Genomic DNA, 114,572 nt, shown 5'->3' with positions numbered 1-114,572 from the left:
GCCCGAAACACCCCCTCCCCCACGCTTCGACTGGCAACACTGGCTGCCCGGCGTGGTCACCCTGCTTCACTATCAGCGTGCCTGGCTGCCCAGGGACATCGCTGCCGGGCTGGTACTCACCAGCATGCTGGTGCCCGTGGGCATCGCCTACGCCGAAGCCTCTGGCGTACCCGGCATCTACGGCCTCTACGCCACCATCATTCCGCTGCTGGCCTATGCGCTGTTCGGCCCCAGCCGCATCCTGGTATTGGGCCCAGATTCGGCACTGGCCGCGCCCATCCTGGCGGTAGTGGTGCAGTACGCCGCCAACGACCCGCAGCGCGCCATCACCATCGCCAGCATGATGGCCTTGGTCGCTGGGGTGTTCTGCATGGTCGCCGGCCTGCTGCGCCTGGGCTTCATCACCGAATTGCTGTCCAAGCCGATCCGCTATGGCTACATGAACGGCATCGCCTTGACCGTGCTGATCAGCCAACTGCCCAAAATGTTCGGCTTATCCATCGACAGCCAAGGCCCGCTGCGTGACATCTGGGGCCTGATCCAGGCCCTGCTTGCAGGCCAGGGCCACTGGCCCTGCTTCGTCATCGGCGCTGGCAGCCTGGCGCTGATCCTGCTGCTCAAACCCTTCAAGCGCTTGCCCGGCATTCTGATCGCTGTGGTGCTGGCGACACTGGCGGTGAGCCTGCTCGACCTGGACCAGAGCGGCGTCAAAGTCCTCGGCCAGTTACCCCAGGGCCTGCCGGACCTGGTCTTCCCCTGGTTGAGCGATATCGACCTGGTGGAAGTGCTGCTCGGCGGCATCGCGGTGGCGCTGGTGTCATTCGCCGACACCAGCGTGCTGTCGCGCTCCTACGCGGCCCGCCTGAAGATGCCGGTCAACCCGAACCAGGAAATGTTTGGCCTGGGGGTGGCCAACCTGGCCAGCGGGCTGTTCCAGGGCATCCCGATCAGCAGCAGTTCGTCACGCACCCCTGTCGCTGAAGCTGCTGGGGCCAAGACCCAGCTCACCGGCATCATCGGCGCGCTGGCCGTGACCGTTCTGCTGCTGGTGGCGCCCAACCTGATGCATTACCTGCCCAACAGTGCCCTCGCCGCCGTGGTGATCGCCGCCGCACTGGGGCTGTTCGAATTCGCCGACCTCAAACGCATCTTCCACATGCAGCAATGGGAGTTCTGGCTGTCGTTTACCTGTTTTGTCGGGGTGGCAGTGTTTGGTGCCATTCCGGGTATCTGCATTGCCGTGGCGATTTCGGTCATCGAATTTCTCTGGGATGGCTGGCGGCCGCATTTTGCAGTGCTCGGCCGGGTGGACGGCACCCGCGGCTACCATGATGTGCAGCGCTACCCGCAAGCCCGGCGCATCCCGGGCCTGGTGCTGCTGCGGTGGGATGCGCCGCTGTTTTTTGCCAATGCCGAGCAGTTCCAGAGCACCGTGCTGGCGGCTGTGGAACAGTCCCCTACCGCCGTGCAACGGTTGGTGATCGCCGCAGAGCCTGTGACCAGCATCGACGTGACCTCTGCAGACATGCTCGCTGAACTGGACCGGGCGCTGGAGGCGCGCGGCGTGGAGTTGCAGTTCGCGGAGATGAAAGACCCGGTGAAAGACAAGATGAAGCGCTTTGAGTTGTTCCAGCACATGGGGGAAAAGGCCTTTCACCCCACCGTCGGCGCTGCGGTGGATGCCTACCTGGAAGACACCGGGGTCGACTGGCAGCCCTAATGCACCCACTGCCCTGCCCTGCGCCGGTCGATCCAGATCAGCAGCGCACTGGCATACACCGACACCGCCAAGAACAGCGCCATGCGCACCGCGAACGCGCGGTAGACATCCTGCCCCGCCGCGCTGTCCTGCACCGACTGCCCCAGCAGTATCAACATCGTAGTCAGGCAACTGACCCAATAGGCCGGGCTATGCCGCGTCGCCACCGCGCGGTACAGCCGCCGGCCCTGCCAAAGCGTGAACAGCAGCACCCACAGGAAAAACATCCACAGGTGCACAAACAAACTCAATGCCCCCCACAGCAGGATCGCCAGCAGCCCGGCCAGCAAGGTCGAGCCAATCAGTTCTCGGCTGGCATTGCGGGCATGGGTCTCGCTGGCTTGCTGACCGAGGCTTACTGACTTCATGATCAGCGGCATGAACGCGTCCGGTGCGATCAGCGCCAGCAAAAAGGCAGGCATGACGATCAGCGTGGCGCGCAGTGCGACCCAGCTGGCCCGTTCAGCGGCGAGCGGCGGCGGTGTCGGTTGCACAGGTGCGTCAGCCGGTTCGGGGAACATCACATGCGCCAGCGCCGTGCCCAAGGTTGCCAGGAGCATGCCTTTGGACAAGGCCTCGACCACCGACAGCGCCAAGGTGAAATCGCTGGTGCCGGCTGCGGCGATCATGGTCAGGCCGATCACCAGCAAGTTGGCCAACAGGCCGTTGCCGCCTTTCAGGGCATAACGCAGCACCAGAAACACGCCAACGCCCACCAGCAACACCCCGCTCACCGGGGCATGGCGCAGCAGAGGAATCAGCAACAGGCCACTGCCACAACTCAGCAGCACCAGCACGGCCAACGCCGGTGCCGCGCGCAACGGCAGTGGCTGGCTACGCATGGCCAACAGCAGCACCGCGAACACGGGTGCCAAAATCGGCACCGGCAAACCAAAACCGAAGCTGACCGCCAGGCACAGCGCCACGCCCCAGGCCAGGCGAAGCGCACGCTGGCGCCGCAGCTCAATAGGCATACGAGAGCCAGCTCATCAGCCACATGAACACCCGGCCAAGCACGTTCAACGGGTTGCCCTCGCTGGGCAGCGCCATCACCTCGGCTTGGCCCCCCACCCGCAAGCCGGACTTGTCTTCCAGTTGGTCCCGGTCGAGCTCGACTATGACCGGAAAGCGTTGAGCCGAGCGCAGCCATTCACGGCTGTTCTGCACGCTCGGCAGCGTGCCCGGTGGGTTGCTCTGGCCCACGCTGACGCCATAACCGATGCTGCGTATGCGCCCCTTCAGCACCGTCCCAGGCAGCGCATCGAGCACCACCAGCACCGGTGTGCCGGGGCGCAGGCGACCGAGATTGTTCTCGGTCAGGTCGGCGCTGATCCACACGTCATGGATCGCAATCAGGGTCATCATCGGGCTGCCGGCGCCCACGTAGTGGCCCACGTCAGTGCGCAGGTCGGTGATCAACCCGTTGGTATCGGCGCGCACCACCGTTCGCTCCAGGTCCAGGCGGGCCTTTTGCACATTCGCCGCCGCGCTGCGCACCTGCGCATTGTCCGCCTGCGCCCCACCCTGCTGCTCACGTGCCCGCACCACTTCGGCACGGGCTGCCGCGACTTGGCTGATGGCCTGGTCGCGCGTGGCCTGCGCGCCTTCCAGGCGGCGCTGCGAAACCGTGCCGGGGTCTTCCTCGATCAGCCGCTTCAGCCGCTCGGCGTCTTGCCGGGCCTTGCGCTCGTTGGCCTGGGCCGCCATCAACGCCGCCTGGGCCGAGTCGATGCCGGCAGTGTGGGCACCGATCTGCCGGCCCACCGTGTCGAAGTCGGCTTCGGCACGGGCCAGGGCAATGCGGTATTGCTCCTGGTCCAGTTCGAACAACACCTCGCCCTTGCGCACTTCCTGGTTATTACCCACGGCCACGCGCTTCACCTGGCCGGCCACCTCGGCGCTCACCGGCACCACGTAGGCTTGTAGGCGAGCCTGCTGGGTGTACGGTGTAAAACGGTCGGCCAGCAGGTACCAGAGCAGGCTCACGGCAATCAGCAGCAATACCCAGCGCAGGCCACGGTCGGGCGCTTGCGCAGGCGGTGTTTGCGGGGTGTCGGTCATTTTTGCTCACCTGGTGGCTGTGCGCTGGGGGCTGGCTCATCCAGCAAGTCTCCCCAATCGGTGCGTTGCTGCATCTGACGACGCGTGGCCGGGTCGATCGGCGCACGGCCTGGGTCCCAACCACCCCCCAGGGCCTTGTACAAGGTCACCAGGCTGCTGACGGCATTGCCGCGGCTGACCAGGTAGCCGTCCTGTTGTTGCAGCAGCAACTGTTGGGCATCGAGCACCCGCTGGAAGTCGGCGAACCCTTCGCGGTACTGCGACATAGCCAGGCTCAACGAGCGCTGCGCGGCTTGCGAGGCTTGATCGCGAATGCCAGCACTTTGCAGCGAGCGCACCAGGCCACTGGCGGCATCGTCAGCCTCACGGGCGGCTTCACGCACACTTTGCTGATACAACTCGATCAATTGCTGCAAGCGCGCGTCCTCGATACGCACGGCGTTCTTGCGCCGGCCGTAGTCGAACGGGTTCCAGATCAGGCTTGGGCCGGCGGCGAGGTCAAGCGTGTTGGGCAGGTGGCTGGCCGAGACGAACGTCCAGCCGAGGCTGCCCAACAGGCTCAGCTGTGGATAAAGGTCAGCTTCGGCCACCCCGACCAGTGCCGATTGTGCCGCCACGGCCTGTTCGGCAGCGCGGATGTCTGGGCGCCGCTGCAACAGGCGAGCAGGCACGTCCTGCAGCAGTGCGCGGTCCGGCAGTGGCAACTGGCCGTATTGCGACTGCAGCTCCGGCAGTGGGCCGGGGGGGCGCCCGAGCAGCGAGCAGAGCACGTTGCGCAGGGCGTTGAGCTGGTTCTCGAACTCGGGGATGGTCGCCTGGGTAGCCAAGTACTGCGTGCGGGCCTGCTGCCAATCGAGTTCGTCATGCTCGCCATGGCGGAACAGCCGCTCGGTGATCTCCAGGCTGCGTGCCTGGCGCTTGGCGTTTTCTTCGGCAATGGCAAGGCGCGCCTCGGCGGTACGCAATGCAAAGTAGGTGTCGGCTACCTGGGCACGCAATAGCAACATGGCATCGGCGTAGTTGGCCTGCGAGGCGAAATACAGGGCATCGGCAGACTCGATGGCACGGCTGAAGCGCCCCCAGAAGTCAATTTCCCAGGCGATGTCGAACCCTGCGCTGGACTGCCAGAACACCGAATCGCGGGCAGTGTCGGTGCCGGACTGGTCCTGCTTGAGGTAGAGGCTTTGCGCACGCACCTGCTGCAACTGCGGGTAACGCCCAGTCTGCACGATGGCCAGCTGTGCACGTGCCTCGGCGATGCGCAGGCCGGCCACGCGCAGGTTGCTGTTGTGGGCGTCGGCTTCTGCAATCAGCGCATCCAGTGTCGGGTCGGCGAACACCCGCCACCACTGGCGAAAGTCCACCGTTGCATCGCGCCGCCCGGCCTGCTCCAGCAAGGGTGTGCCCCACGGGTCCAGCCAGGCCGTTTGCGGGGGGTGAAAGTCTGGCCCGACCTGGGTGCAGCCTGACAGCAAGGCAACCAGGCCCAAGGCGCGACGCCAGGAAGGTGCAGGCATGCCAGGCCCCGGCTCAGGCCGACGGTTCGACAGGGTTTTCGGGTACCTGCAGCGCGACCCATTGCCAGAACAATACGTAGGTCACGCCAAGAATCACCGGGCCGATGAACAGGCCGATAATGCCTTTGACCACCATGCCGCCCAGCGCGCCGATCAGCACCACAGGCATCGGCACATCGACCCCGCGCCCCAGCAGCAGGGGCTTGAGCACATTGTCAGCTAGGCCGGCAACGAAGGTGTAAACGGCAAACACGATGGTCGCCAGGGTGAAGCCCTCGGCATAGAACACGTAGGCGATCACCGGTAGCGTGATCAGCGTGGCCGGCGCCTGGGCAATACCCAGCATGAGGATGGCAATCGCCAACATTCCCGCCCCCGGCACGCCCTTGATGACAAAGCCTACGCCGATCAGCAGCATCTGGATGAAGGCGATGCCGATTACGCCCTGGGCAACAGCGCGAATGGTGGCGGTACACAGTTTGGCAATCGACCTGCCGCGCTGCTCGCCGGATACGCGCATGGCAATGCGCTGCGCCGCCAGCTCGCCACGCGCGCCGAAGGCCATGATCACCCCCGAGATGATGATCGCCGCGATGAACATCAAAAACGCCCCCCCGGCACTGGCCGCAGCCCCCAGCAGCACACGCCCGGCGTCCTTGAGCTGCGGCATCATGCTGTTGAGCACCTCGCTCAGGCTCTCGGATGCTGCCAGCCACAAGGCATACAGGCGCGGCCCGATCAACGGCCAGGAAGCCACCGACTCGGGGGGTGTCGGCACGCTCCAGGCGCCGCTCTTGAGCAGCGTCAGCATGCTGTCCACCGACTCGGTGATCGACACCACCACCAGGTAGATCGGCACCAGCAACACCACCAGCACCAGCAGCACCACCAGTGTCGCCGCATAGCCGTCCTTGAGCCCCCAGCGCCGCGTGATGCGGCCGTGCAGCGGGTACAGCGTGACGGCCAGGATCACCGCCCACAGCATCAGCTCGAGGAAGGGCTGGAACACCTGGAAGGAGAAGATCACCAGGGCAGCCACCAAGCCTGCCTTGATCAAGACATCGAGCAAGCCCTGCGACAGGGCACTGTCCAGCTTGAAACTCGGCTGCATGCTTCACCTCCGAACAGTCGTACGCCGTCTTGGCGCGAATCAGTGGTCGGTTTCAGGCGTGGGGCGGGTGGCGTCGGGGTCGCGCAACTGTCGGCTCAGGGCCATCATCACCAACGGCACCACCGCCATCGACAGGGTGATGGCCAGCACCAACAGGTCATGCACCTGCTGCTCGAGCACTTGGTGCGCAAGCGCCAGCTTGAACACCACGAACGCAAACTCACCGCCAGACGCCAACACCACCCCCAGGCACAACGCCTGGGGCCGGTTCAGCCCACCGGCCGTACGGCCCAAAGCCACCAACAGCGGCAGCTTGACGCCCACCAGCAACAGCGTGAGCCCCAGCACCGCCAAGGGCATGCCGAACAACAGGCGCAAGTCGGCGCTCATGCCCACGCCGACGAAGAACAGCCCAAGCAACAGGCCTTTGAGGGGTTCGATCTGGGTTTCGAGCTCGTGACGGAACGGCGACTCGGCCATCAACACGCCAGCGAGAAACGCACCAAGCGCCATCGAGATGCCGACATGCTCCATTACCCAAGCGGTGCCCAGTACCACCAGCAACGCGGTAGCGGTAGACAACTCCGGCAACCCGGAGCCGACTGTCCATTTGAAGACCGGGGTCATCAGGTAGCGGCCACCCACAATGATCACACCGATGCCAACCGCCACGCCCACCAGCGGCCACGTCCCTTCATCGGCGCGGCTGACATCCCCGCCCAGCAAGGGCACCACGGCAATCAGGGGGATGGCGGCAATGTCCTGGAACAGCAGAATCGCCACCGCCAGGCGCCCGTGCGGCTTGCCCAGGTCCTTGCGCTCGGCCAGCACCTGCAAGCCAAACGCCGTGGACGACAGGGCCAGCCCCAGCCCCAGCACGACGGCCGCCGCCTTCGATTGGCCGAACAGCCAAAAGGCGAGCAGGCCCAGCACCGCGGCGGTCAGCCCGACCTGCAACGAGCCAACGCCGAACAGCGCCCGGCGCATGGTCCACAGGCGGCGTGGCGAAAGCTCGAGGCCAATGACGAACAGCAGCATCACCACGCCCATCTCTGACAGGCGTGCGACGTTATCCGGGTTACCCAGCAAACCCAGCACCGAAGGGCCGATGAGGATGCCGGCCAGCAGATACCCCGGCACGGCCCCCAGTTTCAAACGCTGCGCCAGTGGCACCAGCAGTACCACGGCCAAGAGGAACACCACCGTTGCCTGGAGCAAGCTGCCGTCATGTGGCATAGGTCTACACCCTGTAGGCTCCCCGCGGGGATGGGGTCAGTAACGCGCTTCGACAACCTTGAACGGGTAGTTCACCGCCTTGTACTTGCCGACCTTGCCGCGCTTGGGCAATTTCACGACCTGGTCGCGGGTGATGTCCTTGTAAGGAATGCGGCCGAGCAGGTGGCTGATGATGTTCAGCCGTGCGCGCCGCTTGTCGTTGGAGTGGGCCATGAACCATGGCGCCCAGGAGGAATCCGACGCGGCGAACATGTCATCGCGGGCTTTGGTGTAGTCATCCCAGCGGGTATATGACTTCAAGTCCATCGGGGACAGCTTCCACAGCTTGCGACCGTCATTGATGCGGTCCTGCAGGCGGCGGGTCTGCTCTTCGGCGCTGACCTCCAGCCAGTACTTGATGAGGATGATCCCCGACTCGACCATCATCTTCTCGAACAACGGCACCACAGTGAGAAACTTGTTGGCCTGTTCATCGCTGCAAAACCCCATCACCCGCTCGACACCGGCGCGGTTGTACCAACTGCGGTCGAAGATCACCACCTCGCCTGCAGCAGGCAGATGGCCCAGGTAGCGTTGCACGTACATCTGGGTTTTTTCCCGCTCGGTCGGCGCCGGCAGCGCCACCACACGGAACACCCGCGGGCTGACCCGCTCGGTGAGGGCCTTGATGGTCCCGCCCTTGCCCGCACCATCGCGGCCTTCAAAGACGATGCACACCTTCAGGCCCTTGGCCACGACCCATTCCTGCAGCTTTACCAACTCGACGTGAAGGTGCTTGAGCGCCTTCTCGTAGGCCTTGCCGCCCAATTTTTCGGGCTGTGCCTGAGGGTCCTTCTTCCTGGCTGACTTCGACATGGCTCGCTCCCGCTGGCGAATGAAGACTCAGTATGGTCGATCCATGGCGGTTTGCCGCTTCGCTTATTACTCCCGCGCCGAGCCTGCTCAGGCATGGCTTGCTCGGTCTCTGTGTGTAGGAGCAGCCTTGCGCTGCGAAGAGGCCGGTGACTGCCTGAAAGATGCTCTGTGCTACACCGGCCTCTTCGCAGCGCAAGGCTGCTCCTACACAGAGCCGTCCACCGTGCGAGGCAGGGCGCTACTTGGCCAGCTTGTCGTAACTGGTCATCAAGTTGCGGTAATCGGGAAGGTGGTTGGAGAACAGCGTCCCCAACCCTTCGACGTCATTACGCCAATCGCGGTGCAGCTCGCAGGCCACGCCGAACCAGGTCATCAGTTGTGCCCCGGCAGCCTCCATGCGCCGCCAGGCCGAATCGCGGGTCAATTCGTTGAAGGTGCCAGAGGCGTCGGTGACGACGAACACCTCGAAGCCCTCCTCCAGTGCCGACAGTGCCGGGAACGCGACGCAGACCTCAGTCACTACACCGGCGATCAACAGTTGCTTCTTGCCCGTGGCCTTGACGGCCTTGACGAAGTCTTCGTTATCCCAGGCGTTGATGTTGCCGGGGCGAGCGATGTAGGGGGCATCGGGGAACTGCGCCTTGAGCTCGGGGACCAACGGGCCGTTGGGGCCGGTTTCGAAGCTGGTGGTGAGGATGGTCGGCAGCTTGAAGTACTGGGCCAGGTCTGCCAGGGCCAGGACGTTGTTCTTGAAGCGGTCCGGGTCGATGTCACGCACCAGCGAAAGCAAACCCGCCTGGTGATCGACCAGCAGGACTGCGGCGTTGTTCTTGTCCAGACGCTTGTATTGGAAGGCCATGGTGAAGCTCCTTGCATCAGCAGATGGGGAGTATCAGCGTAGGCAAGGATCAGGCATGGCGGAGACCGTCAGTCGGGGCGCATGCCGCCGTCAGTATTCACGCCGCTTGCGAAACGCCCAGCGCCCCACCAGCACGGTGAAGGTCGCCACCAGTGCCACCAGCACCCAGAAGCCATGTGGGTCGTCCGACAGCGGCACGCCACCGACATTCATGCCGAAGAAGCCGGCGATGATGTTGATGGGCAGCGCCAGCACGGTCACCACCGTCAGGGTGAACAGGGTGCGGTTGGTCTGTTCGTTGAGCTTGGCGGCGATCTCTTCCTGCAGCAACTTGATCCGCTCACCCAGGGCGGTGAGGTCGCTGATCACCAGGGTGAACTCTTCGGTCGCCGCGCGCAGCTGGCGCATGTCCTGTTCCTGCAGCCAGTCCGGTGGGCGGTTGAGCAGGCGCAGCAGGGCCCCAGGCTCGAGCGCCAGCAGGCGCTGCAAGCGCACCAGTACCCGACGCATGCTGCTGAGTTCGGCGCGGTTGTCACTCAGGCGCTGGGACAGCAACTGGTCTTCGATGCGATCGACGCTGGTGGTGGTTTCGCGCACGATCTGGGTCAACACATCGCCCTGGTCGCGCAGCAGATGCACCAGCAGTTCGATGGACGAATGGAAGCGCTCGCCTCGCTTGACCGACGAGCGCAGCTTGTCGACCGAATGCAACGGCTGCAAACGCGCGCTCACCAGCAGCTGGCTGCTGGCGCAGGCCCACAGCGTGGAAATGTCCGACGACACCAGGCCGAAGTTGAACACCACATCGTTGACCACCGCCAACAGGGCCGAATCGGCATGTTCGATACGGGTCGACCGGGAGCCCTCGCGCAAGGTTTCGAAAAACGCCTCGGGCAGCGTCAGGTGGGCACGCAGCCAGCGCTCGCAAGCGGCATGGGCCAGGTTCAGGTGCAGCCATAAAAATTCGTCGGGCTCAGGCGGTTCGCCAAGCTTGCGCAGCAACTGCGCCGAATCGATCTCGCGACCGGGCTGGCCTGGGCGGAAGGCAAAAGCATAAAGCAGGCCGAACAGGTCATGGTCCTGTTGCGGATGCAGCGCGGGATGACCCATTCGAACTCGCAATGAGGCATTGAGGTTGATGGCAGAAAGGTTGCGGGATGTAGGTTGCAGTTCGATGACAGCGGGTTTGGATTTGAAGTGCATGACGCACCTCTTTTGGTGCTGTTGAGATCGAGCGCCGCCCGCGCGGCGCTTCGCAGCACAAGGCTGCTCCTACATCTGTTTCGGGCCAATTATCCTGAGCCATGGGCGCGCGGCTCCTTGGCGCCCGCCTTGATATCGAGACGTACAAACAAGGCAGTCGCGCTCGCAGGCACAGCCGTGACTGGCCCGAAACAAATGGAGCGAGCTTGCTCGCGATGCGCCGCGCGGGCGGCGCCCGATCTCAACAACGCCAAATGAGCTAAGGCGAGCACCCGCCACTCACTTCACACTTTCCTGAACTGATTATTTGCCCCCAGCGATTTTTCCACCCGCCAAGCGCCACCAGAATCGCTCACCACAATCACAAAAAGCGTGAGGCCACTCCCGTGGACCAGACACTCCAGGTACGGCAAGCCGCCGCCGACCTCATCGATGCCTTTGCCCGCAACGACACCGCCCGCTACTTCGCCTGTTTCAGCGAAGACGCCACCTTCCTCTTCCACACCTTGGCGCAGCCGCTGTTGTCGCGTGGCGCTTATGAAGCCGTGTGGGCCCAGTGGCAGGCCGACGGTTTTGCCGTGCTGGCGTGTGAGTCGGGCAATGCGCAAGTGAGCCTGCAAGGTGACGTGGCGATCTTCATGCACGATGTAGCCACGCACATCCGCATCGCCGGTGAAGAGCACCAGTTGGCCGAGCGCGAAACCATCGTCTTTCGCCGCCAGGGCGAGCGCTGGTTGGCCTGCCATGAACACCTGTCGGTCGTCACCACCGCCTGATCCTCTTTTACGCGGCCTTGCCGCTCTGCCATCGCACCCACAATAAGGCCCGCGCACTGCGCCGGGCGACAACAACCGCGCTGGAGTATCACCATGAGCCACTCGACCGGTATCGAGACCAACGGCGTCGAACAGATTCCCGACGACCAACGCCACGCCTCCCCGCTTGACCTGTTCCGCCTGATTTTCGGTGGTGCCAATACCTTTGCCACGGCCGTGCTGGGCAGCTTCCCGGTGCTGTTCGGGTTGTCGTTCCAGGCCGGGGTCTGGGCGATTTTGCTCGGGGTCGGCATCGGCGCCATCATCCTCGCCCCCATGGGCCTGTTCGGTGCGCTCAACGGCACCAACAACGCGGTGTCGTCGGGCGCGCACTTCGGCGTGCACGGGCGTATCGTCGGCTCGTTCCTGTCGCTGCTCACCGCCGTGGCGTTCTTCTCGCTGTCGGTGTGGAGCTCGGGCGATGCCCTGGTGGGTGGCGCCAAACGCCTCGCCGGCCTACCGGAAACCGACCTCACCCTGGGCCTGGCCTATGGCCTGTTCGCGGTGTTGGTCCTGGTGGTGTGCATCTTTGGCTTCCGCTTCATGCTGTGGGTCAACAAGATTGCGGTGTGGGCGTCGAGCTTGCTGTTCTTGCTGGGCATCGCAGCCTTCGCCGGGCCGTTCGATGCGGGCTACGCCGGCAGCGTCAACCTTGGCCAAGCGGGTTTCTGGGCAGCCTTCGTCGGTGCGGCGATCCTGGCCATGAGCAACCCGGTGTCGTTCGGTGCGTTCCTGGGCGACTGGTCGCGCTACATTCCGCGGACCACGCCCAAGTCGCGCATCATGCTGGCGGTGATCGGCGCCCAGGCCGCGACCTTGATCCCGTTCCTGTTCGGCCTGTGCACCGCCACCTTGGTCGCCAGCCAGGCGCCTGACTACATCGCGGCCAACAACTATGTCGGCGGCCTGCTGGCGATCTCGCCGAGCTGGTTCTTCCTGCCGGTGTGCCTGATTGCGGTGATCGGCGGCATGTCCACCGGTACCACCGCGCTGTACGGCACGGGCCTGGACATGTCCAGCGTGTTCCCGCGCCTGCTCAGCCGCGCCGCCGCCACCTTGCTGATCGGCGTGCTGGCGATCGGCTTCATCTTCATCGGCCGCTTCACCTTCAACCTGGTGCAGAGCGTATCGACCTTCGCCGTGCTGATCATCACCTGCACCAGCCCATGGATGGTGATCATGATCCTCGGCCTGATCACCCGTCGCGGCTTCTACCATGCCGATGACCTGCAGGTGTTCACCCGTGGCCAGCGCGGCGGCCACTACTGGTTCACGCACGGCTGGAACTGGCGCGGCATGGGGGCGTGGATCCCCAGCGCGGCAGTCGGCCTGTGCTTCGTCAACCTGCCGGGTCAGTTCGTCGGCCCGCTGGGCGACCTGGCCGGCGGCATCGACCTGAGCCTGCCGGTAACCCTGGGGCTGGCGGGGGTACTGTACCTCGCCCTGCTCAACCTGTTCCCTGAACCTGCTGGCGTGTATGGGCCCAATGGCCCGCGCTGGGTGCGCTGCAAAAGCACCTCGCATGCGCCGGTAATCACTGCCGAAATGGCCTGACTGGAATTTGCCCATGACCACTTCTCACTACATCGCCGGCCGCTGGGTCGAAGGCCAAGGCAGCGACTGCATCAGCGTCAATGACCCTGCACTGGGCCAGCCCTTCGCCGAATTGATGGCCGCCAGCGTTGCCCAGGTCGACCAAGCCGTGGCCGCCGCGCGCGAAGCCCTGCCGACCTGGAAGCAGACCAGCGCCAGCGAACGTGCAGCGTACCTGCGCGGTTTCGCCGAGCAACTCGGGCAGCGCCGTGAAGCGTTGATCACCCTGCAGATGCGCAACAACGGCAAGCCGCGCCACGAGGCCGAAATCGACCTGGACGACGCGATTGCCACCTTCAACTACTACGCCGACCTGGCGGAGCAGTTGCCGCAAAAGAACCGCGACGTGCCCCTGGCCGCGCCCGGCTTCACCGCCCGCACCCGCCTGGAACCGGTCGGCGTGGTCGGCTTGATCGTGCCGTGGAACTTCCCGCTGGTGACCAGCGCCTGGAAGCTCGCCCCCGCCTTGGCCGCAGGCTGCACCGTGGTGCTCAAGCCTTCGGAAATCACCCCGCTGATCGAGCAGGCTTACGGCCAGATCGCCGAGGCCCTCGGCCTGCCCGCTGGCGTGCTGAACATCGTCAACGGCAAGGCCGAAACCGGCGCGGCGCTGAGCAACCACGCAGGCCTGGACAAGCTGTCGTTCACCGGCAGCAACAGTGTTGGCAGCCAGGTGATGCGCAGCGCTTCTGCCCAATGCCGGCCCGTGACGCTGGAGTTGGGCGGCAAGTCGGCGATCGTGGTGTTCGATGATTGCGACGTCGACCAGGCCGTGGAATGGATTGTCGCCGGTATCAGCTGGAACGCCGGGCAGATGTGCTCGGCCACCTCACGCCTGCTGGTGCAGGACGGCATCGCCGATGCGCTGCTGCCGCGCTTGCAGGCGGCACTGGAGAACCTGCGGGTGGGCAACCCGTTGAGCGAAGAAGTGGACATGGGGCCGCTGACCAGCCAGGCGCAATGGCTGAAGGTTGCCAGCTACTTCGCCACCGCACGCGAAGAGGGCCTGCAATGCCTGGCCGGCGGCAAAGCGCTGGACCGTGACGGCTGGTTCGTCAGCCCCACGCTGTATGTGGACGTCCCGGCCCACAGCCGCCTGTGGACCGAAGAGATCTTCGGCCCGGTGCTGTGTGCACGGCGCTTCACCACTGAAGCGCAGGCGATCGCCGAAGCCAACGACAGCCGCTTCGGCCTGGTGGCCACGGTCTGCTCTGCCGACCTGGAACGCGCCGAACGCGTTGCCGATGCGCTGGAAGTTGGCCACGTGTGGATCAACTCGGTGCAGGCAGTATTCGTCGAGACCTCGTGGGGCGGAACCAAAGGCAGCGGCATCGGGCGCGAGCTCGGGCCCTGGGGGTTGTCGGGGTACCTCTCGGTGAAGCATGTGACGCGCTGCCTGGGTTAACCCCAGCGGCTGGTCAAGAAGCCCCTTGCTGACGGATGTCACAAGGGGCTTTTGCTTTGCGCTTGATTCCGTTTCACAAAGGCCCTCATGGCCACGTGACTTTTCAGTCATCGCGCAATGTCCCACTTCCTGGTACCCCCACAATCACAACACCAGGCCGGACCACCATGCACCCTCAACGCACCGCCTTGCACAACGAACTGCACGCTCGCCCGTCGCTGTATTTCGACGGCCCGGCCCATGTCTTCCACCTCGCCTTGCTCGGCGGCGATGCAGCGTGTGCGGCGCTGCTGCAACGCTGCTGCCCAGAGGCGCAGGACATCAACGCAGCGCAGGGCATTACCCGGCTGGACGGGCACCCGTTCAAATGGGAACGGCACACCGAGTTCTTCACCCTGACCCTGGTGGTGCCCTGCTCCACCGACAACACCGAGTGGCAAGCCCTGCCACAGGTGCTGGCCGAAGCCATCGCCCCGCAAACGGCGCAGGTGATCAATGCGGTGCAAGTACTGGTCCGCGACGAACAGGACCTCGACCTGAGCCACTATGGCTTCAAAGACCCCTGCGGCTCCTGTGTGGGCGGTGGCGATGCGTCGGTGTGGAGCGATTTTCGCCTGACCGAGGACGGTACCAACCGCTTCCTGTTCATCAATCGCCGCCTCAATGCCTACCGCCAGGGCCGCATGATCCGGCGTCTGCTGGAAATCGAAACCTACCGCATGATGGCCTCGCTGACCCTGACCACAGCCAAGGCCCTGAGCCAGGAGCTGGACGCCTTCGACAAGACCCTGGTGAGCCTGTCCGAACGCAGCGCCGGCGGCGATGGCCACGACTCCAAGGGGCTGCTCGACGCCATCGCCCTGCTCTCGCGCCAGGTGGTCAGCCACACGGTGAAGACCCGCCACCGCTTCGGCGCCACCCAGGCGTATGCGCAACTGGTGTTTGAGCGGTTGGCGGAACTGCGCGAAAGCCACGTGGGCGATTGCCAGCGGTTGGGCGTGTTCATCGAACGCCGGTTCAAGCCTACGGTGCGTTACTGCGCAGCCACCGAGCAACGGCTGGAGCAGTTGGCGAAGAATGTCGCCAACCTGGGGGACCTGCTGCAGGCCCGGGTGCAGGTGGAGATGGAAGAGCAGAACGCAGAGATCCTGCGCAGCCTCAATGCCCGGGCCGACGCCCAGGTGAAGATTCAGCGGGCGGTGGAGGGGCTGTCGATCATCGCCATCACCTATTACCTGTTGAACCTGTTCAAGCTGCTGTATGGCGGGCTGAACGTGCTGGGGGTGGGGCTGACGGCGAGGGATGGGTTGTTGGCGATGGCGCCGCCAGTGCTGTTAGTGCTGTTGGTGATCCTGGTGAGGATCAGGCAGGCCAAGCAGCATTGAAACCGGGGCTGCTGTGCAGCCCATTCGCGGGCAAGCCCGCGCCTATAGGCCCCTGCTAGCGCAGAACCTGTGGGAGCGGGCTTGCCCGCGAATGGGCCGCACAGCGGCCCCGGCTTCACGCCGGCTCGTCAGCCGGGCGCGCGCCCTCTTGCACCAACACCATGCTTTGCGGCGACGACAGCGGGATACCCTCATCGCGCAACCGGCCAAGAATGGTGAACAGCAGGTCACTGCGCGTGCCCGACACCTGCCGCGGCCCCGCCACGTAACCACTGACGCCAATGACCATGCCGCTGGTGGTCAGGTCCTTGAACGACACCGAACACGCGGGTGCATCCAGAATCGCTTCGTGCTCCTGGTACGCCGCCAGCAGCAACTCCCGCACACGGTTGGCATCGGTTTCCAGCGGCAAGGTCAGGGTAATGCTGACCACCCCAAGGGCATTGCCCATGGTCACGTTGCGCACGTTTTGCGAGATGAACTGCGAGTTGGGCACGATCACCGTCGAGCGGTCAGACATCTGAATCTCGGTGGCGCGCACGTTGATGCGGCGGATATCACCCTCGACACCGGCCAGGCTGACCCAGTCGCCCACCTTTACCGGGCGCTCGGTGAGCAGGATCAGGCCGGAGATGAAGTTCTGCACGATCTGCTGCAGACCAAAACCGATACCGACCGACAGCGCACTCACCACCCAAGTCAGGCTGGTCAGGTTGATGCGCAGGGTCGACATCACCAGCATGGCCAGGAACAGGAAGCCCAGGTAACCCACCAGCGTCACCAGCGAGGCGCGCATGCCGGCGTCCATGTCGGTTTCCGGCAACAGGCGCTCACTCAACCAGCGCTTGAGCACACGAATACCGAACATGCCGCCGAAGAACATCACCACCGCCAACAGGATGTCCTGCGGCACGATGTTCATGTTGCCGAGCATCTTGCCGCCGGTATCGTCCCAATCCCCCAGGCTGAGCAGCAATTCGCCGGGGCTGGTGCCCGACGGCGTCAAGGCCAGCAGTACCGCCAGGAACAGCAACACAGTGCGACCAATGCCGGCGAGAATCGTGCTGGCCTGAGCCTGATGACGCGGCGCCAGGCCCAGTGTCGACGCCAAGGCCAGGCCACCGGGCTGACGAGGCGACAGCAGGGTCTCGCACAGGTCACCGAGGAAGGTGGTCAACAGGTAGGCACAGGTGGCCACCACGCTGATCCACAGCAACTTGGCGGTCAGGAAGTAGGCCAGGGTCAGGAAGCCGGCCAGCAGTGCCAGCACGATCAGCCCCACCCACACCACGATGACGAAGGGGATCAGCCCCGCCAGGCCGGTCGGGCGCTCCAGGTCATGCTTGCGCAAGGTGCGGCGGTAGCGCAGCAAGGCCACCGAGAAAATCACCGCCACCACCAGCGCGGTCAGGCCGTTGGTGGCCACGGTCAGCGCCAGGCTGGTGCCGATCACGCTGTTGATGCGCTCCTGGGTCAGCAGCACCATCAATGCCAGGGCCAGCAGCTTGGGGAACCAGCCCAGGGCGCTGGCCACTTCATCGTGGATCGGCGGCAGGCGCCAGGACGGGCGCTGCAGCATCAACATGGCGCGGCCCAGGCCCGAAATGAAGGCGCTGAACACCACCAGGGTAAGGATATGGTTGGTCAGGCTGGCGATGTCCGAACCCAGCTCGGCGCTGCTTTCCAGGCCCCAGCGCAGCAGCGACACGGAGCCAGCGATGGTACCCAGCGTCGCCAGGCTGACGCTCAGGGCCAAGGCGCTGCGGCGCAGGCGGCCTTCCGGCAGCCAGCGGATCATGGCGTCTGCCAGCAGGCGTTCGAGCAGGCGACGGACCAAGGTCCAGACCAGGATTGCCGCCACCAGGCTGGTCAGGAACAACCAGCGATGCTCGGCACTGAACGCGCTGGCCACGGCATCGGCCGCCTCGCCGCGCAGGTCTCGCAGGCGACTCAGGTCTTCAGCGGTAGGGCGGATCAGCGATTGCCAGAACGCCGGGGTCAGCGGGCTGGTCGCGCGGCTGGTGACCTGCGAGTTGAACTGGCTGCGGCGCAGGTTGACGATCTGCGTGGACAGGTCGCGGGCCGACTGGGTCAGCTTGGTCGCCTGCTCCTGCTCGGCCAATACGGACTTTTTCTGCGCCTCGAGGTCCTTGCGCTGAAGCGTGATGGTCGCGGTCTCGTCCGGCTGGGGCGGGCCAAGCACCTTGAGTTTGTCGTCCAGGCCCTCGACGTCGGTGGTCCGTAGCGCACTGAGTGCATCGGCCTGACGCTGAACCTGCATGGCGGCCTGGCGCAACTGCGAGAGCACGTCGTCATTGGCGTTGCTGGTGACGCCCTGGCGGATCTCGTCGAGTCGGTCATTCAGTTGCTCAAGGCTCGCGTTTTCTTCGAGCACCGGCAGTTCGGCAGCGGCCAGGCTGGAGACTGGCGTGGCCGGTGCGGACCAGGCCGGGGTGGCCAATGCCACCATCAGGGCCAATACGCCTAGGCAATAACGGGCAAGGCTGACACGCCTCATCGAACATTCCTCTATACATTTCGATTTGGCGGGGGATTCTACGCGGCTTGAGGCGATCAGGAGAGTGCCGTTTCTCGCTTGAGCAGTTGCTGCTTGCGCTCGACGCCCCAGCGGTAGCCACTGATATCGCCATCGCGGCGGACCACCCGGTGGCACGGGATGGCCACGGCAATGCGGTTGGCGGCGCAGGCCATGGCCACCGCGCGCACCGCCTTGGGTGCGCCGATACGCTCGGCGATGTCGGTGTAACTGACCCGACAGCCGGCCGGGACCTCGCGCAGGGCCTGCCAGACCCGCTCCTGAAAAGCCGTGCCTTGTACATCCAAAGGCAGCGCCAGGCCCAGTGCCGGCGCTTCGACAAAGCCCACCACCTCGGCGACCACGCGTTCATATTCGTTGTCGCCGCCTATCAGCCGGGCATTGGGGAACTGGTCCTGCAACGCGTGCAGCAGTGGTTCGGGGTCATCACCCAGCAGGATCGCGCAAATGCCCTTCTCGCTCTGCGCCACCAATATCGCCCCCAGCGAACACTGGCCCAGCGCAAAGCGAATAGTCGCCCCTTGCCCGCCGGCCCGGTAGGCCTTGGGGCGCATGCCAAGGCGTTGCTCGGCACTTTCGTAGAAGCGGCTGTTGGAGTTGTAGCCGGCGTCATAGATGGCATCGGTGACTGAGCGCTGATCATTGTCCAGGTGCTCGCGCAGGCGCCTGGCACGAAACGCCGAAGCGTAAGCCTTGGGGGTCAAGCCGGTTTCGGCCTTGAACAGGCGGTGCAGGTGAAAGGGGCTGACGGCCAGTTGTGCGCTGAGTTGGTCGAGATTCGGCGAAATCTCGTCGCCCTCGAGCAGGCGGCAGGCGCGGGTGACCAGTTCGCTACGCCGGGTTGCAGTGGCACGGCTCGCGCTGGTGCAACGCTTGCAGGGCCGGTAACCCGCAGCCTCGGCTGCGGCGGCATCGCTGTAGAACTCGACGTTTTCGCGCTTGGCCATGCGCGCTTTGCAACCAGGGCGGCAGTAGATACCGGTGGTGCGCACGGCGTAGACGAAGTGACCGGCGGCGTTGCCGTCGCGAGCCTGCACGGCCTGCCAACGTTGTTCGGCGGTTGTGTAGGGTTTCATCGCGGGTTACCTCTTATCTTTATCGCCTGTACCGGCCTCTTCGCGGGCAAGCCCGCTCCCACAAGGTCTCCACTGTCATCGGGACCCGTGGTGTACCTGTGGGAGCGGGCTTGCCCGCGAAGAGGCCGGTGCAGGCACAGCAAATACCTCAGGCCCGCCACAGGTACCAGGCCGCCACGGTCCGGAACGGGCGCCAGCCACCGCCCAGCGAGCGCATCTGCGCCGGCGTCGGTGCTTTCTCCAGCCCCTTGAGCCGACGATACCCCTCACGCACCGCGAAGTCGTCGACCGGCAGAATGTCCGAACGCTCAAGGCAATAGATCAGCAACATCTCCACCGTCCAGCGCCCTACCCCGCGCAAGGCCACCAGGCGCTCGATCAACGCGTCATCGGGCATGGCCAGCGCCTCCTCGCGGCTGGGCACCACACCCGCTAGGCGGGCCTGGGCAATGCCCTGAACCGTGGCTGCCTTGCTCGCCGAAAAGCCGCACGCACGCATCGCCTCTGGCGTTACGGCCAGCAATTGCTGCGGTGCGGGAAAGCCGCCTTCAGGGAACAGCGCCAACAGCCGGCCCAAAATCGACTCGGCAGCGCGTGCATGCAACTGCTGGTAGGCAATCGCCCGTACCAGCGCCTCATAAGGCTCGCGTCCCGGCGTCGCCTGGTGCAGGCACGGCCCGATCGCTGCGATATGCCGTGCCCAGTCCGGGTCCGAGTCGGCCAGGTAGCGGGCAGCTTCCCGGTAGGCTTCGGGCGAAAGGTCAGCCAGGATCATAGCGGCTCCAACACGTCGACTAGAGGCCTAGCTTAGCCCAACCGTTCATCGGCGAAACGCCGGATCTTGCGCGGCTAATTCCTGGCATACCATTGCTCTGCGGCGCGTTACCCGCATAGAATTGAGAACTATTCACAATCGCGCACGCTCACGGGATCAGGCCTTCGATACGATGCAGATCAACGACACGCTCAAGCCCACCAAGGTCGCTCTGCTCTATCAGTCCCACCACGCCTGGCTAAGTAGCTGGCTGCGCAGCCGGGTCGGGTGCCATGAGCATGCCGCCGACCTGGCCCAGGATACCTTCGTCCGGGTGTTGCGTGCCCGTCAGGCCTCACCGCTCAAGGAGCCCCGCGCCTACCTCAGCGCCATCGCCCGGGGGCTGATGATCGACCAGTTCCGCCGCCGCGCCCTGGAGCGGGCCTATCAGGAAAGCCTGGCCCACCTGCCGGAAGCCGAAGTGCCCAGCGAGGAAAACCGGCTGGTCATCCTCGATACGCTGGAACGCCTCGACCGTGCCCTGCAGGCGTTGAAGCCGCGTGTCCGGCAGGCCTTTCTGCTGGCCCAGATCGACGGGCTGAGCATCGCGCAGATCGCCCAGCAGCTGGATGTGTCCCGCGCGACCATCGAGCGCGACTTGGCCAAGGCTTTGGGTGTCTGCTACCGGTTGCGTTATGTCGAACGCTGAGAACGCCCCCGCGCAAACCCAGGTCGACCAGGCCATCGACTGGCTGGTGAAACTGCGCTTCGACACCCCCAGCCCGCGTACCGAGCGGCAATTCCAGCAATGGCTGGCCAGCCACCCACAAAACCCTCAGGCCTGGCAGCGTGTCAGCAGCCTCAGCGACGAGCTGGCCGGGTTGCCCAAGGCACTGAGCCGACGCACCCTCGACGCCAGCCAGCGCCAGCACAGCAGCCGCCGAGACCACCTCAAGCTGCTGGCGCTGTTGGCCGTTGGCGGCAGCCTGGGCTGGGCCGCACGCGCGCCCTTGGGCCTGCCGCAGCTACTGGCCGACAGCAGCACCGCGGCGGGTGAGCGTCGGCAATTGCAAGGCAGTGATGGCAGCCGTATCCAGCTCAACACCGCCAGTGCCATCGACCTGCACTACAGCAGCGAACAACGACTGCTCGAACTGATACGGGGCGAGGTTAGCCTGGACGCCAACGCCAACGACAGCCGCCCTTTCCGCATCGATACCCGTGTCGGCACCTTGGGCACACTCGACGGCCAACTGCTGCTGCGCGAAAACGACAATGGCTTGTTGGTGGCCGTACGCCGTGGCGAGGTCACACTGTTCCCCGCGTCGCCTTCAGCGCGGTTGGTACAGGCTGGCGAAACCTTGCAGGTGCAGGCCAACGGCAGCTTGCAGGCCGTGAGCCTGCGCAGCGACCCGTGGGGCTGGACCGACGGCGTGCTCAGCGTGCAGCAGATGCCGCTGGGCGAATTCGCGGCCGAACTGGCCCGCTACCGCCCGGGCCTGCTGCGCTGCGCCGACGAAGTGGCAAACCTCAAGGTCTCCGGCACCTACCAGCTGGCCGATACCGGGCAGATTCTGCAATTGCTCACGCGCAGCCTGCCGGTGCGGGTCGAGTACCGCACACGCTATTGGGTGAGCATCGACGCCGCCTGAACCCCGCGTGGTCAGTCCGCCACCGCACGCAAGCGCCCTGCCCGCCGGTACGACTGCCGGGCAAAACAGACGAACAACCCTGCCATGATCGCCAGCGCCATCGGCAACCCGTGCGGTGCCACATCCATCGCCGCGCCACTGACCAGCGGCCCGATCAGGCTGCCCACACCCCACAGCAAGCCGACGCTGGCATTGGCCGTGACCAGGTCCTGCCCTTTGAAGCGCTGCCCGATCAGCACCAGCGCCAAGGTATAGATGCCCCCCGCCACTGCGCCCAGCACCACCAGCAGCGGCCACAGCAACCAAGTCATCTGCAGCAGCCACGGCAGGCCGATGCCGATCAGCATCGCCACCAGGCCGCACACCAGGTGCAGCCCAGTGCGCTCGACCCGGTCGGCCAACCAGCCCAAAGGCAGCTGGAACAGCATGTCGCCAGCAAACACAACCGTCACCATCAGCGCCGCCACACCCACGGCAAAGCCGTGGCTGGTGGCGTACACCGGCAACAGCGACAGCACCACGGCGTCGAAGAAGGAGAAGAACAGCACCGCCACGCACAAGGCCGGCGCCACGCGGAAGAACCCGGCCAGGCCGAAGCTTTTTTCGCCTTCTTCATGCTCGACGTAGTCGTTGGGCACGGTCAGCACGATGCACAGCAGCGCCAGGCCATAGCAGGCGGTGACCACGCCGGTGATCCATGGGCTGTCGGCGCCCAGCACGGCCAGCATTGCCGGGCCGAGTACCTGGAAGCCGGTAAAGCTGGTGGCGTACAGGGCCATGATTTTGCCGCGATTGTGCTCGGGGCACAGCTCGTTGACCCAGGACTCGCCGAGAATGATGGCGATACCCATGCCGATGCCCAGGCCCAAGCGCAGCAACGCCAGCAGCCAGATCGAGTCGAAAGCCGACTCCAGCAAGGCGATGCTGACGGTGCACAGGCTGAAGCACAGCAAGTAGATGGTGCGCCGGGTCAGGCGCCGGCAGCAGGCGTCGACCATGAATGCAGAAAGCATCATCCCAGCTGCCGGGATGGCCGAAATAATGCCGATTTCCAGCGTGCCTGCGCCGGCCTCATGCAGGCGCAACGACACCAACGGCAGGCTGGCCCCCAGGCTGAAGCCCACCACCGACACGGCGAACAACAGGCCCGCCAGCAAACGCATGTTCATTTACCACTCCTTGCAAACCGAAAAGACGAGCAAACACGAGCGCGCACGCCGGGACGGCGGACGACGCAAAAGCGCGGATCAGTTCAGGGCAAGGTGTGGCGAGAAGGTGAAGGCAAACAGCACGCTGCGCCGACGCTTGAGCACCGTGTCGCTCGGCCACGCACGACGCAGGGCCTGGAGTGCAGGCTGGCGAGCAGGTGGGAGGGACGGGTTACGGCGCATTGCTTTGACTACGCAGGTTGGAGAAAAGAGGCGGCACTCTAGGCTAACGGTGGTCGGGCCGTCAATCATCAGGGGGCCGCCGCACGACCTATTCCGGCCAGTCCTGTGCTCGGCAAGGCGGCTCCTTGCAGGAGCAACTGTCCTAGCGCAATTTTCTAAAAATTGACGTGGGAGCGGGCTTGCCCCGCGAACACCGGCGAAGCCGGTGCCATGCACCGCGTAGCCCCATTCGCGGGACAAGCCCGCTCCCACAGGCTCCTCACAAGGTCTGAGCCTGCGCAGTTACCTGTGGGAACAACTGTCTTCTTGTGGAAGCTGGCCTTGCCGGCGATTGGGCTGCGCAGCAGCCCTTACAGGCTCAACGCTTGCCGGTAGACGGCAGGAACACCGCCAACAACCCGAACAACGGCAGGAACGAGCACACGCCATACACGTACTCGATACCGCGCAAGTCCGCGACATAGCCCAGCAGCGCCGCGCCAATGCCGCCGAAGCCGAACATCAGCCCGAAGAAGATCCCGGCAATCATGCCCACGCTGCCCGGCACCAGCTCCTGCGCATACACCACGATGGCCGAAAACGCCGAGGCCAGGATGAAGCCGATCACCACGCTCAGCACGGTGGTCCAGAACAGGTCGGCATACGGCAGCGCCAGGGTGAACGGTGTCACGCCCAGAATGGAGAACCAGATCACCGCTTTGCGCCCGATACGGTCACCGATCGGCCCGCCGAAGAAGGTACCGGCCGCCACCGCGCCCAGGAACAGGAACAGGTGCAGCTGCGAGCTGGCCACCGAGACGTCGAACTTTTCGATCAGGTAGAAGGTGAAGTAGCTCGTGAAGCTGGCCATGTAGAAGTACTTCGAGAACACCAACAGGCCTAGCACGATCAGCGCCGCGATCACCCGCTTGCGCGAGATGCCATGGGTGGCCTGCACCGCCTTGCGGGCCCTGGCCTGGTTGAGGTGCTCCTTGTACCAGCTACGCAGCATCAGGGTCACGGCGAAGAAGAACAGCCCCGCCAGGCCAAACCAGGCCACGTGCGTTTGCCCGAACGGGATGACGATCGCCGCCGCCAGCAGTGGCCCCAGCGCCGAGCCGGTGTTGCCGCCTACCTGGAAGGTCGATTGGGCCAGGCCAAAACGCCCGCCCGAGGCCAACCGCGCGATGCGCGAGGTTTCTGGGTGGAAGGTGGACGAACCAATGCCCACCAGCGCCGAGGCCAGCAGAATCATCGGGAAGCTGCCGACAAAAGCCAGCATCACGATCCCCACCAGCGTGCACAGGGTGCCCATCGGCAGCAGGTTGGGGGCGGGCCGGCGGTCGGTAAAGAAGCCGACCCAAGGCTGCAGCAGCGAGGCGGTTATCTGGAATGTCAGGGTGATCATGCCGATCTGGGCGAAGCTCAGGTCGTAGTTGGCCTTGAGCATCGGGTAGATCGCCGGCAGCACCGACTGGATCAGGTCATTGATCAAGTGCGCCAGGGCGCAGAAGCCGATGATGCGCATCACCAACGGGTTGGCAGGGTTCGCCGCTGCGCTGGTGGACGCTGTGGAGGTGCTACTGATGGCCATGTGCCTGAATCTCCGTCCGCAGGTTTGGGATCCGATTATCGGGAAACAAATAGATACATAGCTACCTTTTTTATCCCTCCGTCGAAACGTACTTGTAAATGGTTCTCAATATAATTAGCATCCTCGACTCATTCCCCTGTCATCGTTGGGCGAAACGGCCCCTATCGTGAGCAGACCGATCCCATGAGCCCGATGCCCGCCAAGCAACTCCAGCCCGACCCTCAGCAGGAAGCCCTGGAGTGGTTTTCCCGTTTGCGTCAGCCCGGCTGTGACGAAGGCGAACGCCAGGTGTTTGCCGCCTGGTGCCAGGCGCCGCAGAACGCCCAAGCCTACGCTGAACTGGAAACCTTCTGGCAACAGCTGCAACCGCCACCGGCACGGCCCCGACCGCGGCAGACAAACACGCGCCGCAGCCACCTGGGCAAATGGCTGGCGCTGCTGTTTTTGCTGGTGCTGGGCGCTTTGGCCTACTTGTACTGGCCACTGATGCAACGCCTGGGCAGCGAACTGCACACCGACGTGGGCGAACGCCGTAGCCTGCGCCTGCCCGACGGCTCGACCCTGCACCTGGACAGCGCCAGCGCGATGAACGTCGACCTGCGTGGCCGTACCCGCCAGTTGCACCTGGTACAAGGCCAGGTCTACCTGGAGGTCCTGCTCGACGGCCGGGCCATGGAGGTAGAAGTGGGCGATGCGCGCATCCAGGTATTTGGCACCCGGCTGCAAATCGCGCGCTATGCGCACCACGACGAGCTGGTGGTGCTCAGTGGCAAGGCCATGGTTGTGCAGGCCGGCGAGCAGCGCCTGGTCTCGGCGGGTGAACGGGTGAGCTTCGACGGCACACGAATCGATACTGTGCAAAAAACCGATCTGAAAACTGCCGACAGCTGGCGCAGCGGCCGCCTGCGCGCCACCGATATGCCGCTTGGGCAGGTGCTGGAACGCCTGGCCGGCTACCAGGGCGAACGCCTGTGGATACTCGACGCACACACCGCCCATCGGCGCGTGAGCGGCGATTTCAACCTCGACCGCCCTGCCGAAAGCCTCGCCGCACTGGCCAGCGCCCAGCAATTGCAGCTGCACAGCATGCTCGGGCACTGGCTGATCGTTCGCTGAAGGCGGGCCTGGCGGCTAAGTTTTTGAAAGCGTGCAAATTTTTTTTGAAATGAGTGTTGACAGAGGGGCATCACAAGGGAATAATGCGCGCCATTGGCTACATAGCTCAGTTGGTTAGAGCATAGCATTCATAATGCTGGGGTCCGGGGTTCAAGTCCCTGTGTAGCCACCAAACATGATAAAGGGCTTACCGAAAGGTAGGCCCTTTTTCTTTGCCTGCAAAAAATTCTCCCCCTAATAGGAACGGCCCTGTGCCGCCCCTACAGGAAGGGAATTAGCCCTCTGTATGCCTTAAAACTCCCACTTCGAGTTCAACATGAAGTTGCGCGGTTCGCCGTACGAGGCACTGTTGAAGTTGTCATCGAACGAGCTGAAGTACTTTTCGTCGAACAGGTTGTTCACTGTCGCAGTCGCCGACCACTGCCGAGTGAACTGATAGCGAGCCATCAGGCCAACAGTGGCAAAGTCCCCTTGCTTGATCTTCACCGGGTTGCTGACCTGCCACGGCGTCGCGGTAAAGTGCATCCCACTCTGCCAGTTCACCCCACCCCCAATGGTCAACCGCGCTAGCTCACCGGGCAGTTGGTAAGTCGTCCAGAGTTTGAACATATCCATCGGGATGGTCGCCTTGACCCGCTCACCGTCGTTGTCCTTGACCCTGGAATGGGTGTAGCTGCCGATCAGGTTCCAGCTCGGCGCCAGCTCACCGCTCACCTCCAGGTCGATACCACGGGTGGTGGTCTTTTCTGCTCGATAAGCGGTGATCAAGCCCTCACTGCCCGCCACGGTTCCATCGGCCACGGCATCGTTGTCCAGCTTGACTTCGTACAGCGCAATGGCGGTATTCAGGCGGCCGTCGAAGTATTCGCTCTTAAGGCCGATCTCGTAGTTATCCCCTTCTCGCGGCTCCAACAGTTTCCCTGCCTGAGTCCGGTAGGGCTGCGGCTTGAAGATGCTGGTGTAGCTGGCATAGACGGCGTGCACATCATCAAGGTCGTAGACCACGCCAGCGTAGGGCGTCACTTCACCCGTGGCCTTGACCGAATCGTCGGTGTCGTACGGCTGCAGGCTGGCGACGTGATAATGGAACAAGGCGTCGTACTGGTAATTACTGACCCGCGCGCCGAGGATCAGCGACAGGTCATCAGTTGGTTTGAGGCGCGTCGCCAGGTAAGCCCCGGTCTGGCGCTGGTCGATATCATCGTCTTCGCGGTTGAAATTGTAGGACGGCGTCGGGCCATGGTTGTCCCAGGTCCAGATATTCACGGGTACACCGCTGACACCATTGTTGCTGCTGCCATTGGCCAACAGGTTTCCGAAGCCATTACGCCGGTTCTCATAACTCTGGTAATTGAAGCCCATCACCAGTTCGTGCTCACGCCCTAGTAACTGGAACGGGCCACTGAGCATCACATCGATGCCGCGCTGTTTCTGCGTGTTATCGCCCTGGGTTGCGGTGTAACGCAAGCCATCGCCTGTAGACGGGTTGAGCACGCCAGTGGTGGTGCCGACGATGACCGAATCGTAATCGCGGGTGCCGTACAGATAGTTGGCGGCGAGCTTGAGTGACCAGCCCTCCCCCAGGCGCTGCTCAAGCGACGTGAAGGTGTTGACCGACTCTTGGCGATTACTGCTGTCGCGGCTGGCGCCGTTGTATGAGCGCGGAATACGGTACTGGAATCCGCGCCCCGCACCATCGGTGGCCACAACCGGCAAGCCGGTAGTGGAGAAACCGCGCGGGTCGCTGTCAAGGTATTCGACACCGAGGGTGAACATGGTCTCAGGCGTCAGGTCCATCTCGCTGATGCCATACACAATGGTTTTCTGCTGCTGAAGGTGGTCAGTGAAGCTGTTGCCATGCTGATAGGCCGCCACCGCACGACCGCGCACGGCACCGTTGTCGGTCAATGGGCCCGACACATCCACCTCGGTGCGGTAAAGGTCCCAGGATCCAAGCCCGCCACTGATGTAGCCTTTGAATTGATCGGTAGGCTTCTTGCGAACCAGGTTCACCGTGCCCGAAGGGTCACCAGCCCCCGTCAGCAAGCCCGTAGCACCTCGCACAACTTCGACCCGGTCGTAGATGGCCATGTCAGAAAGCGCCTGGGGCAGCGCCTGACTGAAAGCGAACGTTGTGGTGGGCATGCCATCGTACTGATAGCTGTCAACCGCCAGACCGCGAGAAAACACATACAAACGATCACTGCCTGGGCTCTGCACATTGATCCCAGCCGTCTGCTCGAGCACCTGGCCAATGCTGCGCAGGTTCTGATCCTCCATGCGCTGACGGGTCATCACGCTGACCGACTGCGGCGTCTCACGCAGGCTCAGGTTGAGCTTGGTGGCCGTGTTGCTCGCCCCCGTCGCGTAAGCGCCGGTACCCTCGGTGGTATTGCCCAGCACTTGGCTGTTGATGGTGGTGGCCCCCAGCTCCAGCGGCCCCTCGCCGCCCGGCGCGCTGACCAGCACGAAACCATCGGCACTGCCGTGCGCCTGCAAGCCCTGCCCGCCGAGCAGCACGGCAAAGCCTTCCTGCACACCGTAGCTGCCCTGCAGCCCAGCACTGCGCCGGCCGGCAACCTGGCCGGCTTCGAACGAAATCGCCACGCCTGCCTGGCGGGCAAAGCTGCTGAGCACATCGCCCAACGCCCCCGCCGGTACGTCATAGCGCTGCACCTGCTGCTGCGCCTGGGCCAGCGGCGCAAGCACCAGCGGCAGGCTACCCAGCCCCAGGTGAATACCCAGGGCCAGCGCATTGCGAGGCATGAAGGGGATGCGCGCGCGCAGGTTCGAAAGCATGTTCCCGATACTCCGTTATGTTGGCTTACGACAAGGACGGGTGGGAATCGAGAACTGGAAGCAAGTGGGAATCTTTTTTATCGCGCCTCGGCCTCAGGCAGGTATGTGACCCGCGTGACCCAAGGGCTGAAGTGATCGATGCGCAGCGGCAGGCTGCGCGCCAGCAGGCGCAGTGCCCGCTCACTGTCGTCGGCAGGAAGCACCGCCGTGACACGAATCGCCGCCAGCGCTTGGCGGTCGAATAGCAAGTAGCCCGAGTGATTGCGCGCCAGTTGCTCAAGCACTTCGCTCAGCGGCCGCTCGCGCACCACCAACTGGCGCTGCGCCCATGCCTGCTCCACCGCCTTACCGTCGATGGCTTGCACATCGCCAGGCCCCTCGGCATCGAAGCGCAGTTCCTGGCCAGCCATCACCACCTTGCGCTGGCCATGGCTGTCGACTTCGGTACTCGACTCGATCATCGCCAGGCGTGTGCCCTCGGCAAGCTGCTCTACCACGAAGCGCGTACCCAACGCGCGCACGCTGCCATGCTTGGTGACTACCTTGAACGGGCGATCGGCATCCTTGGCCACGCTGATCAGGATTTCGCCGCGCAGAAGGTGCACCGTGCGGTTTTCGGCATCGAAGTCCAGGTCGACGGCAGAATCGCCATCCAGCTTCAGCAGGCTGCCATCCGGCAACTGCCGGGCAGACCATTCGCCGCTGCCGGTACGGATATCGGCCAACAGATAACCGGGCGTCACGTGCTGTACCCACGCCGCTGCCGGCAATGCCAGCACCGCTAACAGGGCGAGCGCTTTGACGGTCAATGCCGTGCGCCGCTGCCGCTTGAACGCGATCAGCGCGCTGCGTGCAGGTGCCTGCTTGAGCACTTGCAAGGGGGCCAGGGTTTCCTGCATGCGCTGAAAGGCTTCGAGGTGCTCGTCATCCTGGGCCAGCCAGACACGAAAAGCCTCGCGTTCGCGGCCACTGGGCTGGTCGTCGAGGCGCACCAGCCATTCGGCGGCTTCGTGAAGGATCTCGGGGCTCATAGGCAGGCCTGCGCGGCCGCGTGGCAGGCCAGCAGTGCCTGCACCAGGTAGGTCTGCACGCTCTTGGTCGATACGTTGAGGCGCTCGGCGATGTCGCTGTGGCTAAGGCCTTCGAGATGGCGCAACACGAACGCCTGACGCACCCGCGGCTGCATCCGCGACAGCGCTCGGTCGATCTGCTCCAGGGCCTGCACCGCCGAGAGAATTTGCTCTGGCGAGGGTGCCTGCTCCATCTGCTCGGCATGCAGCGCCAACGCTTCGCGGTAGGCTTGCTCCAGTTTGTGGCGGCGACCGCGGTCGATCAGCAGCCGCCGCGCCACCGTTGCCAGCAAGGCCCTAGGCTCGCGGGGCGCCACGTAGCTGCCGGCGCTGAGCAGGCGCACGAACGTGTCCTGGGCCATGTCTGCCGCGTGCTGCGGGCAGTTCAGGCGCTGGCGCAGCCACACCAGCAGCCAGCCGTGATACCCCTTGTACAAGGCATCCAGGCTATCGGCGGCGGCAGGTGAACTGGCTTTCATCGCGGTAATTCGCAAATGGGAATGATTCTATATTAAAGGGCCAGTACCCTGACTTGCAATCGTCACATTAACGAACACCTGTTACTGCCACAGCCAGGCCCAGCCCGATCAAGGCCAGCCCAATCACCCGGTCCACCAGCCGCTGCCGCTCGATCATCGCCTTGCGCAATGCCGTGCTGGAGAAGAACACCGCCACCAGGCTGAACCACACCCAATGGGCAAACGACATGAACGCGCCGTAAGCGAAGTCCAGCGCCAGCGGGCTGCCCGGCTGCACCACCTGGGTGTAGGCGCTGATGACAAAGAGCATGGTCTTGGGGTTCAGGGCATTGGTTAAAAACCCCGTGCGCAGTGCCGCCCAGAGGCTGGCGCCGGTGTTTTGGCCGATGCCGTCGAGGCGGATGCGCGTGGTGTTGGTCAGCGATTTGTAGCCGAGGTAGATCAGGTACCCAGCACCGACGACCTTCATGAACAGGAACAGGGATGGGCTCTGGCTGATGATCACGGCGATGCCCAGCACCGTATACAGCACATGCACCTGCACGCCCAAGGCGATCCCGACGGCAGCCGCCAGTCCGGCTTTACGGCCCTGTGCATAACTGCTGCGGGTGACCATCGCGAAGTCGGCCCCCGGGCTGATGACGGCAAGGATGGTAAACAGGGCTACGGCGATGAGCTCGGTCATTGGCGGGTCTCGATTGGCGATGAAAATGCACAGACGCGCCGATTATCCTGGGCTTATGGGCCGCTAAAAATCGATTTATAGTGGCGGATATTCGATAGTTTTTCTCACAGAGGTGCAGTGCTTGTACTGGCCTCTTCGCGGGCAAGCCCGCTCCTACAGGTGCTGTGCACACTTCATGAGTGCGCGATCCTTGTGGGAGCGGGCTTGCCCGCGAAGAGGCCGGAACAGGCACCACAAAACCATGAAACTGCCCCCTCTCAACGCCTTCCGCTACTTCGACATTGCCGCCGAAACCGAAAGCTTCGTGCGCGCCGCCGAGCGCCTGCATGTCACCCACGGCGCGGTCAGCCGGCAGGTACGGCTGCTTGAGGAAAGCCTCGGTATCGAACTGTTCGAACGCCGCAACCGGGCCATTTTCCTCACCGCCGCAGGCCGTGCGTTGCATGGCACCACCCAGGCCATGTTCGAACAGCTCGAAGGCGCCGTGCAGCGCCTGCAACAGCAGGAGCGCGACAACGTGCTGGTGCTTTCCTGCGAGCCCACCATCGCCATGCGCTGGCTGATCCCGCGCCTGCCGCGCTTCCACAGCGCCCACCCCGACCTGCAACTGCATCTGGTAGCCGCCGGTGGGCCGCTGGACTTCGCGCGAAGCGGCGTCGACCTGGCGCTGCGCCGCGATGACTTCCACTGGGACCGCCAACTGCATCACCGCAAAATCTGCGACGAATGGATCGGCCCTGTCTGCCGTCCCGGCGACGCCACCGGCCTGGACGGCCAGCGCTTGCTGCACAGCCGCACCCGGCCCAGCGCATGGCCCACCTGGCTGCGCTTGAGCGAACGACGGGCCGGGCACACCGAGCGCAGCGACTATGAGCATTTCTATTTGTCGATCCAGGCCGCCAGTGCGGGCCTGGGCCTGGCCATGGGGTCAGCCCTGATGGTGCGCGACGAGCTCGACAGCGGCCAACTGCAGGCCCCTTTCGGCTTCTTGCGCGACGGCTCTGCCTACCACCTGCTCAGCCCGCAGCCACTGGACGAGGGCGGCAAGCGCCAGCGCTTCGCCGAATGGGTGATCGACGAATGCCAGACCTGCCTGGCTCACTTGGGTTTGATACAGAACGACGACCCGGCGCTGCCATCGCCACCCCAGGTTCGGTAGCCGGCCGTGTCGACATGAATACGACCTGACGGGTAGCGGCCCAGGCCCATGTTCCAGGCTTGGCCATGTTGCTGCCAGAAACGGCATAACGGGTTGGGGTCGGCCCAGGCCGGCAACAGCATATCGACGGCGAAGGCACGGGTGTGGGCGCTGTTGACAGCGCCACCGGCGCAGACGTTCAGGCGCGGGTCACGGTAGGCTGAAACCACCTCGAACTGGCGCAGGATGCCTTGATCGCCGAGGGTTTTGAGCAGCGACAGCGTCGAGCGCACCGCAGGCCATTGGCTGGCCGGCGGCACCGCAAACGGCGACGCCCGGCACAGCTTCCAGTCCGAGGCCGAGCGAAGCAGTTGGTGAATAGGCACCACCCCGTACAAGCGGGCGTCTACCAGCATCTCGCGGAACGGGCGAGTCTGATGATCGCCAGCCCATTGGGCGAACATCCACACGTCGCGGTCATCGGCCTGCGCCGCATTGACCGCACACATCCCCGCCACCAGCAGTAGCCACTTCGTACCTGTCATCCCTGTTCCCCTGCTGTGCGATATCACGCACTCTGTTTCAATTCATGTAAGCAGAAACGCAGGGCAACACACTTTCTTGGCATTTACGCCACGCGGTTTTGCATTCTCGGCCATCATGAGCCCACTACTCAGCCCCGTACGCGATTATTCAGTTCGTCGGCTGTTGGGGTGAAAAAACCGGCCTAGCGCCTAATGCTGTTCACTTAAGTTATCCATCGACTGTATTGGGGCCGCTTTGCGGCCCATCGCGGCACAAGGCCGCTCCCACAATGTTCGCGAATGCCCTGTAAATAGGGGCATAACGCGGTCGGTGTGGGAGCGGCCTTGTGCCGCGATGGGCCGCAGAGCGGCCCCGGCATTCTTAAGTGAACAGCATTAGGCCTAGCGCCGGTTTTTTCGTTTTCAGGGTAATGAAAACCTTGCGTACTGCCTGCTTTCCATCAATTTCCAGATCCGTCCCAACAAAGAAGAAACCGGCAATCAAGCCTGATTACGGGTAGCTACGTGCGGCCTTCTACTCCAACGCCCGCAACCGATACTGCGGCGGCAGTTGGGCGAACCCGCTGATGGTGGTGTCCAGGCTCTTCCAACGCCCGTCCTTGATGCCGTAGATGCAGCCATGCACCGACAGCTCCTGCCCACGGTGCCAGGCGTTCTGCACGATGCTGGTGTGGGCCACGTTGGCGACCTGCTGGATCACGTTCAGCTCGCACAGGCGATCGACCTGCGCCTCTTCTGTTTCAAGCTTGGCCAGCTCACCGCGCTTTTCGTAGTACAAGTCGCGAATCGAACGCAGCCAGCCGTCGATCAAGCCTAACTGGCGGTCCTGCATGGCGGCGCGCACGCCGCCGCAACCGTAGTGGCCGGTGACCAGGATGTGTTTGACCTTGAGCACTTCGACGGCGTACTGGATCACCGACAGGCAGTTAAGGTCGGTGTGCAGCACGACGTTGGCGACATTGCGGTGGACGAACAGGTCGCCGGGCAGCATGCCGACGATCTCGTTGGCCGGCACCCGCGCATCGGAGCAGCCGATCCAGAGGAATTCCGGGGTTTGCTGACGGGCCAGTTTGGCGAAGAAATCGGGGTCACGCTGGGTGATGGCATCGGCCCAGCGCGCATTGTTGTCGATCAGTTCCTGCAGGTCGTGCATGGTCTTGCCTCATCAGGTTGTACCTGTGTGACTGGACCTGCGCCTGAGGGGTCACTCCTCGAACAGGGTGCAGGCCATCACCAGGGCATCTTCACGGCCACCTGCGACCGGGTAGTAGTCGCGGCGGCGGCCGATTTCGTTGAACCCGTAGCGCTCGTACAACCGATACGCCGACTGGTTGCTGGCGCGCACCTCGAGGAAGCACTCACGCTTCCTCCAGGCGTACCTGAATGAACCCCTGGACAAAATCGCGTGCAGCGTCCGGGCCTTGCTCCATAAACGATAGATCGACAGATCTCAATCGACGCCACCTATTTGCTTTCTATCTGACAGCTTCATGACCGGATCGCAGGGCGTGAATGAACCTACATGGTTAGACCTGCCTTGCAGCATCTATCTGAGAATATTACGCCAATGTGAATCGCGAATCGCATCAACAACTGAACCGATAGACCCGGAAACGTATTTCCTCACCTCGTCAGCTTGTAATGAGTTCGGATATTTCCGGGCAAACTCTTTGTTCGCACTACTCGCCGACAGATAACCGCGGATATCTAAATACTCTAGCGCCATAGCTCTATTAGCTGCACCCACACTATCATTAGAAAACACCCTCTGATCAGAATTCTCAATTCGAGCTATCATTTTGGTTCTTAACAGCTGCCACTCGACACCACCCCGCGGGTTTTGAATGAGACCTCCTTCTTGCTTCACGCGCTTTGGCACCCCAGCCTCTACGGGTGACGCAGCACGCTTAAGCGAAGCATGAGCCCCCTCCGAGCGTGGGCTAATCTCTATCCTTGGAAAATACTGTACCTGACTCTTTCTAAATAAAACCTCTGAATAATAATTACCCGCCCCACTGTACTTTAGGCGTGTACCCACCCAATCAAAGCGACTTGATGAGCCCACATAGTAGATCATGTGGCCACTAGGGTCCGTACGATTCACTGGGTCACCCCCGCAGTAAACATACGCATTCACACCTCCTCTACCAAACGGACTGAATTCATCAGGCGAGTTGAAGCGATGGGTTACAACGTCAAAAAAACGATAACCGTTTCCAAGAAAGTAACCGATTGGCAACAATGACTGCATCTGGCCTGCGAAGCCAATCAGCGACTCCATACCCCTCTGGAAGCCATAAGGTGAATACGCCACCGATTTAGACCGTGTACCGGACTCACCTACCACAGAGCCCATGCCATCCGAAGCAAGCATCATCGTTTGCTGAAGATCATTGGCAACCTTTCGCTCGACAAGCCGCATACCCGCAGCCTGGATCAACGAACTGCAACGGCCTTCCTGCCAAACAGTGCGTACTGCATCCCCTTCATAAAAAAACCAAGCACCCGTGAAAGTCTTCATGGTCGTAATACTCAGAATTCCCATCCCAATGATTCAGAACGCGAAGCCCTTTGTATACTGGTAAAAATGCCAGGAGCGTTTCTGGGATAACTCGGAAGCCGAGCGCAGCAACGGGTGAATCGGCACCACGCCATAGTACGCGCTAGAGGGCTGGCAGCCAGCGCATCAGCAAATGGACCGCACCTTCACTCTTCGAACAACGTACAAGCCATCACCAGCGCATCCTCGCGCCCGCCTGCCATGGGGTAGTAATCCCGCCGGCGGCCGATCTCGTTGAAGCCATAGCGCTCATACAACCGATAAGCCGACTGGTTGCTGGCGCGCACCTCGAGGAAGCACTCCCGGCCATTGAGCTGATACGCGCGCGCCATCAGGTGCTCGAGCAGACGCAGGCCCAGGCCACACCCCTGGTTCTCGGGTTTGACGGTGATGTTCAGCAAGTGCGCCTCGTCGATGATCACGTTGATCACGCCGTGGCCGACCTGCTGCTGGCCATCGAACATCAGCCACACTTCGTAGGACTTGAGCGCATCCTGAAAGATTCCGCGGGTCCAGGGATGACTGAACGCGGCATATTCGATCTTAAGCACGGCATCCAGATCCGCCTCAGTCATCGGGCGGAAACTGATCGATTCACTCATTCAACGCTCTTCCAGCGCGCCATCAGCTGGCGCATGGCTTTCCAGACGTCCGCCTTGCGCTGCGGCTCGTCCATCAACAGTTCAAGGCCCGGCAAGGCCCAGGCGTCGCCCAGGCCCTCGAGCTTCAGTACTTGGTAGTAGATGTGCGCATCGGCATTGCCGGCGAAGCGCAGCGCGGGCAAGCCGATCAGCCACAAGCAGTTGCATGGGGCTTCTTCCAGGCGCGCCTGGATGAACCCCTGGACAAAATCGCGTGCTGCGTCCGGGCCCTGGTCCATGTTGCCGCGCACCAGCAACGGCCAGCGGACCGGCTCGCCGATGATCTGCGGGGCGTCGGGCAGGCCGGCGGCGCGCAGCATGTCCTTGAGCAGCAGGTAGGACGGGTCGCGGCTCTGGAAGGGCTGACCGGTGGCCAGTTCCACCAACAGCAGGCAACTGCCGGCGCGCAGCAACTGCAGCGAGAAGCGTGGCGGCGGCACCGGAGCCGGGCGCGGTGCGGGTGCTTCTGGTTCCGCTTCGGCGGGCTTGGCGGCGGGCTTGGCGGTGCTGCCTGGGCGCGGAATTTCGATTTTCGGGCGTTCGCCAGAGCGTGCCTGAGGGGCGGCTGGCGCCGGCTGGTTGGCCGCCGGTGCAGGCCTGACCTCGAAGTCGATGTCTTCGACCGGCGCCACCGGCAATAGCAGTTCGGGGCGCGACGGTGCGGCGAACGGCAGTTCGGCGCGCGGCAGCCAGTGCACCACTTGCATGGCGGAGAGGTAGGCGCGGCGACGGGGTTCGGTCAGCACTGGGCGGGTATCCGGAGGGTTGAAACAATCGGGCATTCTAACGCGTACGCCTTGGGTTTTGCAGTGTTGTTGAGATCGAGCGACGCCCGCGCGGCGCATCGCGAGCAACGCTCGCTCCTACGTTTGTTTTTGGCCAATAACGCCTGTGACAGGTGCGCGCGACCGCCTTGTTTGTTGGACGCGATATCGCGCCATGCGCCAAGGCGGTCGCGCGCATTGACCCCAGGAGTAATTGGCCCGAAACAAACGTAGGAGCGAGCGTTGCTCGCGATGCGCCGCGCGGGCGGCGCTCGATCTCAACACCGCCACAAAAGCAACGCCATACACACGCAAAGCAAAGGGACATCTCTCATTACAGACCAAGGGGTGAAATCCTCCCCCCTGGATGCAGTACAATCGCCCCCTTTTTCTTGGCAACGAGTCGAAGCCAATGATCGAACCCAAGCGCGTCCTGCGCGCCCTAGCCGAACACTGGGCCCTGATCGAGCCACTGTGCGAACGTTTCGACCAGGGCACCCTGAGCCTGGTTGAACTGCGCCAGCATGTGGCCCGCCAGCAGGTCGAAAGCACCCCGCAGGACATCACCCAGCTACTCGACGTGTGGATCCGCCTGGATATCCTGGTCCCGGTGGCCAAGAGCCCGAACCGCTTCGAGCTCAACGCCCAGATCCACGACTTCCTCGCCTACCTGCGCCGTGAACACCGCTTGGGCCTGTGCCTGGAGATCGAAGCCTACCTGCGCCACCTGGAGCGCCTCGCCGGGCATATCCAGGACGCCTTCGACAACCGCGACAGCGACGACCTGGCGCGCCAGCTGCGCCTGCTCGACATGCGCGTGCGCGATGTGCTCAAAAAGCTCGACAACGACGAGCAGGCACTGGTGGCCGTGGCCGAACGGGCCAAGACCAGCAACCGGCAGATCCCGCTGCGCCAGCGCTACGCCGAAGTCCTCGCAACCTGGGACGAATACGTCGAGCCGATGATCCAGCTGGTCAACGCCGACGGCGCCTTCGAACAAGGCGTGCGCAAGGTCGAGACCGTGCTGCTGCGCCTGCTGGGCGAACAGGCGCGCCTCGGCCACCTGGTCGACGACGACATGCTGCTGCGCACCCACGCGCGCATTCTGGAAATGCAAACCAGCGCCCAGCTGACCCTGCGCCACGCCCGTGAATTGCTGCTGCCCCTGCGCGAAGAAGCGCGCCGGCACAACGCCGTGACCCGTGGCGCTGCGTTGGCCCTGTCGGTGATCCGCCGCAAGGGCATCGATGCCGTGCCGCAAGCGGCCATGCCGATGTTCACCCGGCCGCAGAGCACCTTCCTCGGCAGTGCCAGCCAGGTCGAGGCTTATGTTTACGCCCTGGCCCGTTTCGAGCCCAAGCCTGCGCGCTTCCCCAAGGCGCACAAGACCGACAAGGACCCGCTGCCGCGCGCGCCACGTACGGTCAAGGAAATGCTCGAACGCTGCGAACAGGCCCTGCCGCTGCCCGACCTGATGATCTGGCTGCTGGACCAGGAGCCCGAAGGCGCCACCGACGAACTGCTGTATTGGTTCTCGCGCCTGTCCCGAGAAAAGCGCTTCAAGCGCGAGCGCCTCGAGCGCCGCGACTACACCACCCACGAACACCTGGTCAGCCTGCGCTCGTTCGCCCTGACGTCCAGCCGTGAAGACGTCGCCCGAACGACTGCCGAATCCAACGCGAGCCCAGCCAATGCATCTTGATCTTTCCGAACTGTCCCAGCTCGCGCCGATCTTCCGCGAGCTGTTCAAAGGTTTCCACGTCAGCCGCCGTGACCCGGAACTGTACGCTCAGCTGTCGAACTTCCAGGACCAGTACCGCACCCTGTTCAAGGCCTTGGGCTTCGAGCTGGTGTGCGACACCCGTGGCTTCTATTACTTCGTGCCCGAGCTTGCCGCCGCGCAGGTCAACAAGACCGCCCAGCGCCTGTCGTTGTTCACCTTCATCCTGGTCGAGCACCTGGCCGACCAAGGCCGCGACCCGATGGCCGTGCTCGACGGCGGCAGCATCGGCCGCGACGAGCTGCCCTCGCTGCTGGACAAGTACCGCGACCTGTTCCTGCAGGCCGAGGTGCAAACCGTTGAAGAGCTCGAAGAGAAAATCCTCCGGCGCATGACCCAGCTCGGCTTCGCCCATGAGGAAGGCGGCATCTACCGCTTCCTGCCGCCGATGCACCGCTTCCTCGATGTGTGCCTGTCGGTCCAGCAGGACCGCGACCTGGCTGCCACCCTGCACAGCGACCTGCCCTTGCCGACACCGGTACTGGTCGAGGAAGAAAGCCCGGAACAACTCAACCGCACCGACGACCCACTCGACCTGTCGCCGTTCGAAGGCGACGAGAGCGAAGAGGACGCCCTGGCCCGGGCCATCCGCGAAGAGCAACAGGAGATTGACGCATGAGCCAGGAACGCTACGGCATCCGCCGCTTTGCATTGCTCAACACCGCCGGTTACAGCCTCGGCCTGTTCCCGCTGGAACACCCGCTGTCGGTGTACGGCGCCAACAACCTGGGTAAATCGGCGTCGATCAACGCCCTGCAGTTCCCGATTTTGGCGCGCATGTCTGACATGAGCTTCGGCAAGTACAGCCTGGAGCAGTCGCGTCGTTTCTACTTCGCCAGCGATACCTCGTACATTCTCTGCGAACTCAACCTGCCCCATGGCCCGCACGTGATCGGTGTGGTCGGCCGCGGCCCGGGTGGCGGTTTCGGCCACCAGTTCTTCGCCTACAAAGGCGAGCTGGACCTGGCCCACTACCAGAAGAACGACACCTGCCTGCGCCAGAAGGAGCTGTTCACCAACCTGGAGCGCCTAGGCCTGAAGGCCTACGAGCTCAAGCCCGACGAACTGCGCCGGCTGCTGGTCGGCGGCCACACCTCGGTGCCGCTGGACCTGACCATGATCCCGCTGCGCTCGACCAGCGAGCAAAGCCTGAAAACCTTCCGCGCGCTGTTCATCAACCTGCTGCACATGCGCGAAATCACTGCCGCCAAGCTCAAGCAGCTGTTCCTCGATGCCTTCGAGCACAGCCTGCGCTCGGGCAGCGTCGACTACATCGCAGCCTGTGAAGAAGCCTTCCGCGACGTGCGCCGCATGGAGCAGGACTACAACGCCCTGGTCGCCGCCGGCCCACTGGTTGAAGCCCTGGCCGGTGGCGTGGCCCAACGCGACATCCTGCGCGGCAAGCTGCACCGCCTTTCGCCGCTGCTCGACAACCTGCTGGGCACCTGGCAGGAATACGCCATGGCGCGCAAGGAAGAGCTGGTCATCCAGTCCGAGCACTACCGCGGCGAACAGGACCGGTTGCAGAACGACCAACGTGGCGGTACCCAGGAGCTGATGCGCCTGGAACGTGAAATCACCGGCATCCAGCGCTGGCTTGGCGAGTTGTCAGTGCTCAAGCACCGCTTCGCCCTGGTCGATGACGTCAAGGTGCTGGAGCAGCAGTTGCTGGCCGCCAAAGACGCCCACGACGAACTGGCCGGCGCCCTGGCCCAATCGCGGCAGTTCTCGGCCGAAGACCTGGACGAGCGCGTACGCGACCTGGAAAAACGCCTCAAGCAGGTCCGCCAGCAGCTCGACCACGCCGACAACAACAGCTACGCCCGCCTGCGCGAAGAATTCTCGCAGCAGGATGTCGACCGCCTCATGCGCCTGTTCAACGGCGCCCTGTTCAGCCTGCCGCTGGGCGAGCGCGGTATCGAATTGGACGACAGCGACCTGTGGGTAAAATCGCTGGAAGCCGTGCTCGACGGGTTCAAGGGCGAGCGTTTCGAAGCGCCCGGCCTGTCCATCGACCTGTCACACATCGACCCACCGGCCTTGCAGGCCCTGGCCGACCGCGCCGCCCTTCGCGACCAGAAAGAGCGCCTGGAAAAAGAACTCAAGCAGCTCAAGACCCAGCAGGCCGTAGCCGCCGACCGCTCCGCCTCCAAGGCGCAGACCGAAACCCTGTACCAAGCGGTACTGGACGCGCAAAAAGCCTTGGAAGACTTCCGCCGCAGCGAAACCCTGGCCGCCGAAGAGCCCGACAAACTGGAGCAGCTGTCGCAACTGGAAGCCGCCCAGGACGAGCTCAAGCGCTCCAGCGACGCCTTCACCGAACGCGTCCAGCAACTGTCGGCCAAGCTGCAACTGGTCGGCCGGCAGATCGGCGACCTCGAGTCCAAGCAACGCACCCTGGAAGACGCCCTGCGTCGCCGCCAGCTGTTGCCGGCCGACCTGCCCTACGGCACGCCGTTCATGGAGGCGATCGACGACTCGATGGACAACCTGCTGCCGATGCTCAATGACTACCAGGACAGCTGGCAGGGCCTGCAGCGGGTGGATAACCAGATCGAAGCGCTGTACGCCCAGGTGCGCCTCAAGGGCGTGGCCAAGTTCGACAGCGAAGACGACATGGAGCGCCGCCTGCAACTGCTGGTCAACGCCTATGCGCACCGCACCGACGAGGCCCTGACCCTGGCCAAGGCACGCCGCGCGGCCGTCACCGACATCGCCCGGACCCTGCGCAACATCCGCAGCGACTACGACAGCCTCGAGCACCAGCTGGCCCTATTCAACCGCGAGATCAACAAGCGCCAGGTGTCCAACCTGGAGAGCTTCCGCGTGGTGCTGGCGCCGAACAAAGAGGCGCTCAAGCACATCGACCAGATCATCCACAGCGCCGGCCAGTACGAGGAAGGCGAGACCCTGTCGGTGTTCGACCTGACCCAAAGCTCGGACCAGGACCACAAGAACGAAGAAGCCAAGGAGTACCTGGCACGGCTGGTGGCGGCCAACCACAACCAACTGGGCCTCAAGGACTTGTTCGAGCTGGCGTTCGAGATCACCAAGGTCAATGGCCAGCCGGTGATCCACGCCGACATCGACGGCGCCGCGTCCAACGGCACCACCATGACCATCAAGGCGCTGACCAACATGTACTTGTTGCTGCACCTGATGGACCGCGACCTGGCCGGGCGCATTCGCTTGCCGTACTACCTCGACGAGGCGGCAGACATCGACGAACGCAACCAGGCGGCACTGCTGGAGACCAGCTTGCAGCTGGGCTTCGTGCCGATTCTGGCGAGTGTGAAGCCGCAGGTGTCGGCCAAGGTGGCGATCGACCTGGAAGGTGGCAGCGGGCCGAATGGCATCTACATCGACGAGGCGGACTGGAAGTTCATCAGCCGGCTGGATGAGGTGAAGGCGGATGTGCGTGAGGATCAGGCTGAGGCGTTGGCCTGATTGTTGTGAACGGGGGCCGCTTTGCGGCCCTTTCGCAGCACAAGGCTGCTCCTACAAGGGGACGCAGCTCAGATCTCTGTAGGAGCAGCCTTGTGCTGCGAATGGAGGCCAAAGGCCTCCCCGCATCTACCAGGCTATCAGTGAGCCCAAGGCAAGATCGGAATCGCCGTCACCGCATTCTGCGGGCTGCCTTCGATCATGCGGTCGCTGTACACCAGGTACACCAGGGTATTGCGCTTCTTGTCGAGAAAGCGCACCACCTGCATGGTCTTGAACACCAACGAGGTGCGTTCCTTGAACACTTCCTCGCCATCTTTCAACTCACCCTTGAAGTTGATCGGCCCCACCTGACGGCAGGCAATCGACGCCTCCGCCCGGTCCTCGGCCAGGCCCAAGCCACCCTTCACGCCGCCGGTCTTGGCCCGCGACAGGTAACAGGTCACGCCCTCGACCTTGGGGTCATCGAATGCCTCGACCACGATGCGGTCGTTCGGCCCGACGAACTTGAACACGGTCGACACCTGGCCGACCTCCTCGGCACCGGCCAGCATCGGCAACGCCAACGCTGCCACGGCGATCATCCTTTTCAACATGCCCACGCCCTCAAACCAGAACCAGGTTGTCACGGTGCACCAGCTCGGGCTCCGCGCTGTAGCCCAGGATGCTTTCGATGGCATCGGACGGCTGGCCAATGATTTTTTGCGCCTCAAGGGCGCTGTAGTTGGCCAAACCGCGGGCCACTTCCAGGCCATCAGGGCCGACGCACACCACCATCTCGCCACGACGGAAACTGCCCTGCACGGTCTTCACGCCCACCGGCAACAGGCTCTTGTTGGCCTGGCGCAGCGCCTGCACGGCACCGGCGTCCAGCACCAGCGTGCCACGGGTTTGCAGGTGCCCGGCCAGCCACTGTTTGCGCGCTGCAAGCATGCCGCGCTCAGGCGACAGCAAAGTCCCGAGGCGCTCGCCCGTCTTGAGGCGGTCGAGCACGCGCTCGATACGGCCACCGATGATGATGGTGTGGGCACCGGAACGTGCCGCCAGGCGCGCCGCGCGCAGCTTGGTCTGCATGCCGCCACGGCCCAGGGCACCGCCGGTGCCACCGGCCACGGCGTCGAGCGACGGGTCGTCGGCGCGAGCTTCGTAGATCAGCTGGGCTTCGGGGTTGTTGCGCGGGTCGGCGTCGAACATGCCGTCACGGTCGGTGAGAATCACCAGCAGGTCGGCTTCCACCAGGTTGGCCACCAGCGCGGCCAAGGTGTCGTTGTCGCCGAAGCGGATCTCGTCGGTGACCACGGTGTCGTTCTCGTTGATCACCGGCACCACGCCCAAGTCGACCAGCGTGCGCAAGGTGCTGCGGGCGTTGAGGTAACGCTTGCGGTCAGACAGGTCGTCATGGGTCAGCAGAATTTGCGCGGTGTGCTTGCCGTGCTCGCCGAAGCTCGACTCCCAGGCCTGCACCAGGCGCATCTGGCCGATCGACGCGGCCGCCTGCAGCTCGTTCATCGCGCTCGGTCGCGAGGTCCAGCCCAACTGGCTCATGCCAGCTGCCACGGCCCCCGAAGAGACCAGCACCAACTCCACGCCTGCTTCACGCAGCGCGACCATCTGCTCGACCCAAACGGCCATTGCGCCGCGATCGAGGCCCTTGCCATCGGCGGTCAACAGAGCACTGCCAATCTTCACGACCCAGCGCTTGGCGCCCGTCACCTTGCTTCGCATCTTCTTCCAACCTATGTCGAATCTGTAGAGACCGTAGATACAAAAACGCCGCTCCAGAGAGCGGCGTTTAGTGTACTGCAACCGGTCAGTCGCGCACGTAAATGATTTCTGGGCCGTCTTCGTCGTCCTCGAAATCATCATCCCAACCGTCATCGTCGCCGATGTCGTGGACGCTCTTGACGCCAGTGCGACGCAGGGTGCGGGCGTCGTCCAGGGCCTGCAGCTGAGCACGGGCTTCGTCTTCGATGCGCTGATCGAGGTCGGCCAGCTCTTCGGCGTAGGCCGGGTCGTTGGCCAGGCGATCGGCGCGGTCTTCGAGGTAGCGCATCAGGTCGTGGCTGAGCTTGTCGGTGCCCTGCTTGGAGATCGCCGAGATCACGTAGACCGGGCCTTCCCACTGCAGACGCTCGACCACTTCCTTGACGCGCTCATCGCGCTCGTCTTCCATGACCATGTCGGCCTTGTTCAGCACCAGCCAGCGCTCACGCTCGGCCAGCGACGGGCTGAAGCGGGTCAGCTCGTTGACGATCACTTCGGCGGCATCGGCCGGGCTGCTTTCGTCCAGCGGCGCCATGTCGACCAGGTGCAGCAGCACACGGGTACGTGCCAAGTGCTTGAGGAAGCGGATACCCAGGCCGGCACCGTCGGAAGCGCCTTCGATCAGGCCGGGGATGTCGGCGATGACGAAGCTCTTCCAGCGGTCGACGCTGACCACACCCAGGTTCGGCACCAGGGTGGTGAACGGGTAGTCGGCGACTTTCGGCTTGGCGGCCGACACCGAACGGATGAAGGTGCTCTTGCCAGCGTTCGGCAGGCCGAGCAGGCCGACGTCGGCCAGTACCTTCATTTCCATTTTCAGGTCGCGCTGATCACCCGGCTTGCCTGGGGTGGTCTGGCGCGGCGCACGGTTGGTGCTGGACTTGAAACGGGTGTTGCCCAGGCCATGCCAGCCGCCTTGGGCGACCATCAGTTTCTGGCCAGGAGTGATCAGGTCACCGATCACTTCCTGGGTGGTGGCGTCGATCACCGTGGTGCCGACCGGCACGCGCAGGAACAGGTCTTCACCCTTCTTGCCGGTGCAGTCGGTGCTGCCACCGTTGGCGCCACGCTGGGCCTCGTGGTGACGGGTGTAGCGGTAGTCGACCAGGGTGTTGAGGTTTTCGTCGGCAACCATGTAGACCGAACCGCCGTCACCGCCGTCACCCCCGTTAGGGCCACCGTTTTCGATGAATTTTTCGCGACGGAAGCTCATGCAACCGTTACCGCCGTCACCGGCTTTGACTCGAATCGATACTTCGTCAACAAACTTCATTAAAACCGCCTCTCGTCGGCAGACGAGCTGAATACTTAAAAAACCTGAGGCTCTTGCAAAAATGAGCGCGGCGGCCCCGTACGACCGTAGAAACCCACGCCGGCAGCCCATACAAACAGCTTTGCAAGAGGCTCACCACAAACGAAAAAGCCCCGTCGCATGACGGGGCTTCTGGAGCGACGTCGCGATTAAGCGGCGACGATGCTCACGTAACGGCGGTTGAACTCGCCTTTCTTCTCGAACTTGATCACGCCTTCGATCTTGGCGAACAGGGTGTGATCCTTGCCCATGCCAACGCCGTAACCGGCGTGGAACTGGGTGCCGCGCTGACGGACGATGATGTTGCCGGCCTTGACGACCTGGCTGCCATACATCTTCACGCCAAGGCGTTTCGATTCTGAGTCGCGACCGTTACGGGTACTACCACCAGCCTTCTTGTGAGCCATGGTTCAATTCTCCAAATAAATTCAGGGGATCTAGGGGATTAAGCCTGGATGCCGGTGATTTTGATCTCGGTGAACCACTGGCGGTGGCCCATACGCTTCATGTGGTGCTTACGGCGACGGAACTTGATGATGCGGACTTTATCGTGACGGCCTTGCGAAACGACTTCTGCAACAACTTTAGCGCCAGCGACGACTGGTGCGCCGATGGTGACTTCTTCACCGTTGGCAACCAGCAGAACGCGATCGAAAGTCACGGATTCGCCAGTGGCGACTTCCAGTTTTTCGATCTTGAGGAATTCACCTTCAGCGACTTTGTACTGCTTGCCGCCGGTAACGATTACTGCGTAAGACATGGTATTTCTCCGATAATCCTGCTCACCCAGCGCTTTATATATTGAGTATTGGCTGGCATGGCTGCATGGGGCTGGAACGGCCCGGTGCAATTGCGTAAGGCAGGTGCTGCCCAGGAAGTTAGGGTGCGCGATTGTACGCAACCCCGGTTTTGCTTGCAAGTACCGCCCCGGTGGCGCTGGCACCGCGCCTTGACACACCGGGACCCGCGACCTAGCATGCCGCGCAACGTCAATGGAGCAGCCGATGCAACCCCAAACCTTCTACCGCGCGGTGGCTGATGATTTCAGCGCCGTCGACGAGATCATCAAGAAGCAGCTGACCTCGCGCGTGCCGCTGGTATCGAAGATCGGCGACTATATCACGTCGGCCGGTGGCAAGCGCCTGCGTCCCCTGCTGGTCCTGCTCTGCGGCAAGGCCCTGGGCCGCGAAGGCGACGACCTGCGCCTGCTGGCAGCGACCATCGAATTCCTGCACACCGCCACCCTGCTGCACGACGACGTCGTCGACATGTCGGGCATGCGCCGTGGCCGTTCCACTGCCAATGCGCTGTGGGGCAACGCGCCAAGCGTGCTGGTAGGTGACTTCCTTTATTCGCGCTCGTTCGAAATGATGGTCGAACTGGGTTCGATGCCGGTCATGCAGATCCTCTCCAAGGCCACCCGCGTCATCGCCGAGGGTGAAGTGCTGCAGCTGTCGCGTGTTCGCGATGCCAGCACCACGGAAGAGGTGTACATGGAGGTCATCCGCGGCAAGACCGCCATGCTGTTCGAAGCCTCGACCCACAGCGCCGCCGCGCTGGCCGGCGCCAGCGAAGCACAGCGCGAGGCCCTGCGCACCTTCGGTGACCACCTGGGCGTGGCCTTCCAACTGGTCGACGACCTGCTGGACTACAAGGGCGATTCGCAGACCCTCGGCAAAAACGTCGGTGACGACCTGGCCGAAGGCAAGCCGACCCTGCCGCTGATCTATACCATGCGCGAAGGCACGCCTGAACAGGCTGCACTGGTGCGCAAGGCCATTCAGAAGGGCGGCCTGGAAGACCTCGAGCAGATCCGCGTAGCGGTCGAAGCCTCGGGCGCGTTGGACTACACCGCGCAGATGGCACGCGACTACGTGGCCAAGGCCATCGAGTGCCTGGAAGTGCTGCCAGCCAGCGAGTATCGCGATGCATTGATCGAGCTGAGCGAGTTTGCGGTAGCGCGTACGCACTAAGACAGCGTCGCCCTCTTCGCGGGACAAGCCCGCTCCCACAGGTACACCACTGCCCTTGAACTGGGTGGAGAACCTGTGGGAGCACAGGTACAGCACTGCCCTTGAGCTGAGTGGAGAACCTGTGGGAGCGCAGGTACACCACTGCCCTTGAGCTGGGTGGAGAACCTGTGGGTGCGGGCTTGTCCCGCGAATGCTTTTGAACGGACAAAAACACTTCCCGCTTAAAACCTTATACAATATGGGCCTTTAACCGCCTGTCTGTTTAAGGAACCGAAGTGAGCACTCTGCCGCCCTGCCCCAAATGCAATTCCGAATACACCTATGAGGATGGCAGCCAGCTGATCTGCCCCGAATGCGCCCACGAGTGGTCGGCCAACGGCGAAGCCGAAGCCGCCAGCGATGACGTGGTGAAAAAGGATTCGGTCGGCAACGTCCTGCAGGACGGCGATACCGTCACCGTGATCAAGGACCTCAAGGTCAAGGGCTCGTCCCTGGTGGTCAAGGTCGGCACCAAGGTCAAAAATATCCGCCTGTGCGACGGCGACCACGACATCGACTGCAAGATCGACGGCATCGGCGCCATGAAGCTGAAGTCCGAGTTCGTACGCAAGGTCTGACAACGCTGTGCGACGGGGCTGCCTTTCAGGCGGCCCTGACAGATCCTGCAACAGGGTCACTGCACCATCCGGCAAAAATACGCCAATAGCCCCTTGCTATTTTGATAATAAGAATTATTCTCATTGGAATTGCTGTCCAAGGAGAATAGCCATGACTTATCTGATCGACGCCTGGCTCGAACGCCCTCACCCTTACCTGCGCATCCTGCATCGCGAGACTGGCGAAGTCTGTGCTGTGCTTGAAGAAGAAGCGCTCGATGAACTGCGAGACCAGGGCGACCTGGACATGAGCGGGCTGAATTCGAGTGAGCCAGGGGTGCTCAAGGAGCTGGTGCGGAATTTGTTTCTGTTTTGCTATGCGCGGGCGTTGCGCCCTGGGGGGACAGACTGGAATTGATGTTTGCAGGCCCGACGCATTCGCGGGCAAGCCCGCTCCCACAGGTTGATCACTGGCCTTGAATGCCGTGGCGACCCTGTGGGAGCGGGCTTGCCCGCGAATGGGCTTGAGCAGGTCTTACAGTACGTCGAGCAGCTCGACGTCGAACACCAGGACGCTGTGCGGCGGGATGCTGCCAACGCCTTGGGCGCCGTAGGCCAGCTCGCTCGGCACGTACAGGCGCCATTTGCTGCCAGCGTTCATCAGCTGCAGGGCTTCGGTCCAACCGGCGATCACGCCGCCAACCGGGAATTCAGCCGGCTGGCCACGGTCGTACGAGCTGTCGAACACGGTGCCGTCGATCAGGGTGCCGTGGTAGTGAGTACGCACGTTGCTTTCGCGGGTCGGCTTGGCGCCTTCACCTGCGGTCAGCACTTCGAACTGCAGGCCCGAAGCCAGGGTGGTGATGCCTTCGCGCTTGGCGTTTTCGGCGAGGAATGCCTTGCCAGCGCCAGCAGCGGCTTCAGCCTTGGCTGCAGCTTCGGCTTGCATGATGTCGCGGATGACTTTGAAGCTGGCCGACAGGTCGGCTTCGCTGACGCGGCTGTCGGCGCCGTTGAAGGCGTCGGTCAGGCCAGCCAGGATGGCGTCCAGGCTGACGCCTGGTGGCGGGTTGTCACGCAGTTGACCACCCAGCTGACGGCCGATGCCGTAGCTGACGCGGGTTTCGTCGGTAGACAGGTTGAGTTCGGACATTGTCGTGCTCCACTGCAGGGCGCAGTGCAGCCGCGCCCTTGATGAAAAGGGCGAGCAGCCTAGCACACTGGGGCGCCGCGAGCAGCTACCAGGCCGAACGCTGGGAAATCGGCAATTTCAGGTCTTCTTCCGGGTGTGTGCCCATGCCACACATTTCGTCCTGCACAGACCAGTGCAACAGGTTCAGCGAGAGCAATGGAAGGTCCTTGAGCAGGCTCCGTGCCTCTTCCACGGAGTGCACGCGCAAGCGCTGCCCACGGCTGTCGGAAAGCGGGTGCGCACGGCCCTTGACCCGGGCCTCAAGCAGATAATCGCCACCTTCGATGGCAATCAGGTTGAGTTCGTCGACATGGCCGACCCTGGCCTCGGTATTGAGCTGATGCAGGTTCATGAGAGCACCTCGCAGCGGGAACCGCGTGAGTGCTCATTTTTTGTACAAGGTTTGCGAATACACAAGGTAAAACTGACGCCACTGGTCAGTTTTACCCTCAAGCCGCGTGGGCTCAGTGCTTGGTGAGCTTGTCCAGGTAGCCCATGCAGAAGGCCGACACCACGAAGGTCATGTGGATGATCACATACCACATCAGGTAGTCGGTGGAGATGTTCTGGGCATCCATGAACACCCGCAGCAGGTGAATGGACGAAATGGCCACGATCGACGCAGCAACCTTCATCTTCAGCGACGAAGAGTCCATTTTGCCGAGCCAGTTGAGCTTTTCTTTGCTGTCGTCGATGTCCAGTTGCGAGACGAAGTTCTCGTAGCCGGAAATCATCACCATCACCAGCAGGCCGCCCACCAGCGACATGTCGATCAACGACAGGATCACCAGGATCAGGTCAGCTTCGCTCAAGGCAAAAACGTTGGGCAGGACGTGGACGACTTCCTGGAAGAATTTCAGGGCCAGGGCCAGCAGGCCGAGCGACAGGCCGAAGTAGATAGGGGCGAGCAGCCAGCGCGAGGCATACATCGCGTTTTCGAGAATACGTTCCATGGAGGGTAAGGGACTCGTCAGGTGACTAAAAAAGCGACGGCGAGTATAGCCAGCCACCTGTTGCAGCAAAAGCTGAATCGAATTGGCCCATTCGCAGCACAAGGCTGCCCCTACCGGTAGGAGCAGCCTTGTGCTGCGAATGGCCGCAAAGCGGCCCCAGTTCACTCAGCTTTCAGGATGAAACTGATAATCCCCCAGGTTGCGGCAACGCTCGCCATTGATGCGACGCAACTGCGCTTGCAGGTGCAGGCACCAAATCTGCGGGTCTTCGGTCACTTGGTAGCCATGCAGCGTGAGGCTGTCGACGATGGCATTGAGCACCGACTCGGCAACCAATGGCCCGTGGAACGGCCCCTGAGCCTTGATGGCCGAGGGTTGCTCACCGGCCATGCCGGCGGCGAACAGCAGCGTCCACATGCCGTTGTCACCGGCGAGTGGGCGAATGCTGCATTCAATGCGGGTCACCAGGCCCAGGCACTGGCGAGTAAGGCTGAGGTTGCGCATGGCCGCGTCCCCTCCAATGAGCCCTGTTCAGCCTGAAACCCTCAGGCTGTTTCCATCCTGAACCCTGATTGCTCCCTAAGTTCCAGCATAGAAGAACAACACAGAAAGTTGGAAAACCGGCGCTGAACGGTAGCACATCGCCGCCAGCGCCGATTTATTGACTCAGGCGGGTTTAGCCTGCGCAATCATCTCTTCCAAGCGTTCCTTTTCCGCCTCTTTGATGTCTTCTTCACTGATCATTTCGGCGATTTCCCGCAGGCGCTCCACCACGCGGGCATTGACGCTGCCCTCGGTGAACTCGCCCTTGTCATCCGCCACACCGGCCTCCTCGCCTACCAGCAGGCTCAGCGCCTCGTCAGCCTGGCTGACCGCGTAAACGTGGAACTGCCCGGCTTCGACCGCCTGCAGCACGCGCTCGTCGAGCATCAGGGTGGCCACGTTGGCCCGTGGAATGATCACCCCTTGGTCGCCGGTCAGGCCGCGCGCATCGCAGAGCCGGAAGAAGCCCTCGATCTTCTCGTTGACCCCGCCCACTGCCTGCACTTCACCGAACTGGTTGATCGAGCCGGTGATGGCAAAGCATTGCTTGAGCGGCGTGCGCGACAACGCCGAGATCAGTGTGCAGACCTCACCCAGCGAGGCGCTGTCACCGTCGACGTAGCCGTAGGACTGCTCCAGGGCGATGCTCGCCGAGATGGCCAGCGGGAACTCCTGGGCATAGCGACTGCCCAGGTAGCCGGTCAGAATCATCACCCCTTTGGAGTGGATTGGCTGGCCCAGGTTGACCTCACGCTCGATGTCGACAATGCCGCTGCCACCGGGGTAAACGCTGGCAGAGATACGCGCCGGCATGCCGAACGCCGAATCGCCCACTTCCAGCACCGTCAGGCCGTTGCACTTGCCGATGGCCGCGCCTTCAGTGTCGATCAGGATGATGCCGGCGAGCATGTCGTCCAGCACCCGCTGCGACACACGCCCGGTACGGGTGGCCTTGGCCTTGAGTGCGCGTTCGATGTGGCCGGCATCGGTCATCTCGTCGCTGGCCAGTTGGCGGATGAAGTCGGCCTCGCTGACCAGCTGGAACAGGTCACCGATGCGCGCCGACAGCCGCGACTGGTTCTCTGCCAGCCGGGCACTGTAGGTGGCCAGGCGCGCCACGGCGTCGCTGGTCAGCGGCGCCATGCCTTCTTCGTTGGTGCGGGTCCGCAAGAGCTGGGCGAACTGCTCCAGGTTCTCGTCGACCATGGGCATGTCTTCGTCGAAGTCCACCAGCACCCGGAACATTTCCTGGAAGTCCGGATCATGGTCCTGCAGCGCGTAGTAAAGCTGGCGCGAGCCGATGATCACCAGCTTGACGTTGAGCGGGATCATCTGTGGCGTCAGGCTGACGCTCGCCACGCGGCCCAGTTCACCCAGCGGCGACTCCATCTTCAGCTTGCGCGACTGCAGCGCACGCTTGAGCGCATCCCAGACGAAGGGCTCGCCAAGCATCTTCTCGGCTTCAAGAATCAGGAAGCCGCCGTTGGCCCGGTGCAAGGCGCCTGGGCGCAATTGGCGATAGGAGGTGTACAGCGCGCCTTGGTCGGTGCTGTATTCGATCCGGCCGAACAGGTTGTCGTAGGTCGGGTGCGGCTCGAACACCACTGGCGCGCCGCCATCGTGGTGATGGCCGACCACCAGGCTTGGGGCGTATTGCTCTTCGAGCATCTTGCGCGCCACGGCGTCGGTCTTGCTGTCATCGACCAACTGCTCGACCACGGTGCGCAGCAGGTTCAGTTGCACCGACTGCAGGTAGGCGCACACCGCAGCGTTCTCGGCGTACTTTTCAGACAGCGGCGCCAGCAGCGGCTGCAGGGACAGGGTGATGGTTTCTTCGTTGAGCTGACGCAGCTGGTTGTTCGACTCACGCTTCCACTGCGGCAGGCTGGCCAGTTCTTCGTTGAGGCGCTCCTCGAGCAGGGCGATGTCCTCGTGGAACTGCTCGCGCACCGCTTCAGGCAGCTGTGCGAACTCGGCTTCATCCAGCGCCTTGCCTTCGGCCATCGGGGTGAAGGCAACGTTGCTGGCGTCGCGGTACAGGGCCACGTCTTTTTCCAGCGACGCCCGCTCGATCACATCCAGGGCGCGGTCGTAGCGCTGGTTGAAGGCGCGGTCGATGGCGCCCTTCTTCTGCTGGTACGACGGGTGCTCGAACACTGCCGGGAAGGTCGACAACAGGTTGTCGATCAGCCCCCCCATGTCGGCGATAAATTCACCGGCACTGCCCGAGGGCAGCTCCAGGGCACGCGGCTCGCGGGTTTCCTCGAAGTGGTTGACGTAAACCCAGTCGGCTGGGGTGTGCTGGCGCTTGCCCTCGGCCTTGAGGTAGCGCTTGACGAACGAGAAGCGGCCCGTGCCGGGCTCGCCCATTACATACACGTTGTAACCAGGGCGAGGCATGGCCACGCCGAATTGCAGGGCCTCGACTGCTCGCTCCTGGCCCAGAACGCCTCGAAACGGCTCCAGATCGTCGGTATGGGTAAAAGCAAACTGCTCGGGGGAAAAACGCCGGGTCAGGGCTTCAGGCGCAAGACGCAGGCGCGCAGCGACAGGATCGGGCATTGGGTTTCCTTACTTCGGCGGGGCGGATACGGAGCATTCTGGCGCTGCCCGCGCGCGCCTTGCAAGGCTCACCGGGACTTTATGTCGCAGTCGCGATAACACAGGGCTCCAGGCAAATTTTTCGCAATCAACAACGCAACCTTTAGATCGTGCCTAAACTCCAAGCTGCGCGGGTGGGTGAAAAGCTTTCCCGACCTGGCAACCGAGTTGCCAGAAACCCTGACCCTTGGTTTAAGACAAATAGAGAACAAATGCTATGAAACGGATTCTTCTGGGTACTCTGTTCACCGTGGTCTCCCTCAATGCCATGGCTGAAGCGCCAGGCGGCCCGAACTGCGGCTGGGGCAACATGCTGTTCGAAGGCCAACGCGGTACGCCGGCTCACTTCCTGGCTTCCACCACCAACGGCACCTCCGGTAACGCCACCTTCGGCATGACCTCCGGCACCAATGGCTGCTCCACCAAGGCTTCGCTGACCTATGGCGGCAAGTCGTGGTTTGCCATGAATGGCATGATGAACGAACTGTCCGAAGACATGGCCATGGGCAAAGGCGAGGCGCTGACCACCTATGCCGTGGTACTGGGCGTAGCGCCGGAAGACCGTACTTACTTCGAGTCGGTCACCCACCAGCACTTCAGCCAGATCTTCAGCAGCGCCGACGTCACGGCCGAAACCGTGCACAGCAATACCCTGGCTGTTCTGAAGAACGACCCACGCCTGGCCAAATACGCCACCGAGGCTTAAGCGCAGCATCCCCGCCCCCCTGTCGGGGCGGGTTTCGCCCTTTCTTTCGGCATCGTGAAGAAGTAGTTGCCCGATATGCTCAAACGCCTCGCTTACCTGGCGCTGTGTGCCTGCGCCCCTGTTCATGCTGCGCCTGCGCTGGATGAAGGCCGTCTTCAGCAATTGGCCAATAACCCCTACTGGATCGCCCTGGGCCATTACGAAACCGCCAAGCTGGGTGGTTGGCGCAGCTATGTGGACGATACCCAGTTCTTTCTCGCCGACGATGGCGCTCACCACCCGGACCAAGAGCTGCGGGCCACGGTGCAGGCCCTGTATGCACCCGCCAGCCTGGGCGACAAGCATGCCCAGTGCGTTTTCCCAGCGCGCACCCGCTGGCTCAAGGAGCAACTGGGGCTGACCGACCTGCCACAGCCCGACTGCCAGGAATTCAAGACCTGGTACACCTCGATCGACCCGCACAGCGCCGCGCTGATTTTTCCGGCGGCCTACCTGAACAGCCCTTCGTCGATGTTCGGCCACACCTTGCTGCGCATCGACCAGTCCAACACCCACAGCGACGACACCACGCTGCTGAGCTACGCGATCAACTTCGGCGCCTACATCGAAGGCAGCGACAACAGCATCCTGTATGCCTGGAAAGGCCTGATGGGCGGCTACCCAGGCCTGTTCGCGCTGATGCCCTACCAAGAGAAGCTGTCCGAGTACCGCAGCCTGGAAAACCGCGACCTGTGGGAGTACCAGCTGGACCTCACCCCGCAAGAGACCGGGCGCATGGTCGAGCATGTGTGGGAGCTGAAGCAGATCCAGTTCGACTATTTCTTCTTCGACGAGAACTGCTCGTACCGCCTGCTCGAACTGCTGCAGGTGGCGCGGCCAGGCCTGGATTTGACGTCGCAGTTCCCGCTGACCGCCATCCCAACCGACACGGTCAAGGCGGTGCGCCAGTCTGGCCTGGTGTCCAGCGTCAACTACCGGCCTTCGCGCGAGCGCGAACTGCTGGCCCGCGCCGAGCCGCTGGCCCCTCACGAAAAGCAGCAGGTGCTGGCTGTCAGCGCCGATACCGCACAGCTGCAAAGCCCTGAGTTCACTGCCCTGCCCCGCGAGCGCCAGGCGCTGGTACAGGACGCCGCCTACCGCCTGGAGCGTTACCGCGCCAATGGCCAGCAACGCGACCCAGGCCAGGCCACGCGCAGCTTCGAGCTGCTGCGCGCAATCAACCGCAACCCGCCGCCGGCGCTGCAAATCGAGCGCCCGGGGTTGCCCGAGGATGGCCATGACTCACGCACCTGGCAGCTGGGTGTCGGCACGCGGGAAGACCGCGCCTACGCCGAGTACGGCCTGCGCATGGCGTATCACGACCTCAACGACAACGCCTACGGCTTCCCGCTGGGCGCGCAAATCGAGATTCTGCAGCTGAAAGTCCGCCAGTACGAAGGCAACGACTGGCAGGTGCAGCGCCTGGACCTTGCCACCATCCGCTCGCTGACACCCCGCAATGCGCTGCTCAAACCGTGGTCATGGCAGGTGACCGGTGGCCTGGAACGGGTGCCGGGCAAGCATGACGACGAAGTGCTGGTCAGCCATGTGAATGGTGGCGCTGGCGGCACCTGGCAACTGGCCGACGAACTGCTGGGCTTCGCCCTGGGCACGGTGCGGGTCGAACACCACAATGATTTTGCCGAGTTCATCTCCCCGGCAGCCGGGTTCAACAGCGGCCTGCTCTGGCGCAACGGGCTGGGCAACATGACACTGGAGGCGAAGGGCGACTTCTTCACCAATGGCGAAGTGCGGCGCAGCGTGAGCCTGAATCAGCAATGGGAGATCAGCCGCAACCTGGGCCTGCGGTTAAGTGCCTCGCGCGAATTCAGCCACCTGGCGACTGCGCAGAACGAAGTGATGCTGGAGCTGAAGTGGTATCACTACTGACTCTTTGACACTGTTTTGACAGCTCACCGACAAATCGCCCCCTAGACTCTCCAGCATCAATTGGAGGGTCTAGTGTTCATGTCGCGGTACTGGTTAGGCCTGTGCGTTGCCTTTTTGCTGTCAGGGTGCGAAACCACCCACGAACAGATGCTCGACCACGGTTACCCCCCCGCCTACGCCGATGGCTTCCAGGATGGCTGCAGCAGCGGCCGGCAGGCGGCCGGGGTGATGGCCGGCGACTTCCGCAAGGACGTGCCGCGCTACCTGCACAATCGCCAGTACGAAAGCGGCTGGGACGATGGCTTTCGCCAATGCCACGCCCTGCAGAACAGCGAAGAGCAGCGTCAATACCGTGACCGCTACTGGGACCAACGCGACCGTGACTGGGAGCACGAGAAGAACCGCGATGCCGCACGGGCCTATCGCCACGACTAGGTCGCAAACTGACATCCCTTGAAACCGGCGGCCTGCCATCATGGTCTCCTGCACAAGGAGGCCACCATGAGCCGAGCGTTCGTCAACGAAGACCAAGCTGCCGCCCAGGCCGACCAACCGGTTGAGCGACGGGTGAGCGAGCAGCCCAACTACGTCACGGCCAGTGGCCTGGCGCAATTGCAGCAGCGGGTAGCCGAACTCAATACATTGCGCAGCCAGTTGCAAGCCCAGGGCGAGCGTGCCGACAAGCAGCGCCTGGCCGATGCCGAGCGCGACCTGCGCTACTTCAGCGCACGGGTGCAGAGTGCCCAGGTGGTACCAGCCGCTACCTCGCGGGACAAGGTGCAGATCGGTAGCCGGGTAAGCTTTGTGGATGAGCAGGGCCAAGCGCATGAGGTGCAGCTGGTGGGGGAAGATCAGGCCGATGCGGGCCACGGGTTGATCAACTGGGGCTCGCCGCTGGGGCGGGCGTTGCTAGGCGCGGGGCCTGGGGATGAAGTGGTGTGGCGGCGGCCGGTGGGGGATCAGATGATCGAGGTGGTCGACATAGGCGGTGAGGCTTGAGGGCCAATCGCCGGCAAGCCGGCTCCCACCCGAACCGTGTAGCCTCCAAGGCTAGCGCCGCACCTGTGGGAGCTAGCTTGCCAGCGATGAGGCCAAACAAGCACCACAAGACAGTTGCTCCCACAGGTACAGCGCTGCCTTGAGGCTTGTACTTGACCTGTGGGAGCTGGCTTGCCAGCGATTGGGCCGCAAAGCGGCCCCTTACTGACTGATCAGACCACGCCCTGCGCCAGCATGGCATCAGCCACTTTCACAAAGCCGGCGATGTTCGCGCCCTTGACGTAGTTGATCGTGCCATCCGCCTCCTCACCATAGTGAACACAGGCATGGTGGATCGACTGCATGATGTTGTGCAGCTTGCTGTCCACTTCACCGGCCGTCCACAGCAGGCGCATGGCGTTCTGCGACATTTCCAGGCCCGACACGGCCACACCACCGGCGTTGGATGCCTTGCCCGGCGCGTACAGGATGCCTGCCTCCAGGAAGATATCCACCGCCTCAAGGGTGGTCGGCATGTTGGCGCCTTCGGCGACGCAGAAGCAGCCATTGCGCAGCAGGGTGCGGGCGTCTTCGGTGTCCAGCTCGTTTTGCGTGGCGCACGGCAGGGCGATGTCGCACGGCAGGCTCCACGGGGTCTGGCCCTTGCGGAACTCAAGGCCGAACTCGCCCGCCAATGTGCTGAGGCGGCCACGCTTGACGTTTTTCAGCTCCATTACGGCGTCCCACTGGGCGTCGCTGAGGCCGGCTTCGGCGTACAGGGTGCCTTCGGAATCGGACAGCGAGATGACCTTGCCGCCCAGGTCCATGACCTTGCGCGCAGCATACTGGGCCACGTTGCCGGACCCAGAAATGGCCACGCGACGGCCATCGATGCGCAGGTCACGGCGCTTGAGCATTTCTTCAGCGAAGTAGACGCAGCCGTAGCCGGTGGCTTCCGGGCGAATCAGGCTGCCGCCATAGGTCATGCCCTTACCGGTCAGCACCGAGGTGAACTGGTTGGCCAGGCGCTTGTACTGGCCGAACATGAAGCCGATTTCGCGCGCGCCCACACCGATGTCACCGGCCGGTACGTCGAGGTCGGCGCCGATGTGGCGGTACAGCTCGCTCATGAACGCCTGGCAGAAGCGCATCACTTCTGCATCGCTCTTGCCCTTGGGGTCGAAGTCCGAGCCGCCTTTACCGCCACCCATGGGCAGCGAGGTCAGGGAGTTCTTGAACACTTGCTCAAAGGCCAGGAACTTGAGCACGCTCAGGTTCACCGACGGGTGGAAGCGCAGGCCGCCCTTGTACGGGCCGATGGCGCTGCTCATTTGGATGCGGTAGCCGCGGTTGACCTGGACCTTGCCCTGGTCATCGACCCACGAAACACGGAACAGCACCGCGCGCTCGGGTTCGACCATGCGCTCCAGGATACCGGCCTGCAGGTAATGAGGGTTGGCTTCGAGGAACGGCCACAGGGTACGCAAGACTTCTTCCACCGCCTGGTGGAATTCAGGCTGGGCAGGATCGCGTTGCTTGAGGCGCGCGAGGAAATTGTCGACAGATTCGATCATGGTAGACATCTCACCAAGAGGGATTGGACTTATTGGTTTTTTTTCGAATGTACCAAGAAGCAATCGCACGAGAACAGGGCGTAATGTCGTTTTTTTGAAATTATTTGGTGCGTTTTATATAAATGTATACAAACCATTAGAAATATTGTTAGCAGGATCGGCCTCTTCGCGGGCAAGCCCGCTCCCACAGAGGCGTGTGCAAGACTGAGATTGCGGGTGATTGTGTGGGAGCGGGCTTGCCCCGCTAGGGGGCCAACGCCGATGCCTGCCAGGCACAAAAATGGGGCCCCTGAGGGCCCCATTCTAGTGCAGCTAAAACCGGCTTACTGGGCCAGCTTCTTGTGCCGTACACGGTGCGGCTGGGCAGCAGCATCGCCCAGGCGCTTCTTGCGGTCGGCTTCGTACTCGGTGTAGTTGCCTTCGAAGAACATCACGTTCGAGTCGTCTTCGTACGCCAGGATGTGGGTCGCCACGCGGTCCAGGAACCAACGGTCGTGGGAAATCACAATGGCGGCGCCCGGGAAGTCCAGCAGGGCTTCTTCCAGGGAACGCAGGGTTTCGACGTCGAGGTCGTTGGACGGTTCGTCGAGCAGCAGGACGTTACCGCCCTCCTTCAGGGTCAGGGCCAGGTGCAGACGGCCACGCTCACCACCGGACAGGTCCTTGACGAACTTCTGCTGGTCGCCGCCCTTGAAGTTGAAGCGGCCCACGTAGGTGCGCGACGGGATCTCGTAGTTGCCGATGCGGATCTGGTCGGAACCGTCGGAGATCTGCTGGAACACAGTCTTGGAACCGTCCAGGTCTTCGCGGCTCTGGTCGACGCAGGCCAGTTGCACGGTTTCGCCGATTTCGATGCTGCCCGAGTCCGGCTGCTCCTTGCCCATCAGCATGCGGAACAGGGTCGACTTACCGGCGCCGTTACCGCCGATCACGCCGACAATGGCGCCCTTCGGCATGGCGAACGACAGGTTGTCGATCAGCACGCGATCGCCATAGCCTTTGGAAACGTTCTTGAACTCGATGACCTTGTCACCCAGGCGCGGGCCGGCCGGGATGTAGATCTCGTTGGTCTCGCTGCGCTTCTGGAACTCTTGCGACTGCATTTCTTCAAAGCGCTGCAGACGTGCCTTGGATTTGGACTGGCGGGCCTTGGCGCCTTTGCGCACCCACTCCAGTTCCTCTTTCATGGCCTTTTCGTGGGCGCTCTGCTGCTTGGATTCCTGCGCCAGACGGTCCGACTTGGCTTCCAGCCAGCCCGAGTAGTTGCCTTCGTACGGGATGCCGGCGCCGCGGTCCAGTTCGAGGATCCAGCCGGCGACGTTGTCGAGGAAGTAACGGTCGTGGGTAATCGCTACCACGGTGCCCGGGAAGTCGTGCAGGAAGCGCTCCAGCCAGGCCACCGAGTCGGCGTCCAGGTGGTTGGTTGGTTCGTCGAGCAGCAGCATGTCGGGGGCCGACAGCAGCAGGCGGCACAGGGCCACACGGCGCTTTTCACCACCGGACAGGTGTTCGATTTTCGCGTCCCAAGCCGGCAGGCGCAGGGCGTCGGCGGCGACGTCCAGCTGGCGCTCGAGGTTGTGGCCGTCGGCAGCCTGCAGGATCGACTCGAGCTTGGCCTGTTCGGCGGCCAGCTTGTCGAAGTCGGCGTCGGGTTCGGCGTAGGCGGCGTAGACCTCGTCCAGGCGAGCCTGGGCGTCCTTGATCACGCTGACCGCTTCCTCGACCACTTCACGCACGGTCTTGGCGGGGTCGAGTTGTGGTTCCTGCGGCAGGTAGCCGACGTTGATGTCGGGCATCGGACGGGCTTCGCCGTCGAATTCCTTGTCGACGCCCGCCATGATGCGCAGCAGGGTCGATTTACCCGCGCCGTTCAGGCCGAGTACGCCGATCTTGGCGCCTGGGAAGAACGACAGGGAGATGTTCTTGAGAATTTCGCGCTTCGGCGGCACGACCTTGCTCAGCCGATGCATGGTGTAGACGTATTGAGCCAAAACCAAGCCCTCTAAATAGGTAAAGACATCGACCAACGCCCCGGCAGTGGGCCAGGGGGATGTGTTTACGGGGTGTCATTGAACAAAGTCGACCATTCTACGCCAACGCGCGGCGTTGCATAGGAGGGTCGGATGGTGGGGTTACGGGAAGAAATGCTTATGTCTGTGCTGGCCTCTTCGCGGGGCAAGCCCGCTCCCACAGGAACAGCACAAACCCCAAAGCTTGCGCATTACCCGCCCCCCAGGAACAGCACAAACCCCAAAGCTTGCACAGTACCTGTGGGAGCGGGCTTGCCCGCGAAGAGGCCAGAACTGACCTTGAAAAGCTCAGACGTGACGCTGCTTGACCTTGCCCCGCGGCAACCGGCAACGGTCGCCCTGCTCGGCCAGGCGCGCGGCCCAGGCAGACTTGACGCTGAACCCGCCACTGCGAGCAGGCTGCTCAACGGCCTTGGCCGGCTGCGCCGCAGGCACGCTAACGACCTTCGCCGCAGGCTTGGCCGCGACCGCGGTCACTGCCGGTGCTGCCACGGCTGCCGGTGCTGCTGCCGCCTTGGCGGTCTTGCGCAGTTCGGCCAGCGACGGGGCCTTGCTTTTCGAGGCGGCGGCCGCCTCCGGTTTGACCAGCGAACGCTGGCACGACTTGCAAGATACGTCCGCGGTCACGGCAGTGCTGACAAGGGTCTGACTGCTGCGCCCACAGGCGGAATCGAGGCCATTGGAGGAAAAGTGAGTAACCAAAACCGAACATCTCCGAAGCGTTGTCATTGAAGCGGGCGGCATTCTCGCACAGGTTGCAGGGGCTTGCCGAACCACAGGGCGCCACCACGACCGTCGGCAGGGCGACCATCACCGGACAAGGGGACTGGCACTTTGCCATAATCCTAGGCATGCTAGCCCGTTTAGGGTGTCCGGCCTTATAGTGCGCCACCGCGGTCTGGCAACCAGACACCGGCACCAACCGTGCATGATCAATCCCTGCCATCGCCAGCCCAATCGCAGGACCAACGCTTGACCAATCTCTCTCAACCGTCGTCGCTGCGTCCCGCACCAATGGCCCCCGTCGCTTCCCTGCGCGGGTCGATCAAGGGTGCGCTGGCCCTATTGGCCCTGATTCTGCTGGGCCTGTTGCTGTGGCAGCTGTTCGCCCAGTTCCGCCACACCCAAGCCGACCTGCGCAAGCAAAGCCTGGAGGCCACCGCGGAGCTGGCCGACCACCTCAGCCTGAACATGGCGTTGAAGGCCCAGCAGGCCGTGAATGTGGTGCAGCCCTACGTCAATGCGCCGACGCCGGCAGCCCTGCCCAGCCTGCTCGACACCCTGCGCACGCGCCTGCCCGCCCTGCGTGACCTCGCCTGGCTAGACACCAGCGGGCAGGTCCGCGCCGACAGCCTGGCCGGCAGCCCTGACCGCCAATTGATTGGCGAGCTGCTGACGCTGAACCAGGGTCGCCCGTATTTCTTTGCCAACTCGGCGGACAACCGCACCATTTACCTGTTGCTGCGCCAGTCCACCGAGCAGGATCGCGGCTACTGGTTGCTGCGCCTGTCCGAGGCGTATTACCGCACCCTCACCGTGCACCTGGACAGCCCAGGCCACCCCTTGTGGCTGCTGGAAAACAGCCGCAACGGCGCGGTGCTGGACCGCCACGCCATCGCGCAGACCAGCCCGGCACCGCTGCAGAGCGTGATGCTGGCGTTCATCGACAACAGTACCTGGCAACTGCGCGGGCTGTTCGACGCCCAGCGGGCGCAGCAGAAGCTGCTGCCGGCACTGATCGGCAAGTGCCTGCTGGTGCTGTTCTGCGCCCTGCTGCCAGTGCTGGCGTTGATCAACATGCGCCGCCGCCAGCGCGCGCTGCAGGAAGACCGCAGGCGCTATCAAGAAATTTTCGAAGGAACTGGCGTCGCCTTGTGCGTGCTCGACCTTTCCAGCCTGCCCGGCCAGCTCGACCGCTACCACCTGCGCAACCATGCTGCGCTCAAGCACAGCCTGGCCCTGGACCCTAACCTGCGCCGCTCGCTGTTGCAGGAGTTGAAGATCACCGAGATCAACCAGGTGGCGCGCCAGTTGCTCAACGTCGAATGCCACGAAGGTGCCTGGCAGCGGCTGATCGACGGCAGCGGCGATGGCCGCGACAGCATCGGCATGCAACTGATCGATGCACTGATCGAACAGCGCTCGCTGCTGGAACTGGAAGTGCGCCTGCCCGCACCGCTGGGCGGCGAACTGCACCTGTGGCTGATGGCCCGCCTGCCGCTGCAACGCCGCGACTACCAGGCGGTGATCCTCAGCATCAGCGACATCACCAGCCGCAAACAAGTGGAGCTGTCCCTGCTCGAACGCGAGAGTTTCTGGTCGGACGTGGTGCGTACCGTGCCCGACCAGCTCTACGTGCAGGACGTGCCGAGCCAGCGCATGATCTTCAGCAACCGCCACCTCGGCCAAACCCTGGGCTATGACCGCACCGAGCTGGCACAGATGGGCGACCGCTTCTGGGAGCTGCTGCTGCACCCCGAAGACGCCACGCACTTCCAGGCCCTGCGCCAGCATCAACGAGCCACCGGCCACAGCCAGCCACTGCACTGCCAACTGCGCTTCCGTCACCACGACGGTGGCTGGCGCTGCTACGACATTCGCGAACAGGTGCTGACCCGCGACCACGACGGCCAGGTGATGCGCATCATCGGCGTGGGCAAGGACGTTACCGTACAGATCGAGGCCAGCCAGTCGCTGCGCGATAGCGAACAGCGCTACCGCATGCTGGCCGAAAGCATCAGCGACGTGATTTTCTCCACCGACAGCCAACTGCAGCTCAACTACGTCAGCCCCTCGGTCAAAGCGGTACTGGGTTATCAAGCTGAGTGGATCTTCGACAACGGCTGGCAATCGATCATCGCCAACCCGGCCCAGCTGACCGGCATCTACAGCCTGATGGAGCGCGTCAGCAATGCCATGGGCGACGGCGAGCAACTGGCCCAGTTGCGTTGCCAGTTGCCCACCCAACTGTTCCTGTTCGACTGCCTGCGCGCCGATGGCCGCAAGATCCCGATTGAGCTGCGCCTGGTATTGGTATGGGACGACCAGGAACGCTTCGAAGGCGTGCTTGGGGTTGGCCGCGACATCAGCCAGCAACGTCGCGCCGAAAAAGACCTGCGCATGGCCGCCACGGTATTTGAGCACTCGACCTCGGCCATCCTCATCACCGACCCAGCCGGCTACATCGTCCAGGCCAACGAAGCGTTCAGCCGGGTCAGCGGCTACGCCGTCAGCGACGTGCTCGACCAGCTGCCTGGCATGCTCACCGTCGAGCAACAGCAGGAAGGCCACCTGCGCTACGTGGTCAAGCAGTTGCACCAGCGTGGCAGCTGGGAAGGCGAAGTGTGGCTCAAGCGCCGCGACGGCGACCACTACCCGGCCTGGGTCGGCATCACGGCAGTGCTGGACGACGAAGGCGACCTGGCAAGCTACGTGTGCTTCTTCACCGACATCAGCGAGCGCAAGGCCAGCGAACAGCGCATCCACCGCCTGGCCTACTACGACGCCCTCACCCACCTGCCCAACCGCACGCTGTTCCAGGACCGCCTGCACACGGCCCTGCAACAGGCCGAACGGCAAAAGGCGTGGGTGGTGTTGATGTTCCTCGACCTGGACCGTTTCAAGCCGATCAACGACTCCCTCGGCCATGCCGCAGGCGATCGCATGCTCAAAGACATGGCCCTGCGCCTGCTGGCCTGCGTGGATGACGACGACACCGTGGCACGCATGGGCGGCGACGAGTTCACCTTGCTGCTGCAACCGCGTGCGACCCGCGAGATGGCGCTGAACCGCGCCATCCATGTGGCCGAGAACATCCTCGCCAGCCTGGTACGGCCCTTCGTGCTGGAGAACCGCGAGTTTTTCGTTACGGCCAGTATCGGCATCGCCCTCAGCCCGCAAGATGGCAGCGAACTGAGCCAGCTGATGAAAAACGCCGACACTGCGATGTACCACGCCAAGGAGCGCGGCAAGAACAACTTCCAGTTCTACCAGGCCGAGATGAACGCCAGTGCCCTGGAGCGCCTGGAGCTTGAAAGCGACCTGCGCCATGCCATGGAGCAGAACGAGTTCATCCTCTACTACCAGCCGCAGTTCAGTGGCGATGGCAAACGCCTCACCGGCGCCGAAGCCTTGCTGCGCTGGCGCCACCCCACCCGCGGCCTGGTGCCGCCGGGCGACTTCATCCCGGTGATCGAAGAGCTGGGCCTGGTGGTGGATGTCGGCGACTGGGTACTGCGTGAGGCCAGCCGCCAACTCAAGGCCTGGCACAAAGCCAAAGTGCGGGTGCCGAAGGTGTCGGTAAACATCTCGGCGCGGCAGTTCTCCGACGGCCAGCTGGGCACGCGCATCGCCACCATCCTGGAAGACATCGGGCTGCCGCCGGCGTGCCTGGAGCTGGAGCTGACCGAAAGCATCCTGATGCGCGAGGTGAATGAGGCCTTGCAGATTCTCGCCAGCCTGAAGAATCTTGGCCTGAGCATTGCAGTGGACGACTTTGGCACCGGGTACTCGTCGCTCAACTACCTCAAGCAGTTCCCCATCGACGTGCTGAAGATCGACCGCACCTTCGTCGACGGCTTGCCCGAGGGCGAGCAGGACGCGCAGATTGCCCGGGCGATCATTGCCATGGCCCACAGCCTGAACCTGGCGGTGATTGCCGAGGGCGTGGAAACCCATGAGCAGCTGGAGTTCTTGCGTGAGCATGGTTGCGACGAGGTGCAGGGCTACCTGTTCGGGCGGCCGATGCCGGCGCATCAGTTCGAGGCGCAGTTCGCCAACGAGACGCTGTTCATGTTCCAGTAGGATTCCACTGCCGTCTTTTTTGTAGGAGCAGCCTTGTGCTGCGAAGAGGCCGGCGACCGCGCCCTGAATCTTTGCTGCTGTCACCGGCCTCTTCGCAGCACAAGGCTGCTCCTACAGGCACAGCGCCAACGCTGTAATTGGCGCCGCAAAAAACGGACCTTGAAGTCAACTCCAGCCCAGACAGGGCGCGGGATGCAACATGAAGGCCTTTGGTCCGCGACTTGACGTCACTTCATATGCCAGGCCCGAAGCAATCGGTTAGAATGCCCCCCCAATTCAGCCCGATCCTTGAGGACCGCCATGTTCAGCCGTGATTTGACCATTGCCAAGTACGACGCCGAGCTCTTCGAAGCCATGCAGCAAGAAGCTCTGCGCCAGGAAGAGCATATCGAGCTGATCGCTTCGGAAAACTACACCAGCCCGGCTGTCATGGAAGCCCAGGGTTCGGTTCTGACCAACAAGTACGCTGAAGGCTACCCAGGCAAGCGTTACTACGGTGGTTGCGAATACGTCGACGTGGTCGAGCAACTGGCCATCGACCGCGCCAAAGAGCTGTTCGGCGCCGACTACGCCAACGTCCAGCCGCACGCTGGCTCCCAGGCCAACGCCGCCGTTTACCTGGCCCTGCTGTCGGCCGGTGACACCATCCTGGGCATGAGCCTGGCCCACGGCGGTCACCTGACCCACGGCGCCAGCGTCAGCTCTTCGGGCAAGCTGTACAACGCCATCCAGTACGGCATCGACGGCAACGGCCTGATCGACTACGACGAAGTCGAGCGCCTGGCTGTAGAGCACAAGCCGAAGATGATCGTTGCCGGCTTCTCGGCCTACTCGCAGGTGCTGGACTTCCCACGCTTCCGCGCCATTGCCGACAAGGTCGGTGCCTACCTGTTCGTCGACATGGCCCACGTTGCTGGCCTGGTTGCCGCTGGCGTGTACCCGAACCCTGTGCCGTTCGCCGACGTGGTCACCACCACCACCCACAAGACCCTGCGCGGTCCACGTGGCGGCCTGATCCTGGCCCGTGCCAACGCCGACATCGAGAAGAAGCTGAACTCCGCTGTCTTCCCGGGCGCCCAGGGCGGCCCGCTGGAGCACGTCATCGCGGCCAAGGCGATCTGCTTCAAAGAAGCCCTGCAGCCTGAGTTCAAGGCTTACCAGCAGCAAGTGGTGAAGAACGCCCAGGCCATGGCCAGCGTGTTCATCGAGCGTGGTTTCGACGTCGTTTCCGGCGGCACCCAAAACCACCTGTTCCTGCTGTCGCTGATCAAGCAGGAAATCTCCGGTAAGGACGCTGACGCCGCACTGGGCAAAGCCTTCATCACCGTCAACAAGAACTCGGTACCGAACGACCCACGTTCCCCGTTCGTCACCTCGGGCCTGCGTTTCGGCACCCCAGCCGTGACCACCCGTGGCTTCAAAGAAGCAGAGTGCAAGGAACTGGCCGGCTGGATCTGCGACATCCTGGCTGACCTGAACAACGAAGCGGTGATCGATGCCGTGCGTGAGAAGGTCAAGGCCATCTGCAAGAAGCTGCCGGTTTACGGCAACTGATTAGCGCCAGCCTGATGTGAAAAAGCCCGGCCCTGCGCCGGGCTTTTTTGTGCTTGCCCGCTTTGCGGAACCTGTTCCAAATGGGCCCCCTGCGCAAGACACCCTAGCCTGCAGCCTCCCCCACGCCAAACCGGAGGCACCCCATGGCAGATAACAAAACACGTTCCTTTACAGCCACCCTGCAGATCGCCGAATCACCGGTGAACAGCCTGGACTGCCTGTGCACAGGGCCCGTGAGCCTGGTCACACCCAACGAAGTGCCGGGGTACGCCATTGAAGGCGCCCACGCACTCGGCATGCTCAGTGGCACGGACGATGATTGGCAGCACGGTCAGGAGTTTGGGTTGATCCCGTTCGACAAAGGCGACGATCAGTGCGCGATGCTGCTGTATTTTCGCTACAGCGATGCGGGTTATCGACTGTATGTGCGCAGCGGGCCTCATTTCGGTAAAGGCATATTCACCACCGCCGAAGGCCTGGTGGCCGCTCAGGCCATCAAGGCGAAAGACCCTAGCCTGTGGACCTTGATCGATGCGCAAACCGGCGCCCCGTTCGACCTGGCACAGCTTGAAGATGACCGGCGAGAAATCCAGATGATCGCCAGCAACGGCCACCCCATGGAGATCCACAACCTCTACCCAGTGGGCGGCTTTCTGGCGTGCTACGCCGCTGCCCAGCAATGCACCCTAAGCCTGTTGATCACGCAACGCGGGGTGGATTGGCTGAACACCTGATGTCGCCTGCATGGGCCTTCACGTATTACCCTGTGCCGCTTCAAAACCCGAGCGCGCACAGGACCCTGCCTTGACCAGAGAGCAACTCGAAACCCATCAAATCCCGGTCTACTTCGCAGCCGTGCTCGCAGCCCTTGCCTTCGGCCTGCTGGCCACCGACACCGCACACCACCTGCAAGCCCTGATCACCCCCGCCATTGCCGTGCTGATGTACGCGATGTTCCTGCAGATCCCCTTCCTCGACCTGCGCCAAGGCCTGGGCAACCGCCGCTTCATCAGTGCACTGCTACTGGCCAACTTCGTCCTTATCCCACTGCTGGTCTGGGCCATCACCCGCGGCTTGGTCGCGCACCCGGCCATCCTGATCGGCGCCCTGCTGGTGTTGCTAACCCCCTGCATCGACTACGTGGTGGTGTTCACCCACATTGGCAAAGGCGATTCACGCCAGACCCTCGCCGCCACGCCTCTGCTGCTGTTGGTGCAATTGGTACTGCTGCCGGTGTACCTGGCGTTGATGCTGGGTGACGATAACGCTGTGGCAATTTCCATCGCGCCCTTCGTGGAAGCGTTTGCCCTGTTGATTGTGTTGCCGATGATTCTCGCCGTGCTGACCAGCGCCAGCGCCCGCCGCTCCCGCGTGGCATCGAAGTGGAACGACGCCTGGGCGTGGATGCCGGTGCCGGCGATGGCGTGCGTGCTGGTGGTGGTGATCGGCTCGCAGATTGCCGCCGTGCTGCGCGATTTCGAGCGCTTGCTGCCCGTGATCCCGGTGTACCTCGGCTTCATGCTGCTGGCGCCGGTGATCGGTTTTGCCACCGCGCGGCTGATGCGTTTGCCAGTGGCCGAGGTGAGGTCGGTGACGTTCAGCGCTTCGACGCGCAACTCGCTGGTGGTGTTGCCGTTGGCGTTGGCGTTGCCGGACGACCTGCGCGGGTTGGCGGCGGCGGCGGTGATTACCCAAACGCTGATGGAGTTGGGAAGCGAGTTGGTTTATGTGCGCGTCGTGCCCGCATGGGTGCGAGACAGATGAGGCTATGAGAGTTCAGCAAGCGCTGAACCTTTTGCTTGCACCTGGCCGAACGTATGCTGATAGAATGCGATGAATTCTCATTAACATCTATCGTATCCCGTGCAGTCCACCTCATCGGCAAATCATCACCCGCATCAGGCCATCGATCAGCTCTACAGCCACCACCACGGCTGGCTGCAGAACTGGCTGCGCAAACGCTTGGGCAGTGCCGCCGATGCTGCGGACCTGGCCCAGGATACCTTCGTGCGGCTGCTCAGCAGCGCAACCGGCGAGGCGCTGAATTACACAGCCCCGCGCGCCTATCTGGCCACAATCGCCAATCGCCTGGCCCTCAACTTCTATCGCCGCCGCTCGCTGGAGCACGCCTACCTGGCCGCGCTGGCGGAAACGCCAGAAGCGCTGGCACCGTCGCTGGAACATCAGGCGCTGGTGCTCGAAGCCCTCGATGAGATCGACCAGGTACTCGCCCTCCTGCCCGCTCAAAGCCGACAGGCGTTTCTGATGGCGCAGCTGGAAGGCTATACCCAAGAAGAGATCGCCAGCCGGCTCAAGCTCAGCGTCCGTACCGTGCAACGCCACCTGGCGCGGGCGTTTGAAGAATGCATCGTGCTCGCCAGTACGCACGATGAGTAATACCCCTATCGACCGGCGCATTGCCCGCGAAGCCGCCAGCTGGTTCGTGCGTTTGCAGAACAGCAGCGCCGGCGCCGCCGAACATGCAGCCGGCGCCGAATGGCGGGCGCGGCACGCTGACCATGAACGCGCCTGGCAACTGGCCGAGCGCTTCAGCAGCCGTGCCCAGCAACTTAGCGGGGACCCCACCCGCGCGGCGCTGGAGCGCCCGCGCAGCCTGGAACGCAGGCAGGCACTCAAGACCCTTGCATTGCTGATTGCCACCGCCCCGCTTGGCCTCGCAGCCTACCGCGGGCTGCCGTGGCGCGAGTGGCAGGCGGACGTGCGCACGGCCACCGGGGAGCAGCGCAGCGTGCCCTTGCCAGATGGCGGGCAACTACGCCTGAACACCGGCAGCGCGGTCGATATCGCCTACGACGACAGCGTTCGCCGCGTGCGCCTGATCGCCGGTGAGATGCTGGTCGAAGTACCCCGTGAGCCTGCCAGGCGCCCGTTTATCGTCGATACCGCCGAAGCGCACATCAGCCCGCTCGGCAGCCGCTTGCTGGTGCGTCAGTACCCAGGCAGCACATTCCTCGCCGCGCTGGAGGGCGCTGTCGAAGTGCGCCCGCGCCTGGCACGGGGTGACGACGGCCTGGTGCGCCTGGCGGCCGGCCAGCAAACCCAGGTCAGCCTCCAGGCTGTGCAGCCCCCCATGCCGCTGGCCGAGCAGCGCCTCGACTGGCTCAACCATGTGCTGCGGGTCGAAAAGACGCGCCTGGATGAGTTCATCAGCGAGCTGGGGCGCTATCGGCCTGGCTTGCTGCGTTGCGACCCCGCCGCGGCCCGGCTGTTGATCTCCGGCACCTTCCAGCTGCGCGACACCGATCAGATTCTGCGCGCCTTGAGCCAGACGCTGCCGGTGGACATCCACTTCCGCACGCCCTACTGGGTCACCGTCACGGCGCGCGCGAATACGTAACAAGAATCATTGTCGTGTTTTGCTCAGGTTGCGTGTCCCTACCGTAAGCACATCACTTTTACAGGGCGGGACGAACACATGGCGACGACGCAGGGCATGCAACCATTGGCGCGGGCAGTACACGCTGCTGCATTGGGCCTGATCATCACAGGTGGCGGCCTGACTGCAGCCGTGTCGCAAGCCGCCGAGCACAGCGCGCAGCAGGGCCGGACCTTTCAGGTGCCCGCCGGCAACCTGAGCAGCGCCCTTTCCGATTTCGCCAGCCAAGCCGGTATCACCCTGCCCATCGAACCAGGCCTGGTCGAAGGTTTGCGCAGCCCAGGCCTGAACGCCACCACCAATGTGGAAGGCGGCTTGCAGCAACTGCTGCAAGGCACCGGCCTGCAAGCGTCACCGCAGGGCAATGGCCTCTACCTGCTGACACCACAGGCCACGGGCACTGGCCTGGAACTGGGCGCTACCAGCATTACCGGCCAAGGCTTGGCAGCGACTACCGAAAACAGCGGGTCGTACACCACCGGCACGATGCAGACGGCCACCAAGCTGCCCTTGAGCCTGCGCGAAACCCCGCAGGCCGTCAGCGTGGTCACGCGCAAGCGGATGGACGACAAGGCCATGACCACCATCAGCGATGTGGTCAAAAGTGCGCCGGGGATCTTCCTCAGCAACTCCGGCGGCGCCGGCCGCCCCTCTTTCAGTGCCCGCGGTTTTGACGTCGACAACATCATGTACGACGGCTTCCCCACCAGCTTCCTGACTTACCTGCCCAGCGGCGAAGCCAACCTGGCCATGTACGACCGGGTCGAGATCGTGCGTGGGGCCACCGGGCTGGCCCAGGGCGCTGGCAACCCCGGGGGTGCCATCAACCTGGTGCGCAAGCGCCCGACCCATGAATTCCAGGGCACCCTCACCGGCAGTGCCGGCAGTTGGGACGATTACACCGGCACGCTGGACATCGGCGGCCCATTGAATGAAACCGGCACCCTGCGCGCCCGCACCGTGGTCTCCAAGCAAGACGCCAAAAGCTTCCGCGACTCGGTGGAGAGTGACCATGACCTGTTCTACGGCGTGGTCGACGCCGACCTGAGCGAAAGCACCACCCTCACCCTCGGCGCCTACCGGCAGAAAAACCACACCAACTACATTTGGGGCGGTTTGCCCATGGCCCGTGGCGGCGGCCACCTCGGGCTACCACGCGACACCTTCCTCGGCCATGACTGGGAATATTCCGACAACCGCACCACCGGCTATTTCGCCACCCTCGAGCAAGGCTTCGCCAACGACTGGACACTGCGCCTGGCGGCCATGCAGACCAAGACCGACACCGACGTGCTGGCCTCTTCGATATGGGAATACGACCGCCACTACCTGTGGACCGAAGCCATGGAGCAAAAGGAAAAAGGCTACGACCTGGCCGTCAGCGGCCCCTTCCAGTTGCTCGGTCAAACCCATGACCTGACCGTTGGCGTCAGCAAGCGCCAGCTGGATTATCGGTCTGGCAAGGCCTGGAGCGATTTCATCGACGACGGCAGCAACCTCTTCGAATGGAACCCCCGCGGCCATGCCAAGCCGGATTACGTCACGGGCCCCAACGGCCTCCCCGAGACCACCACCCAGGACAGCGTCTATGCCAGCAGCCGCCTGCGTTTGACCGACCCGCTGTCGCTGATTCTGGGTGGCCGTCTCGACTGGTACGAATTCGACGACAGCGAAAGCAGCGAAAACAACTACAAGATCACGCGCAACCTGACCCGCTATGCCGGCCTGGTCTACGACCTGGACACCAACCACTCGGTCTACGTCAGCTACACCGATATCTTCAAGCCGCAGACCAGCAAAGGCCTGGACAGCAAAGTGCTCGACCCTGTGGTGGGCGAAAACTACGAAGTGGGCATCAAGGGCGAGTACTTTGGTGGCGCGCTGAACGCCAGCCTGGCGGTTTTCCAGATCGACCAGAAAAACCGCGCCCAAGAGCTGCCCGACGTCAAAGGGTGCGGTTCAGGCGCCGCCAGTGCCTGCTACGAGGCCGCTGGCCTGGTGCGCAGCAAAGGTATCGACCTCGAAATCCAGGGTGCCCTGACCGACAACTGGCAACTGGCTGCCGGCTACACCTACACCCAGACCAAATATGTCAGCGACGCCAACAAAGCCCGCGAAGGCGAAGACTTCGACCGCGCCAAACCGCGCCAGCTGTTCAAGCTGTCGACGATCTACACCCTGCCCGGCGAACTGCAGCGCTGGCGCGTGGGTGGTGATATCTACCAACAGAGCCGCATCCGCACTTCGGGGGGCGCCGGTTCTACAGCATGGGAAAACCAGCAAGGCTCTTACACCGTGGTGGGGTTGGTGGCAGGCTACAAAGCCAGCGAACAGCTGGACCTGCAGGTCAACGTCAACAACCTGTTCGACCGCACCTATTACAGCAGCGTGGCCAATGGTGGGTGGAGCCCGTATGACATTTATGGCGACCCACGGAACGTGAAACTGACTGCGCGGTATAGCTTCTAGGAAACGGTGCGCTTCCCTAACAAATAACGCCATTCACTCATCGAGCAACGCAATCTACTGATGTATCAGGGCCCGTGTGGGAGCGGGCTTGCCCCGCGAACACCGGCAAAGCCGGTGCCATACACCGCGAGGCCCTTTCCCCTATCGCCGACCGCAGCGTCGGCGATAGAACATCCTCCCCCGCTTACAACGCATTCATCTCAGCAATATCCCGCGCCACCTGATCCGCAGAGTGGTCAAACATCGCCTGCTCCTGCGCATCCAGCGGCAACTCGATCACCCGCACAATCCCCTCTTCCGCCAGCACACACGGCACCCCCATGGCGATATCGGTTCGCCCGTATTCGCCCTCCAGCACCACCACCGCCGGCAAAATGCGGTTTCGCCCATTGGCGATGGCATCCACCATCTGCGCAATCGCCACACCCGGCGCATCGCAGGCACTGCCCATTTTCTTCAACCCCAAAATCTCACCGCCCCCCTTGCGCGTGCGTTCCACAATCCGCTCTATCTGTTCGCTGGACAGGAAGTGCGACAACGGCACCGACCCCACTTGGCAGTAGCGCATCAACGGCACCATGCTATCGCCATGCCCCCCCAGCACCAGCGCCGTGATATCCCGAGCAGAAAACCCCGTCTCCTCGGCAATGAAGCACTTCATGCGCGCGGTATCCAGCACCCCCGCCTGCCCGAACACCTTGTTGCGGCCCTGCCCGCTGAGCGACCAGGCGCGATAAGTCAGCACGTCGACAGGGTTCGACACCACCAGCACCGTCGCCGCTGGCGCATGGCGTTTGATATCCCGCATGACGCCATCGAGAATCGGCAGGTTGATACTCAGCACATCCTGCCGCGACTGCCCCGGCTTGCGCGGCACGCCTGCCGTGATCACCACCAGCTCAGACCCCTCCAGCATGTCGGCCTTGGCCCCGCCGTAAACCCGCGTATCGGACCCAGCCTCGACCGCCGCCTGCCACACATCCAGCGCCTTGCCCTGCGCCAACTCACCCTGCACATCGATCAACGCCAGCTCACGGCAAAACTCATCCCGGGCGATGATCTGAGCCGCCGCCTCGCCCACCATCCCGGCACCCACGATTGATAGCTTGTTCACCTGACACCTCCCAGCGGCGCGTGCCACTAGGAACACGCCTGCGTATAGAGAGAAGTATTGCCTGCTAATGCCCAAAGGCCACCCTGAGGTGGCCAGTGGTCGTTTTAGAGGGGGACAGTTGGCTTTCAGGCACTACGCCGGTTAATCGGCCAGGCTCTGCTCGCGCTGTGACATCACCTTCCCGCACTGCTCACTGGCCAGGCGGCTGATGATCTGGATCGCTTGATGGATGCCAGCCGTGTTGCGGAAGCTCAGGCGCGGGTTGTGTTCGCATTCCAGCATTTCGTCGTGCTGGACCAAGGCTTCACCGAGCAGTTCTAGGGTCCAGGCGTAGCTTTGAATGGTGGAGAGGCGTTCGTGGTCAGTCATGGGGGGCCTCCTGGGGTTTGGAGGTGGGGTGGGATTGGGTGTTGAGGGGGTAGAAACGGTGGGGGGTGGCAGCCGGCGAAGCGCGGCGGCGGAGAGCGGATGCGAGGATCCTTAACGGACTTAAAGTGAGCATGCATGAGGTCCTTTTCGGTTGAAGCACCACGCTGACCGTCGCCAAACGATTAGGGTGGCAGCTGTACGCGGGTTGGCGAACCGAGGAAAAGGAACCCGGCAGACCCGAAGGTCTCCCACGCACAGCCGCCATTACACGAAACTGCGGACGCAAAAAAAAGCGCCTGCAATCGTGATCGGGGCGCCGTTGCGCCTTTTCGTACGGGTCGCCAAACCCGGTCGCGGAATGGTCCGCGACTTGAGCAAGTTATCTGGGTGGGCTTTGTATTGCAAGGTTAGGGGGTGTGTGAATCTTCGCTGAGAAATGTAGGTTTCTCGGCGCTGGCCAAGGACTCTACTGGCGAGGCTGAACGATCAATTCTGGGCAGCGTGGCGCATCCAGTTTCCGATACGTCCCGGCGCTTTTCAGCGGAGCAAGCTACGAATCACCACAAACAGTATTACCGAGCCCACGATCCCAGAGGCGACCAGCCAGCCCGTTGAGGCCATCGCGTGGAAAAACCCAGGGAAGAGTGGCGTCTTCTCAAGCTTCACAAGCACAAGGCAGAGCCATGGCATGAGGATGACGTAAAGCAGTGGAACATAAACGATTGTCTGAAGGACCAGTGTCAGTCCGCCAGCCCAGTCGTTCCAGTCGTGTGGTTTGGCCATGGTGTTTTCCTTTTCTTGAATGGGATGAGTGAATCATCCGCTTCCTATTGCATCAACCCCAGTACTTACGTTTTAGGTACTGAGACAGAACGAGCCAAGCAGAAACAGCAAAGCCCGCGATAGGCGGGCTTTGGTGAGGGTGTTTCGCAACAGTCATGGACTGCTACCAAATGCTTTACTGATGCGGAGACAGACGGACGGTTGTTGGCCGTGAGGGCCCGGTTTCAACAGGGCTGGAATTTGGTGGATTTTTGATGTACCTCATAGAGTGTCTATAAACAAATCAGCTAGTTATGGCTTTCGGTGGAATCAAATCAGGGCTTGTGACGATCCGGTGAGAGCTGAGCTCACCCTCTTCAAATGCTAGGTGAGGAACGGCAGAAAATGGCCAGAAGCGGACATGGGTGTCTACAAAAGTCATGCATAACGCGCCCTATCTGGCATCACCGGGCGGCACAAGCCTAATAGCAAGACTCCCCTCCACCAATACCCCAGTGGCAACATTCAGCGACTGCGCTGCTCTCAAAACAGTTCAGGAATGATGCAGGTTGGACTGGCACTCGCTCAGAACTTGCGCGAATAGCCATGGGACCGAGCATTCGCCTCATTTGCGAATGCCAGGCCCAGGACAGATTTACTTGCTCATAGCCTGGTAGTGTTCAGCATATCCACACTCCTCAAAAATCAGCCTGAGGCCGTCTTTGAACACGTCATGATCAAATTCCTTTATGTCAAAAATATTCTGGCCCAAGGAATGAGACTCTCGGTTCATATACCTGTAGAACGTCGTAAACTTATCCGTCGACAAGGCTGGCTTCTGGAAAACGTTGTTAAAATCCTTCTTCTGAACAAAATTGAAGAAGTACTCGACAATATTCCGCATACAGTTCGCAATCAGCGCGGGTGGTGAGGCTTGATCCTTTACGATTGACCAGTACGATTGATAATCGTTCTGAATTTCCTCGTACTTCATCGGAATCACGGAGCTTCCATTCGCATTTTTGAAGACCCTAAAGAGATGTTGAGTTTTCGCACGATTCTCCTTATTGGTATGCGTTAACTCATAGAAGAAATACAAGCTGTGAGTCAATACGAAGACTTGCTTGTAGAGATTATCGTTAATAAAGTACTTTTTAATCAATTGACCGATATTGAACACATAGAGATGAGAAAGACTGGAAATTGGGTCGTCAATTACTACGACTTTGGCTTGAGGCACCGCTTCAGCTGTCTTCTGCCCTTTGCAAAGTTCCATAAAGTATAGAAAGCTAATGACCGTTTTCTCGCCCTCGCTCAGCGAGTGAAACGCATTCGCCTGATCAGTTGCCCTTGAAACTCGATAGAAATCATCCCCGTATGGCACGACAGAAAAGCCATCAATGCCAATCTCTACTAACCCAGCGTTGATGTTCTCAATCGACTCTTCAATATTGACCGTTTGCTTCCTAAGAGCGGCAAGATTACTATTAGTCACCGCCACATCTGAGTTTATCTTAATGCCATCTTGACGGATTTCTTTTGCCTTGACGCTAAGTTCAGAAGCTGCCTGCGAATAAGCAGAAATTGTTTGGTCATAATCCCATCGCATCATAGCCCAAAAACGCGAACTGATGTCATCCAGAGTCTTTTTCTTGTTCGCCAGTTTGACGTTATGGGCATCGATCAGTTCGTTCAGACCGCCGATCAATTCATTGATCGTGTTGACGGTAGACTGAGTATCTGTGAGAGCAACCTGCGTGCTTGGACTTTTGAGCTTATTGTCGATGAGAAGAACGTTTTCGCGGATTGACGCCTTCAGAGCTTCGCATGCGATGCTCCAAGCGTCCACAAGCTCTTTGCTGGCAAGCGGAGAGTTTGAAATATCCTGAAGGTTCAGGCTGGAGGTTAGCGATTCATATCGTGTCTTGTATGACTCCAGCTGATTAACATCCAGTTCATAGGCCTCATCGAACACTTGTCTGATCGAGTCTATGACTTTTTGAGTAATCGTCTCCTGCTGACAAAACGGGCAGGCTTGACGATCCTGATCATCTTCAATGTACCGAAGCCCTTGCTTTACCCAGTCCGAGTTTCCGGCCTTGGATATGAACTGAGCAACTGAACCCTCCTGACTACCAACGATGATCTTGGACCAGAGCGAATCCTCTTCAATTCCAAACCAGCCAGCCGAAAGTAGTGGGATTTTTGCGAACGGAGTTGCACCCTCACCCTCGATTGACGAGGCCTCGGCCTTCAAATCATCGGCCGTATAACCAGGTGCGGCCTCCGGTAACGGCAGACCAATAATATGCTGAAATAGAGGTTCCGTCTTTTTCAAACCATCCAAACAGAATTCCAGAACACGGTCACCACCTGCGAAATTCGTTTTAATTTCCCAGACTTTTTTGCTCGCCTTGGATTTTTCTTGTTCGAGTGCGGTGGAATTTTGAGTCGCAAGATCTGAGTTGGCCTGCTGAGCAGCCAGATGCTTCTCCAGCTCTTTGGTTTCAACTTCGATTTGCTGGAGTGCAACCTTGTTCTCTTTCGAGAGGGTGAAAATGCCTCTTAAATTATCCTCCTCGTAAAAGTAGTCATTCAGGAAGCTTTGGTTGTAGACCAAAATTTCACATGGCTGGCTAATTTTCAGGCTGCATTTAGCGAACCGAGGATCAGTTTGATTGTACAAATACTCAGAGATGGTGCTCTTTCCTGCACCGTTCAGCCCATAAATCAGGGACGTTTTGTTGGTAGGTGAGAGGGTAGATTTGGATTTGTAGCTAGTAACGCCATCAATGTTCAATTCCGTGATCACAACCTGACTCCTGAGTGTTAAGTGGCTTTGCGCCATCTCTGTCGGCGACCACGAGCATAGGCGAGCACAGAAACGCCTGCCACATCGACCTTAGGCGAGTGGTATCAAAGCACTTCGGGTTACGTCGCTGAGCAGCCCAAAGACCGATGGGAAGCTTTGGCCGGTGTCTGCGGGCAGGCCTTGGCCTTGAGCGTGACGAATCACCCAAACCCACCTCCACTGGCCACTTTCCGCACAACGGCTATGAGTATTCTGGCTGACATCCTGATCAAGCTCGTACACATCACCCCTCACCGACAAAAAAGTGGGCATATTTATTGTCCTGCGGCTCAGCGGGAGAAGAATCTGGTCACTTTGGGCGTCTACAAGCTCGGCTTGGGCAGCTTTCGAATACTGTAAATTAAGTTGCCATAACAAAAAAACCTGCCACAAGGCGGGTTTTACGGGGACTCCAGAGATTTTGGTAGCCTTCGCTGGACCCTGAACTGGTGCGGAGACAGACGGACGGTCGTTGGCCGCGAGGGCCCGGTTTTCGCGGAACTGGAATTTGGTGGAATTGTTGGCGTACCTCAAAGAATATCTATGAAAAAATCAGCTAGTTATGGCTTTCAGTGGAATCGAATCGGGAATTTTTGGGCTCCAGTGGGAACTGCGATTACCCACTTCAAATGCTAGGTGGGAACAGCTGAAAACGACCTATAGCCGACATTCAGCCTTGTTGACTGACTTTAGCGCCCAACAGAGTGGGCCGCAACTTTACTACGAGACACAAGCGATGACAGTGGAGGGGTTTAGCCAGCTCCACTTCTCCAGTGCACGCACTAGCCTGAGTGCCAGTTCACTCTATAGCAGAATTTAGAGTAATTCCACTTTACTCCTCGTTCACTACTTAAGTATGATCATTCTCAACTCCGCCTACACTTGTCAGGATCCGCTAACCCTGACCCAATATTAACTTGTCCATTTGACGAAATACCGACACCCAACATAGCTTTTAGCTTCTGCAAGCTATCCGCCGGAACTATAGGCTATTATACTTCTGACAACATAACCGACATAACTTCATCGATATTCTTTCGACGCAAGTTTATTCTTTCTGGACGTCCCAACTGAACATACTTTAGAGAATCTACTAAGCTCCCCCAAAACTCGCATTTACCTATCACTTCTGCACGTGAAAACTCTGACCTTTCACATATTTTATCAAGCACTTGCTCGTACCAATCTGGCTCCATCGAATTGATTACTTCGTTTGCAAAAATCTGAAGTTCCACCCCATCGGCCTTTGAAATAACTCTCGCTTCAGATATCAAATTGTCAATTAACTCACTGCAGAAGGTCATCCTTAACATCCCACTCATAAATCCGCGCCATGGCATATAGCTGACGTTATTCACTACAAGTGGAAGCAGCATAGACATCCTGAAAAGAAGCCTCGCGATGAATGAAGCCGAACTCAAAGCATTTACAGGCAGTAATGTTCCGAGTACTGTTGTGGCACCGAGCGCAAGCATAGCGTTTGCTGTTGCTCCATGGGCACCATCAATTGGGATGGTGTCGCACGCACTTAACAGTACAATTGGTGGCATTCGGAGTCGGCTCTGAAGAGCCCAGACATCAAGTTCCTTCCCACCAACTATAATAGAACCGACTTCAGACTGAGTATTTAGGGCGCCGTGCCCATCAAATATCATCAGCGCCCCCTTGAAATCATTCACGGCCTGCATAAAACCTTCAGCGGTATCCACATCAACAATCCTATACTTTGGATAATTTTCGTGAAGACCGGACCATCTTGCGAGCACATCCTCAAGAGTTGATTTGATTTTATCGTTACTTTTAAATGAACGAACAATGAGGATTTCGTTGAACTGAGCAACAGAAATTGTAATATATCTATTCTTCAACAATTGGAAAAGACTTGCATTACCTGGCGTTGCAGGAATTCGACTAACATCACACCGCAATGTTAATGGCAGCCCCCGCAAAGGCAACCACTCAAGTGGCAAATCACTTACTAAAGACACTCCTGAAAACTCGGGAATCTTTTTCTCTAGCAACGATGTGTAAGACGGGTGAACAAATGAGAGCATGCGACGCTGCAGTCTATGAGACATCTTGTTCAACTTGAAATTTGAGTGCGGCCCACTCCCCCTTGCACACGCAGCAATGTTAATAAGATCTCCTTTTATCTTATTAATCCTTGGTTCAAAACGTAGTGACGGGCATAAATTCGCTGCTCCCATTAAACCTATTGAGACATTGAATAACTCCAACTCTCGCCGATGGTGATAAACAAAATTTTGCGCCACAGGGTCCGATGCTATCAATGCAATGTTCTTTACATCCTTTCCAAACGACTCCCTGATATACTTCTCTGATAGCTTAACTGACTTAATGTAAGCAGCCAGTGACGCAACCGTTCTATTTGAACGGTCCTCACCAGAGAAGATATCTCTTTCGACATCTGCCTTATATACATACCAAAGAACAGGCTCAGAATACAAACAAATACAATTCTCCCTCGCAACCCCCTTAGTTAGATCAGACCTGATTCCCCACAAAGAAGAGCAACTGTTAACTACAGCAGGCACATAATTTTGGTATTTCGCAGGAACTAATTTCCCCACAACTCGAAATTGCAACTTAAGACTTCGAGCCACAACATCATTAGCAAGAGTAACCCCATGCAGATAACCTGGAAACTTTATATTTTTCCATTTTCTCTTATTGGGCGCCAGAACTTCACGAACTGCGTCGACGTATTCAGACGGCACTTTTCTTTTAGAATATAAATCCAGAGCTCTCTGCTTTATATACTTCTCAAAGCGACTAGACGAATAATCCCGCTCACTCCCAGATGCCGATTTAGCTATTGAAATATGAAGATAACCACCCCCAAATTTCGAACTTAAAAATTCTTTCACGGACTCATATACATTGTCATCGGACAATATAACCTTGATAACTGTGCCATCCTCATCCTCACCCCGCATAGACTCGATGTTAACTGGCAAGGCAACAAGGCTTGTTATACCAAGCAGTCTAGACCTGGCAATATCTTCACGACTAGCTTTTATTTCACGCACGTCAAACGGGAGGCTAACTAGAAACTCGAAAATCTCAAGCGACTTCACCACCTCAGCCCAGTAAGCAAGAAAAAATGATGTCTCGGTGTAGTTGCGATGATGAGGAACGAAATAGCAAATAGAGAACCTAACATCCCGAGAGTGTTCCTCAAAAAAAATCTGCTCATCCAGTTTCTTTTCTTTATCCATAATACGTTTCGACACTTTCACTCCTTACACCCTTAACATTCAATATACCTTATTAGACTATGACCAATAGGCACCCAGCATCATCACAACTTATAAGAGGAGCAGAGTCCAACCACCATCACGAATTCACCGCCACACAGAACTCCCTTATCGATAACTTTCACATCATCTTTCAAGCACTAACGCTGTGTTCTAGCCGAGATCAATAACTATTATTTCTTTCAATCACGGGTCGGACGATTCCAGGAGAGTCATTGGCTACAGGGGAGTTACCTCTTAAACCCAGGATACGCCTTGAGAATCCAATATTTTACTCATCGGTAGTTCACATAACTCTTCTAACATGTCATTCCAGCCATGCTGTCGATAGTGATACTTAAAGGCTTCTCGACTGGGACGTAAGGCGGGATTGATAGGCAAATTTTCCGTTTTTCCATGCAAGCTTGCCGTCATGTTTTCGTCTGAGAGAGAATATGGCCCATCAGCCATCTGAGGATCGCAGAAATGAACTCGATCATCGGGAGTGATAGTAATTACTCCGTTATCAAACAAGCGGTGGTGCAGTGAGCAGAGGAGGAGTCCATTCCTAGGATCGATCCGTTGGCTGCCAGTAGCAATCGACCAAGGGACAATATGAGCGGCATCAAGAGCTTGCCTGAAGCTGAGCCTGCACATCGCGCATTGCTCCCCGTAAGCCAGCATCAAAGCATTTTTGAAAACAGTTTGTGCAACTCCACGAACCTTGACTTTGGCATAGACCTCATCCCGGCTTTCTGGATTTTCAACCAAGGAACGTGCCAAAGACTCTGGCGTATCGAGCAAGCCAAATGCCTTATATGGGTTAGCAACCTTGCTCCAGTCATGGTTGAAAACGAGCTCGTGTGCCGTGTCGATATCGTCTAGCGGCCAGCCAATGAAACCAGGACCAGGAACACCTGTGACCGATCCAATCACGATGGCGGAGAGGGGTGGTAGGCCTGCTTGAAGACAATAGATTTGTATTGGATCAAGGGCCCAACGCATTGAAAGCGGGTTGGTCTGAACCATAGGCGATAGATCGCCGTAGGTCGGGGTTTGACGCTTCAGTGCAGCCTCTACAAGCAGAGGCCATATAATACCTGCCGCATGAAACCAATTTTTCCCTGGCATTTACCTTCTCCGATTGATCACGTATGACAGAGCTTAAACTGCCACATTCATTGCGCGGAATCAAAGTGACATCATCAAGTTACCATTCGTGTGAACGTTTAGAGTTGTGTCTTGCAGGTCAGTGAAGTGCACAGGCGATGCACGTAGCCGCTGCCTGCCATGACGCAGCGGCAGGGCCTAGCTCATGACTGATCTGCGCCCTAGCCTCAAGATCAAGGCGACGATCCAATCGATGACAAAGCCCTCCGTTCACAGGTGCATGATGCCGAGTAAGCTGCTGATAGCGCTCACATGCCTACGCCGCTCGTAGCTCATGGAAGCCTTTTAGGCTATGTGCTTGAAGGATGACCCGGACGGGGCGAATTATCCTCGCAGAAAGCTCAGGTAACTTTCGTGTGGCGCAATTAGGTTGCGGCTACCTCTAGGCGACACCTTCCGTGCAAACTCAAGTGCACCTCGAATATGGTGGTCACCTCAATCCAACGTGATGCCGAGGCACCGGAACGACCGCCTTTAGTGCCCTCCTGAATGCTAATCCTGCCTAGATCGTTAGCCTCACGGCTTAGCCGTTGCAGATCAGCCAAGATGGCCTCACGTAAGCGCATGCCGCTGGCTCGCGCCAAAATTACGATAGCGGCGGCCCGTAGCTGATGATGGCGGCAAAGCGCATCGACGATATGCTTAACCTGTTCGCGGTCCTGGCCCTGCGGCACTGAATGTCAAACCCCGGTAACGCCGCATACCCAACGCCTTGCTCGGGCTTGGCCATTTCACGAGCACCGCAAAGCGCTGCCATGGTCCTGTTGACGCTGGATAGCCGGTTTTATGCGGTGCTTATAGCAAGGTCATCGCATCGAACTAAGTCGCGTAGGTGCGCTGCGTAATCTGCCAACATCTCTCGATCAACCTGCCGCGCATCATTGATACCGGGACCCTATTCGGAGCGGCACCATTTCACGAATGCCAACCATCGATCACTGTGTGCCTTCATCGTGCCGTAGTGGCCGCGGCCAAACATGTCTTTCAGCTCTTACGGCCCCGCGTAGCTCAACTGTCTGCCGTAGCCGAAATTGCGGCCATCGCGTCTACCCACCAATGCCATATCAGTCACCTCATATGCCGTTCTCCGATCCTCGCCCCACGTCAGCCCGCCAACAATGCTGAGTGTTATCAGGGATCAAGGCCCCTGCGACTTGTGGGGATGTCCTCTAACGCGGGACTGGCGGCTCCTTACGACCAAGAGCAAGGGCATCTCATGATCTGGCCTCCTGAGCACCGTTACCGGTGGGCGGGTGGAGGCCGCATTGGCTGAGGAGACCAGTGCCGCGAGATCCTGAGCCAAGTGCAAGCAGCAATGCGATGACCGGGGCATGCCTGACTGTCAGTCAGGTGCAGTCCATTCCTTGGTCTGCGGCACCATCATCTACATGGCTGTTGCTGGTGACATCGGCGTTTGTCACGCCGATTTTTACGAGAGAAGTTGCCGCAAAGCCCTGTGCGTTCAGGGCTGCAGAAGTGGTTGGGACGCCCCTTTAAACACAGGAGAAAGAGACGAGCACACGTTGGCTCAAAATTCGTCCAAACGGACAGGTTGCCGCAGGACTGCGAAGCAGGAAGGGTCGTCTGGCGCGCGAGGGCCGGGTAATGCGCCGCAGTACTCATTGGATGGCACGGGCTTCGCCCGTTTCGCGGGCAAGCCCGCTCCCACAGGGTAAGCATCTCGCTTGCGATCGTTATTCTCTGCGCGAAAGCGCAGCCCAAAGGGCTGGGTGGTCACCCACAGGGATCACGCCTGTTTTAGAAGTTTGTGGAAGACGGTTCCTGCCATAGGGGTCGCGCAAGCGCCGGAAATTCGTGCAAGGCGGCTGCTCTAGCAGGTACGGTGCAATTTGTTCGCACATGTAATTGACTGACTTGGCAGGCCAGGATCGACGCTGCTCCGAGATACCTTGAAAGACGGTCCTAGCGAGATTGGATTGGATAGCAGGGCGCATGATTACGGCAGGTCAAAAAATGCAGGGGCCGCGTTCCGGCCCTTTGCGACCGGCGCGTCGCTCCGCCAAGGCCACCACTACCCTCGATGTAGAAGCCTCTTGCAGCGCACTTTCATTTCGGCTTTCAGCGTCATTTACGATGGAAGGCAACATCAAGCTGAATCCAACACGACCCTGCAATTTTTCATGGCTTGTCGAGGGGTTCAGGAATGAAGCCCTGCTCTCTCAGCGCCTTGATGACCCCGCGCACAAGGTAATTATTGGAGAAGCCAAGCGTGTACTGCCTCGAACCTGGGTTGACCGGCAAAAGCATGCCTTGCTCTACCAAATTTTTAATCTGATACGTCCGTTGGTTGGGGGTAAGCGCAGGAAGCGCCTGAGCGATATCGCTCGACTTCATTACCTTCATCTTTATCACGCAGATGAGGATCTGTTCCTCGGTCTCGGTAATCCACTCCCGGCTGCGTGCAAAGCTCACCGCTGGCTGCAGAATGCACTTCGTGAGGTAGCTATAGTCGGTGAGCTTGTCGACTTTCTCCAGCTCGTCGCGAATGCCTTGCAGCACATAAGTACACCATGCCTCCAACCCTGCAGTGGTGCCGGTATCAGCTACGCCAAGCATGGTGTAGTACTTGTCTCGGTCATTGCAGAACACAGCCGTGGGGTTGAGCACCCTGCCACCTGTATTCACGTTGAAGCCGTACTTCATCAGCAGTGCATAAGTAAGCAGCCTTACCACCCGCCCATTGCCATTGCCGAATGGGTGAATCCAACCGAAACGGTGGTGCGCCAGGGCAACCTTCATCAGCGCGTATTTAGGCGAGTCGTCACGGTTGATGAAGCTCACCAGCTCCTGCATGTACTGCGGCACCAGCACACCTTCCGGTGGAAGATGCTCCGCCTGAGCGATCTTGACCGCGCCTTCCCGGTAGGCGCCAGGCGTTTTGTCGCCTTCGCGACGCAACCCCTGCACGGTCAGGGCATGCAGCTCTCGAATCGTATGCTCTGTCAGGTCTTCTCCGGGCTTCATCACCGCTTCGATGTAGTCCATTGCCTTCTCGATGTTGGCAATTTCGAGCAGTTGGTCGGTGCTCTCGGCTTTGCCTTCGACCTTGCTGTCGATGTAGTCGGCCAGCGTGGTGTGGTTGCCTTCGATTCGAGCAGACCCCAAGCTCTCCAGCGTGTGGAACAGCGCCTTGAGCTGAAAGAACACCTGGGGTGGCGTGTCACCCTCCAACCTCAGCCGGCGAAGAAACTCGAGCTCGGCCAGGACGTCAACCAGGGGCGAGTCGAAGGATGGGTTCAGCAGCTGCAGGTCGTAGTGTGAGAATTGGGGCATCTGAAAATTATCTCTAAACGGAGAAATCATTATCTAGAAAAATTTTGGCTTTCCCCCCGTAAACGTTAGCCAAAACCGAATCAACAGATAACCACTATCTAGAAAACCGCGCAACCTTAAGTGGAAAACCTCGTTCCTTTAAGTCAAAAGCACGCAGATGAGCGGGGTAAAAAACAGGCACAAAAAAACCCGCACAAGGCGGGCTTCTCTGTGGTGCCTGCAAGCGAGAAATCGCCCGCTGGCCAATCTATATGGTGCCGGAGACAGGAATCGAACCTGCGACCTTCGCGTTACGAGTGCGCTGCTCTACCGACTGAGCTACACCGGCGTGTAGCGCAACGTACCACTGCCGCAGCCGTTACGCAAACCCCTGTTTCCCTTCGTTTATTGCCCTACCCTCACGCCCCTTTGCAACCCTTCGGCGCCAGGTCTTCCTCGATGTTGGTGGTGCAGGTCCATCCGGTCGCGGAGCGGGTCAGGGTGATGGCCTTGCCAACCACGGTGGCCGGGGCATCGACCAGGGTGCATTCGATGATCCCGGTGCCATCAGCAGCCTTGCCTTCAGCTTTGATCGCGCAATGCGCCGTCGCTGGCTGGCCGCCTAGCGACCCTACATCCAGCACGTCCTTGCCTTCGTTCAAGCGCAGGTCCATGGGGGGCTTGAGTGACGTGATCTCCAACAGCCCGACCGCCGCCTTGGCGCGGGACTGGTAGTTGGTGTACATCGGGATGGCGATGGTCGCCAGAATGCCGATGATCGCGACGACGATCATCAGTTCGATCAGGGTGATACCGCGTTGCCCTTTCATGAACGTTTTCCTTGTTTATACGCATACACATTTGGGGTCACTCTCGACCCCAGGCTGGCAGCGGCGCAGTAGGCCTGAACAGACACCTTTTGTCACCCCTGCCCGCCTGGGCGTCACCTTCGCTGAACTACTCTAGTGAGCATCAGGGAAGCACGCCCTCTCATGGACACGGCAAGCTGTTTCCAAGCTTGTCGCTCGGGCAAAAAAGGACCTTTGCATGAACCATTCGATACGCCTCTACGCCTGGCAGGGCACCGACGCCAATGGCCTGGCCGTCAGCGGGCAAACACCTGGGCGCAGCCCGGCTTATGTGCGCGCGGGGTTGCTGCGCCAGGGCATTCTGGTGGCCAGTTTGCGGCCGGCTGGTGGGCTGGCGTGGCGGTGGCCGAAGCGGCCGGAAAAAGGCGACCCGGCGGGCTTCAGCCGGCAGCTGGCGACCTTGCTGAAAGCCGGGGTGCCGCTGCTGCAGGCGTTCGAGGTGATGGGGCGAAGTGGGTGTGATGCGGCGCAGGCGGCGTTGCTGGTGCGATTGAAACAGGATGTGGCGTCGGGGCTGGGGCTGGCGGATGCGCTGCAGCGCCACCCGGGGTGGTTCGATACGTTGTACTGCAACCTGGTGCGGGTGGGTGAGCAATCCGGCACGCTGGACCGGCAGCTCGAGCAACTGGCGGGCATGCTGGAACAGCGCCTGGCCCTGCACAAGAAGGTGCGCAAGGCGATGATTTACCCGCTGTTGCTGCTGCTGACGGGGTTGGGGGTGTCGGCGGTTTTGTTGCTGGAAGTGATCCCGCAGTTTCAGAGCCTGTTCGCGGGGTTTGATACTGCGCTGCCGGCTTTTACGCAGTGGGTGATCGACTTGTCCACAGGGCTGGGGCGTTATGCGCCGCTGTTGCTGGTCGGTATGGCGATGCTGGGTTTGGCTGGGCGCCAGCTTTACCGGCAGCATGCGCCAGCGCGCTTGTGGATATCTCAGCGTGTGCTGGGCCTGCCGGTGTTCGGCGCGCTGCTGAGGCAGGCGGCGATGGCGCGTTTTGCGCGTAGCTTGGCAACGTCGTACGCCGCTGGGGTGCCGCTGCTGGAAGCCATGGGGACGGTGGCCAAGGTGAGTGGTGGTGAGTTGCATGAACACGCGATTTTGCGCTTACGCCAGAGCATGGCCAATGGGCAGGGGCTGAACCAGGCGATGGCCACCGAGCCGCTGTTCCCGCCCCTGCTGGTGCAGTTGGTGGCCATTGGTGAATCCAGTGGCACGCTGGACACGATGCTGGAAAAAGCTGCCAGCCACTACGAGGAACAGGTCAGCCAGGCGCTGGAGCAGTTGACCAGCCTGCTGGAGCCCGCCATCGTGCTGGTCCTGGGCCTGCTGGTTGGCGGCCTGGTGGTGGCGATGTACTTGCCGATCTTCCAGCTGGGTAGCTTGATCTGAACATGACTTTATGGACCTTCCTGGCTTTGCAGCCGGCTTACTTCATCATCTTGGCGACCTTGCTGGGGCTGTTGGTGGGCAGTTTTATCAATGTGGTGGTGTACCGCCTGCCGATCATGCTGGACCGCCAATGGCAGCGTGAGGCACAGGAAGTGCTGGGGTTGCCGGTGGCCGAGCATGCGCGTTTCGACCTGTGCCTTCCGGCCTCGCAGTGCACCCAGTGTGGGCATCGGATTCGGGCATGGGAAAACGTCCCCATCCTCAGTTACCTGGCGTTGCGCGGGCGTTGCTCTGCCTGCAAGCAGCGCATCAGCGCGCGTTATCCATTGGTCGAACTGGGCTGTGCGCTGCTGTCGATGGCGGTGGCCTGGCGCTGCGGGGCCAGTGTCGAGGCACTGGTGCTTCTGCCGCTGACGTGGGGTTTGCTGGCCCTGAGCTTGATCGACCATGACCAACAATTGCTGCCTGACGCCATCGTGCTGCCGGGGCTGTGGCTTGGGTTGATCGTCAATTACTTCGGCGTATTGGTGCCCTTGCCCGATGCGGTGTGCGGTGCCGTGGTCGGGTACCTCACCCTGTGGACGGTGTACTGGCTGTTCAAACTGGTGACCGGCAAGGAAGGCATGGGCTATGGCGACTTCAAGCTGCTGGCACTGATCGGTGCCTGGGGTGGGTGGCAGGTGCTGCCGCTGACCTTGCTGCTGTCGTCGGTGGTGGGGGCGTTGGTGGGCGTGTTCCTGCTGCGGATGCGCAAGCATTCCATCGGCATGGCCATGCCGTTTGGCCCCTATCTGGCAATTGCGGGGTGGATTGCTGTGCTCTGGGGTGATGAAATATACGCCTCTTACCTGCAACTGCTTGGATTCTGATGACCACTGCAGCTTTCACCCCCTGGATTCTCGGCCTGACCGGTGGCATCGGCAGCGGCAAGAGTGCCGCCGCCGAGCGTTTCATCGAGCTTGGCGTGCACCTGGTCGATGCCGACCAGGCCGCGCGCTGGGTGGTTGAGCCTGGTCGCCCGGCGCTGGCCAGTATCGTCGAGCGCTTCGGCCCAGGCGTGCTGCTGGACGACGGCCAGCTCGACCGCGGCGCCTTGCGCCAGCTGATTTTCGCCGACCCAGCCCAGCGCCAATGGCTAGAAGCCCTGCTGCACCCGCTGATCGGGCAGGAGATTTTTAGCTACCTGGCCAAGGCGCAGTCGCCGTATGCGGTGTATGTGTCACCCTTGCTGATCGAGTCTGGCCAGCATCGCAAGACCCAACGCGTGTTGGTGATCGATGCCCCGCAGGCGTTGCAGGTGCAACGCACCCTGCAGCGGGACAACACCAGCCCTGAGCAGGTGCAAGCCATTTTGCAGGCCCAGCTGGCCCGCGAAGAGCGCCTGCGCCATGCCGACGATGTGGTGGTCAATGACCGCGACCTCGCGGCGCTGCACGAGCAGATCGACCGTCTGCACCACTTTTACCTGACTTTACGAGGAGGCCAGCCATGAGCCAGCCATTGACCGTCGATTGCCCGACCTGTGGCGCACCTGTGGAATGGAACGAGAAAAGCGCGTTCCGGCCGTTTTGCTCTGACCGTTGCAAGCTGATCGACCTGGGGGCTTGGGCGGCTGAGGAACACAAGATCGCGGGTTCGGAAGAGTCCGAAGATGAGCTGTATTCCGGGGACCTGGAGCCGCGGCACTAAGCTGATCCCTGGGTTGCTGTGAGGCCCTTTCGCGGGCAAGCCCGCTCCCACATGATTTGCGCAGACTCAAAAGTCAGCGCCACACCAGTGGGAGCTGGCTTGCCGGCGATGAGGCCGGAACAAGCAACAGAAAACCAGTTACTGCCACAGGGGGCCCACCACCACTCACTGGTCATCCTTCCACGGCGCCTGCAGGTACCGCGTGCGGTTGAAGGTTTCCAGCCACTCCGGGCAAAACACCACCAGCGCACTGATCACCATGCCGTTGATGAACGCCTCGGGGAACATCATCAGCCACAGGTAGCCCACAAAGTCACTCAGCCACTCCGGCATGGCAAAACGCCCGTCCAGCCACAAGATACCCAGCCCGGCCAACAGGCACACCAGCACCGTCAACGCCGCCGGAAAGAACCCTGAACAAAAGATATACACGAACAGGTTACGCGGTTGCGCGCGTTCGACCGCGATGGCGCACAGCTCGGTAATCAGCACCGGCAAGCCAATCAACAGCAGGCCGTTGACGCCGAGTGCCGCCAGGTCCTGACGCCCCAGCGCCAGCAACCCCAACTGCGCAAAAAAGCCCCCCAGCACAGCCAGTGGCCAGTCCAGCAGCAGGGTCACAGCCGTCATGCCAATGAAGTGATACGACACGCCCGTATCGAAATCGCGCCTGACCAGCCACAGGGCAAACAGGCAGAACACCGTGCCAAACAGCAGGTGCTGGCGGCGCCGGTCGGTGAACAGTTCCACCCAGCGAGCGCGGCTGGCGGCCCAGAGCAACAGTGGCACGTAACCCAGCCAGCCCAACGTGAGGCTGGTGCCCGACAACACCTGTGCACTGATCACCGGACGAATACCCCTCTCTCCCTTGTGGATAAAGCTGAGTCTACACCCATTCTCCGTTTCCTCCGGCTGCTGTAGGCTGGCGCCTCCACGCGCTTAATCTGGCCTGATCTGGCGGCCGCCCTTTCTGCTTGCGGATGCTTTTGCCTGGGGTTTGGCGTGGTGCATCTGCTAGGTATCGTGCAGCAGTGGCCGGTCCTGAGCTGATTTCTACGCACAAACAGCATCTTACCGTCATCGATTAGCGACTAAGCTTGTCTGCATGGATGACTCAGACTACCTGCGCCTGCTTACCATCCAGGCCGAACAAGCCAATGCTTTTCTCTCCAATGCACGCAAATGGGAGCGTGAGCGTTGGGTATGCCAACGCCTGCTGCAAGGGCTGAACATTCCCTACCGCAGCGAGGACTTCACGCCAGCCGGCCAGGAGCCGCCAGACGTGCTGTTCCGCGATGCGGCATTCGAGGTGTTTTTCGTGCTGGACGAAGGCCGCCGCCTCAACGATGAGTGGCGCGAAGAGCTGCAACGCCGGCGCAGTGCGTTTTCCCTGGCGCAACTGGTGCGCCGTGAAGCACGCCCGCGGCGTATCAGCGCGACTGAACTGCTGGGGCGGTTGGCCCCGACCTTGCGCAAGAAGGCGCACAACTACCGTGAACGTGGGCTGGAACTGAACGAGCTGGACATCATCGCCTTCGCCAGCCTCAAGCGCGAAGTGCTCGACCTCAACACTCACTTCCCGCCGCCCACTGAATACCTGCGCCAGGGTTGGCGCTCGTTGTCACTGGTCGGGCCAACGTTCGCCCGTGTGTTGTTCGCCCACCCGGATGCGCCAGACTTTTTGCGCGGCAACCTGGGGCGCAGCATTGTGTTCGATGTGGGGATCAGTCTTTGATCCAGTGCCGAGAGTCTTTGCGATGGCGTACACTCGGCGCCAGAGATAGAAAGCATTATCATTTGTTTCAAGCGCTTGCCTGAACGCTGTAGCGTTTGCGCAGTCACAAACGTCTATCTGACGAGGCCCACCATGACCAGCCGCCTGAATCCTGAAGATCAGCGTCGTGTCGATGAGTATCTACGCGCCCCCCAGCACCAAGTCGAGCGCAGGCCCTTCCGGCCATGGCTGCTCCTTGTACTGGTGGTGGCCGTGACCATTGGTCTGGGCCTCATAAGCCGCCTGTTGAGTGGACTGGTGCTATGAGCTGCCTCGCGCTCGCCCTCCCCTCGTGCAGTTTGCGGCCGGCCCCCAGGGCCACGAATTCCGTAAACCTTATGAGATATCCCCATGACTCATCGCATCGTGATTGTCGGCGGCGGCGCCGGCGGCCTGGAACTGGCGACCCGCCTGGGTAAAAGCCTGGGCAAGCGCAAGCAAGCCGACATCACCCTGGTCGACGCCAACCTGACGCACATCTGGAAGCCGCTGCTGCACGAAGTGGCAGCCGGCTCGCTGAACTCCTCGGAAGATGAACTGAACTACGTGGCCCAGGCCAAGTGGAACCACTTCAACTTCCAGCTGGGGCGCATGAGCGGCCTGGACCGTGAAGGCAAGCAGATCCAACTGGCCGCAACCCTCGATGAAGAGGGCCGCGAGCTGGTGCCTGCGCGCACGCTGAGCTACGACACATTGGTCATCGCCGTGGGCAGCAACACCAACGACTTCGGCACCTTGGGCGCGGCGCAGCACTGCCTGTTCCTGGACACCCGCAAGCAGGCCGAGCGTTTCCACCAGCAACTGCTCAACCACTACCTGCGCGCCCACGCCGGTGATGTGGCCAGCGAACAAATCAGCGTGGCCATCGTCGGCGCCGGTGCCACTGGCGTAGAGCTGGCGGCCGAGCTGCACCACGCGGCGCACGAGCTGGCAGCCTATGGCCTGGACCGCATCCAGCCCAAGGACATGCACATCACTTTGATCGAGGCTGGCCCACGGGTTTTACCTGCGTTGCCCGAGCGCATCAGTGTGCCGGTGCACAAGACCCTGGAAAAACTGGGGGTGAAGGTGATGACCAATGCCGCGGTCAGCGAAGTGACCGCGGATGGCCTGAAAACCAAGGACGGCGAAGTGATCCAGGCCAGCCTCAAGGTGTGGGCGGCCGGTATCCGTGCGCCGGGGTTCCTCAAGGACATCGATGGGCTGGAAACCAACCGCATCAACCAGCTGGTGGTACGCCCTACCCTGCAGACCACGCGCGATGACAACATCTTCGCCTTCGGTGACTGCGCCGCGTGCCCGCAACCGGGTAGCGACCGCAATGTGCCGCCACGGGCCCAGGCCGCACACCAGCAGGCTTCGATGCTGGCGCAAAGCCTGAAGGCGCGGTTGGAGAACAAGGCGCTGCCGACTTATGAGTACAAGGACTACGGTTCGTTGGTATCGCTGTCGCGCTTCTCGGCGGTGGGTAACCTGATGGGCAACCTGATGGGCAGCGTGAAGCTGGAGGGCTGGCTGGCGCGGATGTTCTATGTGTCGCTGTACCGCATGCACCAGATGGCGCTGTACGGGTTCTTCCGTACGGCGATGATGATGTTGGGTAGCAAGATTGGGCGCGGGACAGAGCCGCGGTTGAAGCTGCACTGACAGCTAAGCCCAGCCCCTCAGGCTGGGCTTTTTTGTGGCAGATCACCCAGCCCTTTGGGCTGCGGCAAGCGGCTACCAAAACCTGTGGGAGCCGGCTTGCCGGCGATGCAGGCGCCGCGGTGCATGGCACCGGCTTCGCCGGTGTTCGCGGGGCAAGCCCGCTCCCACAATGCGTCAATTTTTAGAAATTGCGCAAGACAGTTGCTCTTAAAGGGCCCCGCTTAAACAGAAATCTTAACGGGTGCTTTTTTCGTGGGTTAAATTCGAGGCAAAAGAAAAAGGGCATCTCAGTCGAGATGCCCTTTTTACATGGTGGGTCGTGTAGGATTCGAACCTACGACCAATTGGTTAAAAGCCAACTGCTCTACCAACTGAGCTAACGACCCTGAAAATGGTCGGGGTGAGGGGATTCGAACTCCTGACATCCTGCTCCCAAAGCAGGCGCGCTACCGGACTGCGCTACACCCCGAGATTGGCTCCGCGACCTGGACTCGAACCAGGGACCCAATGATTAACAGTCATTTGCTCTACCGACTGAGCTATCGCGGAACTGAACTTCGGTACATCTTTACTACTTCGAAGTCTGTGTTAGCTTCGATCTCTTCAGCTTCTCTGCTTTCGCTTTGTCGCTGCTGAGGCCGGCTATTCTACATTCTTCGTTTTGCTTGTCAACCACTTTTTTTCATTCAACTTACTGATTTCTAAGTTGTTTTGCTAACACCGATGTTCCTGGTGATTCGCTTAGTGCCTGACAACGCGGCGTATATTAGGGGCACTCGATTTTAGATGCAAGCAGAAATTTCAAAATTTTCAGCAAGTTATCAAAAAAACCGGCGAGGCCCCGATTTTACGGTGTTTGCCGGGCCTATTCGCGGGCAAGCCCGCTCCTGCAGTGGCATCAGGGGCATAAAAAAGCCCCGCAGGTGCGGGGCTATTTTTTTCAGCTGGATCAGGCAAAGACGATTTCGTCGCCTTCCACCTTGGCGGTAATCGCCGACCCTGGCAGGAATTTGCCAGAGAGGATCAACTGCGCCAGCGGGTTTTCGATCCAGCGCTGGATCGCACGCTTCAGTGGCCGTGCGCCATACACCGGGTCGTAACCCACTGCGATCAGCTTGTCCAACGCCTCAGGGCTCAGGCTGAGCGACAGTTCACGCTCCAGCAGACGGCTGCGCAGGCGGCCCAGCTGGATTTCGGTGATGCCGGCGATCTGGTCGCGGCCCAGGGGCTCGAATACCACCACTTCGTCGATCCGGTTAATGAACTCCGGACGGAAGTGCGAACCCACCGCATCCATCACCGCAGCACGCTGCGCCTCACGGTCACCGACCAGTTCCTGGATCTGTGCAGAGCCCAGGTTGGAGGTCATCACGATCACGGTGTTGCGGAAGTCCACAGTACGGCCGTGGCTGTCCGTCAGCCGGCCATCCTCAAGCACCTGCAGCAACACGTTGAACACATCCGGGTGCGCCTTCTCCACCTCGTCGAGCAGCACCACCGAATAAGGCTTGCGCCGTACCGCTTCGGTCAGGTAACCGCCCTCCTCATACCCTACATAGCCTGGTGGAGCGCCGATCAGACGAGCCACGGAATGTTTCTCCATGAACTCGGACATGTCGATGCGCACCATCGCCTCTTCCGTGTCGAACAGGAACTCGGCCAGGGCCTTGCACAGCTCGGTCTTACCCACACCGGTCGGGCCGAGGAACATGAACGACCCACTTGGCCGGTTCGGGTCGGACAACCCGGCGCGGGAGCGGCGTACTGCGTTGGCCACGGCGGTAACGGCTTCGTGCTGACCGATCACGCGCTGGTGCAGCAGTTCTTCCATCTTCAGCAGCTTTTCGCGCTCGCCTTCGAGCATCTTGGCAACCGGGATGCCGGTCCACTTGGACACCACTTCTGCAATTTCTTCCTCGGTGACCTTGTTACGCAGCAGCTGGTTTTCCGACTTGCCGTGCTGGTCGACCATCTGCAGGCTGCGCTCCAGGTCCGGGATCACCCCGTACTGCAGCTCGGCCATGCGGCTCAGGTCGCCTTTACGACGGGCGCTTTCAAGCTCTTGGCGAGCCTGCTCGATCTTTTGCTGGATCTGCGCCGAGCCTTGCACTTCAGCTTTCTCGGAGGCCCAGATCTCTTCGAGGTCGGAATACTCACGCTCCAGCCGCTCGATTTCCTCGTGCAGTTTTTCCAGGCGTTTTTTCGCGGCTTCGTCTTCTTCTTTCTTCAGCGCCTGGGATTCCACCTTCAGCTGAATCAGACGACGGTCCAGACGGTCGAGCACTTCAGGCTTGGAGTCGATCTCCATGCGAATGCGGCTGGCCGCTTCGTCGATCAGGTCGATGGCTTTGTCCGGCAGCTGGCGGTCTGTGATGTAGCGATGGCTGAGCTTGGCCGCCGCAATGATCGCGCCGTCGGTGATGGCCACCTTGTGGTGCACTTCGTAGCGTTCTTTCAGGCCGCGCAGGATGGCAATGGTGTCTTCCTCGCTCGGCTCTTCTACCAGTACCTTCTGGAAGCGACGCTCCAGGGCGGCGTCCTTTTCGATGTACTGGCGGTACTCGTTGAGCGTGGTGGCGCCAACGCAATGCAGCTCGCCACGGGCCAGGGCCGGTTTGAGCATGTTGCCCGCGTCCATGGCGCCCTCACCTTTACCGGCGCCGACCATGGTGTGCAGTTCGTCGATGAACAGGATGATCTGGCCTTCCTGTTTGGACAGCTCGTTAAGCAGCGACTTCAGGCGCTCTTCGAACTCGCCGCGGTACTTGGCACCGGCGATCAGCGCCCCCATGTCCAGCGCCAGCAGGCGCTTGCCTTTGAGGCCATCGGGCACTTCGCCGTTGATGATGCGCTGGGCCAGGCCTTCGGCGATGGCGGTTTTACCCACGCCAGGCTCACCGATCAGCACCGGGTTGTTCTTGGTACGCCGTTGCAGCACCTGCACGGTACGGCGGATTTCGTCATCGCGGCCGATCACCGGGTCCAGCTTGCCCTCTTCGGCACGCTTGGTCAGGTCGACCGTGTACTTGTCCAGAGCCTGGCGCGACTCTTCGGCGTTGGCGTCGTTGACTGCCGCGCCGCCACGCAGGTTATTGATGGCGTTTTCCAGGGCCTTCTTGGTCACGCCCTGGCTCAACAGCAGCTTGCCGAGCTTGCTGTTCTCGTCCATGGCGGCCAACAGCACCAGCTCGCTGGAGATGAACTGGTCGCCCTTTTGCTGGGCCAGGCGGTCGGCCTGGTTGAGCAGGCGCGCCAGGTCCTGGGACATGTTCACGTCGCCCGTGGGGTTCTGGATTTTCGGCAGTTGGTCGAGTTCTTTCACCAGTGCCTGACGCAGGCTGTTGATGTCGAAGCCGACCTGCATCAGCAGCGGCTTGATCGACCCGCCCTGCTGTTCGATCAGGGCCTGCACCAGGTGCAGGGGCTCGATGGCAGGGTGGTCCATGCCTACGGCGAGGGACTGAGCGTCGGATATTGCTAATTGAAGCTTGCTGGTCAAACGGTCTATTCGCATGGGAGTACCTTCCTGTTAGGGCAGGTCGGAGCGATGGACAGCGCCTTTAATGAAGAAACCTGCCAGAGATGACCAATAGATATGGGTGATTCTGGAAGATTCAAGCGTAGCGGGGTTGACCGAAGTCAACCTGATGGATTAGTGGTGGCAGCGTTGAGGGCTTGCCCGCGTAGAGGCGTGATACGTCAGCGAGGGGCTAGCCAGACCAACGAGGCAAACCGCCCACCTTGGGGCGTGCGGCGATACGAGAAGAACCGTGAGTCGCTGACCGTGCAGAAACCACCGCCATACACCGCTGTCACGCCACGCGCCGCCAGGCGAATACGCGCCAGCGCATAGATGTCGGCCATCAGCTTGCCCGGCCGCTCGCCGTCGACAAAGGCCTTGGCAGCCTCCGGGTGCACGGCAGTAAAGGCATCGCGCACTTCCAGCCCCACTTCGAAGGCCTGCGGGCCAATGGCCGGGCCCAGCCACACCAGCACGTCTTCAGGCGGCAGGGCCAAACGGTCGAGGGTCGCTTCCAGTACCCCGCCCGCCAACCCGCGCCAGCCAGCATGGGCTGCTGCCACGCGGGTACCCGCACGGTCACAGAACAGTGCGGGCAGGCAATCGGCAGTCATTACGGTGCAGGCGATACCGGGCTGATCAGTCCAGCTGGCGTCGGCCTCGGCCACCACGGCCGGGTCGGCATCCGCCACCACCAAGCCATGCACTTGTTTGAGCCAGGCAGGCTGGATAGCAAATTCATCGCTCAGACGGCGGCGGTTTTCGGCGACTGCGACTGGGTCATCACCCACGTGATCACCCAGGTTGAACGCTTCATAGGGCGGCAGGCTGACGCCGCCCTGACGCGTAGTGACACAAGCGCGAACCGAGGCCGGGGCCGGCCAGTCAGGAAACAGCAGCGCCTGCGTCAGACCGTTCATCCGATAAAGCTCTCGCGGTCTTCGTTCAGCAGTGTCAGCAACCAGAGGAAATCATCCGGCAACGGCGATTCCCACTTCATGATTTCACCGGTAATCGGGTGGGCCAGCGCGAGGAAACGCGCATGCAGCGCCTGACGCGGGAAGGTCTTGACCGCCTCGACCATGGTTGGGCTGGCAGCCGGCGGAATGCGGAAGCGCCCACCGTACGTCTGGTCGCCGACCAGTGGGAAGCCCACATGGGCCATGTGCACACGGATCTGGTGGGTCCGGCCGGTTTCCAGCTTGACCCGCACGTGAGTGTGGGAGCGGAAGCGCTTGAGCACACGGTAGTGGCTGACCGCCGGCTTGCCGCCGTCGGTTACCGCCATGCGCTGGCGCATGCCGCCGTGGCGACCGATCGGGGCGTCGATCTTGCCGCCGGAGGTCACCACACCAATCACGATGCACTCATAGATGCGGCTGACCTTGCGGCTTTGCATTTGCTCGACCAGCCGGGTCTGCGCCTGCAGGGTCTTGGCCACCACCATCAGACCGGTGGTGTCCTTGTCCAGACGGTGGACGATACCGGCGCGCGGCACGTTGATGATGTCTGGCACGTGGTGCAGCAAGGCATTGAGCAGGGTACCGCTGGCATGGCCCGCGGCCGGGTGCACAACCAGCCCGGCAGGCTTGTTGATCACCATGATATGGTCGTCTTCGTAGACGATATCCAGCTCGATGTCTTCTGCGATCCACTCGCCCTGGGCCTCTTGTTCGGCCTGTAGGGCAAGCAAAGAGCCACCATAGACGGTGTCTCGAGGGCGCACGACGACACCATCGACCGTCAGGCGGCCCTCTTTGATCCACGTAGTAAGCCGCGAACGCGAGTACTCGGCGAACAATTGGGCGGCGACCTGGTCGAGGCGTTGACCGCCCAGATTGGACGGTACCTCTGCGCTAAGTTGAATGATCTCGGACATGCTCGATTCGGCGGGCGCACAGCCTTTGGTTTCGGCTGCGAGCTTGTGGTTAAATACGGCTTCTTTTGTCCCGGGGTTGGCCGGGGCGCTCATCATAACAGGACGGCACCGCCCAAGACAGCGGCCGTCAAAGGGACGCAAGCCGCCATGCAAGTGAAACACCTGCTGCTGATCGCCATCCTCGGGCTTACCGCGGCCTGTTCCTCTAACAAGGAAGTCATTGACGAGAACCTCAGCGAAGCCGAGCTGTACCAGCAGGCCCAGGCTGACCTGGACAATTCCAGCTACACCAGCGCCGTGAACAAGCTCAAGGCCCTGGAGTCGCGTTACCCGTTCGGCCGTTACGCCGACCAGGCGCAGCTCGAACTGATCTACGCCAACTACAAGAACACCGAGCCGGAGGCCGCCAAGTCCGCCGCCGAGCGTTTCATCCGCCTGCACCCGCAGCACCCGAACGTCGACTACGCCTACTACCTCAAGGGCCTGACGTCGTTCGACCAGGACCGTGGCCTGCTGGCGCGCTTCCTGCCGCTGGACATGACCAAGCGTGACCCAGGTGCCGCCCGTGACTCGTACAACGAATTCGCCCAGCTGACCAGCCGCTTCCCGAACAGCCGCTACGCGCCGGACGCCAAGCAGCGCATGATCTACCTGCGCAACCTGCTGGCCTCCTACGAGATCCACGTGGCCGACTACTACCTGGGCCGCCAGGCGTATGTGGCTGCCGCCAACCGTGGCCGCTACGTGGTCGAGAACTTCCAGGAAACGCCATCGGTCGGTGACGGCCTGGCAATCATGGTCGAGGCGTACCAGAAGATGCACCTGGACGAACTGGCTGCCACCAGCCTGGAAACCCTCAAGCTCAACTACCCTGACCACCCGAGCCTGGTCGATGGCGAGTTCCAGCCCAAGCAGACCGAGTCTGACGGCCGTGGCTGGTTGTCCAAGGCGACCCTGGGCCTGATCGAAACCGACGCCCCGCTGCCGCCGGGCGAAACCCGCGCCAACCAGGACGTGGTCAAGCAGTTCCAGGACGCGCGCTCCGAGATGCCGCAAGAACTGTTGCCGAAAGACGAAAACGGCGACGTGATTCTGCCGCCCGGCCCGAAAGAAGCCGAGCAGGACCGCTCGTGGTTCAGCTACATGACCTTTGGTCTGTTCGACTGATTGATCGCAACACAAGAAAGGGAGGCCTTGGGCCTCCCTTTTTTATTGGCTGCGTCCTAGACTGTCGGCTTCTTCATTCGACAAGCTGGACACCATGGTTCGCCTACTTTTCTGGATCGCCCTGATCGCCGCCGCGTTCTGGCTGTGGCGCAAGTTCAAGATCAGCCAGCAATCCCACCCTGAGCCCAAACTCGACGACCCGCTGAAAATGGTGCGCTGCGCCCATTGTGGCGTGCACCTGCCCAATGACCGGGCGTTGCAGCTGGGCAAGGAGTGGTATTGCAGCCAGGCGCACCTTGAGCAGGGGCCTGGGCGGCAGGGATAAGCCTCAAACCCCATAGGCCCCATCGCCGGCAAGCCGGCTCCCACAGGGACTGCGCAGCGCTCAAGGCCAGCGCGGCACCTGTGGGAGCTGGCTTGCCAGCGAAAGGCCCGCAAAGCGGGCCCGGCACTCTCAGCCCAAGCGCCCTACCGGCGCATACGGCGCCGGGTCGATGATCGGCTCAGCTCCGGTCAGCAAATCGACGAACAGCTGGCAAGACGCGGGCGCCAGCACCAGCCCATTGCGGTAATGCCCGCAATTGAGCCACAACCCATCATGCCCAGGCACCGGCCCGATATACGGGATACCTTCCGGCGACCCCGGCCGCAGCCCTGCCCAATGCCCCACCACCGTGGCCTCTGCCAGTTCCGGCAGCAACTCGACCGCCGAAGCCTTGAGGCTTTCCAGCGCCTGCTCGGTCGGGGTTTTGTCGTAACCAGCATGCTCCAGCGTGCTGCCCACCAGAATATGCCCGTCACGGCGCGGAATGGCGTAGCGCCCCTTGGCCAACACCATGCTTGGCAAGAAGTCTTCGGCACACTTGAACAGGATCATCTGGCCCTTCACCGGCTCTACCGGCAGTTCCAGGCCCAGCGTGCGCAGCAGGTCGCCGCTCCAGGCGCCTGCGCTCAGTACCACTTCATCGGCATCGATCACGCCGTCCGCCGTCTGCACACCGGTAACGCGCTCACCCTCATGCCGGAAGCCTGTCACCTGGCAGTGCTCACGCAAGCTCACGTTCGGTAGCGCCAGCAATGCCGCCTTGAGCGACTTCACCAAGCGTGGATTACGCACGTTGGCCACACCCGCCATGTAGATGGCGCGCTTGAAGCCAGGGCCCAGCACCGGTACGGCGTCATAGGCCGCCGAGATATCCACAGCACTGAGCGGGCGTCGCTCGCGCTCGGCCCAGGCCAATGCCTCGGCTTCATCATCCAGGTCCAACCAATACAACCCGGTGGAATGCACCTGAGGATCAATGCCCGTGGTAGCGAACAGGTGCTCGCCCAGTTGTGGATAAAAATCCTGGGACCAATGCGCCAAAGCGGTTACCGCCGGGCTGTAGCGCCATGGGTACAGCGGCGAGACGATACCGCCGCCGGCCCAGGACGACTCGCGGCCGACCTCCCCCTGATCGCAGACCACGACCTGCCCGACGCTCGCCGCCAGGTTGAATGCCGTCAGCAGGCCGATAACCCCGCCGCCGACCACCACTACTTGCTTGCTCATCTGTCGATCCAAACACCTGAAGTAAAACCGCGATGCGCCGGGCATCATTCATTCTTCAGCTTCCCCAGCATCGCTCGCGGCCTTCCAGGCTGCCCGGGTTGCTCTGCACGCCGCTTTGGTCGAGCTGAAAATCACCACAGCGGTCATCGGCCATCAGGCCATTCGGCAGCCGCCTTGCGCTCAGCGTAAAGGTATCGCTGCTGCGCTGGGCCTGCAGGCTGTAATGACGGTTGGCAGTGGGCAAGGCCAGCTCGCCTTCGGCGTATTGGCCCGTGCGCACGCGGTGGCGCTCCAGGCGCAAGGCAGCGTCATGCAGCAGGCCAACCACTTCACTGCGTGCGGCTCGCCGAAGCTGGTCGCTGTAACTGGGGTAGGCAATGGCTGCCAGAATGCCGGTCACGGCCACGACAATCAACAATTCGATCAGGGTCAGGCCTTGCTGCATGTCAAGGTTCCCCCAATCGTTGTCGCCAGAGGATGCGCCGCACCTCATCACCTGACAGGGCATACACCGCTTCAAGTACATGGCGCGACTCGACCTGTCGGCTGACGGCAGTCACCCTGAACAAGGTGGCCTGTTGGCCCTCGGGCAAGTGGGCGACGCGGTCGCTTGTGCCAAGGTTTTGCACCTGAAAATAGCCGCTTTCGATGCGCTGCCAGCTGCCTTGCAAGTCGTGCGGGCGTTGTGGCGGCTGGCAGGGCTTGCACAGCGGGGGCGTAACCAGCTTTAGCTGGTCAACAGCCAGCAGCAGTGTCTGTTCGGCTTCCTCAAGTGCCTTGAGCCCATCACGCCAGTAGCCGGCCATGCGTGTTTCAACCAGCGCATCTCGCAGCGCCGAGGCCGCGATCAGACCAAGCAGCAAGCTCAGCACCAGCGCCAACAGCAACACCACGCCGCGTTGGCGCTTCACAGTTCGGGCACCGGGTTACGCAGCGCCACACTCAGCGCATGCTGCTGTTCGATGCGCAGGGTGGGCTCGTACAGGGTCAGGTGCACATCTACCCGCCCGCCCTGCGGTGTTTCGACGAATGCCACGCGCATCTGGCGCACATGGTCGACCAGCGGTTGCGGAGTGCCTCGTCGCCGGAACTTCAACGTACCGTCCTCCAGCGCATACACGTGCCGGCTGATAGGGAACGCCAATAGCTGACCGCGGCTTTCAGCTCGGCCCTTGTACACGTGGGCCTCGTCGGTGCAGTTGGTCAGCAGCGTCCAACCTGGAGCACCGCTATGCCCTGGCAGCTCGGCGACCACCAGGCTCAGGCTAGTGGGGCTCACGTGCAGCGGTCGGGCGAACGCCTGAAGTGCTTCCGGGTCGTTGAAATCGCCGGGCTGCAAGCGCAGGCAACCGAACATGCCGGCCATGCGAATATCCTGGGCCATGCGCTGCAAGGCCAGCCGGGCATCATCCTGCAGGCGTGCGGCCATACCTTGCAGCCGCCAGGTTTGATGGGCAGACACGAACAGCTGGCTAGCCGCTGCCAGCAGCCCCAAACCGATGGCGAGCGCCAGTACCCCTTCAAGCAGGCTGAAGCCGCCTTGTGCGCGCTTCACCGCTGCACCTTCCGCGCATCAGCTGCCCTGCTCCGCTCTAGCTGCGTGTGTTTCAACAAGGCGGCCTGCGCGTCGTGCCGTGCGCTGTCGGTTGCCTGCAGTGCGCGCACCTGCAGCGCAGCAGCGGCAAACAGGCCCACTGCCACGACCACCATGGCCAGCAGTACCTCGAGAAGCGTCATGCCCCCTTCCATCGTTCGCATCCCTGCGCCCCCTGCGACTTTTCCTGCAGCTGTTTAATCACTGGGCGACTGGATCAATTGCCCTGCGACGTTGAAGCTGAAGCGAAGCACGTCCAGGGAGAAATGCACGGTGCGGCAACAGGGTGCAACACTGATACAAATGATGTTGGCGCTGGCCATGGCGGCCGTTCTGACACAGCTGGGGATGCCGGCCTACACCGGGCTTTCTGATGACTTACATAGCGCAGCCGCAGCGCGGGACTTGGCCCAGGCACTGCGCAGCGCGCGCAGCCACGCCTTGCTGCAAGGCCAGACAGTGCGGGTGCAGCCGATGGAGGGCGATTGGGGTAAGGGTTGGCGTGTGGTGCTTGAACACAATCAGCAGGTGCTGCGTGAACACCGCTTGTCGCGGCCGCTGAGAATTGCCCACAACACCCCGGGGCAGGTGAGGTTCAGTGCAGTAGGTGTTCCGCTGGGGCGTAGCAATTCAACACTGGAGATCTGCGAGCGCGCCTCCCCCACCGGCCAGCATCACGTCGTGCTGTCGACCAGCGGCAGAATCAGCGTGCGCACAGGGGAGCCCGAGCGGGGCTCTCTGTGCGCACGCTCTTGATCAGATCAGCGAACGAACCCGCAGCTCTTTGGGCATCGAGAACGTGATGTTCTCTTCACGCCCATCGAGCTCTTCGGCGCCAGAAGCGCCCCACGCCTTGAGCTGCTCGATCACACCACGCACCAGCACCTCTGGGGCAGAAGCACCCGCCGTGATGCCGATGCGGGCGGCGTCGCCAAACCAGCTGCGCTGCAGGTCCTCGGCACCATCGATCAGGTAGGCCGGGGTGCCCATGCGCTCGGCCAGCTCACGCAGGCGGTTGGAGTTGGAGCTGTTCGGGCTGCCGACCACCAGTACCACGTCACATTCGTCGGCCAGTTGCTTGACTGCATCCTGGCGGTTCTGGGTGGCGTAGCAGATGTCATCCTTGCGCGGGCCACCGATGTTCGGGAAGCGCGCACGCAGGGCATCGATGACACGGCTGGTGTCATCCATCGACAGCGTGGTCTGGGTCACGAAGGCCAGGTGGTCCGGGTCGCGCACCTGCAGCTTGGCAACATCCTCCTCGTCTTCGACGAGGTAGATGGCGCCGCCGTTGCTGGCGTCATACTGCCCCATGGTGCCCTCCACTTCCGGGTGCCCGGCGTGGCCGATGAGAATGCACTCACGGCCGTCGCGGCTGTACTTGGCCACCTCGATGTGCACCTTGGTGACCAGGGGGCACGTGGCATCGAACACCTTCAGGCCACGCCCGGCCGCTTCCTGGCGCACGGCCTGGGAAACGCCATGGGCGCTGAAGATGACGATGACGTCGTCAGGCACCTGCTCCAGCTCTTCGACGAAGATGGCACCGCGGTTGCGCAGGTCTTCGACCACGAACTTGTTGTGCACCACTTCGTGGCGTACGTAAATCGGCGGGCCGAAGACTTCCAGGGCACGGTTGACGATCTCGATCGCCCGGTCGACCCCCGCGCAAAAGCCGCGAGGGTTGGCGAGTTTGATTTGCATGCTCGGCTCCAGGCTTACAAGGCCTTCACATCGAGGATCTCCACCTCGAAGCTCAGGGTCTTGCCAGCCAGTGGGTGGTTGAAGTCGATGGTCACCTGCGCGTCATCGAAGGCTTTGACCACGCCCGGCAGCTCGGCGTTGGCGGCGTCGTTGAAGATCACCAGCAGGCCTTCGGACAACTCCATGTCGGTGAACTGCGAGCGCGGCATCACTTGCACATTCTGCGGGTTCGGTTGGCCGAAGGCGTTCTCCGGGGCCACGGTGACGGTGCGCTTGTCGCCGGCCTTGAAGCCGAACAGCGCGGCTTCGAAACCGGGCAGCAGGTTGCCGTCACCGACCTTGAACATGGCGGGCGACTTGTCGAACGTGCTGTCGACCGTGTCGCCGTTTTCAAGGTGCAGGGCGAAGTGCAAGGTGACTTCGGTGTTCTGGCCAATACGGGTGTCAGTCATGGACAGGCTCCTCGGACTTCTTGCTCTTGAACATATCCAGCGCCAGCATCACCGCACCAACGGTGATGGCACTGTCGGCCAGGTTGAAGGCCGGGAAATAATGGCGGTTCTGCCAGTGCACCAGGATGAAGTCGACCACGTGGCCAAGCACGATGCGGTCATACAGGTTACCCAGCGCACCACCCAGCACCAATGCCAAGGCGACGGCCAGCCAGGTCTCGCTGCGCCCCAGGCGCTTGAGCCAGACCACCAGCACCGCACTGACCACCAGGGCGATCAGGGCGAACAGCCAACGCTGCCAGCCGGAGCTGTCGGCGAGGAAGCTGAACGCCGCGCCGGTGTTGTAGGCCAAGGTCCAGCTGAAGTAGTCAGGAATGACCACGATCTGCTGGTACAGGCTCAACTTGCCTTCGAAATAGACCTTGGTGACCTGGTCAAGGACCAGGACCACCAGGCTCAGCCAGAGCCAGGCAAGGCGCCCGAAGCGCCCCGCAACAGGGTTAGGCATAGTGGCGCACCTCGCCCGAACCGCTCAGGTTGTCGACACAACGGCTGCAGATTTCCGGGTGCTCCGGGTGGCTGCCAACGTCGGCGCGGAAGTGCCAGCAGCGGCCGCACTTGGCGTGGCCAGACTTGACCACTTTCAACTTGAGGCCTTCGACGTCGGTCGCCACGGCATCAGCCGGTGCCTGCACGAACGGCACCACGCTGGCAGCTGAGGTGATCAGCACGAAGCGCAGTTCGTCGCCCAGCTTGCTCAGGTCGGCGCTCAGGCCTTCTTCGGCGTACAGGGTAACTTCGGCTTGCAGGTTGCCACCGATGACCTTGGCGGTACGCTGATTTTCCAGCTCCTTGTTGACCGATGCCTTGACCGCCATGACGCGGTCCCAATAGGCACGGTCCAGCTCGGTGCCTTCCGGCAGCTCGCTCAGGCCCTGGTACCAGCCGTTGAGCATCACCGACTCGTTGCGCTCGCCCGGCAGGTACTGCCAGATTTCGTCGGCGGTGAAGGCCAGGATCGGCGCGATCCAGCGCACCAGCGCTTCGCTGATGTGGTACAGCGCAGACTGGCACGAACGGCGCGCGACACTGTTGGCGCCGGTGGTGTACTGGCGGTCCTTGATGATGTCGAGGTAGAAGCCACCCAGCTCCTGCACGCAGAAGTTGTGGATCTTCGAGTAGACGTTCCAGAAACGGTACTCGCTGTAGTGCTCTTCCAGCTCGCGCTGCAGCAGCAGCGTGCGGTCCACTGCCCAACGGTCCAGGGCCAGCATGTCCTCTGGGGCCAGCAGGTCGCGGGACGGGTCGAAGCCCGACAGGTTGGACAGCAGGAAGCGCGCGGTGTTGCGGATACGGCGGTAGGCGTCGGCACTACGCTGCAGGATCTGCTCGGAAACCGCCATCTCACCGGAGTAGTCGGTGGCCGAAACCCACAGGCGCAGGATGTCGGCACCCAGGGTGTTGTTGACCTTTTCCGGCTCGATGGTGTTGCCCAGCGACTTGGACATCTTGCGGCCGTTCTCGTCCACGGTGAAGCCGTGGGTCAACAACTCGCGGTACGGCGCGTGGTTGTCAATGGCGCAACCGGTCAGCAAGGACGAGTGGAACCAGCCGCGGTGCTGGTCGGAGCCTTCCAGGTACAGGTCGGCGACCGGGCCGGTAGCGTGGCCGATGTCGTGCGAGCCACGCAGCACGTGCCAGTGGGTGGTGCCGGAGTCGAACCACACGTCCAGGGTGTCGGTGATCTTGTCGTACTGGCCGGCTTCGTCACCGAGCAGTTCGGCGGCGTCCAGCTTGAACCAGGCCTCGATGCCTTCTTGCTCGACGCGCTTGGCCACGGCTTCCATCAGCTCGACGGTACGCGGGTGCAGCTCGCCGGTCTGCTTGTGCAGGAAGAACGGGATCGGCACACCCCAGTTGCGCTGACGCGAGATGCACCAGTCCGGGCGGTTGGCGATCATCGAGTGCAGGCGCGCCTGGCCCCAGGCCGGGACGAACTTGGTTTCTTCGATGGCCTTGAGCGCGCGCTCACGCAGCGGCTCGCCGGTGGTTGGCTGCTTGTCCATGCCGACGAACCACTGCGCGGTGGCGCGGTAGATCAGCGGGGTTTTGTGGCGCCAGCAGTGCATGTAGCTGTGGCTGATGGTTTCGGAGTGCATCAGCGCGCCGACTTCGCCCAGCTTCTCGACGATGGCCGGGTTGGCCTTCCAGATGAACTGGCCGCCAAAGAACTCCAGCGACTCGACATACACGCCGTTGCTTTGCACCGGCGTGAGGATGTCGTCGTTGACCATGCCGTAGCGCTTGCAGGTGACGAAGTCGTCTTCACCGTAGGCAGGTGCGGAGTGGACCACACCAGTACCGGCGCCCAGCTCGACGTAGTCAGCCAGGTAGAGTGGCGACAGGCGATCGTAGAACGGGTGGCGGAAGTTGATCAGCTCCAGGGCCGAGCCTTGGGCGGTCGCAACCACCGAGCCTTCCAGGTTGTAACGCTTGAGGCACGACTCGACCAACTCTTCAGCCAGCACCAGCAGGCGCTCGCCAGTGTCGACCAGGGCGTACTTGAACTCCGGGTGGATGTTCAGCGCCTGGTTGGCAGGGATGGTCCACGGGGTGGTGGTCCAGATCACGATGGCGGCAGGCTTGGCCAGCGAGGCCAGGCCAAAGGCGGCGGCCAGCTTGTCGGCGTCGGCGACCGGGAAGGCCACGTCGATGGTCTGCGACTTCTTGTCGGCGTATTCGACTTCGGCTTCGGCCAGTGCCGAACCGCAATCGAAGCACCAGTTCACAGGCTTGAGGCCCTTGAACACGAAACCTTGCTTGACCATCTCGGCCAGGGCACGGATTTCACCGGCCTCGTTGGCGAAGTTCATGGTCTTGTAAGGGTTGTCCCAGTCGCCCAGCACACCCAGGCGGATGAACTCGGTCTTCTGCCCTTCGATCTGCTCGGCGGCGTACTCGCGGCACAGCTCGCGGGTGCGGTCGGCGGACAGGTGCTTACCGTGGGTGACTTCTACCTTGTGTTCGATCGGCAGGCCATGGCAGTCCCAGCCCGGCACGTAGGGCGCGTCAAAGCCCGCCAGGGTCTTGGAACGGACGATCATGTCCTTGAGGATCTTGTTCAGCGCATGACCGATGTGGATCTTGCCGTTGGCATAGGGCGGGCCGTCGTGCAGGACGAACTTCGGACGATCCTTGCCAATTTCGCGCAGCTTCTGGTACAGGCCAATGCTGTCCCAGCGCTGCAGAATCTGCGGTTCGCGCTGAGGCAGGCCGGCCTTCATCGGGAAGGCGGTGTCCGGAAGGTTTAGCGTGGCTTTGTAGTCGGTCATTTCAGGCTCTTCGTTAGCGGTTGAGCGTGCCAATGTGCACGTGCGGCGGCGATGTCCGCGTCGATCGCCGACTTCAGCGCCTCAAGGGAGGCGAATCGCTGCTCTTCACGCAGCTTGTGGTGGAACTCCACCGTCAGACGCCGGCCATACAGGTCGCCGGCATAATCCAGAAGATGAATCTCCAGGTGCGGGCGCCCATCACCGGCAACGGTGGGGCGCACGCCGATATTGCCGACACCCGGCCAGGCCTTGCCGTCGATTTCGATGCTGGCCAGGTAAACCCCGGACAACGGCACGCGGCGGCGCTTGAGCTGGATGTTGGCGGTGGGCGTGCCAAGTTGGCGCGCGAGTTTTTGGCCGTGCAAGACCCGGCCAGTGATGCGGTACGGGCGGCCCAGCAGGTGCTCGGCCAGTTCGAAGTCGCCTTCGGACAACGCCTTGCGCACTTCGGTGCTGCTGACCCGCAAACCATCCTGGATAACCGTGTTGGCGGCTTCGACGGTGAACCCGTACTTGTCGCCAGCCTCGACCAGGAAGGCAAAATCGCCTGCGCGGTCGCAGCCAAAGCGGAAGTCGTCGCCCACTTCAAGGTGCCGCACGCCCAGGCCGTCGACCAGGATGGCCTTGACGAACTCATCGGCGCTGAGCTTGCTCAGGCGCTGGTTGAATGCCAGGCACAGCACGCGGTCGATGCCTTCGGCGGCCAGCAGCTCGACCTTGTCGCGCAGCCGAGCCAGACGCGCCGGGGCAGTATCGGGGGCAAAGTATTCGCGCGGCTGTGGCTCGAAGATCACCACGCAGGTCGGCAGGCCAAGTGCTTGGCCGCGCTCGCGCAGACGCGCCAGGATTGCCTGGTGGCCGCGGTGAACCCCGTCGAAGTTGCCAATGGTGGCGACACAGCCCCGGTGCTCGGGGCGCAGGTTGTGAAGACCTCGAACCAGCTGCATAACGCGCTTCTTGCTCATAAAGTGGCCGATTATAACCACACCCGGGCGCCGGTGACAGGCAGCAGCGCCCAGGGGTGGCGTGGAATGCGAAAAACCGACGCCTGACGTGCGCTAGGCCTCAGTGCAGGGCCTTGCGGGCAAAATGCCGAGGCCGGAAGCCGCACAGGTACAGGCAGCCGAAATACGTCACGATGCCCGCCAGGATCAGCGCCCCGAGACGCACGAAGCGCTCGAGCATGCCGCCCTGCTCCCAGGCCGGCATGACGTGCATGCCCGCCAGCAAAACCGCCGACATCAATGTAACTGCCAATACCAGCTTGAACAGAAAGCGTGCCCAGCCCGCTTGCGGCTCGAACAGCCCTTGGCTGCGCAGCTTCCAGAACAGCAGGCCGGCATTGAGGCAGGCACCCAGGCTGATCGCCAGGGCCAGGCCAGCATGCGCAAGCGGGCCGACCAGGACCAGGTTCAACAGCTGAGTACAGACCAGCGTGAACACCGCGATCTTCACGGGTGTCCGGATATTCTGCTGCGCATAGAAGCCTGGTGCCAGTACCTTGACCAGAATGATCGCCAACAGGCCCACAGAATAGGCCATCAACGCACGTTGGGTCATGGCCGCATCGAACGCGCTGAACTTGCCGTACTGGAACAGCGCCACAGTCAGCGGCTCGGCGAGAATGGCCATGGCCAGTGTGCAAGGCAACACCAGCAGGAAGCACAGGCGCAGGCCCCAGTCGAGGATGCGCGAGTATTCTTCGCGGTCCTTGTTGGCGTAGGTCTTGGCCAACGTCGGCAGCAGGATGGTGCCCAGGGCCACGCCGAGCACGCCGGACGGCAGCTCCATCAGGCGATCGGCGTAATACATCCACGACACCGAGCCGGCCACCAGGAACGAGGCGAAGATGGTGTTGATGATCAGCGATATCTGGCTGACCGAAACGCCGAGGATTGCCGGCAGCATCTGCTTGAGCACGCGCCATACACCGGTGTCGCGCAGGTTCAGGCGTGGCAGTACGAGCATGCCGATCTTCTTCAGTGCCGGCAGCTGGTACAGCAGTTGCGCCAGGCCGCCGGCCAGTACACCCCAGGCCAACGCCATGATTGGCGGGTCGAAATACGGCGTGAGCACCACGGCGAAGAAGATCATCGCCACGTTCAGCAGGGTCGGGGTAAACGCCGGGACCGAGAATCGGTTCCAGGTATTGAGGATCGCCCCCGCCAGCGACGACAGCGAAATCAGCAATATATAAGGAAAGGTCACCCGCAACAGGTCGGTGGTAAGCGCGTATTTTTCGGCGCTGTCGACGAACCCAGGCGCTGTCGCCCACACCACCCAGGGTGCTGCGAGGATGCCAACGGCCGTGACCAGGGCCAGGACCAGCGTCAGCAGGCCGCTGACATAGGCAATAAAGGTACGGGTCGCTTCCTCGCCCTGCTGGGTCTTGTATTCGGCCAGAATCGGCACGAACGCTTGCGAAAACGCCCCCTCGGCAAAAATTCGCCGCAGCAGGTTGGGCAGCTTGAACGCGATGAAAAAGGCATCAGTGGCGATGCCGGCACCAAATACACGCGCCAGGATGGTGTCGCGCACAAAGCCCAACACCCTGGAAATCATGGTGATTGAGCTGACTGCGGCCAGGGATTTGAGCAGATTCATCGAAAAGATTCACGTCAGAGACAGAGGACGCTGCAGACAGCGTTCGAATGTGCGATACTCCCGCGCCTTCGCAGGGGAGCCAAAAATTCCCGAGTTTACAGGTCGCGCAGCAGAAAGGAATCTTTCCCTCTTGTTGGCGCACCGCTCGGCGGAACCTTGCAGGTGGCCTTGACATCCGTTCGACTGATCGGCATGATTCGCGGCCTATTTTGTTTGCTATTTACCTAAAGTCTTTCGAGGAGCTCGACGGTGGCCAACACACCTTCCGCCAAGAAACGTGCAAAACAGGCTGAGAAGCGTCGCAGCCACAACGCCAGCCTGCGTTCCATGGTCCGCACCTACATCAAGAATGTAGTTAAAGCCATCGACGCAAAAGACGCTGAAAAAGCGCAAGCCGCTTACGTTCTGGCTGTGCCTGTAATCGACCGTATGGCCGATAAAGGCATCATCCACAAGAACAAAGCTGCTCGCCACAAAGGCCGTCTGAATGGCCACATCAAGGCGCTGAAAGAAGCTGCAGCTGCCTAAGCGACATGCTTGTCAAAAAACCGACCCTAGGGTCGGTTTTTTGTTGCCTGCGATTTTTAATTGCATGGGCTTTGTGTAGGAGCAGCCTTGTGCTGCGAAGAGGCCGGTGTAAGCACCTGACATCAAGGGTGCCTGCACCGGCCTCTTCGCAGCACAAGGCTGCTCCTACACAAAGCTAGGGCCGCATTAGGCGGCCCTGGCATGCATCACTTGGCTATCTGGATCTTCGGCGCCCACTGCAGCCATTGATCCTCTGCCTTGTCGAACAGGGCAAAGGTTTGTTGCGGCCGCGCCGGGTTGCCCATCTGCTCACCATCCGGGGTGGCAAAGGCAATACCGCCATCGATCAGTGTCTCCAGCGACTCGGTACGCACCGTAGCGCCCTTCAACAGCCCCCAATCGAAACCAAAGCCACTGCTGTTCCAGAAGCGGCTGCCGCTGCGCACCAATGCGGCATAGCGCGGCTCGATAAGGATATGGATCAGCACGCGGTCGGCGCTCTGGCCCAGCTCGAAGCCTGTCACCTTGCCGACTGCAACTTCACGGTAGGTCACCGGCACACCCGGCTTGATCGAGCCACGCCGCGGTGCACTGAGCGTCAACGGCAAGCCCACCTCAGGGCCAGCCACCTCTGGGGCATCTGCCAGGGCAATGAAATCACGCTGCGTGCCTCTGTCTTTGGCCGCCGGCTGCACTTCCAGGTATTGCCCTCCAATCAAGGTGTCGAGGTTTTCAGTGCGCACCAGGCCCAGCGCAGGCTTGACCACCCAGAACTGGGTGCCGACCCGGGCAATACGCTCCGCCGCTTCAGTAATGCGTGCCCGCAACAGCACCGCCTGCAAGTCTGCGGTCAGGTCGACGCTCTCAATACTGCCAACGTCCAAGCCACGGAAGCGGATCGGTGTACCTGGCTTCAAGCCATCGGCGCGGTCGACACGAATGGTGATCAAGGTACCCGCACGATTGACCGCCTCCTCGCTGTCATGCAGGCGGAAGCGTGGAATATGACGCTTGAGCGCCACATCAGGCCTTGGCGTGTCGAAGGCGATACCGCCCGCCATCAGCGTTTGCAGTGATTCACTTTTGATCTTGATGCCCGACAACCCACCGGTCAGGGTAATACCACTGACATTCCAGAAGCGCGACGAGCCGTTGACCAGCTTCTCGTACTCCTTCTCGATGTGCACACCGATCAGGATGCGGTTGCTGTTGCGGGCGAACTGGTAGCTCTGCACGCTACCCACTTTCACCTGGCGATACATCACCGGGCTCCCGACTTCCAACGAACCCAGGGTATCGGCGAACAGCACCATGTGCAGGCCCGGTGCCTTGAGGTCCAGCGGCGGCGCCTTGGGCCGAGCTTCGAACTCACGCAGCGGCTTGGCGCCCTTCTCGCCGGGGCGAATGGCAATGTAGTTACCTTTTACCAAAGCCTCCAGGCCCGTGATACCCGCCAGCGAGATGGACGGTTTGACCACCCAGAACTGTGTCCCTTCGACCAGGTAGTCCTCGGTCAGCGGGTCGAGGGTGAGCTCGGCCATGGCGCTGCCGAGGTTATCCTCCATCTTCAGTGCTTTCAGCGAGCCGACCTGTATGCCTTTGTACATCACCGGCGTGCGACCAGCCTGCAGGCCTTCGTAGTCACTCAGCTTGACCTTGATGCGAATGCCGGCCTGGGCAGCATCGAAGTCTTCGTACAGGCGGAACGGCAGGCTGGGGTCGGTTGGCGGGCTGTCCTTGCGGTATTCCGGTGTCGCGAAAGCAATACCGCCGGCGACGATGCTCGAGAGCGACTCGCTGCGCACTTTCACGCCCGACAGGCTGGCATCGATACTGATGCCGCTGGCATTCCAGAAACGCGTGTGTTTGCGCACCAGGCTGGCGTAGGCGGGCTGGATGAATACCTTGACCTCGACCGTATCCTGGTCATCGGAAAGCCGATAGCTCTTCACCCGGCCGACCTGAATCTGCTTGTAGAAGACCGGGCTGTCGCGGTTGAGCGACCCCAATCGATCGGCCTTGAGCGTCAGGTGCAAGCCGGGCTCACTGTCGGACAAGGGCGGCGCCGTGGACAAGGCGGTAAAGCGCTTGGCCTTCTCCCCTTCGCCAGGGCTGACGGCGATGTAGTTACCCGAGACCAAGGTTTCCAGGCCAGAAATACCCGCCAGGCTGACGCTTGGCTTGACCAGCCAGAAGCGCGTACCGGTTGTCAGGTGTGGTTCTGCCGCCTTGTTCATCTCAATGGTGGCGATCACCCCCTGGTTGTCACCCTTGGCGTCCAGCACCAGGGACGTCACCTTACCGACCGGCATGCCCTTGTAGATAACTTCGGTCTTGTTGGCGACGATCCCTTCACCGGTGGTGAAACGAACTTCGATTTCTACACCCGCATCCCGATACGCCTGCCATGCCAACCAACCGCCGATCATCAACGCAATCAGCGGCAGAATCCAGATGGCCGACCAGTTCGAGGCTGGGCGGGTTTTTGCCGTAGGCAGGTCACTCATGGTCGTCATCCGACTCCGTGTTATCCCAAATCAGTCGGGGATCGAAAGTTAAAGCAGCGAGCATCGTCAGGATCACCACAGTGGCAAAGGCGACAGCACCCAGGTTGGCTTCGACACTGGCTATTCGGCCGAAATTCACTACCGCCACCAGAATGGCGATGACGAAAATATCGAGCATGGACCAGCGTCCGATGAATTCGATGAAGCGGTACATCAGGATCCGCTGGCGCGCAGAAAGCGGCTGTCGGCGTTGAACGGAGTACAACAGCAAGCCTATGCCCACCAGCTTGAAGGTGGGCACCAGGATACTGGCAATGAAGACCACCGCCGCAATGGGCACCATGCCGTGCTTGAGCAGGGTGATGACGCCCGACATGATGGTATCGGGGCTGCCCTGGCCGAGCGTGCTGACGGTCATGATCGGCAACAGATTGGCAGGGATGTACAGAATGGAAGCCGCAATCAACAGCGCCCAGGTACGCACGATGCTGTTGGGTCGACGGCCATGCACGATGGCGCCACAGCGCGTGCATGTCTGCGAGGCGCTGTCGGCCTCCTGCCTGTTCAGTTCGTGACACTCATTGCAGACAAGGATGCCTGCATCAATCGCCCGCATGGAGATCCTCCCCGGAAAGCGCACTCCAGATCTGATGCGGTGACATCACCACTTCAAGCCACACCTGAATCAATAACAAACTGATGAAGCAGAATAGGCCCAACCCGATGGTCAACTCGGCCAGGTCTACCAGTTTGACGATCGCAACCAGCACGCCCATGAAGTAGACCTCGAGCATGCCCCAGTCGCGCAGATGGTGATAGATGCGATAGCACAACAGGCCATAGCTGCGCCCTACATCCAGGCGAATACTCAGCAGCACCGCCAGCTGGCACAGCAGTTTTGCCAGGGGAATGGCCATGCTGCACAGGAAAACCACGACGGCCACGCCACGCATTTCGGAGTTGTAGAGGCCTAAGACGCCACTCCACACCGTATCGTCGGACGTCTGGCCAAGCAGGTGCAGCTGCATGATCGGCAGAAAATTGGCCGGCACGAACAGCAAGAGGGCGGTGAGCACGAGAGCTAGGCTACGGTTGACCACGTTGTGCCGGTGGGCGTAAAGCTCATAGCCGCAGCGCGGGCATTGGGCCTTTTCGTCATGCTGCAGCACGGGTTTGCGCATCAACAGGTCGCATTCGTGGCAAGCAACGAGTTCGTCCAGCGGCAATTTGGCCAGTGCTTCGGGTTCGACAGGGTTGGGCATATCGAGCTTCTGAATGGATGCGTGGGCTCTATTCTAGTGATCTGGCTCAAAATGTGGGAGGCGACTATTGACCGGTGTGCAACTGCAGGTTCCCGCCGGTGTTTAGGCCTGG

General features: G+C 61.6%; 99 protein-coding genes, 5 tRNA genes and 2 pseudogenes (1 of these 106 running past the window's edge). 38 read left to right on the top strand and 68 right to left on the bottom strand.

What is annotated here, in order from left to right; translation table 11 throughout:
• On the top strand, positions 1–1,720 hold the 3' portion of the coding sequence (locus tag AC5PZ0_RS17825; RefSeq protein WP_493855425.1) for a SulP family inorganic anion transporter. Its footprint begins 2 nt before the window's first position; the window shows 1,720 of its 1,722 coding nt (coding positions 3–1,722); its start codon straddles the left edge of the window (only 1 of its three bases is visible, at position 1); its stop codon occupies positions 1,718–1,720.
• Here the strand turns inward: AC5PZ0_RS17825 and AC5PZ0_RS17820 are convergent.
• The 8 genes from AC5PZ0_RS17820 to AC5PZ0_RS17785 form a co-directional block, all read right to left on the bottom strand.
• On the bottom strand, positions 1,717–2,733 hold the full coding sequence (locus AC5PZ0_RS17820) for a DUF2955 domain-containing protein (RefSeq protein WP_493855424.1): 1,017 nt from the start codon (positions 2,731–2,733) through the stop codon (positions 1,717–1,719). The genes AC5PZ0_RS17825 and AC5PZ0_RS17820 overlap by 4 nt on opposite strands.
• Complete coding sequence (locus tag AC5PZ0_RS17815; protein WP_493855423.1) at positions 2,723–3,820, bottom strand: HlyD family secretion protein; 1,098 nt, start codon at positions 3,818–3,820, stop codon at positions 2,723–2,725. Before AC5PZ0_RS17815 ends, AC5PZ0_RS17820 begins: the two co-directional genes overlap by 11 nt.
• Positions 3,817–5,337, bottom strand: a complete 1,521-nt coding sequence (locus AC5PZ0_RS17810) for an efflux transporter outer membrane subunit (protein WP_493855422.1) — start codon at positions 5,335–5,337, stop codon at positions 3,817–3,819. The genes AC5PZ0_RS17815 and AC5PZ0_RS17810 overlap by 4 nt, the downstream gene beginning before the upstream one ends.
• A 13-nt stretch (positions 5,338–5,350) precedes the next feature.
• Entirely contained in the window at positions 5,351–6,448 is a 1,098-nt protein-coding gene (locus AC5PZ0_RS17805; RefSeq protein WP_493855421.1) for an AI-2E family transporter, read from the bottom strand.
• Between the two features lie 39 nt (positions 6,449–6,487).
• A complete protein-coding gene (locus AC5PZ0_RS17800; RefSeq protein WP_099428306.1) occupies positions 6,488–7,684 on the bottom strand; it encodes a monovalent cation:proton antiporter-2 (CPA2) family protein in 1,197 nt (398 codons plus the stop codon).
• A gap of 36 nt (positions 7,685–7,720) precedes the next feature.
• Entirely contained in the window at positions 7,721–8,539 is an 819-nt protein-coding gene (ppk2, locus tag AC5PZ0_RS17795; protein WP_265969877.1) for a polyphosphate kinase 2, read from the bottom strand.
• A 238-nt stretch (positions 8,540–8,777) separates the two neighbouring features.
• The gene (gene ycaC / locus AC5PZ0_RS17790) at positions 8,778–9,398 is read right to left on the bottom strand and encodes an isochorismate family cysteine hydrolase YcaC (RefSeq protein WP_027594492.1); all 621 of its coding nucleotides are present in this window, start codon (positions 9,396–9,398) and stop codon (positions 8,778–8,780) included.
• A 90-nt stretch (positions 9,399–9,488) separates the two neighbouring features.
• On the bottom strand, positions 9,489–10,508 hold the full coding sequence (locus AC5PZ0_RS17785; RefSeq protein ID WP_027594493.1) for a transporter: 1,020 nt from the start codon (positions 10,506–10,508) through the stop codon (positions 9,489–9,491).
• Positions 10,509–10,987: 479 nt separating this feature from the next.
• On the opposite strand from AC5PZ0_RS17785, the gene AC5PZ0_RS17780 reads away from it, so the two are divergent.
• The 4 genes from AC5PZ0_RS17780 (at position 10,988) to AC5PZ0_RS17765 (ending at position 15,799) form a co-directional block, all read left to right on the top strand.
• Positions 10,988–11,377, top strand: coding sequence for a YybH family protein (locus tag AC5PZ0_RS17780; protein ID WP_493855420.1), 390 nt, complete (start codon positions 10,988–10,990; stop codon positions 11,375–11,377).
• 93 nt (positions 11,378–11,470) lie between these two features.
• Positions 11,471–12,970 carry a purine-cytosine permease family protein gene (locus AC5PZ0_RS17775; protein ID WP_493855419.1) on the top strand — a complete coding sequence of 500 codons (1,500 nt, stop codon included), beginning with the start codon at positions 11,471–11,473 and terminating at the stop codon, positions 12,968–12,970.
• A gap of 13 nt (positions 12,971–12,983) precedes the next feature.
• Positions 12,984–14,414, top strand: a complete 1,431-nt coding sequence (locus tag AC5PZ0_RS17770) for an aldehyde dehydrogenase family protein (protein WP_493855418.1) — start codon at positions 12,984–12,986, stop codon at positions 14,412–14,414.
• A gap of 167 nt (positions 14,415–14,581) precedes the next feature.
• Complete coding sequence (locus tag AC5PZ0_RS17765; protein WP_493855417.1) at positions 14,582–15,799, top strand: DUF3422 domain-containing protein; 1,218 nt, start codon at positions 14,582–14,584, stop codon at positions 15,797–15,799.
• A 115-nt stretch (positions 15,800–15,914) separates the two neighbouring features.
• Here AC5PZ0_RS17765 and AC5PZ0_RS17760 read toward each other — a convergent pair whose 3' ends face one another.
• The 3 genes from AC5PZ0_RS17760 to AC5PZ0_RS17750 all read right to left on the bottom strand — a co-directional run bounded on the left by AC5PZ0_RS17760 (position 15,915) and on the right by AC5PZ0_RS17750 (position 20,207).
• Positions 15,915–18,317 carry a DUF3772 domain-containing protein gene (locus AC5PZ0_RS17760; protein WP_027594499.1) on the bottom strand — a complete coding sequence of 801 codons (2,403 nt, stop codon included), beginning with the start codon at positions 18,315–18,317 and terminating at the stop codon, positions 15,915–15,917.
• A 56-nt stretch (positions 18,318–18,373) separates the two neighbouring features.
• Positions 18,374–19,432: a bifunctional DNA-binding transcriptional regulator/O6-methylguanine-DNA methyltransferase Ada gene (gene ada / locus AC5PZ0_RS17755; RefSeq protein ID WP_493855416.1), complete on the bottom strand. Its 1,059-nt coding sequence runs from the start codon at positions 19,430–19,432 to the stop codon at positions 18,374–18,376.
• 148 nt (positions 19,433–19,580) lie between these two features.
• Positions 19,581–20,207 carry a DNA-3-methyladenine glycosylase family protein gene (locus AC5PZ0_RS17750; RefSeq protein WP_265969013.1) on the bottom strand — a complete coding sequence of 209 codons (627 nt, stop codon included), beginning with the start codon at positions 20,205–20,207 and terminating at the stop codon, positions 19,581–19,583.
• Positions 20,208–20,379: 172 nt separating this feature from the next.
• On the opposite strand from AC5PZ0_RS17750, the gene AC5PZ0_RS17745 reads away from it, so the two are divergent.
• Positions 20,380–20,895: a sigma-70 family RNA polymerase sigma factor gene (locus tag AC5PZ0_RS17745; RefSeq protein WP_493855415.1), complete on the top strand. Its 516-nt coding sequence runs from the start codon at positions 20,380–20,382 to the stop codon at positions 20,893–20,895.
• The gene (locus tag AC5PZ0_RS17740) at positions 20,882–21,838 is read left to right on the top strand and encodes a FecR domain-containing protein (RefSeq protein WP_493855414.1); all 957 of its coding nucleotides are present in this window, start codon (positions 20,882–20,884) and stop codon (positions 21,836–21,838) included. The genes AC5PZ0_RS17745 and AC5PZ0_RS17740 overlap by 14 nt, the downstream gene beginning before the upstream one ends.
• An 11-nt stretch (positions 21,839–21,849) precedes the next feature.
• Here AC5PZ0_RS17740 and AC5PZ0_RS17735 read toward each other — a convergent pair whose 3' ends face one another.
• From AC5PZ0_RS17735 to AC5PZ0_RS17725, 3 genes are all read right to left on the bottom strand, one after another.
• Complete coding sequence (locus AC5PZ0_RS17735) at positions 21,850–23,007, bottom strand: MFS transporter (protein ID WP_027594504.1); 1,158 nt, start codon at positions 23,005–23,007, stop codon at positions 21,850–21,852.
• 78 nt (positions 23,008–23,085) lie between these two features.
• On the bottom strand, positions 23,086–23,229 hold the full coding sequence (locus AC5PZ0_RS17730; protein ID WP_238217442.1) for a hypothetical protein: 144 nt from the start codon (positions 23,227–23,229) through the stop codon (positions 23,086–23,088).
• A gap of 358 nt (positions 23,230–23,587) precedes the next feature.
• A complete protein-coding gene (locus tag AC5PZ0_RS17725; RefSeq protein WP_493855413.1) occupies positions 23,588–24,802 on the bottom strand; it encodes an MFS transporter in 1,215 nt (404 codons plus the stop codon).
• Between the two features lie 192 nt (positions 24,803–24,994).
• On the opposite strand from AC5PZ0_RS17725, the gene AC5PZ0_RS17720 reads away from it, so the two are divergent.
• Both AC5PZ0_RS17720 and AC5PZ0_RS17715 read left to right on the top strand, forming a co-directional pair.
• Positions 24,995–25,918 carry a FecR family protein gene (locus AC5PZ0_RS17720; RefSeq protein WP_493855449.1) on the top strand — a complete coding sequence of 308 codons (924 nt, stop codon included), beginning with the start codon at positions 24,995–24,997 and terminating at the stop codon, positions 25,916–25,918.
• Positions 25,919–26,013: 95 nt separating this feature from the next.
• Positions 26,014–26,090: transfer RNA gene (locus AC5PZ0_RS17715), tRNA-Met, on the top strand.
• 119 nt (positions 26,091–26,209) lie between these two features.
• On the opposite strand, the gene AC5PZ0_RS17710 is transcribed toward AC5PZ0_RS17715, so the two are convergent.
• The 4 genes from AC5PZ0_RS17710 to AC5PZ0_RS17695 all read right to left on the bottom strand — a co-directional run bounded on the left by AC5PZ0_RS17710 (position 26,210) and on the right by AC5PZ0_RS17695 (position 30,951).
• Complete coding sequence (locus AC5PZ0_RS17710; protein WP_493855412.1) at positions 26,210–28,717, bottom strand: TonB-dependent siderophore receptor; 2,508 nt, start codon at positions 28,715–28,717, stop codon at positions 26,210–26,212.
• A gap of 77 nt (positions 28,718–28,794) precedes the next feature.
• Positions 28,795–29,748 (bottom strand): FecR domain-containing protein, encoded by a 954-nt coding sequence (locus AC5PZ0_RS17705; protein ID WP_493855411.1) that lies wholly within the window; start codon positions 29,746–29,748, stop codon positions 28,795–28,797.
• Positions 29,745–30,266 (bottom strand): sigma-70 family RNA polymerase sigma factor, encoded by a 522-nt coding sequence (locus tag AC5PZ0_RS17700; protein WP_493855410.1) that lies wholly within the window; start codon positions 30,264–30,266, stop codon positions 29,745–29,747. The genes AC5PZ0_RS17705 and AC5PZ0_RS17700 overlap by 4 nt, the downstream gene beginning before the upstream one ends.
• A 67-nt stretch (positions 30,267–30,333) precedes the next feature.
• On the bottom strand, positions 30,334–30,951 hold the full coding sequence (locus AC5PZ0_RS17695) for a LysE family translocator (RefSeq protein ID WP_493855409.1): 618 nt from the start codon (positions 30,949–30,951) through the stop codon (positions 30,334–30,336).
• A gap of 241 nt (positions 30,952–31,192) precedes the next feature.
• On the opposite strand from AC5PZ0_RS17695, the gene AC5PZ0_RS17690 reads away from it, so the two are divergent.
• Complete coding sequence (locus AC5PZ0_RS17690; RefSeq protein WP_493855408.1) at positions 31,193–32,110, top strand: LysR substrate-binding domain-containing protein; 918 nt, start codon at positions 31,193–31,195, stop codon at positions 32,108–32,110.
• Here AC5PZ0_RS17690 and AC5PZ0_RS17685 read toward each other — a convergent pair.
• From AC5PZ0_RS17685 to AC5PZ0_RS17660, 6 genes and pseudogenes are all read right to left on the bottom strand, one after another.
• The gene (locus AC5PZ0_RS17685; protein ID WP_493855407.1) at positions 32,050–32,634 is read right to left on the bottom strand and encodes a D-Ala-D-Ala carboxypeptidase family metallohydrolase; all 585 of its coding nucleotides are present in this window, start codon (positions 32,632–32,634) and stop codon (positions 32,050–32,052) included. The genes AC5PZ0_RS17690 and AC5PZ0_RS17685 overlap by 61 nt on opposite strands.
• 514 nt (positions 32,635–33,148) lie before the next feature.
• Entirely contained in the window at positions 33,149–33,787 is a 639-nt protein-coding gene (gene can / locus AC5PZ0_RS17680) for a carbonate dehydratase (RefSeq protein WP_033701363.1), read from the bottom strand.
• 51 nt (positions 33,788–33,838) lie between these two features.
• Positions 33,839–33,997 (bottom strand): annotated as a pseudogene (locus AC5PZ0_RS17675) (ribosomal protein S18-alanine N-acetyltransferase); the annotation flags it as partial.
• Positions 33,998–34,180: 183 nt separating this feature from the next.
• On the bottom strand, positions 34,181–35,155 hold the full coding sequence (locus tag AC5PZ0_RS17670; RefSeq protein ID WP_493855406.1) for an RHS repeat-associated core domain-containing protein: 975 nt from the start codon (positions 35,153–35,155) through the stop codon (positions 34,181–34,183).
• A gap of 185 nt (positions 35,156–35,340) precedes the next feature.
• Positions 35,341–35,796 (bottom strand): ribosomal protein S18-alanine N-acetyltransferase, encoded by a 456-nt coding sequence (rimI, locus tag AC5PZ0_RS17665; RefSeq protein ID WP_027594512.1) that lies wholly within the window; start codon positions 35,794–35,796, stop codon positions 35,341–35,343.
• Complete coding sequence (locus tag AC5PZ0_RS17660) at positions 35,793–36,581, bottom strand: energy transducer TonB (RefSeq protein ID WP_493855448.1); 789 nt, start codon at positions 36,579–36,581, stop codon at positions 35,793–35,795. Before AC5PZ0_RS17660 ends, rimI begins: the two co-directional genes overlap by 4 nt.
• A gap of 430 nt (positions 36,582–37,011) precedes the next feature.
• On the opposite strand from AC5PZ0_RS17660, the gene mksB reads away from it, so the two are divergent.
• From mksB to mksF, 3 genes are read left to right on the top strand one after another with little or no spacing between them, the layout of a single operon-like run.
• Positions 37,012–38,301: an Mks condensin complex protein MksB gene (gene mksB, locus AC5PZ0_RS17655; RefSeq protein WP_454242538.1), complete on the top strand. Its 1,290-nt coding sequence runs from the start codon at positions 37,012–37,014 to the stop codon at positions 38,299–38,301.
• The gene (gene mksE / locus AC5PZ0_RS17650; protein WP_099428293.1) at positions 38,291–38,998 is read left to right on the top strand and encodes an Mks condensin complex protein MksE; all 708 of its coding nucleotides are present in this window, start codon (positions 38,291–38,293) and stop codon (positions 38,996–38,998) included. Before mksB ends, mksE begins: the two co-directional genes overlap by 11 nt.
• Positions 38,995–41,826, top strand: coding sequence for an Mks condensin complex protein MksF (gene mksF / locus AC5PZ0_RS17645; RefSeq protein ID WP_493855405.1), 2,832 nt, complete (start codon positions 38,995–38,997; stop codon positions 41,824–41,826). The genes mksE and mksF overlap by 4 nt, the downstream gene beginning before the upstream one ends.
• Before the next feature lie 137 nt (positions 41,827–41,963).
• On the opposite strand, the gene AC5PZ0_RS17640 is transcribed toward mksF, so the two are convergent.
• From AC5PZ0_RS17640 to rplU, 5 genes are all read right to left on the bottom strand, one after another.
• Positions 41,964–42,419, bottom strand: coding sequence for a CreA family protein (locus AC5PZ0_RS17640; RefSeq protein WP_172960338.1), 456 nt, complete (start codon positions 42,417–42,419; stop codon positions 41,964–41,966).
• A gap of 10 nt (positions 42,420–42,429) precedes the next feature.
• The gene (gene proB, locus AC5PZ0_RS17635; protein ID WP_027594518.1) at positions 42,430–43,548 is read right to left on the bottom strand and encodes a glutamate 5-kinase; all 1,119 of its coding nucleotides are present in this window, start codon (positions 43,546–43,548) and stop codon (positions 42,430–42,432) included.
• Between the two features lie 85 nt (positions 43,549–43,633).
• Positions 43,634–44,860, bottom strand: a complete 1,227-nt coding sequence (cgtA, locus tag AC5PZ0_RS17630; RefSeq protein WP_027594519.1) for an Obg family GTPase CgtA — start codon at positions 44,858–44,860, stop codon at positions 43,634–43,636.
• A 188-nt stretch (positions 44,861–45,048) separates the two neighbouring features.
• Positions 45,049–45,306: a 50S ribosomal protein L27 gene (gene rpmA, locus AC5PZ0_RS17625; RefSeq protein ID WP_008092023.1), complete on the bottom strand. Its 258-nt coding sequence runs from the start codon at positions 45,304–45,306 to the stop codon at positions 45,049–45,051.
• Between the two features lie 38 nt (positions 45,307–45,344).
• A complete protein-coding gene (rplU, locus tag AC5PZ0_RS17620) occupies positions 45,345–45,659 on the bottom strand; it encodes a 50S ribosomal protein L21 (protein WP_003247466.1) in 315 nt (104 codons plus the stop codon).
• A 244-nt stretch (positions 45,660–45,903) separates the two neighbouring features.
• On the opposite strand from rplU, the gene AC5PZ0_RS17615 reads away from it, so the two are divergent.
• The 3 genes from AC5PZ0_RS17615 to AC5PZ0_RS17605 all read left to right on the top strand — a co-directional run bounded on the left by AC5PZ0_RS17615 (position 45,904) and on the right by AC5PZ0_RS17605 (position 47,886).
• Positions 45,904–46,872: a polyprenyl synthetase family protein gene (locus AC5PZ0_RS17615; protein ID WP_027594520.1), complete on the top strand. Its 969-nt coding sequence runs from the start codon at positions 45,904–45,906 to the stop codon at positions 46,870–46,872.
• Positions 46,873–47,147: 275 nt separating this feature from the next.
• Positions 47,148–47,489: a zinc ribbon domain-containing protein YjdM gene (locus AC5PZ0_RS17610; protein ID WP_027594521.1), complete on the top strand. Its 342-nt coding sequence runs from the start codon at positions 47,148–47,150 to the stop codon at positions 47,487–47,489.
• 151 nt (positions 47,490–47,640) lie between these two features.
• On the top strand, positions 47,641–47,886 hold the full coding sequence (locus tag AC5PZ0_RS17605) for a PA4570 family protein (RefSeq protein ID WP_010951938.1): 246 nt from the start codon (positions 47,641–47,643) through the stop codon (positions 47,884–47,886).
• Between the two features lie 117 nt (positions 47,887–48,003).
• Here the strand turns inward: AC5PZ0_RS17605 and bamJ are convergent, their stop codons facing one another.
• From bamJ to AC5PZ0_RS17580, 5 genes are all read right to left on the bottom strand, one after another.
• Entirely contained in the window at positions 48,004–48,621 is a 618-nt protein-coding gene (gene bamJ / locus AC5PZ0_RS17600) for a BamJ family beta-barrel-assembly machinery protein (RefSeq protein WP_027594522.1), read from the bottom strand.
• A gap of 85 nt (positions 48,622–48,706) precedes the next feature.
• Positions 48,707–49,012 (bottom strand): DUF6482 family protein, encoded by a 306-nt coding sequence (locus AC5PZ0_RS17595; protein ID WP_085274308.1) that lies wholly within the window; start codon positions 49,010–49,012, stop codon positions 48,707–48,709.
• Positions 49,013–49,124: 112 nt separating this feature from the next.
• The gene (locus AC5PZ0_RS17590; protein ID WP_016501546.1) at positions 49,125–49,613 is read right to left on the bottom strand and encodes a TIGR00645 family protein; all 489 of its coding nucleotides are present in this window, start codon (positions 49,611–49,613) and stop codon (positions 49,125–49,127) included.
• 165 nt (positions 49,614–49,778) lie between these two features.
• Entirely contained in the window at positions 49,779–50,117 is a 339-nt protein-coding gene (locus AC5PZ0_RS17585; RefSeq protein WP_027594524.1) for a PA4575 family protein, read from the bottom strand.
• A gap of 162 nt (positions 50,118–50,279) precedes the next feature.
• Positions 50,280–52,718 carry a Lon protease family protein gene (locus AC5PZ0_RS17580; protein ID WP_027594525.1) on the bottom strand — a complete coding sequence of 813 codons (2,439 nt, stop codon included), beginning with the start codon at positions 52,716–52,718 and terminating at the stop codon, positions 50,280–50,282.
• Between the two features lie 256 nt (positions 52,719–52,974).
• On the opposite strand from AC5PZ0_RS17580, the gene AC5PZ0_RS17575 reads away from it, so the two are divergent.
• The 4 genes from AC5PZ0_RS17575 to AC5PZ0_RS17560 all read left to right on the top strand — a co-directional run bounded on the left by AC5PZ0_RS17575 (position 52,975) and on the right by AC5PZ0_RS17560 (position 56,391).
• Positions 52,975–53,463, top strand: a complete 489-nt coding sequence (locus AC5PZ0_RS17575; protein ID WP_027594526.1) for a DUF3015 domain-containing protein — start codon at positions 52,975–52,977, stop codon at positions 53,461–53,463.
• Between the two features lie 75 nt (positions 53,464–53,538).
• A complete protein-coding gene (locus tag AC5PZ0_RS17570) occupies positions 53,539–55,392 on the top strand; it encodes an Lnb N-terminal periplasmic domain-containing protein (protein ID WP_493855404.1) in 1,854 nt (617 codons plus the stop codon).
• A 78-nt stretch (positions 55,393–55,470) separates the two neighbouring features.
• A complete protein-coding gene (locus tag AC5PZ0_RS17565) occupies positions 55,471–55,827 on the top strand; it encodes a hypothetical protein (protein ID WP_027594528.1) in 357 nt (118 codons plus the stop codon).
• A gap of 66 nt (positions 55,828–55,893) precedes the next feature.
• Positions 55,894–56,391, top strand: coding sequence for a GreA/GreB family elongation factor (locus AC5PZ0_RS17560; RefSeq protein WP_186683159.1), 498 nt, complete (start codon positions 55,894–55,896; stop codon positions 56,389–56,391).
• A gap of 212 nt (positions 56,392–56,603) precedes the next feature.
• Here AC5PZ0_RS17560 and gdhA read toward each other — a convergent pair whose 3' ends face one another.
• From gdhA to AC5PZ0_RS17545, 3 genes are all read right to left on the bottom strand, one after another.
• Positions 56,604–57,944: an NADP-specific glutamate dehydrogenase gene (gene gdhA / locus AC5PZ0_RS17555; RefSeq protein WP_099428289.1), complete on the bottom strand. Its 1,341-nt coding sequence runs from the start codon at positions 57,942–57,944 to the stop codon at positions 56,604–56,606.
• Between the two features lie 323 nt (positions 57,945–58,267).
• Positions 58,268–59,935 carry an energy-dependent translational throttle protein EttA gene (gene ettA / locus AC5PZ0_RS17550; protein ID WP_027594531.1) on the bottom strand — a complete coding sequence of 556 codons (1,668 nt, stop codon included), beginning with the start codon at positions 59,933–59,935 and terminating at the stop codon, positions 58,268–58,270.
• A gap of 327 nt (positions 59,936–60,262) precedes the next feature.
• The gene (locus AC5PZ0_RS17545) at positions 60,263–60,676 is read right to left on the bottom strand and encodes a hypothetical protein (RefSeq protein ID WP_274888084.1); all 414 of its coding nucleotides are present in this window, start codon (positions 60,674–60,676) and stop codon (positions 60,263–60,265) included.
• Positions 60,677–60,946: 270 nt separating this feature from the next.
• Here AC5PZ0_RS17545 and AC5PZ0_RS17540 point away from each other — a divergent pair, with 270 nt between their 5' ends.
• From AC5PZ0_RS17540 to AC5PZ0_RS17510, 7 genes are all read left to right on the top strand, one after another.
• Positions 60,947–64,777, top strand: a complete 3,831-nt coding sequence (locus AC5PZ0_RS17540; protein ID WP_493855403.1) for a sensor domain-containing protein — start codon at positions 60,947–60,949, stop codon at positions 64,775–64,777.
• Between the two features lie 300 nt (positions 64,778–65,077).
• Positions 65,078–66,331 carry a serine hydroxymethyltransferase gene (gene glyA / locus AC5PZ0_RS17535; RefSeq protein WP_027594534.1) on the top strand — a complete coding sequence of 418 codons (1,254 nt, stop codon included), beginning with the start codon at positions 65,078–65,080 and terminating at the stop codon, positions 66,329–66,331.
• A gap of 143 nt (positions 66,332–66,474) precedes the next feature.
• The gene (locus AC5PZ0_RS17530; RefSeq protein ID WP_493855402.1) at positions 66,475–67,065 is read left to right on the top strand and encodes a hypothetical protein; all 591 of its coding nucleotides are present in this window, start codon (positions 66,475–66,477) and stop codon (positions 67,063–67,065) included.
• A 70-nt stretch (positions 67,066–67,135) separates the two neighbouring features.
• Positions 67,136–68,095 carry an arsenic resistance protein gene (locus tag AC5PZ0_RS17525; protein ID WP_493855401.1) on the top strand — a complete coding sequence of 320 codons (960 nt, stop codon included), beginning with the start codon at positions 67,136–67,138 and terminating at the stop codon, positions 68,093–68,095.
• Between the two features lie 99 nt (positions 68,096–68,194).
• Positions 68,195–68,728, top strand: coding sequence for a sigma-70 family RNA polymerase sigma factor (locus AC5PZ0_RS17520; RefSeq protein ID WP_099428284.1), 534 nt, complete (start codon positions 68,195–68,197; stop codon positions 68,726–68,728).
• Positions 68,721–69,689, top strand: coding sequence for a FecR domain-containing protein (locus tag AC5PZ0_RS17515; protein ID WP_493855400.1), 969 nt, complete (start codon positions 68,721–68,723; stop codon positions 69,687–69,689). The genes AC5PZ0_RS17520 and AC5PZ0_RS17515 overlap by 8 nt, the downstream gene beginning before the upstream one ends.
• Positions 69,690–69,767: 78 nt before the next feature.
• On the top strand, positions 69,768–72,197 hold the full coding sequence (locus tag AC5PZ0_RS17510) for a TonB-dependent siderophore receptor (RefSeq protein WP_493855399.1): 2,430 nt from the start codon (positions 69,768–69,770) through the stop codon (positions 72,195–72,197).
• Between the two features lie 184 nt (positions 72,198–72,381).
• Here AC5PZ0_RS17510 and AC5PZ0_RS17505 read toward each other — a convergent pair whose 3' ends face one another.
• The 10 genes and pseudogenes from AC5PZ0_RS17505 to AC5PZ0_RS17460 form a co-directional block, all read right to left on the bottom strand.
• Entirely contained in the window at positions 72,382–73,311 is a 930-nt protein-coding gene (locus AC5PZ0_RS17505) for a malate dehydrogenase (protein ID WP_275748907.1), read from the bottom strand.
• Positions 73,312–73,452: 141 nt separating this feature from the next.
• Entirely contained in the window at positions 73,453–73,680 is a 228-nt protein-coding gene (locus AC5PZ0_RS17500) for a hypothetical protein (protein WP_186683142.1), read from the bottom strand.
• A gap of 537 nt (positions 73,681–74,217) precedes the next feature.
• Complete coding sequence (locus AC5PZ0_RS17495) at positions 74,218–74,463, bottom strand: hypothetical protein (protein ID WP_085274297.1); 246 nt, start codon at positions 74,461–74,463, stop codon at positions 74,218–74,220.
• A 634-nt stretch (positions 74,464–75,097) separates the two neighbouring features.
• Positions 75,098–77,254, bottom strand: a complete 2,157-nt coding sequence (locus AC5PZ0_RS17490) for an AAA family ATPase (protein ID WP_493855398.1) — start codon at positions 77,252–77,254, stop codon at positions 75,098–75,100.
• 1,031 nt (positions 77,255–78,285) lie between these two features.
• Positions 78,286–80,547 (bottom strand): hypothetical protein, encoded by a 2,262-nt coding sequence (locus tag AC5PZ0_RS17485; RefSeq protein WP_493855397.1) that lies wholly within the window; start codon positions 80,545–80,547, stop codon positions 78,286–78,288.
• A gap of 261 nt (positions 80,548–80,808) precedes the next feature.
• Positions 80,809–81,681 (bottom strand): HNH endonuclease, encoded by an 873-nt coding sequence (locus AC5PZ0_RS17480; protein ID WP_493855396.1) that lies wholly within the window; start codon positions 81,679–81,681, stop codon positions 80,809–80,811.
• Between the two features lie 118 nt (positions 81,682–81,799).
• Positions 81,800–82,783: pseudogene (locus tag AC5PZ0_RS17475) on the bottom strand (integrase domain-containing protein).
• Positions 82,784–83,859: 1,076 nt separating this feature from the next.
• On the bottom strand, positions 83,860–85,014 hold the full coding sequence (locus AC5PZ0_RS17470) for a Fic family protein (protein ID WP_493855447.1): 1,155 nt from the start codon (positions 85,012–85,014) through the stop codon (positions 83,860–83,862).
• Between the two features lie 252 nt (positions 85,015–85,266).
• Positions 85,267–85,342 (bottom strand) — tRNA-Thr (locus AC5PZ0_RS17465).
• 70 nt (positions 85,343–85,412) lie between these two features.
• A complete protein-coding gene (locus AC5PZ0_RS17460; RefSeq protein WP_099428280.1) occupies positions 85,413–85,823 on the bottom strand; it encodes a pilin in 411 nt (136 codons plus the stop codon).
• Positions 85,824–86,040: 217 nt separating this feature from the next.
• On the opposite strand from AC5PZ0_RS17460, the gene AC5PZ0_RS17455 reads away from it, so the two are divergent.
• From AC5PZ0_RS17455 to yacG, 4 genes are read left to right on the top strand one after another with little or no spacing between them, the layout of a single operon-like run.
• Positions 86,041–87,249: a type II secretion system F family protein gene (locus AC5PZ0_RS17455; protein ID WP_493855395.1), complete on the top strand. Its 1,209-nt coding sequence runs from the start codon at positions 86,041–86,043 to the stop codon at positions 87,247–87,249.
• Between the two features lie 2 nt (positions 87,250–87,251).
• Positions 87,252–88,118, top strand: a complete 867-nt coding sequence (locus tag AC5PZ0_RS17450) for a prepilin peptidase (protein ID WP_493855394.1) — start codon at positions 87,252–87,254, stop codon at positions 88,116–88,118.
• Entirely contained in the window at positions 88,118–88,741 is a 624-nt protein-coding gene (gene coaE / locus AC5PZ0_RS17445) for a dephospho-CoA kinase (RefSeq protein WP_027594559.1), read from the top strand. The genes AC5PZ0_RS17450 and coaE overlap by 1 nt, the downstream gene beginning before the upstream one ends.
• Complete coding sequence (gene yacG, locus AC5PZ0_RS17440) at positions 88,738–88,938, top strand: DNA gyrase inhibitor YacG (protein WP_027594560.1); 201 nt, start codon at positions 88,738–88,740, stop codon at positions 88,936–88,938. Before coaE ends, yacG begins: the two co-directional genes overlap by 4 nt.
• 165 nt (positions 88,939–89,103) lie before the next feature.
• Here the strand turns inward: yacG and AC5PZ0_RS17435 are convergent, their stop codons facing one another.
• Positions 89,104–89,784, bottom strand: a complete 681-nt coding sequence (locus AC5PZ0_RS17435) for an energy-coupling factor ABC transporter permease (protein ID WP_493855393.1) — start codon at positions 89,782–89,784, stop codon at positions 89,104–89,106.
• 259 nt (positions 89,785–90,043) lie between these two features.
• Between AC5PZ0_RS17435 and AC5PZ0_RS17430 the strand changes: the two genes are divergently transcribed.
• From AC5PZ0_RS17430 to AC5PZ0_RS17420, 3 genes are all read left to right on the top strand, one after another.
• Positions 90,044–90,673: a DUF1780 domain-containing protein gene (locus AC5PZ0_RS17430; protein WP_013970766.1), complete on the top strand. Its 630-nt coding sequence runs from the start codon at positions 90,044–90,046 to the stop codon at positions 90,671–90,673.
• Positions 90,674–90,805: 132 nt separating this feature from the next.
• Positions 90,806–90,979 (top strand): DUF3094 family protein, encoded by a 174-nt coding sequence (locus AC5PZ0_RS17425; protein ID WP_013970765.1) that lies wholly within the window; start codon positions 90,806–90,808, stop codon positions 90,977–90,979.
• Positions 90,980–91,063: 84 nt separating this feature from the next.
• Positions 91,064–92,359: an NAD(P)/FAD-dependent oxidoreductase gene (locus AC5PZ0_RS17420; protein WP_238216081.1), complete on the top strand. Its 1,296-nt coding sequence runs from the start codon at positions 91,064–91,066 to the stop codon at positions 92,357–92,359.
• A 310-nt stretch (positions 92,360–92,669) separates the two neighbouring features.
• On the opposite strand, the gene AC5PZ0_RS17415 is transcribed toward AC5PZ0_RS17420, so the two are convergent.
• The 6 genes from AC5PZ0_RS17415 to rluD form a co-directional block, all read right to left on the bottom strand.
• Positions 92,670–92,745: transfer RNA gene (locus AC5PZ0_RS17415), tRNA-Lys, on the bottom strand.
• Between the two features lie 6 nt (positions 92,746–92,751).
• Positions 92,752–92,828: transfer RNA gene (locus AC5PZ0_RS17410), tRNA-Pro, on the bottom strand.
• Positions 92,829–92,832: 4 nt separating this feature from the next.
• A tRNA-Asn gene (locus AC5PZ0_RS17405) sits at positions 92,833–92,908 on the bottom strand.
• A gap of 400 nt (positions 92,909–93,308) precedes the next feature.
• Complete coding sequence (gene clpB / locus AC5PZ0_RS17400; protein WP_274888546.1) at positions 93,309–95,873, bottom strand: ATP-dependent chaperone ClpB; 2,565 nt, start codon at positions 95,871–95,873, stop codon at positions 93,309–93,311.
• Positions 95,874–96,058: 185 nt separating this feature from the next.
• On the bottom strand, positions 96,059–96,799 hold the full coding sequence (gene pgeF / locus AC5PZ0_RS17395) for a peptidoglycan editing factor PgeF (protein ID WP_027594564.1): 741 nt from the start codon (positions 96,797–96,799) through the stop codon (positions 96,059–96,061).
• A complete protein-coding gene (rluD, locus tag AC5PZ0_RS17390; RefSeq protein ID WP_493855392.1) occupies positions 96,796–97,758 on the bottom strand; it encodes a 23S rRNA pseudouridine(1911/1915/1917) synthase RluD in 963 nt (320 codons plus the stop codon). The genes pgeF and rluD overlap by 4 nt, the downstream gene beginning before the upstream one ends.
• A gap of 147 nt (positions 97,759–97,905) precedes the next feature.
• Here rluD and AC5PZ0_RS17385 point away from each other — a divergent pair, with 147 nt between their 5' ends.
• On the top strand, positions 97,906–98,925 hold the full coding sequence (locus tag AC5PZ0_RS17385) for an outer membrane protein assembly factor BamD (RefSeq protein ID WP_099428275.1): 1,020 nt from the start codon (positions 97,906–97,908) through the stop codon (positions 98,923–98,925).
• A 94-nt stretch (positions 98,926–99,019) separates the two neighbouring features.
• A complete protein-coding gene (locus AC5PZ0_RS17380) occupies positions 99,020–99,250 on the top strand; it encodes a PP0621 family protein (protein ID WP_027594567.1) in 231 nt (76 codons plus the stop codon).
• Between the two features lie 129 nt (positions 99,251–99,379).
• Here the strand turns inward: AC5PZ0_RS17380 and thiO are convergent, their stop codons facing one another.
• From thiO to AC5PZ0_RS17355, 5 genes are read right to left on the bottom strand one after another with little or no spacing between them, the layout of a single operon-like run.
• Entirely contained in the window at positions 99,380–100,477 is a 1,098-nt protein-coding gene (thiO, locus tag AC5PZ0_RS17375) for a glycine oxidase ThiO (RefSeq protein WP_493855391.1), read from the bottom strand.
• Between the two features lie 55 nt (positions 100,478–100,532).
• Complete coding sequence (locus tag AC5PZ0_RS17370) at positions 100,533–100,922, bottom strand: type IV pilin protein (RefSeq protein WP_027594569.1); 390 nt, start codon at positions 100,920–100,922, stop codon at positions 100,533–100,535.
• Between the two features lies 1 nt (position 100,923).
• A complete protein-coding gene (locus AC5PZ0_RS17365; protein ID WP_099428272.1) occupies positions 100,924–101,388 on the bottom strand; it encodes a hypothetical protein in 465 nt (154 codons plus the stop codon).
• On the bottom strand, positions 101,385–102,032 hold the full coding sequence (locus AC5PZ0_RS17360; protein ID WP_493855390.1) for a PilW family protein: 648 nt from the start codon (positions 102,030–102,032) through the stop codon (positions 101,385–101,387). Before AC5PZ0_RS17360 ends, AC5PZ0_RS17365 begins: the two co-directional genes overlap by 4 nt.
• Positions 102,029–102,235: a prepilin-type N-terminal cleavage/methylation domain-containing protein gene (locus AC5PZ0_RS17355; RefSeq protein WP_085274286.1), complete on the bottom strand. Its 207-nt coding sequence runs from the start codon at positions 102,233–102,235 to the stop codon at positions 102,029–102,031. Before AC5PZ0_RS17355 ends, AC5PZ0_RS17360 begins: the two co-directional genes overlap by 4 nt.
• Positions 102,236–102,344: 109 nt before the next feature.
• Here AC5PZ0_RS17355 and AC5PZ0_RS17350 point away from each other — a divergent pair, with 109 nt between their 5' ends.
• On the top strand, positions 102,345–102,827 hold the full coding sequence (locus AC5PZ0_RS17350) for a GspH/FimT family pseudopilin (RefSeq protein WP_186683239.1): 483 nt from the start codon (positions 102,345–102,347) through the stop codon (positions 102,825–102,827).
• On the opposite strand, the gene ispH is transcribed toward AC5PZ0_RS17350, so the two are convergent.
• The 6 genes from ispH to murJ all read right to left on the bottom strand — a co-directional run bounded on the left by ispH (position 102,828) and on the right by murJ (position 110,163).
• Entirely contained in the window at positions 102,828–103,775 is a 948-nt protein-coding gene (gene ispH / locus AC5PZ0_RS17345; RefSeq protein WP_027594574.1) for a 4-hydroxy-3-methylbut-2-enyl diphosphate reductase, read from the bottom strand.
• A gap of 14 nt (positions 103,776–103,789) precedes the next feature.
• A complete protein-coding gene (fkpB, locus tag AC5PZ0_RS17340; protein ID WP_085274283.1) occupies positions 103,790–104,227 on the bottom strand; it encodes an FKBP-type peptidyl-prolyl cis-trans isomerase in 438 nt (145 codons plus the stop codon).
• Positions 104,220–104,735 (bottom strand): signal peptidase II, encoded by a 516-nt coding sequence (gene lspA, locus AC5PZ0_RS17335; protein WP_027594576.1) that lies wholly within the window; start codon positions 104,733–104,735, stop codon positions 104,220–104,222. The genes fkpB and lspA overlap by 8 nt, the downstream gene beginning before the upstream one ends.
• Positions 104,728–107,559, bottom strand: a complete 2,832-nt coding sequence (gene ileS, locus AC5PZ0_RS17330) for an isoleucine--tRNA ligase (RefSeq protein ID WP_493855389.1) — start codon at positions 107,557–107,559, stop codon at positions 104,728–104,730. Before ileS ends, lspA begins: the two co-directional genes overlap by 8 nt.
• Positions 107,556–108,506 carry a bifunctional riboflavin kinase/FAD synthetase gene (gene ribF, locus AC5PZ0_RS17325; RefSeq protein WP_027594578.1) on the bottom strand — a complete coding sequence of 317 codons (951 nt, stop codon included), beginning with the start codon at positions 108,504–108,506 and terminating at the stop codon, positions 107,556–107,558. Before ribF ends, ileS begins: the two co-directional genes overlap by 4 nt.
• Positions 108,507–108,624: 118 nt before the next feature.
• Positions 108,625–110,163, bottom strand: coding sequence for a murein biosynthesis integral membrane protein MurJ (murJ, locus tag AC5PZ0_RS17320; protein ID WP_099428269.1), 1,539 nt, complete (start codon positions 110,161–110,163; stop codon positions 108,625–108,627).
• Positions 110,164–110,412: 249 nt separating this feature from the next.
• Here murJ and rpsT point away from each other — a divergent pair, with 249 nt between their 5' ends.
• Positions 110,413–110,691, top strand: coding sequence for a 30S ribosomal protein S20 (gene rpsT, locus AC5PZ0_RS17315; protein WP_003247625.1), 279 nt, complete (start codon positions 110,413–110,415; stop codon positions 110,689–110,691).
• Between the two features lie 206 nt (positions 110,692–110,897).
• Here rpsT and AC5PZ0_RS17310 read toward each other — a convergent pair whose 3' ends face one another.
• The 3 genes from AC5PZ0_RS17310 to AC5PZ0_RS17300 are packed head-to-tail and all read right to left on the bottom strand — an operon-like array spanning position 110,898 to position 114,460.
• A complete protein-coding gene (locus AC5PZ0_RS17310) occupies positions 110,898–113,198 on the bottom strand; it encodes a PqiB family protein (protein WP_027594580.1) in 2,301 nt (766 codons plus the stop codon).
• Positions 113,191–113,814, bottom strand: coding sequence for a paraquat-inducible protein A (locus tag AC5PZ0_RS17305; RefSeq protein ID WP_099428267.1), 624 nt, complete (start codon positions 113,812–113,814; stop codon positions 113,191–113,193). The genes AC5PZ0_RS17310 and AC5PZ0_RS17305 overlap by 8 nt, the downstream gene beginning before the upstream one ends.
• Complete coding sequence (locus AC5PZ0_RS17300; RefSeq protein ID WP_493855388.1) at positions 113,801–114,460, bottom strand: paraquat-inducible protein A; 660 nt, start codon at positions 114,458–114,460, stop codon at positions 113,801–113,803. The genes AC5PZ0_RS17305 and AC5PZ0_RS17300 overlap by 14 nt, the downstream gene beginning before the upstream one ends.
• Positions 114,461–114,572: the final 112 nt, after the last annotated feature.

Source organism: Pseudomonas sp. 5.2, assembly GCF_059025405.1.
The sequence above is the reverse complement of the archived record's forward strand: the minus strand, read 5'-3'. Positions and strand labels throughout refer to the sequence as shown.

Excerpts from the sequence above, each read along its gene's own strand:
- ribF (WP_027594578.1), bottom strand. The coding sequence starts at position 108,506 with ATGCAGCTGGTTCGAGGTCTTCACAACCTGCGCCCCGAGCACCGGGGC.
- AC5PZ0_RS17575 (WP_027594526.1), top strand. The coding sequence starts at position 52,975 with ATGAAACGGATTCTTCTGGGTACTCTGTTCACCGTGGTCTCCCTCAAT.
- AC5PZ0_RS17560 (WP_186683159.1), top strand. The coding sequence starts at position 55,894 with ATGAGCCGAGCGTTCGTCAACGAAGACCAAGCTGCCGCCCAGGCCGAC.
- AC5PZ0_RS17570 (WP_493855404.1), top strand. The coding sequence starts at position 53,539 with ATGCTCAAACGCCTCGCTTACCTGGCGCTGTGTGCCTGCGCCCCTGTT.
- AC5PZ0_RS17800 (WP_099428306.1), bottom strand. The coding sequence starts at position 7,684 with ATGCCACATGACGGCAGCTTGCTCCAGGCAACGGTGGTGTTCCTCTTG.
- AC5PZ0_RS17420 (WP_238216081.1), top strand. The coding sequence starts at position 91,064 with ATGACTCATCGCATCGTGATTGTCGGCGGCGGCGCCGGCGGCCTGGAA.
- AC5PZ0_RS17585 (WP_027594524.1), bottom strand. The coding sequence starts at position 50,117 with ATGCGCAACCTCAGCCTTACTCGCCAGTGCCTGGGCCTGGTGACCCGC.
- AC5PZ0_RS17310 (WP_027594580.1), bottom strand. The coding sequence starts at position 113,198 with ATGAGTGACCTGCCTACGGCAAAAACCCGCCCAGCCTCGAACTGGTCG.
- ispH (WP_027594574.1), bottom strand. The coding sequence starts at position 103,775 with ATGCAAATCAAACTCGCCAACCCTCGCGGCTTTTGCGCGGGGGTCGAC.
- AC5PZ0_RS17605 (WP_010951938.1), top strand. The coding sequence starts at position 47,641 with ATGACTTATCTGATCGACGCCTGGCTCGAACGCCCTCACCCTTACCTG.
- AC5PZ0_RS17810 (WP_493855422.1), bottom strand. The coding sequence starts at position 5,337 with ATGCCTGCACCTTCCTGGCGTCGCGCCTTGGGCCTGGTTGCCTTGCTG.
- AC5PZ0_RS17480 (WP_493855396.1), bottom strand. The coding sequence starts at position 81,681 with ATGCCAGGGAAAAATTGGTTTCATGCGGCAGGTATTATATGGCCTCTG.
- AC5PZ0_RS17745 (WP_493855415.1), top strand. The coding sequence starts at position 20,380 with ATGCAGATCAACGACACGCTCAAGCCCACCAAGGTCGCTCTGCTCTAT.
- AC5PZ0_RS17530 (WP_493855402.1), top strand. The coding sequence starts at position 66,475 with ATGGCAGATAACAAAACACGTTCCTTTACAGCCACCCTGCAGATCGCC.
- AC5PZ0_RS17470 (WP_493855447.1), bottom strand. The coding sequence starts at position 85,014 with ATGCCCCAATTCTCACACTACGACCTGCAGCTGCTGAACCCATCCTTC.
- thiO (WP_493855391.1), bottom strand. The coding sequence starts at position 100,477 with ATGAGCAAGCAAGTAGTGGTGGTCGGCGGCGGGGTTATCGGCCTGCTG.
- AC5PZ0_RS17700 (WP_493855410.1), bottom strand. The coding sequence starts at position 30,266 with ATGAAAGCCAGTTCACCTGCCGCCGCCGATAGCCTGGATGCCTTGTAC.
- AC5PZ0_RS17750 (WP_265969013.1), bottom strand. The coding sequence starts at position 20,207 with ATGATCCTGGCTGACCTTTCGCCCGAAGCCTACCGGGAAGCTGCCCGC.
- gdhA (WP_099428289.1), bottom strand. The coding sequence starts at position 57,944 with ATGATCGAATCTGTCGACAATTTCCTCGCGCGCCTCAAGCAACGCGAT.
- fkpB (WP_085274283.1), bottom strand. The coding sequence starts at position 104,227 with ATGACTGACACCCGTATTGGCCAGAACACCGAAGTCACCTTGCACTTC.
- AC5PZ0_RS17765 (WP_493855417.1), top strand. The coding sequence starts at position 14,582 with ATGCACCCTCAACGCACCGCCTTGCACAACGAACTGCACGCTCGCCCG.
- AC5PZ0_RS17705 (WP_493855411.1), bottom strand. The coding sequence starts at position 29,748 with ATGAGCCCCGAGATCCTTCACGAAGCCGCCGAATGGCTGGTGCGCCTC.
- AC5PZ0_RS17460 (WP_099428280.1), bottom strand. The coding sequence starts at position 85,823 with ATGAAAGGGCAACGCGGTATCACCCTGATCGAACTGATGATCGTCGTC.
- AC5PZ0_RS17805 (WP_493855421.1), bottom strand. The coding sequence starts at position 6,448 with ATGCAGCCGAGTTTCAAGCTGGACAGTGCCCTGTCGCAGGGCTTGCTC.
- AC5PZ0_RS17305 (WP_099428267.1), bottom strand. The coding sequence starts at position 113,814 with ATGCGGGCGATTGATGCAGGCATCCTTGTCTGCAATGAGTGTCACGAA.
- AC5PZ0_RS17500 (WP_186683142.1), bottom strand. The coding sequence starts at position 73,680 with ATGACTGACCACGAACGCCTCTCCACCATTCAAAGCTACGCCTGGACC.
- ada (WP_493855416.1), bottom strand. The coding sequence starts at position 19,432 with ATGAAACCCTACACAACCGCCGAACAACGTTGGCAGGCCGTGCAGGCT.
- AC5PZ0_RS17355 (WP_085274286.1), bottom strand. The coding sequence starts at position 102,235 with ATGCGAACGATGGAAGGGGGCATGACGCTTCTCGAGGTACTGCTGGCC.
- murJ (WP_099428269.1), bottom strand. The coding sequence starts at position 110,163 with ATGAATCTGCTCAAATCCCTGGCCGCAGTCAGCTCAATCACCATGATT.
- AC5PZ0_RS17380 (WP_027594567.1), top strand. The coding sequence starts at position 99,020 with ATGGTTCGCCTACTTTTCTGGATCGCCCTGATCGCCGCCGCGTTCTGG.
- AC5PZ0_RS17385 (WP_099428275.1), top strand. The coding sequence starts at position 97,906 with ATGCAAGTGAAACACCTGCTGCTGATCGCCATCCTCGGGCTTACCGCG.
- AC5PZ0_RS17640 (WP_172960338.1), bottom strand. The coding sequence starts at position 42,419 with ATGTTGAAAAGGATGATCGCCGTGGCAGCGTTGGCGTTGCCGATGCTG.
- AC5PZ0_RS17725 (WP_493855413.1), bottom strand. The coding sequence starts at position 24,802 with ATGGCCATCAGTAGCACCTCCACAGCGTCCACCAGCGCAGCGGCGAAC.
- AC5PZ0_RS17710 (WP_493855412.1), bottom strand. The coding sequence starts at position 28,717 with ATGCTTTCGAACCTGCGCGCGCGCATCCCCTTCATGCCTCGCAATGCG.
- AC5PZ0_RS17670 (WP_493855406.1), bottom strand. The coding sequence starts at position 35,155 with ATGAAGACTTTCACGGGTGCTTGGTTTTTTTATGAAGGGGATGCAGTA.
- AC5PZ0_RS17815 (WP_493855423.1), bottom strand. The coding sequence starts at position 3,820 with ATGACCGACACCCCGCAAACACCGCCTGCGCAAGCGCCCGACCGTGGC.
- rplU (WP_003247466.1), bottom strand. The coding sequence starts at position 45,659 with ATGTCTTACGCAGTAATCGTTACCGGCGGCAAGCAGTACAAAGTCGCT.
- AC5PZ0_RS17370 (WP_027594569.1), bottom strand. The coding sequence starts at position 100,922 with ATGCAGCAAGGCCTGACCCTGATCGAATTGTTGATTGTCGTGGCCGTG.
- rluD (WP_493855392.1), bottom strand. The coding sequence starts at position 97,758 with ATGTCCGAGATCATTCAACTTAGCGCAGAGGTACCGTCCAATCTGGGC.
- AC5PZ0_RS17455 (WP_493855395.1), top strand. The coding sequence starts at position 86,041 with ATGAACCATTCGATACGCCTCTACGCCTGGCAGGGCACCGACGCCAAT.
- AC5PZ0_RS17595 (WP_085274308.1), bottom strand. The coding sequence starts at position 49,012 with ATGAACCTGCATCAGCTCAATACCGAGGCCAGGGTCGGCCATGTCGAC.
- AC5PZ0_RS17735 (WP_027594504.1), bottom strand. The coding sequence starts at position 23,007 with ATGAACATGCGTTTGCTGGCGGGCCTGTTGTTCGCCGTGTCGGTGGTG.
- clpB (WP_274888546.1), bottom strand. The coding sequence starts at position 95,873 with ATGCGAATAGACCGTTTGACCAGCAAGCTTCAATTAGCAATATCCGAC.
- AC5PZ0_RS17510 (WP_493855399.1), top strand. The coding sequence starts at position 69,768 with ATGGCGACGACGCAGGGCATGCAACCATTGGCGCGGGCAGTACACGCT.
- AC5PZ0_RS17590 (WP_016501546.1), bottom strand. The coding sequence starts at position 49,613 with ATGGAACGTATTCTCGAAAACGCGATGTATGCCTCGCGCTGGCTGCTC.
- AC5PZ0_RS17515 (WP_493855400.1), top strand. The coding sequence starts at position 68,721 with ATGAGTAATACCCCTATCGACCGGCGCATTGCCCGCGAAGCCGCCAGC.
- AC5PZ0_RS17580 (WP_027594525.1), bottom strand. The coding sequence starts at position 52,718 with ATGCCCGATCCTGTCGCTGCGCGCCTGCGTCTTGCGCCTGAAGCCCTG.
- AC5PZ0_RS17565 (WP_027594528.1), top strand. The coding sequence starts at position 55,471 with ATGTCGCGGTACTGGTTAGGCCTGTGCGTTGCCTTTTTGCTGTCAGGG.
- AC5PZ0_RS17690 (WP_493855408.1), top strand. The coding sequence starts at position 31,193 with ATGAAACTGCCCCCTCTCAACGCCTTCCGCTACTTCGACATTGCCGCC.
- AC5PZ0_RS17740 (WP_493855414.1), top strand. The coding sequence starts at position 20,882 with ATGTCGAACGCTGAGAACGCCCCCGCGCAAACCCAGGTCGACCAGGCC.
- AC5PZ0_RS17720 (WP_493855449.1), top strand. The coding sequence starts at position 24,995 with ATGCCCGCCAAGCAACTCCAGCCCGACCCTCAGCAGGAAGCCCTGGAG.
- AC5PZ0_RS17770 (WP_493855418.1), top strand. The coding sequence starts at position 12,984 with ATGACCACTTCTCACTACATCGCCGGCCGCTGGGTCGAAGGCCAAGGC.
- AC5PZ0_RS17615 (WP_027594520.1), top strand. The coding sequence starts at position 45,904 with ATGCAACCCCAAACCTTCTACCGCGCGGTGGCTGATGATTTCAGCGCC.
- AC5PZ0_RS17425 (WP_013970765.1), top strand. The coding sequence starts at position 90,806 with ATGACCAGCCGCCTGAATCCTGAAGATCAGCGTCGTGTCGATGAGTAT.
- mksB (WP_454242538.1), top strand. The coding sequence starts at position 37,012 with ATGATCGAACCCAAGCGCGTCCTGCGCGCCCTAGCCGAACACTGGGCC.
- bamJ (WP_027594522.1), bottom strand. The coding sequence starts at position 48,621 with ATGTCCGAACTCAACCTGTCTACCGACGAAACCCGCGTCAGCTACGGC.
- AC5PZ0_RS17300 (WP_493855388.1), bottom strand. The coding sequence starts at position 114,460 with ATGCCCAACCCTGTCGAACCCGAAGCACTGGCCAAATTGCCGCTGGAC.
- AC5PZ0_RS17730 (WP_238217442.1), bottom strand. The coding sequence starts at position 23,229 with ATGCGCCGTAACCCGTCCCTCCCACCTGCTCGCCAGCCTGCACTCCAG.
- AC5PZ0_RS17495 (WP_085274297.1), bottom strand. The coding sequence starts at position 74,463 with ATGGCCAAACCACACGACTGGAACGACTGGGCTGGCGGACTGACACTG.
- cgtA (WP_027594519.1), bottom strand. The coding sequence starts at position 44,860 with ATGAAGTTTGTTGACGAAGTATCGATTCGAGTCAAAGCCGGTGACGGC.
- rimI (WP_027594512.1), bottom strand. The coding sequence starts at position 35,796 with ATGAGTGAATCGATCAGTTTCCGCCCGATGACTGAGGCGGATCTGGAT.
- pgeF (WP_027594564.1), bottom strand. The coding sequence starts at position 96,799 with ATGAACGGTCTGACGCAGGCGCTGCTGTTTCCTGACTGGCCGGCCCCG.
- glyA (WP_027594534.1), top strand. The coding sequence starts at position 65,078 with ATGTTCAGCCGTGATTTGACCATTGCCAAGTACGACGCCGAGCTCTTC.
- proB (WP_027594518.1), bottom strand. The coding sequence starts at position 43,548 with ATGCGAAGCAAGGTGACGGGCGCCAAGCGCTGGGTCGTGAAGATTGGC.
- mksE (WP_099428293.1), top strand. The coding sequence starts at position 38,291 with ATGCATCTTGATCTTTCCGAACTGTCCCAGCTCGCGCCGATCTTCCGC.
- AC5PZ0_RS17685 (WP_493855407.1), bottom strand. The coding sequence starts at position 32,634 with ATGACAGGTACGAAGTGGCTACTGCTGGTGGCGGGGATGTGTGCGGTC.
- AC5PZ0_RS17430 (WP_013970766.1), top strand. The coding sequence starts at position 90,044 with ATGGATGACTCAGACTACCTGCGCCTGCTTACCATCCAGGCCGAACAA.
- AC5PZ0_RS17785 (WP_027594493.1), bottom strand. The coding sequence starts at position 10,508 with ATGGGTCATCCCGCGCTGCATCCGCAACAGGACCATGACCTGTTCGGC.
- ppk2 (WP_265969877.1), bottom strand. The coding sequence starts at position 8,539 with ATGTCGAAGTCAGCCAGGAAGAAGGACCCTCAGGCACAGCCCGAAAAA.
- AC5PZ0_RS17775 (WP_493855419.1), top strand. The coding sequence starts at position 11,471 with ATGAGCCACTCGACCGGTATCGAGACCAACGGCGTCGAACAGATTCCC.
- ycaC (WP_027594492.1), bottom strand. The coding sequence starts at position 9,398 with ATGGCCTTCCAATACAAGCGTCTGGACAAGAACAACGCCGCAGTCCTG.
- AC5PZ0_RS17695 (WP_493855409.1), bottom strand. The coding sequence starts at position 30,951 with ATGACCGAGCTCATCGCCGTAGCCCTGTTTACCATCCTTGCCGTCATC.
- mksF (WP_493855405.1), top strand. The coding sequence starts at position 38,995 with ATGAGCCAGGAACGCTACGGCATCCGCCGCTTTGCATTGCTCAACACC.
- AC5PZ0_RS17450 (WP_493855394.1), top strand. The coding sequence starts at position 87,252 with ATGACTTTATGGACCTTCCTGGCTTTGCAGCCGGCTTACTTCATCATC.
- rpmA (WP_008092023.1), bottom strand. The coding sequence starts at position 45,306 with ATGGCTCACAAGAAGGCTGGTGGTAGTACCCGTAACGGTCGCGACTCA.
- lspA (WP_027594576.1), bottom strand. The coding sequence starts at position 104,735 with ATGCCTAACCCTGTTGCGGGGCGCTTCGGGCGCCTTGCCTGGCTCTGG.
- coaE (WP_027594559.1), top strand. The coding sequence starts at position 88,118 with ATGACCACTGCAGCTTTCACCCCCTGGATTCTCGGCCTGACCGGTGGC.
- AC5PZ0_RS17760 (WP_027594499.1), bottom strand. The coding sequence starts at position 18,317 with ATGAGGCGTGTCAGCCTTGCCCGTTATTGCCTAGGCGTATTGGCCCTG.
- yacG (WP_027594560.1), top strand. The coding sequence starts at position 88,738 with ATGAGCCAGCCATTGACCGTCGATTGCCCGACCTGTGGCGCACCTGTG.
- AC5PZ0_RS17820 (WP_493855424.1), bottom strand. The coding sequence starts at position 2,733 with ATGCCTATTGAGCTGCGGCGCCAGCGTGCGCTTCGCCTGGCCTGGGGC.
- ileS (WP_493855389.1), bottom strand. The coding sequence starts at position 107,559 with ATGACCGACTACAAAGCCACGCTAAACCTTCCGGACACCGCCTTCCCG.
- can (WP_033701363.1), bottom strand. The coding sequence starts at position 33,787 with ATGCACGACCTGCAGGAACTGATCGACAACAATGCGCGCTGGGCCGAT.